This window comes from Bifidobacterium sp. N4G05, from assembly GCF_002742445.1.
Classification (GTDB): Bacteria; Actinomycetota; Actinomycetes; order Actinomycetales; family Bifidobacteriaceae; genus Bifidobacterium; species Bifidobacterium hominis.
On sequence record NZ_NJNQ01000002.1, the window covers coordinates 57,672 to 173,014 of the forward strand.

Annotated in this window: 71 protein-coding genes and 3 rRNA genes (1 of these 74 only partly in view); 18 read left to right on the forward strand and 56 right to left on the reverse strand. The window is 56.9% G+C overall.

What is annotated here, in order from left to right; translation table 11 throughout:
• Window positions 1–311 precede the first annotated feature (311 nt).
• Window positions 312–3,377, forward strand: a complete 3,066-nt coding sequence (locus CE153_RS02095; protein ID WP_099594977.1) for a glycoside hydrolase family 2 TIM barrel-domain containing protein — start codon at window positions 312–314, stop codon at window positions 3,375–3,377.
• A 493-nt stretch (window positions 3,378–3,870) separates the two neighbouring features.
• Here the strand turns inward: CE153_RS02095 and CE153_RS02105 are convergent, their stop codons facing one another.
• The 10 genes from CE153_RS02105 to CE153_RS02150 form a co-directional block, all read right to left on the reverse strand.
• On the reverse strand, window positions 3,871–6,222 hold the full coding sequence (locus CE153_RS02105) for a glycosyl hydrolase family 95 catalytic domain-containing protein (protein WP_099594978.1): 2,352 nt from the start codon (window positions 6,220–6,222) through the stop codon (window positions 3,871–3,873).
• A 14-nt stretch (window positions 6,223–6,236) separates the two neighbouring features.
• Entirely contained in the window at window positions 6,237–7,673 is a 1,437-nt protein-coding gene (locus tag CE153_RS02110; RefSeq protein ID WP_099594979.1) for an alpha-L-fucosidase, read from the reverse strand.
• A 19-nt stretch (window positions 7,674–7,692) separates the two neighbouring features.
• Window positions 7,693–8,130: an L-fucose mutarotase gene (fucU, locus tag CE153_RS02115; protein WP_099594980.1), complete on the reverse strand. Its 438-nt coding sequence runs from the start codon at window positions 8,128–8,130 to the stop codon at window positions 7,693–7,695.
• Window positions 8,131–8,165: 35 nt separating this feature from the next.
• Complete coding sequence (locus tag CE153_RS02120; protein ID WP_099594981.1) at window positions 8,166–9,062, reverse strand: dihydrodipicolinate synthase family protein; 897 nt, start codon at window positions 9,060–9,062, stop codon at window positions 8,166–8,168.
• Window positions 9,059–9,880 carry an amidohydrolase family protein gene (locus CE153_RS02125; protein WP_099594982.1) on the reverse strand — a complete coding sequence of 274 codons (822 nt, stop codon included), beginning with the start codon at window positions 9,878–9,880 and terminating at the stop codon, window positions 9,059–9,061. Before CE153_RS02125 ends, CE153_RS02120 begins: the two co-directional genes overlap by 4 nt.
• A gap of 10 nt (window positions 9,881–9,890) precedes the next feature.
• Window positions 9,891–10,682, reverse strand: coding sequence for an SDR family oxidoreductase (locus CE153_RS02130; RefSeq protein WP_033501880.1), 792 nt, complete (start codon window positions 10,680–10,682; stop codon window positions 9,891–9,893).
• Window positions 10,683–10,697: 15 nt separating this feature from the next.
• Complete coding sequence (locus tag CE153_RS02135) at window positions 10,698–11,975, reverse strand: enolase C-terminal domain-like protein (RefSeq protein ID WP_033501881.1); 1,278 nt, start codon at window positions 11,973–11,975, stop codon at window positions 10,698–10,700.
• A gap of 91 nt (window positions 11,976–12,066) precedes the next feature.
• On the reverse strand, window positions 12,067–13,458 hold the full coding sequence (locus CE153_RS02140) for an ABC transporter substrate-binding protein (protein ID WP_236824429.1): 1,392 nt from the start codon (window positions 13,456–13,458) through the stop codon (window positions 12,067–12,069).
• A gap of 118 nt (window positions 13,459–13,576) precedes the next feature.
• Window positions 13,577–14,554 carry a carbohydrate ABC transporter permease gene (locus CE153_RS02145; RefSeq protein WP_033501883.1) on the reverse strand — a complete coding sequence of 326 codons (978 nt, stop codon included), beginning with the start codon at window positions 14,552–14,554 and terminating at the stop codon, window positions 13,577–13,579.
• Window positions 14,554–15,465 carry a carbohydrate ABC transporter permease gene (locus tag CE153_RS02150; protein ID WP_099594984.1) on the reverse strand — a complete coding sequence of 304 codons (912 nt, stop codon included), beginning with the start codon at window positions 15,463–15,465 and terminating at the stop codon, window positions 14,554–14,556. Before CE153_RS02150 ends, CE153_RS02145 begins: the two co-directional genes overlap by 1 nt.
• A gap of 356 nt (window positions 15,466–15,821) precedes the next feature.
• Between CE153_RS02150 and CE153_RS02155 the strand changes: the two genes are divergently transcribed.
• The gene (locus CE153_RS02155) at window positions 15,822–16,865 is read left to right on the forward strand and encodes a LacI family DNA-binding transcriptional regulator (protein WP_039199574.1); all 1,044 of its coding nucleotides are present in this window, start codon (window positions 15,822–15,824) and stop codon (window positions 16,863–16,865) included.
• Between the two features lie 229 nt (window positions 16,866–17,094).
• Complete coding sequence (locus tag CE153_RS09080) at window positions 17,095–17,217, forward strand: hypothetical protein (RefSeq protein ID WP_260847210.1); 123 nt, start codon at window positions 17,095–17,097, stop codon at window positions 17,215–17,217.
• A gap of 113 nt (window positions 17,218–17,330) precedes the next feature.
• On the opposite strand, the gene CE153_RS02160 is transcribed toward CE153_RS09080, so the two are convergent.
• The 16 genes from CE153_RS02160 to CE153_RS02250 all read right to left on the reverse strand — a co-directional run bounded on the left by CE153_RS02160 (window position 17,331) and on the right by CE153_RS02250 (window position 50,790).
• A complete protein-coding gene (locus tag CE153_RS02160; RefSeq protein WP_442861959.1) occupies window positions 17,331–19,097 on the reverse strand; it encodes an FAD-dependent oxidoreductase in 1,767 nt (588 codons plus the stop codon).
• A gap of 102 nt (window positions 19,098–19,199) precedes the next feature.
• Window positions 19,200–19,763, reverse strand: a complete 564-nt coding sequence (gene ahpC, locus CE153_RS02165; RefSeq protein ID WP_034881233.1) for an alkyl hydroperoxide reductase subunit C — start codon at window positions 19,761–19,763, stop codon at window positions 19,200–19,202.
• A gap of 278 nt (window positions 19,764–20,041) precedes the next feature.
• Window positions 20,042–20,159, reverse strand: a 5S ribosomal RNA gene (gene rrf / locus CE153_RS02170).
• A 199-nt stretch (window positions 20,160–20,358) separates the two neighbouring features.
• Window positions 20,359–23,429, reverse strand: a 23S ribosomal RNA gene (locus CE153_RS02175).
• A 450-nt stretch (window positions 23,430–23,879) separates the two neighbouring features.
• Window positions 23,880–25,407 (reverse strand): 16S ribosomal RNA (locus CE153_RS02185).
• The 16S, 23S and 5S rRNA genes sit together here, the layout of an rRNA operon.
• A gap of 641 nt (window positions 25,408–26,048) precedes the next feature.
• Window positions 26,049–27,611, reverse strand: a complete 1,563-nt coding sequence (locus CE153_RS02195; RefSeq protein WP_099594986.1) for a DNA polymerase III subunit epsilon — start codon at window positions 27,609–27,611, stop codon at window positions 26,049–26,051.
• Window positions 27,612–28,182: 571 nt separating this feature from the next.
• A complete protein-coding gene (locus CE153_RS02205; RefSeq protein WP_003835375.1) occupies window positions 28,183–28,839 on the reverse strand; it encodes a peptide deformylase in 657 nt (218 codons plus the stop codon).
• A 63-nt stretch (window positions 28,840–28,902) separates the two neighbouring features.
• Window positions 28,903–30,285 carry a phosphoglucosamine mutase gene (glmM, locus tag CE153_RS02210; protein ID WP_039199130.1) on the reverse strand — a complete coding sequence of 461 codons (1,383 nt, stop codon included), beginning with the start codon at window positions 30,283–30,285 and terminating at the stop codon, window positions 28,903–28,905.
• Window positions 30,286–30,559: 274 nt separating this feature from the next.
• Entirely contained in the window at window positions 30,560–33,169 is a 2,610-nt protein-coding gene (gene pepN / locus CE153_RS02215; RefSeq protein ID WP_099571686.1) for an aminopeptidase N, read from the reverse strand.
• 194 nt (window positions 33,170–33,363) lie between these two features.
• Complete coding sequence (locus CE153_RS02220) at window positions 33,364–35,193, reverse strand: ribonuclease J (protein WP_307976250.1); 1,830 nt, start codon at window positions 35,191–35,193, stop codon at window positions 33,364–33,366.
• A 491-nt stretch (window positions 35,194–35,684) separates the two neighbouring features.
• Window positions 35,685–36,590, reverse strand: coding sequence for a 4-hydroxy-tetrahydrodipicolinate synthase (dapA, locus tag CE153_RS02225; RefSeq protein ID WP_039199986.1), 906 nt, complete (start codon window positions 36,588–36,590; stop codon window positions 35,685–35,687).
• A gap of 287 nt (window positions 36,591–36,877) precedes the next feature.
• On the reverse strand, window positions 36,878–39,760 hold the full coding sequence (locus CE153_RS02230; protein ID WP_099594988.1) for a heavy metal translocating P-type ATPase: 2,883 nt from the start codon (window positions 39,758–39,760) through the stop codon (window positions 36,878–36,880).
• Window positions 39,761–39,960: 200 nt separating this feature from the next.
• Window positions 39,961–40,713, reverse strand: a complete 753-nt coding sequence (gene dapB / locus CE153_RS02235; protein ID WP_039199135.1) for a 4-hydroxy-tetrahydrodipicolinate reductase — start codon at window positions 40,711–40,713, stop codon at window positions 39,961–39,963.
• Between the two features lie 163 nt (window positions 40,714–40,876).
• On the reverse strand, window positions 40,877–42,241 hold the full coding sequence (locus CE153_RS02240) for an MFS transporter (RefSeq protein ID WP_099594989.1): 1,365 nt from the start codon (window positions 42,239–42,241) through the stop codon (window positions 40,877–40,879).
• A gap of 189 nt (window positions 42,242–42,430) precedes the next feature.
• Window positions 42,431–46,621 carry an ATP-dependent DNA helicase gene (locus tag CE153_RS02245; RefSeq protein ID WP_099594990.1) on the reverse strand — a complete coding sequence of 1,397 codons (4,191 nt, stop codon included), beginning with the start codon at window positions 46,619–46,621 and terminating at the stop codon, window positions 42,431–42,433.
• Entirely contained in the window at window positions 46,618–50,790 is a 4,173-nt protein-coding gene (locus CE153_RS02250; RefSeq protein WP_099594991.1) for a PD-(D/E)XK nuclease family protein, read from the reverse strand. The genes CE153_RS02245 and CE153_RS02250 overlap by 4 nt, the downstream gene beginning before the upstream one ends.
• A 238-nt stretch (window positions 50,791–51,028) precedes the next feature.
• Here CE153_RS02250 and CE153_RS02255 point away from each other — a divergent pair, with 238 nt between their 5' ends.
• From CE153_RS02255 to CE153_RS02285, 6 genes are all read left to right on the forward strand, one after another.
• Window positions 51,029–52,456 carry a serine/threonine-protein kinase gene (locus CE153_RS02255; RefSeq protein ID WP_099594992.1) on the forward strand — a complete coding sequence of 476 codons (1,428 nt, stop codon included), beginning with the start codon at window positions 51,029–51,031 and terminating at the stop codon, window positions 52,454–52,456.
• Between the two features lie 105 nt (window positions 52,457–52,561).
• The gene (locus CE153_RS02260) at window positions 52,562–58,591 is read left to right on the forward strand and encodes an Ig-like domain-containing protein (RefSeq protein WP_099594993.1); all 6,030 of its coding nucleotides are present in this window, start codon (window positions 52,562–52,564) and stop codon (window positions 58,589–58,591) included.
• Window positions 58,592–58,672: 81 nt separating this feature from the next.
• Complete coding sequence (locus CE153_RS02265; RefSeq protein WP_099594994.1) at window positions 58,673–60,013, forward strand: AAA family ATPase; 1,341 nt, start codon at window positions 58,673–58,675, stop codon at window positions 60,011–60,013.
• A gap of 146 nt (window positions 60,014–60,159) precedes the next feature.
• Entirely contained in the window at window positions 60,160–61,344 is a 1,185-nt protein-coding gene (locus tag CE153_RS02270; protein WP_442861960.1) for a DUF58 domain-containing protein, read from the forward strand.
• Window positions 61,341–63,875 (forward strand): DUF3488 and transglutaminase-like domain-containing protein, encoded by a 2,535-nt coding sequence (locus CE153_RS02275; protein ID WP_052189196.1) that lies wholly within the window; start codon window positions 61,341–61,343, stop codon window positions 63,873–63,875. Before CE153_RS02270 ends, CE153_RS02275 begins: the two co-directional genes overlap by 4 nt.
• Window positions 63,876–64,057: 182 nt before the next feature.
• Window positions 64,058–64,804: a variant leucine-rich repeat-containing protein gene (locus CE153_RS02285; protein ID WP_099594995.1), complete on the forward strand. Its 747-nt coding sequence runs from the start codon at window positions 64,058–64,060 to the stop codon at window positions 64,802–64,804.
• A gap of 190 nt (window positions 64,805–64,994) precedes the next feature.
• On the opposite strand, the gene CE153_RS02290 is transcribed toward CE153_RS02285, so the two are convergent.
• From CE153_RS02290 to CE153_RS02310, 5 genes are all read right to left on the reverse strand, one after another.
• Window positions 64,995–65,564 (reverse strand): FHA domain-containing protein, encoded by a 570-nt coding sequence (locus CE153_RS02290; protein WP_099594996.1) that lies wholly within the window; start codon window positions 65,562–65,564, stop codon window positions 64,995–64,997.
• A 210-nt stretch (window positions 65,565–65,774) separates the two neighbouring features.
• Window positions 65,775–69,788: a DNA-directed RNA polymerase subunit beta' gene (locus tag CE153_RS02295; RefSeq protein WP_099594997.1), complete on the reverse strand. Its 4,014-nt coding sequence runs from the start codon at window positions 69,786–69,788 to the stop codon at window positions 65,775–65,777.
• A gap of 91 nt (window positions 69,789–69,879) precedes the next feature.
• Entirely contained in the window at window positions 69,880–73,440 is a 3,561-nt protein-coding gene (gene rpoB, locus CE153_RS02300; RefSeq protein WP_039199145.1) for a DNA-directed RNA polymerase subunit beta, read from the reverse strand.
• Between the two features lie 163 nt (window positions 73,441–73,603).
• Window positions 73,604–74,248 (reverse strand): hypothetical protein, encoded by a 645-nt coding sequence (locus tag CE153_RS02305; protein WP_099594998.1) that lies wholly within the window; start codon window positions 74,246–74,248, stop codon window positions 73,604–73,606.
• Between the two features lie 51 nt (window positions 74,249–74,299).
• Window positions 74,300–75,244 carry an A/G-specific adenine glycosylase gene (locus CE153_RS02310; RefSeq protein WP_180753370.1) on the reverse strand — a complete coding sequence of 315 codons (945 nt, stop codon included), beginning with the start codon at window positions 75,242–75,244 and terminating at the stop codon, window positions 74,300–74,302.
• A 19-nt stretch (window positions 75,245–75,263) separates the two neighbouring features.
• Between CE153_RS02310 and CE153_RS02315 the strand changes: the two genes are divergently transcribed.
• Window positions 75,264–75,929 carry a tRNA (cytidine(34)-2'-O)-methyltransferase gene (locus CE153_RS02315; protein ID WP_081995912.1) on the forward strand — a complete coding sequence of 222 codons (666 nt, stop codon included), beginning with the start codon at window positions 75,264–75,266 and terminating at the stop codon, window positions 75,927–75,929.
• Window positions 75,930–76,338: 409 nt separating this feature from the next.
• Here CE153_RS02315 and CE153_RS02320 read toward each other — a convergent pair whose 3' ends face one another.
• From CE153_RS02320 to CE153_RS02375, 11 genes are all read right to left on the reverse strand, one after another.
• Window positions 76,339–77,703: a PFL family protein gene (locus CE153_RS02320; RefSeq protein ID WP_004221323.1), complete on the reverse strand. Its 1,365-nt coding sequence runs from the start codon at window positions 77,701–77,703 to the stop codon at window positions 76,339–76,341.
• A gap of 39 nt (window positions 77,704–77,742) precedes the next feature.
• The gene (locus tag CE153_RS02325) at window positions 77,743–78,015 is read right to left on the reverse strand and encodes an ACT domain-containing protein (protein ID WP_004221322.1); all 273 of its coding nucleotides are present in this window, start codon (window positions 78,013–78,015) and stop codon (window positions 77,743–77,745) included.
• A 167-nt stretch (window positions 78,016–78,182) separates the two neighbouring features.
• Entirely contained in the window at window positions 78,183–80,090 is a 1,908-nt protein-coding gene (locus tag CE153_RS02330) for a glycoside hydrolase family 32 protein (RefSeq protein WP_099595000.1), read from the reverse strand.
• 98 nt (window positions 80,091–80,188) lie between these two features.
• The gene (locus CE153_RS02335) at window positions 80,189–81,280 is read right to left on the reverse strand and encodes a LacI family DNA-binding transcriptional regulator (RefSeq protein ID WP_099595001.1); all 1,092 of its coding nucleotides are present in this window, start codon (window positions 81,278–81,280) and stop codon (window positions 80,189–80,191) included.
• A gap of 26 nt (window positions 81,281–81,306) precedes the next feature.
• Entirely contained in the window at window positions 81,307–81,984 is a 678-nt protein-coding gene (locus tag CE153_RS02340) for a YesL family protein (RefSeq protein WP_099595002.1), read from the reverse strand.
• Window positions 81,985–82,045: 61 nt separating this feature from the next.
• A complete protein-coding gene (locus tag CE153_RS02345; RefSeq protein ID WP_039199151.1) occupies window positions 82,046–82,981 on the reverse strand; it encodes a carbohydrate ABC transporter permease in 936 nt (311 codons plus the stop codon).
• 12 nt (window positions 82,982–82,993) lie between these two features.
• Window positions 82,994–83,965 (reverse strand): ABC transporter permease, encoded by a 972-nt coding sequence (locus CE153_RS02350; protein WP_012578329.1) that lies wholly within the window; start codon window positions 83,963–83,965, stop codon window positions 82,994–82,996.
• Between the two features lie 106 nt (window positions 83,966–84,071).
• Entirely contained in the window at window positions 84,072–85,679 is a 1,608-nt protein-coding gene (locus CE153_RS02355; protein ID WP_039199152.1) for an extracellular solute-binding protein, read from the reverse strand.
• Between the two features lie 616 nt (window positions 85,680–86,295).
• Window positions 86,296–87,546, reverse strand: a complete 1,251-nt coding sequence (gene galK / locus CE153_RS02365) for a galactokinase (protein ID WP_099595003.1) — start codon at window positions 87,544–87,546, stop codon at window positions 86,296–86,298.
• A gap of 31 nt (window positions 87,547–87,577) precedes the next feature.
• Entirely contained in the window at window positions 87,578–88,828 is a 1,251-nt protein-coding gene (gene galT / locus CE153_RS02370; protein ID WP_033501640.1) for a galactose-1-phosphate uridylyltransferase, read from the reverse strand.
• Window positions 88,829–88,833: 5 nt separating this feature from the next.
• Window positions 88,834–89,637: a DeoR/GlpR family DNA-binding transcription regulator gene (locus CE153_RS02375; RefSeq protein WP_039199155.1), complete on the reverse strand. Its 804-nt coding sequence runs from the start codon at window positions 89,635–89,637 to the stop codon at window positions 88,834–88,836.
• 190 nt (window positions 89,638–89,827) lie between these two features.
• Here CE153_RS02375 and CE153_RS02380 point away from each other — a divergent pair, with 190 nt between their 5' ends.
• Entirely contained in the window at window positions 89,828–90,976 is a 1,149-nt protein-coding gene (locus tag CE153_RS02380; protein ID WP_099571708.1) for a quinone-dependent dihydroorotate dehydrogenase, read from the forward strand.
• Window positions 90,977–91,126: 150 nt separating this feature from the next.
• Here CE153_RS02380 and CE153_RS02385 read toward each other — a convergent pair whose 3' ends face one another.
• The 12 genes from CE153_RS02385 to CE153_RS02440 form a co-directional block, all read right to left on the reverse strand.
• Window positions 91,127–92,302 carry an NADH:flavin oxidoreductase/NADH oxidase gene (locus tag CE153_RS02385; RefSeq protein ID WP_442861961.1) on the reverse strand — a complete coding sequence of 392 codons (1,176 nt, stop codon included), beginning with the start codon at window positions 92,300–92,302 and terminating at the stop codon, window positions 91,127–91,129.
• A 155-nt stretch (window positions 92,303–92,457) separates the two neighbouring features.
• Window positions 92,458–94,782, reverse strand: a complete 2,325-nt coding sequence (locus CE153_RS02390; protein WP_099595005.1) for a transglycosylase domain-containing protein — start codon at window positions 94,780–94,782, stop codon at window positions 92,458–92,460.
• 100 nt (window positions 94,783–94,882) lie between these two features.
• Window positions 94,883–95,608 (reverse strand): Crp/Fnr family transcriptional regulator, encoded by a 726-nt coding sequence (locus tag CE153_RS02395; RefSeq protein WP_099595006.1) that lies wholly within the window; start codon window positions 95,606–95,608, stop codon window positions 94,883–94,885.
• Window positions 95,609–95,779: 171 nt separating this feature from the next.
• Entirely contained in the window at window positions 95,780–96,922 is a 1,143-nt protein-coding gene (locus tag CE153_RS02400) for a lipoate--protein ligase family protein (RefSeq protein ID WP_099595007.1), read from the reverse strand.
• Window positions 96,922–97,656, reverse strand: coding sequence for a TM2 domain-containing protein (locus tag CE153_RS02405; protein WP_099595008.1), 735 nt, complete (start codon window positions 97,654–97,656; stop codon window positions 96,922–96,924). Before CE153_RS02405 ends, CE153_RS02400 begins: the two co-directional genes overlap by 1 nt.
• A 173-nt stretch (window positions 97,657–97,829) precedes the next feature.
• Window positions 97,830–98,870 carry a 3-isopropylmalate dehydrogenase gene (locus tag CE153_RS02410; RefSeq protein WP_099595009.1) on the reverse strand — a complete coding sequence of 347 codons (1,041 nt, stop codon included), beginning with the start codon at window positions 98,868–98,870 and terminating at the stop codon, window positions 97,830–97,832.
• Between the two features lie 206 nt (window positions 98,871–99,076).
• Complete coding sequence (locus tag CE153_RS02415) at window positions 99,077–101,527, reverse strand: S9 family peptidase (protein WP_180753382.1); 2,451 nt, start codon at window positions 101,525–101,527, stop codon at window positions 99,077–99,079.
• Window positions 101,528–101,688: 161 nt separating this feature from the next.
• Window positions 101,689–102,924 carry an App1 family protein gene (locus tag CE153_RS02420; RefSeq protein WP_099595010.1) on the reverse strand — a complete coding sequence of 412 codons (1,236 nt, stop codon included), beginning with the start codon at window positions 102,922–102,924 and terminating at the stop codon, window positions 101,689–101,691.
• 135 nt (window positions 102,925–103,059) lie between these two features.
• Entirely contained in the window at window positions 103,060–103,464 is a 405-nt protein-coding gene (gene gcvH, locus CE153_RS02425) for a glycine cleavage system protein GcvH (RefSeq protein ID WP_039199161.1), read from the reverse strand.
• Window positions 103,465–103,520: 56 nt separating this feature from the next.
• A complete protein-coding gene (nudC, locus tag CE153_RS02430) occupies window positions 103,521–104,609 on the reverse strand; it encodes an NAD(+) diphosphatase (protein WP_099595011.1) in 1,089 nt (362 codons plus the stop codon).
• A 115-nt stretch (window positions 104,610–104,724) separates the two neighbouring features.
• On the reverse strand, window positions 104,725–105,573 hold the full coding sequence (locus CE153_RS02435) for an alpha/beta fold hydrolase (RefSeq protein WP_099595012.1): 849 nt from the start codon (window positions 105,571–105,573) through the stop codon (window positions 104,725–104,727).
• Window positions 105,574–105,618: 45 nt separating this feature from the next.
• Window positions 105,619–106,239: an NUDIX hydrolase family protein gene (locus CE153_RS02440; protein ID WP_039199164.1), complete on the reverse strand. Its 621-nt coding sequence runs from the start codon at window positions 106,237–106,239 to the stop codon at window positions 105,619–105,621.
• 190 nt (window positions 106,240–106,429) lie between these two features.
• Between CE153_RS02440 and trxA the strand changes: the two genes are divergently transcribed.
• Both trxA and CE153_RS02450 read left to right on the forward strand, forming a co-directional pair.
• Complete coding sequence (gene trxA, locus CE153_RS02445; protein WP_099595013.1) at window positions 106,430–106,795, forward strand: thioredoxin; 366 nt, start codon at window positions 106,430–106,432, stop codon at window positions 106,793–106,795.
• A 246-nt stretch (window positions 106,796–107,041) separates the two neighbouring features.
• Window positions 107,042–108,040, forward strand: a complete 999-nt coding sequence (locus CE153_RS02450; RefSeq protein ID WP_099595014.1) for a G5 domain-containing protein — start codon at window positions 107,042–107,044, stop codon at window positions 108,038–108,040.
• 184 nt (window positions 108,041–108,224) lie between these two features.
• On the opposite strand, the gene CE153_RS02455 is transcribed toward CE153_RS02450, so the two are convergent.
• The gene (locus CE153_RS02455; RefSeq protein WP_003835436.1) at window positions 108,225–108,725 is read right to left on the reverse strand and encodes a hypothetical protein; all 501 of its coding nucleotides are present in this window, start codon (window positions 108,723–108,725) and stop codon (window positions 108,225–108,227) included.
• Window positions 108,726–109,058: 333 nt separating this feature from the next.
• On the opposite strand from CE153_RS02455, the gene CE153_RS02460 reads away from it, so the two are divergent.
• From CE153_RS02460 to CE153_RS02480, 5 genes are all read left to right on the forward strand, one after another.
• Window positions 109,059–109,475 (forward strand): hypothetical protein, encoded by a 417-nt coding sequence (locus CE153_RS02460; RefSeq protein WP_236824430.1) that lies wholly within the window; start codon window positions 109,059–109,061, stop codon window positions 109,473–109,475.
• Window positions 109,465–109,665: a helix-turn-helix transcriptional regulator gene (locus tag CE153_RS02465; protein WP_099595015.1), complete on the forward strand. Its 201-nt coding sequence runs from the start codon at window positions 109,465–109,467 to the stop codon at window positions 109,663–109,665. Before CE153_RS02460 ends, CE153_RS02465 begins: the two co-directional genes overlap by 11 nt.
• Window positions 109,666–109,914: 249 nt before the next feature.
• Complete coding sequence (locus CE153_RS02470; RefSeq protein WP_099595016.1) at window positions 109,915–110,421, forward strand: hypothetical protein; 507 nt, start codon at window positions 109,915–109,917, stop codon at window positions 110,419–110,421.
• 128 nt (window positions 110,422–110,549) lie between these two features.
• On the forward strand, window positions 110,550–111,083 hold the full coding sequence (locus tag CE153_RS02475) for an arsenate reductase/protein-tyrosine-phosphatase family protein (RefSeq protein ID WP_099595095.1): 534 nt from the start codon (window positions 110,550–110,552) through the stop codon (window positions 111,081–111,083).
• Window positions 111,084–111,199: 116 nt separating this feature from the next.
• Window positions 111,200–112,699, forward strand: a complete 1,500-nt coding sequence (locus CE153_RS02480; protein WP_099595017.1) for a polysaccharide biosynthesis tyrosine autokinase — start codon at window positions 111,200–111,202, stop codon at window positions 112,697–112,699.
• 241 nt (window positions 112,700–112,940) lie between these two features.
• Here the strand turns inward: CE153_RS02480 and CE153_RS02485 are convergent, their stop codons facing one another.
• On the reverse strand, window positions 112,941–115,343 hold the 3' portion of the coding sequence (locus tag CE153_RS02485) for a glycoside hydrolase family 31 protein (protein ID WP_099595018.1). Its footprint extends 297 nt past the window's final position; the window shows 2,403 of its 2,700 coding nt (coding positions 298–2,700); its start codon lies off the right edge, out of view; its stop codon occupies window positions 112,941–112,943.

Sequence of the window (115,343 nt, forward strand, 5' to 3'; positions counted from 1 at the left end):
TTTCTTCTCCTCTAAGATAGTTGGAGCCGAGATCACCCATTGATCTTGTATTGCAACTATACGCCGTTTTATAAGCAGAAGTAAAAAACATTAGTAATCAAGGCTTTTGCCGGCGTGTTGCAACAGTTCCCATAATGCAAAACCTATCCGTCACCGACTTAAACACGTTTAACGGGAGTGCTTGAAAAACAGAGGAAACCGTGGCGGTAAATACGATTTGCTTTTTCGGTAAAAAACATTTATCCTTACTAGTAAAGGAAGTTTAGCTTCCGCATCATTCACAACGAAGTAATGAAAGAAAGCAGGGAAACATGACAAATCGTGTTGAGCATGCATCCGAGACGTGGCTGACCGACGCGACTGTGTTCGAGGTCAACCGCACGCCGGCCCATTCCAACCACAAGTGTTTCACGCATGATCCGCAGAGTGGTGAGTACTCCGATCTCACGCAAAGCCTTGACGGAGAATGGCGCGTCGAGATCGTACAGGCTTCCGACATCGACTTCAACGAAGAGCCATTCGTTGCCGAGAACTTCGATGATTCCGCTTTCTACCGCACCCAGGTTCCGGGCCATCTGCAGATGGCAGGCCTGCTGAAGAACAAGTACGTGAATATCCAGTATCCGTGGGACGGCCACGAGAATCCGCTGGAGCCGAATGTTCCGGAAAACAATCACGTGGCGCTCTACCGCAAGAAGTTCGTTGTGTCCAAGCGTCTTGCGGACACCAAGGAGTCCGGAGGAAGCGTCTCCATCGTCTTCCATGGAATGGCAACCGCAATCTACGTGTGGGTCAACGGCCTGTTCGCAGGTTACGGCGAGGACGGATTCACTCCCAACGAGTTTGACATCACCGATCTGCTGCATGACGGAGAGAACGTCGTGGCAGTCGCCTGCTACGAGTATTCCAGCGCATCCTGGCTTGAAGACCAGGACTTCTGGCGTCTGCACGGTCTGTTCCGCTCCGTCGAACTGACGGCGCAGCCCCACGTCCACGTCGAGAACATGCAGCTCGAAGCCGATTGGGACGCCGAGTCCGGCACCGCCTCTCTTGATGCCGCATTGTCCGTGCGCAACGCCTCCGATGCCGCTACCATCTCGGCCACGTTGAAGGATTCCGAAGGCAACGTGGTATGGGAGGCCTCGACCAACGCCGACACCAATACCACGTTCGCAAGCGGTTCCCTGCAGGGCCTCAAGCCGTGGAGCGCCGAGAGCCCATCTCTGTACGAACTTGAAGTCAATGTCATCGACCAGACCGGCGATATTGTCGAAGCCGTCGTTCAGAAGGTCGGCTTCCGTCGCTTCCGCATCGAAAACGGCATCATGACCCTTAACGGCAAGCGCGTCGTGTTCAAGGGCGCGGACCGTCACGAGTTCGATGCCAAGCGCGGCCGTTCCATCACCGAGCAGGACATGATCGATGATGTGATTTTCTGCAAGCGCCACAACATCAACGCCATCCGCACCTCGCACTATCCGAACCAGGAGCGTTGGTACGATCTGTGCGATGAGTACGGCATCTACCTGATCGATGAGACCAATCTCGAAACCCATGGCAGCTGGTGCCTGCCCGGCGACGTGGTCACCGCCGAGACTGCGGTTCCAGGAAGCAAGGCGCATTGGGAAGGCGCCTGCGTCGACCGCGTCAACAGCATGATGCGCCGCGACTACAACCACCCGAGCGTGGTCATTTGGTCCCTTGGCAACGAGTCCTACGCCGGCGATGTGTTCCGTGCCATGTACAAGCACGTGCACGACATCGATCCGAACCGCCCCGTGCACTACGAGGGTGTGACGAAGAACCGCGACTATGATGACGTGACCGACATCGAAACCCGCATGTACGAGCATGCCGATGTGGTTGAGGAATATCTCAAGAACGATCCGCAGAAGCCGTACATCTCCTGCGAGTACATGCACGCAATGGGCAACTCGGTCGGCAATCTGGACGAATACACGGCACTGGAGCGCTACCCGCACTATCAGGGCGGCTTCATCTGGGACTTCATCGATCAGGCAATCTATGCCACCCAGCCGGACGGCTCCACCCGTCTGTGCTATGGCGGAGACTTCGGCGACCGTCCGAGCGATTACGAGTTCTCCGGCAACGGACTGGTCTTCGCCGACCGTACTCCCGCGCCGAAGGCCCAGGAAGTCAAGCAGCTGTATTCCAACGTCCATATCGACGTGACCGATCGTTCGGTGTCCATCAAGAACGACAATCTGTTCATCTCGACCGGCGGATACCAGTTCGTGCTGCGCATCCTCGCTGACGGAGAGCCGGTATGGCAGTCCGAGCGTCGCTTCGACGTACCCGCCGATTCGGCATGCACGTTCGATGTCGAATGGCCGGTGGATCTCTATCGCGCCAATGCCAATGAGCTGGTGCTTGAAGTGTCCCAGCGCCTCGCCGAGGCGACCGATTGGGCTCCTGCCGGGTACGAACTCGCCTTCGGCCAGACTATTGTGGCCGGAACGAAGGCAACCGAAGACGCGGCTCTGCCTGCGGATGGCATCGTCACTGTTGGCCGTTGGAACGCGGGTGTTCAGGGTTCCGGACGAGAGATTCTTCTTTCTCGCACCCAGGGCGGTTTGGTCTCCTACACGTTCGACGGTCACGAATTCGTGCTGCGTCGCCCGGCGATCACCACATTCCGCGCGCTGACGGACAACGATCGTGGCGCCGGCCATGGATTCGAGCGAGCCCAGTGGATGGTGGCCGGCCGTTACGCCCGTTGCGTGGACAATGTCATCGAACAGGTCGATGAAGACACGCTCAAGGCCGTATACACGTATGAGCTTGCCACGCCGCAGCGCACCAAGGTCACCGTCGGATACACCGCCGATACCACTGGCCGTCTGAACCTGCATGTGGAATATCCGGGCGAGTCCGGCGAGCTACCCACCATTCCTGCGTTTGGCATCGAATGGACTCTGCCGGTCCAGTATTCGAACCTGAGGTTCTTCGGCGCTGGTCCCGAGGAAACGTACCAGGATCGCAAGCACGCCAAGCTGGGCGTGTGGAGCACCGATGCGTTCAAGGATCATGCTCCGTATCTCATGCCGCAGGAGACGGGCAACCACGAGGAGGTCCGTTGGGCGGAGATCACCGATGAAAATGGACACGGTCTGCGAGTCAGCCGCGCGAACGGTGCCGCACCGTTCGCTGTGAGCCTGCAGCCGTATTCCAGCTTCATGATCGAAGAAGCCCAGCACCAAGACGAGTTGCCGGCTCCAAAGCACATGTTCCTCCGTGTGCTCGCCGCACAGATGGGTGTCGGAGGCGACGATTCCTGGATGTCACCGGTCCACTCCCAGTATCACATCCCCGCCGATCAGCCGATCAGCCTCGATGTCGATCTCGAACTGATCTGACGATCGGATAGCGTGTCCCTCCTCTACTCCTTCCTGTGGAGGAGGGACGGCATCGTCTTACAAGGTTCCTTACCTTGGATTAACCGGTGACGATGCTTCATAGCGCGGAGGATGCGGATGGATTCATATTTTTCCGCATGCCGCATCCTCTGCTCATATCAGGAAAGAGGCCTGATGCCCAAGCCCCAAGGGTTGGACATCAGGCCTCTTTCATATGGTTTTCATAAAGATGGCACGAAACTGTCCCTAACCACCAGTTTTGCGGAAAGCCTCATGTGCAATCGTAGGAGCACATTCTTCTCAAACGGTGCCGGACCGATTGAAATAAAACCAGCATGCTTGCTCTTATTCTTGATGAGATCGTTCACATTACGATACTCAGTTACATGCATGCGCTCATCTTCCGCATGCTGGTAGCAAAAAGATTGCGGACCGCCCTCCCCTATTAGGAAAGACGGTCCGCAACATTTCGTAACGGATATAACGCAATACGTTAACGCCGGATGGATCCCTTGAATGGCTTATCCGGAGACAATGCGACACATCCCATATCAGTCCCTAGAACGTTCAGCGTAATTTCCGTGGGCTTCAAACAGCGCAACGTGTATTCCACTGTCTGATCCGTCCATGTCGCATCCACTTGGATTCCACCTCTTGCACGGAGCGCATGGAAGCTTCCCTCATGCCAATCCTCCGGCAGGGCCGGAAGAATGCGAATCCAGCCATCGTGGCTTTGGACAAGCATCTCCGACAAGGCCGCCGGGAATCCAAGGTTCCCGTCGATCTGGAACGGCGGGTGAGCGCATAATCCGCTGTCGTACACGCCTCCGCCCAGCAGATTGGTTTCAGCGTTCGCATCCACCGGCCGCAGGAACATGCCTATGATTCGTTTGGCATGCTCCGCATCACGCAGACGTGCCCACATGATCATGCGCCATACGATGCTCCAGCCGGAACCATCATCGCCACGCACTTCGAGGGATTTCCTAGCGGCTTCCTCCAGATGCGGAGTCTGAGACGTGATGCCTGCACCAGGATGCAGTTCGTAAAGGTGGGACAGATGACGGTGCTGTGGATCGGATTCGATGAATTCGTCGTTCCATTCGAGGATTCTTCCATCAGCTCCCAATCGCGTTTCAGCTAGTTGGGAACGGACGGATTCCGCTTCACGGACCAGATTTCTGTCCTCTTCGTCAAGGTTTTCCAGATCGTGAGAAGCCTGAATTAAATCATCAAGCAGATTACGCACGATGGCCGTTGCATTCTCACTGCTTTGCGCAACAGATACCGGTTCTCCGTTCACCAAGAAACAGTTCTCCGGTGATGTTGCAGGGGACGGGGCCAGTCCATGCTTTGTCTCCGATAGGAAATCCATGCAGAATCGCGCGTTGTCCCGCATGATCGGCCAGATGCGGGCCAGGTACGATGCATCCTGGTTGAACAAGTATTCATCGAACAGGTTCCGGCACATCCATGCCTGACCGAACGGCCAGAACGACCACATCGGGTCGCCGTTCGCAGGAAGGGCCCTGCGCCAGAGATCGACATTATGGAAGACCGCCGATCCTCGGCAGCCAAGAATCCTGTCAGCGGCGTCGTGCCCCGGCGCTAGCAGCTCCTCATTCATGGAGACGAGCGGCTCGATGAGTTCTTGGAGGGCACATGGGCCTGTCATCCAATAGTTCATCTCGACGTTGATGTTCGTCGTGTAGGCGCTGTACCAGTTTGGGAAGTCCTTATGGTTCCAAATCCCCTGCAGATTCGCCGGCTGGGTGTGTGGCCTGGACGAGGAGATAAGCATATACCGGCCGAAATCGAACATTGCCTCCGCCAGCATCTCCAGACGATGCGGTTCTTTGTTCTCATCCGAGCGAAGGATCGCCGAGAACGGTAGTTCCGTATCATCATCATGGGCTGAACCGAGATGGATGGCCACCCTGTCGAAATATCTGCGGTAGTCCGCGATGTGGCGGTCGAGCATGGTCTGCAGGTCGGTCGACCACTCGTCGATGGTTTTCTCCAGATGGTCGGCGATAACCGTCATGCTTCGTTCCGGCTGCTGGTCGCTTCCCTTGAATCCGCTCATACTGCGGAAGCGGAGCGATAATCCGTTGATGTTCGAACATTGCAGACTGTTGTCGTCCACGTTGATGTCGCCACCTGTGACGGTAAGGGAGAACGCACCGGCGTACGCCATTCCGGTTCCGTCCTGCTCATCTTCCCAAGGATTTTCGGAAGGATGAGGGAGGAGCCCGATGTTGAGTCCAGGCATCCGGCCCATGACGACGAGTGTGGCCCGATGACCGTCGGATACCGTTTCCAACGAGGCGCGCGACTGTTTGAGGAAAGTGCCGGCGACACTGATGTTCACATCAATCGGCGCATCCGATGACATCCTGTAGACCAACAGGTCATCGGGCTCGCTGCACCATGCGTCGACATGAACGTTGGCATCACCCATCTGGAATGTTTCACCGGCGAGCGCCCTTGCAAGATCCAGTTGGCGTTTCATGTTCTCACGTCCGCTTGCAGGGGTCGAGTACTGAATACGGGCCGTTCCGAATGGCTCGTAAATCTGTTCGTCCTTTTCCTGCAGTGTGGCTTCCTTGATGATTCGCGTGGCGGCGGTGTAATCGTCGCCGAATGCCGCCTGACGTGCCTTGGCCACAATCTCTGGCGTCACCGGCGAAGTTTCCGCGTGTGGATATCCAGACCAAAGAGTGTCATCGTTGAGATACAGCACGTCGGTTTCCGGTTCGGAGCACAGGACCGCTCCCATGCGTCCATTGCCGAGTGGGATACCTTCTTCCCAGCACGGAGAGATTCCATCGAATGTGAGTTTCATGGTGACGTACCGCCTTATATCCGCACCGCAGCCGCACGGCTGATCATTGGCGTAAACCTTGAATCATCCACATGAAGGGTAACCGAAGATACTTCGACATCGTCGAAGCGGAGTATCCTACGGTATCCCACTGTGCCGAACTGGCCGAGTACACACTCAGTACCGTCAGATAGCACACCAGTAACGCGCATATGTTCAATGCGCTGCCCATACTCTATGGCCTCTTCAACCACAACGGCATTGATCGTCGTCAGTTGCGGGAAAGTGAGCGTGACGGCAGGGGTCACGTCATTGGCGTCAGGAGACCAATACGTGTCCTGGTTCCCATCGATAAGTCGCATTGCAGTTTCGTCCGCACTGCTGGTCTTGACCTCGTAACAAGACGAAGCCAATGCTTTGCGGAATTCATTGATACGGCTTCCCAGCCCCTTGAGCGACTCCACATCCGGTTCTGCGAACAGTCCTTCTGGAGACGGAGGAATATTGAGCAGAAGCGATGAATTACCGCCGACTGCGGAAAGCCAGAGGTCAAAAAGCTGATCTGCGCTCATGACCTTGTCGTCTTCATACTTGTGATAGAACCATCCAGGACGAATGGAGGTATCGACCTCAGCTGGATACCAACAGATGTCATCCCCGTATCCGGAAACCGCCTCACGACTTCCCAGGTCGTCATCTTGAGAGCGAACCGTAGAAGCAAAGGATGCATCGTCCTCCTGCTGTGAATTTTCCATAGTCAGTTCCGCCGAACGCAGTCGTCGGGGCACGACGCTCCATTCGTTGTCACGTACATGTCCGGCTTCATTTCCAGCCCAACGAACATCGGGACCGCATACGGATATCACCGCATTGGGTTGAAGTGAGCGAATGACGTTGTAGTAACGATCCCAGTCGTAATACTGAGTCTTTCCGTTCTTGCCCTCACCATTGGCACCATCCAGCCATACGGAGAAAATCGGTCCGTATTGGGTGAGCAACTCAGTCAATTGTCCAACGTAGAAATCGTCATATGACTTGCCTTTGCCATAGGAGTCTTCGGTCCGATCCCACGGAGACAGGTATACGCCGAACTTTAGTCCATGACGTCTGGCTGACTCACTGACCTCACGAACGAGATCCCCTTTCCCACCCCTCCATGGCGAGGCGGCAATGGTATGCTGCGTGTAACGCGATGGCCACAGGCAGAATCCATCATGGTGCTTGCACGTCAAGATGACACCAGTCATTCCACCAGCTACCAGCGCATCCATCCACTGTTCCACATCTACATTCTGTGGATTGAACAGCGCCGGATCCTCATGTCCAAGACCCCATTCTCTGTCTGTCATGGTGTTCATGCCGAAGTGTATGAAGGCATACATCTCCATACGCTGCCAGACAAGCTGTCGCGACGAGGGACGTACGTTTGCGAGGTAATTCAAGTTGATACCATCATTTGTTGGATTGCTCATTTTTGCTCCTACACCGGAATTAACGGATAACGCCTTTTCTGATAATGATGTTCGCATACTGTGACTGCTCGCCTGTTGCAACGATGCAGTAGGCTTTTTCGGCCTCATCGTAAAAGGCGAACCGTTCCAGCATGCCAATAGCCGTTTGCCTGTCAGGCTCATGCTTGGCGATTACCTGACGATACCGATCCCATATCGGGGTGTCGACGGCGTCTCCAGGAACCTTATCCATCAAAAACACCGGATGCTCCGTATATTGATCCAACGGTATAAGCTGCATCACTGCATCAAGAAGTGGTTCGATGGGCTGACCGTCGTATCTGATCACATGGGAATGAGCCCCCAATGACTCAGCGGGAAAGTGGGCGTCCGCGAGAACTATAGTATCGCCATGGCCCATTTCACTGAGAATCTTCAATAAATCGGGCTGTATGATCGACGGTATCCCTTTCAGCATAGCTGCTCCTGCTTGTCTTCAGACTTATTTGATTGTTACTTGCCTAGAATGCTCTGGATATTGCGGTACTGTTCGTCGGTCAGCTGCACGGCGGGTTCATGGATGGACGTGTCGATTGGCAGTCCCTTCGCCTTGACCGCGCCCTTAATGGCGCTGATGAACAGGTCAGCAGTGTCGTACAGGCGCATCAGATAGGAAATGCGTTCAGCCGATTTGATGGCCGTGTCGTAATCGCCGGACTGCCATGCATGATGCAGGCTGACGAAAGTCTCCGGCTCCACATTGGTCAATCCGCACAGCACGCCATTGCCGCCGCTGATTCGGTTGACGGTGTAGTACTCGTCGAATCCGGACAGCACGCTGAACGATGGATTCACCTTACGAACGGTAGCGATGACCTTCCTGGTGTGGCTTATGGTGTCGACGGTGTCTTTGATGCCGATGATGTTCTGGTTCTCCGCTGCGAGATCCGCTACCAGCTCGGGTGTGAGGTCGTTGCCTGTCCTGGCTGGGAAGTTGTACAGAATGACCGGCAGCGTCGTTGCCTTGGCCACCGCAGAGAAGTAGCGCTTCGCGCAATCCGGGGATGGTCCGAAATAGTACGGGGATACTGCAACCAATGCATCGGCTCCGGCTGCTTCGCTTTCCGCCGCCAATGTTCTCACATTGTCTAGGTTGGTGTCTCCTACTCCGACGAGCACCTTCATGCGTCCGGCGACCTTCGAAACTGCGAAACGCACCGCTTCCGCCTTCGTCTTGACGTCGATGGCATAGAATTCTCCGATGCTGCCGAACAGCAGCACACCGTCGATGCCCGCGTCGATGAGATGATCAAGGTGCTTGCCCCAATTGTCGTAGTCAATGGTTCCATCCGCGTTCGTGATGGTGATGGAGGGGCAGAACACGCCTTCGAATTGGGCGTTGCAAGTCATGATATTTTCCTTTCGACGATATGGTAGGCGTTCCGCGCGTTATTGAGGAAGAAGTCGTCGTCTCCCGCGAAACGGTTGAGCAGAATTGACAGATGACTGTCGAAATCGGCATATAGACCAACGACAGGCCAATTCGACGCGTACAGCAACCGCTTGCTCGAGAACGCGGCTTGTGCGAGATCGAGCAAGATTGAGACGAATCGTAGGTCATCGGTTGGATACCCCGATACCTTGACATACACGTTTGGCAGCTCTCCGAGCCTATGCAGGGCATCGGATGAGGATTCGAGATTATGAAGATTGGATATGTTGCCCATATGGTCAACGATGACGGTTGCTTCGGGCACCTGCTCACAAGCCTGAGCAAGATCGCCAAGTTCATCCACCCGTACGCATGCGTCGAATGGCATGTTCTTATCGGACATAAGCTGCAAACCGCGGATGAAGTCATCTTGCAGGCACCGTCCCCGCGGCGATGTCGGCGTATGCAACGGCTCACGAACACCATGCGCGTACAGCGGCACGCGCATGGCCGGTCCGACGGTGGACCGCATAGATGTTGCCAACAGCAGAGGATCATGGTTTTCGGACAGCAGCCGATCTTCCAATGACGTATCGTCCGTGTCAACTTCCACATACACACCGCCGATGAAATTGACCGCAGCGTCTGGGTGGTGCTCATTGTATGAGGCATAGGCGCGTTTGAGACAGTCCATGTCGTAACGGCGGGTGATGGACCCATCCGTACCGTCGAGCCATGAAAGCGGTTGGACGGATGGGTCCCAGATATGGAAATGCGAGTCGATGATCCTCTGCATGTCGCGCGTCCTAGTCGAGTGCCCTATCGAGGTGGACGTATCCACCGTCGGGGAAGACCCATTGTCCGGTGGTGTGAGAGGACCTGTCGGACAGAAGGAAAACCACGGTGTCCGCGATTTCCGAAGTCTCGGTCATGCGGTGCCCAAGAGGAATCCTGTCGGTGATCTTCGCCAACTGCTCACGCTGCGCCTGCTCGTCGCCGAACGTCTTGATCCATTGCGCGTACAGCGGTGTCCACGCTTCGGCCACGACAACGGCATTGACCCGGACCTCGTCCGGGGCGAGAGCGGCGGCCCACTCGCGGGTCAGACCCAGAATTGCACCTTTTGCCGCAGCGTAGGCGCTAGTCTTGCCCTGACCGGTCAATGCGGTCTTGGAACCGATATTGACCACCGAGCCCTTGCTGGCCTTGAGCGCTGGCACGCACTGATGAACCAGCTCGTAATAGTGGGTCAGATTGCCATGAAGAGACTCCTCGAACTGACGCCATGACGTGGTCTCGAGCGCGAGGTTGTCGTTTCTGCCGGCATTGTTGACCACACCATCGATATGGCCGTATTTCTTCATGACCGATTCAACAATGGGGGCGATCTCATCAGTGTTGTTCAGATCAATCAGATAGGTGTCATACGAATCGGTGATCTGTTCGATATCCTGTCGGAATTCGTCGTCGGCACCATCCGAACGATTCAGCACCACTGGAATGGCGCCTTCTTCGGCCAGTCGCAGCGTTATGCCCTTGCCGATGCCTTTGAATCCTCCGGTGACAATAATCACCTTGTTCTTAAGATGCAGGTCCATCTCAGGTCCTTCCGACTAGTCCTTGTGCAGGTACTTCATGCATTCGTCGAGCTTCATCTCCGTGCCGTTGCCCGGAGCGAGCGGCGCGACGTATCGTCCGTTCTTGATGACGGTCGGATGTACGAAGTACTCATGCTGGTTGTCCACGTATTCGACGACGCGGTCCTCCATCTCGCCAGAGACGGACACATAATCGAACATCGCAAGCTGGCTGATGGCTTCGCACAGGCCGACACCACCCGCGTGAGGGCAGACCTTGACGCCGAACTTCTTGGCGAGCAGGTATTCGAGGACGATTTCCTGGGGGCCGGCGACTCGGGTCGCGTCAATCTGCATGACCTTGAAGCTGCCAGCCTGCAGGTACTGCTTGTACATGACTCGGTTCTGCATCTGTTCGCCGGTAGCCACCGGAATCGGATCGATGGCCTTCTGGATTGCGGCATGTCCAAGCACGTCATCCGGGCAGGTCGGTTCTTCAACCCACGCGAGATCGTAGTCATTGAATTTGCCGATCCATTCAATGGCCTGTGGCACATCCCAGACCTGGTTGGCGTCTACGGCGATGGCGATGTCCGGGCCGACCGCTTCACGGGCGAGCTTGAGCCTGCGCAGATCGTCTTCGAGGTTTTGACCGACCTTAAGCTTGATCTGCTTGAAGCCCATGACCTCGGTCTCTTGCTTGGCCAAACGGACCATCTTCTCGTCGGAATAGCCGAGCCATCCAGCTGCGGTTGAATATCCCGGATAGCCGACTTCCTTGAGGTGGGCGATGCGTTCCGCCTTGCCTTCCTGGGCGGCACGCAGAATCTCGATGGCTTCCTGCGGAGTGAGGGCATCGGTCAGATAGCGGAAGTCGAGAGTCGCAACTAGCTCTTCAGGCTCCATCTCGGAAAGGAGCAGCCAGAGCGGCTTGCCGGCGCGCTTGGCTTTGAGGTCCCACAGAGCCGAAAGCACGGCACCAATGGCCATATGCTCGACACCCTTCTCAGGGCCAAGCCAGCGTAGCTGCGAATCGCGCACGAACAGATCCCACGCGAGACGCATGTTGTCGAGCAGTTCCTCGACGTTACGGCCGATAAGGGTTTCAGACATGGAGTCGATGGCTCGGACGACGACATCATTGCCGCGGCCGATGGTGAAGACGAATCCGTTGCCGGAATCACCGGCATCCGTGGCGATGACAACATAGGCAGAGGAATAATCCGGATCGGGGTTCATGGCGTCGGAGCCGGAGAAGGTGGCCGATGTCGGGAATCGGAAATCATAGGTGGTGACTTTGGTAATAACGCTCACGATGCGCTTCCTTCTTTGGAAAAATGTTTAATCTCAAAAAGGGAGGGCGGCCATTCGGCCGCCCTCCCTAGCGGTGGCGGGCAACCGGATGTCAGTCGGCGTCAGTGGTGACCTTAAAGCCGTTGTCCTTGGCGTAGGTCTTGAGCTTCTCCTGAGCCTTGGCCATAGCGCCTACCATGTCACCGCCAACCTTCATTTCAGGAGTGATGACATCCTTGTATACGACTCCAACCTGAGACATGAACGGAAGATACTCCCAATCGGTATTGACCTTGTCCATGGACTCGAAGTAGACAGAGTTCACGTCAGTATTGACAAAGTATCCATCTGTCTCCTTCATATTGCGGATGTCTTCGCTGTCTTGGTAAGCGGAAGCTGCCATGAAGTAGTTGCCATGATTGTTATCCTGCCAAGACTGAATCGCTTCCTTGTCAGAATCGAGCCAATTGATGAAGGCAAGTGCTGCAGCCTGCTTATCCTTAGGACATGCCGCGGAAACACTCATCATGGAACCGACGGAGGAAGACTTGAAATCATCGGCAGAATCACCGAATGCAGGCGGCAGCGTTACCTGAATCAGACCCTTAAGAGATGGATTCTGTCCCTTGTAGGAGTTGCCTTGCCAGTTCTGAGAAATATAAGTGGCATAGGTACCCTCATTCGTGGCACGGTTGAACGCATCGGTCCAGCCTGGAGCAGCCTCCATGACCCCATCTTGAAGGCACTTTTGCAGGAATTCAATGAACTCCTTGGTAGTGCCAGAAGTCATGCTCAGGCTGATGTCATCGACAGAATTGACTTTCCAAGGGCGTGCACCAGCCGAACGCAGCAAATCCGTAAAGCAGGAGATATCGTTATTGATGAGGACACCCATGTACTTGCTGGGATCTTCCTTGTGGAGTTTGACGCCTTCTTCATAGAATTCCTGCCAAGTGGTTGGCACCTTGAGATTATGCTCGTCGAGAATGTCCTTACGCACATACATAGCCAAAGGAGTGGCGTCAGTCGGCACGCCCCACAGGCCACCAGCATAATGCACCTGGCTCCAAGCGGTCTTTGCATAAAGCTTGCTCCACGCCTTTTCGATATCATCGTTGGCGAAATTCAGCAGAGCTCCAGAAATAGCGTACTGTTCGAATCGGTCAGCACTCATCTGCACGACATCCGGAACATCTTTATTAGCAGCAACGACATTCTGGAACTTGGTGAAATGGTCACTTGCCGCGCCGGTGTTGGTGAATTTAATTTTGATGTGCGGGTACTTCTTCTGGAAAGCTTCAATCGGCCCTGCCATCTGCTTTCCGGAGAAACCCCATACGTTCAGCTCAACTTTTTTGGAAGTATCAGTGAGGGCGCTGTTAATATCTTCTACGGTGACTGCAGTTTTAGTGTCCTTGGCACCGGTACTTGAGCCACAAGCCGCAACGCTGGCTACCATAGTAAGCGCCGCCAGCGCACTGACGATTCTGGTCATCTTCTTCATGATTACTCCTTTGTGTGTCATGAATTACTGTCTTATTGTTGTTCTTTAAATGGATGTGGATGCCGCACGGTCATTAGAGCAACGAATGGGTGATCGTCAATAACCGTGCGGCGAGGGTTCACTGCTTGACTGCACCAGCCGAAAGGCCAGACTGCCAGTACTTCTGCAGGAACATGAATGCGATGATCAACGGAGCAACTGCAATGAGGCAGCCGGTGACAATATAGTTGTTCGGAATCTGACCGTCCGCAGTACCTTCGGCACCCATCTTCAACCACATGTTCAAACCGACCGTCATCGGGTAATCGTTGGTATCGGAGAGCATGATCAGCGGCAGGAAGTAGTTGTTCCAGACACCGACCAGCGTGAACAGCAGTACAGTGACGAATCCTGGAGACAATAGCGGGAAGGCAACCTTCCAGAAGATGGTCCAAGAATTTGCGCCATCGAGCTTAGCCGCTTCAAGGAGAGAAGTAGGCACCGATGTCTGCGCATAAATAATCATCAGGTACAGGCCGAACGGCGTGGCCAGCTGCGGAATAATCACTGCCCATGGGGTACCAACCAGACCAATCTTCGAGTACATGAGGAACAGCGGGACAGAGATGACCGTGGCCGGAATGGACATGAATGCCAAAGTTATCGCCAGCAGACTATTACGGCCGGGGAACCGCATTGTAGCAATGGCGTAACCTGCGAGAGTGGCGATGATAGTGGCACCAAATCCGGCGACAACTGCATACATCACCGTGTTAAGCAACCACCGCGCATATGTACCATGCTGATATGCAAGAGTTTCCTGAACATTCTGCCAGAACACATTCTTGTCATCGAACCATAGACCAAAGGAGCTAAACATGCCCTCGTTGGTCTTTGTTGCAGAGAAGAACACCCAAAGCAACGGCACGAGGCAGTAGATGACCATCATAGCCATAATGATGTGCAGCAGCCAGTTGAGCACACGCTGCTTGCCGGTCAGCTTTGGAGCTGCCTCACGCTGCTGCATACGCTTATAGCGTTGGCTTGCCTTGAGCGCCAGCTTGGCGTCTCTGCGCTGCAGCGACTTGGAACGTGGTTTTGCACTTGCTTCACTCATCACTTGTTCTCCCACTTATTGCCAATGACCTTCACAACTGCGACAAGACCCATAACGATGACACCAATCACCAAGGAGACAGCTGCAGCGTAGTTGAGGTTCTGGCCGTTGAACGCAAGGTTATATGCGTAGAGATTCGGCGTGTAGTTACTGGTGATCACATTCGGCGCGGAATTCATCAAGATGCTCGGTTCGTTGAACAACTGAAGCGTGCCAATCACCGAGAAGAGCACGGTCATCATAATGGATCCCTTAATCTGCGGAATCTTTACCGACCATGCGATACGCAGCTCGGATGCGCCATCGATACGAGCGGATTCGTATAGCTCGTTCGGAATGCCGATCAGTGCAGAATAATAAATCAGCATGTTGTAGCCAAGAGAACACCAAGTGCAGATGTTTGCGATGGCGAACAGCATAAGCTTTTCAGAAAGCATGTTCGGCGCAGTGGCCCCAATCATAGATGCAATCTGACCGACAAGGCCATACTTGTCGCCGTAAATGTATCCCCACATCAGTGCTGCGATGACGCCTGGGACGGCATAAGGCAGGAACAGCAGGATTCGCGGCACTGCGATATGGCGGATTCTCTGGGAATCCAGAATGAGCGCCGCCACAAGGGAGAGGATCAAATTGAGAGGAATCTGAATCGCCGCATAAATCAGCACTCTTCTGAAACCGCTCCACAGCGCTTCATCCTTAAATGCAGCTATGAAGTTATCGAAGCCCGCGAATGTGGTGCCGCCGAGAAGGGACTGCTTGAAGAAGCTGAGATAAAGCGCGTAGAACATCGGGATGATCATGCCGAATAGGAAGACCAACACGTATGGAAGACAATACAATATGCCTATGTACTCGCGCTTCGGCTTGCGCATCCCGGAAGTATCCGGTTTCGCCGTTGCATTTGTCATAGTTTTTCTCTTTCTTCTTAACCCGTCTGAATGAGCCTGCCAACAACATCGTTGCCATTGCCGTTTCATCCATCGGTACGTTCAATATACAAGGTTCTGCAAAAAAGAGCAAATAAAACTTCGCTGCGCGTGGCGAAATTTTCTTTATCTTGTTTTTCCACCTTAAAAAGGGCTTTATTGCAACGATATATGCATATCATGCCCATCAAGAAAACAGCGGGCAATCGATGTTCGCGACACCCATTTCCGCTATATAGGTAGCAACACGCCGATAAAAAATCTATTCTAAAGTAACGAAAATTTCGCTATTCTATAGGTAACGTTTTTGCAGCGTCGCGTACGAAAAGAGAAGGGTCATGACCACGATCAAAACAACAAACAGACCGAAGGTCTCCGATATCGCCCAAGCGGCGGGAGTATCCCCCGCCACCGTGTCCAAGGTCATCAACGGCCGTGATGGAGTCTCCGACGAGACCCGCGATAGGGTGGAACTGCTCCTCGAGGAAGCCGGGTTCCGTAAAAAACTTCCCACAACCAAAACCATGCGGTCAATCGAACTGGTCGTCAGCGAAATGACCAACAACGGATCCATGGAGATGGTCAAGGAGACAACTTCATACGCCAGAGAGTTTGGCATCGGCATCACCGTAAGCTGCGCCAGACCGGATTCCGAGGAATACTCAACAAGAAACGAGGCCAGCAGCTGTCTCCGTAACGCCATCGAACGCAACCCACTAGGCGTCATACTTCTCTTATCAAATATCTCATCGGCCGAGGAATCGCTACTGCAGACGAGGAACATCCCATATGTAATTGTCGATCCGGTCGGCCAGGTCTCCGCTGACGCATTGGGGGTGGGCATTGATAACTGGACCGGAGGAATGCTCGCCACGCAATATCTCATATCATTAGGGCACCGACGAATCGCCGTCATCACCGGCCCCACCAATTCACAATCCTCGCAAGCGCGACTTAGCGGATACATGGCGGCGCTGCAGAAAAACGGCATCAGCGCGGATCCGCATCTCATCAAGGTTGGCGACTACGTATCCGACAAGGCATACAAGGCGGCATGCGATCTCCTGGAAATGAGGGAGCAGGACCGACCGACCGCTATCTTCGCGTTCAACGATCTCGGCGCGATCAACGTCTATCGCGCCGCCCGACAGCACAGCATCAGTCTGCCCGAACAGTTATCGATCATCGGTTTCGACGATGTCTATCCTGCGGCAAGCATGTGTCCATCCCTGACGACCATCAGGCAGCCATTCGATCTCATCGCCAGACAATGCATCGATCTGATTCTCGAAGCGCGGGAAGGAAAGGTAGACCAGAATTACTTCATTCTTCCCACACAGCTCGTCGAACGTGAAAGCTGCACATCGCCATCACTGCTGTAACATGCAACGGCACTCAGAATCAGCTTCCGCGAAGCACCCATGCATATGCAATCCACCTCTGTCACAAGCATTTACTTCTGTTTACCAGATGAAAATACAAAAGAAGCGACGAAACCGGCGAAACCCCGCACCAGAGGGATGCTTACAATGAAGCCACAACGGAACAAACGGCTCCACACGAAGCATGAACCAACAAACGAAACGACGAGCCGCGTGAAAGGAAGAAAAAATGCAGAACAACACCTTCGACCAGATCGCCAACGCCAACACCGTTTCCATGGATGCCGGCCTCAGCCAGTTCGCCTTCGCCAAGGCCTCCTCCACCTTGTTTAAGAAGGCTTTCAGCAAGTAAGATTCCATAAAAGTCTTTATCAAACGCCTCGGCTGCTGTGATGAACCGGTCCAGCAGCCGAGGCGTTCCCATATACCTTGGACCGTCCGGCGACAAATCGAAACAAATCGTATTTACGCGCCAACCAATTCGAGCATCTGCGGAATGCTCTTCTTGCCGAACTCGACCCGCTGCGTGCCGTCGGCCCGTGTGATGACGATGCAGGGCACGCTCATCGCACCATAATGGTCCCTAAGCTCGGGGAAGTGCGCAACATCGTAGGCCTCGGCGCGCACGGCCGGGTTCAGCGAGGCGATGCGCTGGGAAGCAAGCACGGTCTCCGGACACATCATGCAGGTGAGCGAGACGAGAATCATGATATTCAGCGGGCTTGCAATGGACTTTGCCCGTTCGATCAGATCATCGCCCAACGGCTGACCGGGACCGGCCGCGTTGTACAGGCCCAGCACGAACGAATTGAATTCATGGCCGGAGGGCACGCCATGGAAGGCGAGGCCGGTCGGCTTGCCATCCACCACCATGCGCACGCATGGACGTGCTGCCGGCAACACGTGTTCCACGTCGAATACCGCACGCCCCGTATCATCCTTCTCGTACTCACCATCGACCACTACCGATTTCAGCTTGCCATCGGATAACGCGACCATCGCATCAATGAATCCCCGCAGTTCCGTGGACAGCGGCGTATCATCCAGTTTCAAAGCAAGCGTGACCGGGCGAGACATACGGTTAAAGACCACGTTGAGCTGCTGTTTGGTGGTGTCGGAGAACAATTCGCCGGGCTTCCTGACGGCGTTTGCTGCGTCAGCGGCATCGGTGCTGCGTTTGACGGGTGCCGGTGCGGGCGTGGTGTCAGCCAACGAGGCGACATCTGTCTTCGCCGTGGACTGCTCGTAGACGCAAGAGGTCGGGCGCTGTGGTATCAAACCGGTTTTCTCGCTCATCCGCTTGGCATACCGTTCCAACTCCACCGCGGCAATAGCACCATCGGCGGTGGCAGTAACAACTTGCCGCAGGTTTTTGGCCCGCAGATCACCGGCCGCATACACGCCCGGCACCGATGTTTCGAGATAGCCGTGCGTGACCACGTAACCATAATCGTCCAGTTCCACCACGCCGCGCACCAGATTCGTGGCGGGCACATATCCCGCGAACACGAACACGCCGAACGTGCCACCGTCAGCAGGTTTCCACGTTTCGGTCTGGCCGGTGGCCCGGTTCAGGATCGTAGCTTCACGCAAACCGCCTTGACCGGCAGTGACGCCTTGCAGCTCGACTTGGTAACGCACGTCGATTTTTGGATTGTTTTTGGCTGCGGCGGCCACCGTGGCGTCGCAAGTAAAATCCTGTTCCCGCACGAGAACGGTGACTTTGGAGGCGTATGTGGTCAGGAACACGGATTCCTCGGCTGCTGCGAACCCTCCTCCGACCACCAGTACTTCCTTGCCGGTGAAGAATTCGCCATCGCAGGTAGCACAGTAGGCCACACCGCGGCCAGCGTATTCGGATTCCCCTTCGAACCCTAGTTTGCGTGGGCTGGCGCCGGTGGCGATGAGAATACCGAAAGTCTTTAAGTCGCCGCGTGAAGTATGCACGGTTTTAACGTCGCCATGCACGTCGAGGCCGATGGCTTCGGCGGAAAGGAATTCAGCGCCGAAGTCCTGCGCCTGTTGACGCATGGTCTGGGTAAGCTCACGGCCAGTGGTGCGGCCGACACCCGGATAGTTGACCACCTCATTGGTGATGGTGATCTGTCCGCCGAAATCGTCTTTCTCGAGAATCAGCACGCGATATCGGGCGCGGGCCAGATACAATCCCGCCGTCAGACCAGCGGGACCGCCGCCGACAACTATGACATCATACAAATCATTTCGAGACATAATGAATCCCTTCGCGCCTTAATCTGTCTGTTCAAGGGGTTGCCCGGAGGTTCTCCGGACAACCCGTCGGATTAGATTGACAATCCGTCCGTCAAATAACGATCACAGTTGGCCAACAAGATCGAGGCTAGGTTCGATGGTGTCCTCGCCCGGAGTCCAGTTGGCTGGGCAGACCTGATCGCCATGCTCGTGGACGAACTGAGAGGCTTGCACACGACGTAGTAGTTCTTCGGCATTGCGTCCTACGTTGGAGGAGATGACTTCATAGGCCACGACCTTGCCTTCGGGGCTCACGATGAAGTCACCGCGTTCGGCCATACCATCAACTTCGTTGTAGGTGTCGAGATCTTTAGCCAAGAGAGCGGTCGGGTCAGCAAGCATCGGATATTGAATCTTGGCGATCTTTTCATTGGCGTCATGCCATGCCTTGTGTACGAAGTGGGTATCGCAGGAGACGGAGTAGACCTCGCATCCAATTTCCTTGAACTTGGCGTAGTTGCGGGCCAGATCCTCAAGCTCAGTTGGGCACACGAAGGTGAAATCAGCCGGGTAGAAGAAAAACAGGGACCAGTGGCCGAGCACATCAGCCTTAGTCACCTCATGGAACTCGTCGTTCTGGAACGCGTTCACCTTAAAATCGGTCAGTTCATGCTGTAGAAGAGTCATCATCGGTCCTTTCGCTGATTGTCAATCATCAGGCTTCTGCCGTTCTCCATCGTAACGTGATTGTCTGGAACCCGCGCGGGCGTAACGCGTGAGCCTCATCACATCATTACTAACAGTCACGCTGACGGACCATGCGATACAAAGGTGCCGCGAAATAAAAAACTCCTGCATGCCACGGGGAGCAAGGACCGGGAGACGGATGAAAAGGGGACGCGAGCGGATAAAAAAAAACGGGGGTTCCCGGAGCGTGACGCTCGACGGGAACCCCCTCAAGTAGAATGCGGCGGCGCGCTACTCTCCCACACCCTCTCGAGTGCAGTACCATCGCCGCAGCCAGGCCTTAGCTTCCGGGTTCGGAAAGGGACCGGGCGTCTCACCTGGGCCATGACCACCGCAAAACCAATGTAACGGCCAACCACAAGGATCGGCCGGCAACGGAACCGACCACGATTCCGATCGTGGCGGTCCGGGAACCGGACAACGGACGCAAGCAAACGCCTTACCAGTATCGTCGTCGTGACCACAAGAAACAGCATTCCTTGCCATCCAACGAGAAACCACCACAGGACGAGACCCAACCCAACAGGGTCGGAAAGATGTGCCGCGATCGCCCGTTAGTACCGGTCGGCTCCACCCCTCGCAAGGCTTCCACCTCCGGCCTATCGAACACGTGTTCCACATGCGGGCTACAGGCACCGAAGTGCCAAGGAATCCTAATCTTGGAGCAGGCTTCCCGCTTAGATGCTTTCAGCGGTTATCCCTCCCGAACGTAGCCAACCGGCCATGCCGCTGGCGCGACAACCGGCATACCAGAGGTCCGTCCACCCAGGTCCTCTCGTACTATGGGCAGGCCTCCTCAGGATTCCAACGAGCGCAGAGGATAGAGACCAAACTGTCTCACGACGTTCTGAACCCAGCTCGCGTGCCGCTTTAATCGGCGAACAGCCGAACCCTTGGGACCTGCTCCAGCCCCAGGATGCGACGAGCCGACATCGAGGTGCCAAACCATCCCGTCGATATGGACTCTTGGGAATGATCAGCCTGTTATCCCCGGGGTACCTTTTATCCGTTGAGCGATGCCGCGCCCGTGCGCCGGCACCGGATCACTATCTCCGACTTTCGTCCCTGCTCGAACCGTCGCTCTCGCAGTCAAGCCCGCTTGTGCGATTACACTCGAAACCCGATTGCCAACCGGGCTGAGCGGACCTTTGAGCGCCTCCGTTACTCTTTGGGAGGCAACCGCCCCAGTTAAACTACCCGCCAGGCACTGTCCCTGACAAGGATGACTTGCCGAGGTTAGACGTCAAACGAGAACAGAGCGGTATTTCACCTTGCGGCTCCACACGGGCTGGCGCCCGCGCTTCGAAGCCTCCCGCCTATGCTACACAATCCGCGCCTAACGCCAATACCAAGGTATAGTAAAGGTCCCGGGGTCTTTTCGTCCTTCTGCGCTTAACGAGCATCTTTACTCGTACTGCAATTTCGCCGAGCTCCTGGTCGAGACAGTGGGGAAGTCGTTACGCCATTCGTGCAGGTCGGAACTTACCCGACAAGGAATTTCGCTACCTTAGGATGGTTATAGTTACCACCGCCGTTTACCGGGGCTTGAATTCACCGCTTCACCCGAGGGCTGACGGATCCTCTTAACCTTCCGGCACCGGGCAGGCGTCAGTGCATATACAGCGGCTTGCGCCTTCGCATGCACCTGTGTTTTTGGTAAACAGTCGCTACCCCCTGGTCTGTGCCACCCCCCGACGCTCCGAGGGCAAGCCTCTTCACGTCCGGGGGTCTCCCTTATACCGAAGGCACGGGAGTGATTTGCCGAGTTCCTTGACCAGGATTCGCTCGATCGCCTTGGTATTCTCTACCTGACCACCAGTGTCGGTTTGGGGTACGGGCGGCAACGCCCCTCGCGCCGAGGCTTTTCTCGACGGCCTGGACCACCGGATATCGCGCCGAAAAGGCGCCCATCATCGCACCTCACCCACACGCCCCACGGATTTGCCTATGGGACGGGCTGCGTGCTTGACCACGGAAAACCACCTCCGCGGCCGGCTCCCATTCCGTGTCACCCCTGTGCGCTAACCTACCAGGACTACGCTCCCAACAGCCGCGGACACCGAACCCCGAAGGGAACGACGCCACGCGACCGGAGGTTAGTACTCATCCGTTCGGCTCTTGCGGTTCGCTGCCGGTACGGGAATATCCACCCGTTCATCCATTCGACTACGCCTGTCGGCCTCGCCTTAGGACCCGACTCACCCGGGGACGACGAACGTGGCCCCGGAACCCTTGGTCATCCAGCGGACGGGATCCTCACCCGTCTCTCGCTACTCATGTCTGCATTCTCGCTCCCGCGCGGTCCACGGCACGTTTCCACGGCCGCTTCGCCCCACGCGGGACGCTCTCCTACCCAACAGCAAAAACTGTTGCCGCGTCTTCGGTGGTGTGCTTGAGCCCCGCTACATTGTCGGCGCGGAACCACTAGACCAGTGAGCTGTTACGCACTCTTTCAAGGATGGCTGCTTCTGAGCCAACCTCCTGGCTGTCTATGCGACTCCACATCCTTTCCCACTTAGCACACGCTTCGGGACCTTAGACGACGATCTGGGCTGTCTCCCTCTCGACGACGGAGCTTATCCCCCGCCGACTCACTGCCGGAATACACATCCACGGTATTCGGAGTTTGGCTGCTATTGGTACCCCATACGGGCCCGCAAGCATCCAGTAGCTCTACCCCCGCGATGCAATCAACCGACGCTGCACCTAAATGCATTTCGGAGAGAACCAGCTATCACGGAATTTGATTGGCCTTTCACCCCTAGCCCCAGGTCATCCCCCCGGTTTTCAACCCAGGTGGGTTCGGTCCTCCACGCGGTCTTACCCGCGCTTCAACCTGCCCAGGGCTAGATCATCCCGCTTCGGGTCCAGGGCACGCGACTCAAAACGCCTTTTGAGACTCGCCTTCGCTACGGCTCCCCCACGACGGGTTAGCCTCGCCACGCACCACTGACTCGCAGACTCATTTTTCGATAGGCACGCCGTCACCCCACCAAGGAGGCTCCGACGGATTGTAGGCGCACGGTTTCAGGAACTCTTTCACTCCCCTCCCGGGGTGCTTTTCACCTTTCCCTCACGGTACTGGTACGCTATCGGTCAGACAGGTATGCTTAGACTTACCCCACGGTCGGGGCGGATTCACACGGGATTCCACGAGGCCCGCGCTACTTGGGACGCATGATCGGAAGACGGCAAGCTTCCAGGTACGGGGCTGGCACCCTCTGCGGCCAGGCCTTCAAGCCTGTTCCCCTGGCAAGCCGTTTTATGACTCCCGCCCGGTCCGTCGGAACCGGGACACACGCTCCCTCAACACCACGGACGCAACCCCCGACGGGTATCGCGCGCCCATGGTTTGGTCTGATCCGCTTTCGCTCGCCACTACTCACGGAGTATCCCTTCCTGCAGGTACTGAGATGTTTCACTTCCCTGCGTACCCCCGGAACAACAAGGTTCCGTGCCGGCCCATGACGGCCGGCGGGTTGCCCCATTCGGAAATCCTCGGATCGAAGCCATGTTGGAGGCTCCCCGAGGCTTATCGCATCCTCAAACGTCCTTCATCGGTACTGTCTGCCAAGGCATCCACCATACGCCCTTCAGGGCGGCACACGCCCCGAAAAACCCTAATGATAGCTTCAAACGCCAGACGACAAATCATCACACTGTAAAAAATGATCACAAAACGATCGATCTCGAAACCAGACTCCAAAAAAGAGCCTGGCGAAATCGCGATAAAGCAAACGATGAAACAGAATTCATCGCATTGCTCGCGTCCACTATCCAGTTCTCAAACCACCACGCGCCCCGACAGGACCCGACCCACAGGCCCACAGGCCCACGGCGTCCCACCAGGGGCATCCGGAAACCGCACGCGACCACAAGTCGCGGGTGGCGGTCCGGGAGCCCAAAAGCATACCCATACCACTCCCCGGACCCCCAAAAAGGAATCCGAAAGCCCATGATCTCTTCCACACCAGCACGCCCACGCGAAACCGGGAACCATTCCCGACGCATGGGCCACACGACGGACACCAGACCGGCGTCCTGAAAACTCCGTAGAAAGGAGGTGATCCAGCCGCACCTTCCGGTACGGCTACCTTGTTACGACTTAGTCCCAATCACGAGTCTCACCTTAGACGGCTCCATCCCGCAAGGGGTTAGGCCACCGGCTTCGGGTGCTACCCACTTTCATGACTTGACGGGCGGTGTGTACAAGGCCCGGGAACGCATTCACCGCGGCGTTGCTGATCCGCGATTACTAGCGACTCCGCCTTCATGGAGTCGGGTTGCAGACTCCAATCCGAACTGAGACCGGTTTTCAGGGATCCGCTCCATGTCGCCATGTCGCATCCCGTTGTACCGGCCATTGTAGCATGCGTGAAGCCCTGGACGTAAGGGGCATGATGATCTGACGTCATCCCCACCTTCCTCCGAGTTGACCCCGGCGGTCCCCCGTGAGTTCCCGCCATGACGCGCTGGCAACACAGGGCGAGGGTTGCGCTCGTTGCGGGACTTAACCCAACATCTCACGACACGAGCTGACGACGACCATGCACCACCTGTGAACCCGCCCCGAAGGGAAGCCCCATCTCTGGAGCGGTCGGGAACATGTCAAGCCCAGGTAAGGTTCTTCGCGTTGCATCGAATTAATCCGCATGCTCCGCCGCTTGTGCGGGCCCCCGTCAATTTCTTTGAGTTTTAGCCTTGCGGCCGTACTCCCCAGGCGGGATGCTTAACGCGTTAGCTCCGACACGGAACCCGTGGAACGGGCCCCACATCCAGCATCCACCGTTTACGGCGTGGACTACCAGGGTATCTAATCCTGTTCGCTCCCCACGCTTTCGCTCCTCAGCGTCAGTAACGGCCCAGAGACCTGCCTTCGCCATTGGTGTTCTTCCCGATATCTACACATTCCACCGTTACACCGGGAATTCCAGTCTCCCCTACCGCACTCCAGCCCGCCCGTACCCGGCGCAGATCCACCGTTAAGCGATGGACTTTCACACCGGACGCGACGAACCGCCTACGAGCCCTTTACGCCCAATAATTCCGGATAACGCTTGCACCCTACGTATTACCGCGGCTGCTGGCACGTAGTTAGCCGGTGCTTATTCGAAAGGTACACTCACCCGAAGGCTTGCTCCCGATCAAAAGCGGTTTACAACCCGAAGGCCGTCATCCCGCACGCGGCGTCGCTGCATCAGGCTTGCGCCCATTGTGCAATATTCCCCACTGCTGCCTCCCGTAGGAGTCTGGGCCGTATCTCAGTCCCAATGTGGCCGGTCGCCCTCTCAGGCCGGCTACCCGTCGTAGGCTCGGTGGGCCGTTACCCCGCCGACTACCTGATAGGACGCGACCCCATCCCATACCGATATAATCTTTCCCGACACCCCATGCGAGGAGTCGGAGCATCCGGCATTACCACCCGTTTCCAGGAGCTATTCCGGTGTATGGGGCAGGTCGGTCACGCATTACTCACCCGTTCGCCACTCTCACCAGGCAGCAAGCTGCCTGGATCCCGTTCGACTTGCATGTGTTAAGCACGCCGCCAGCGTTCATCCTGAGCCAGAATCGAACCCTCCACAAAAAACCTTTCATGAAGAGAACCAACATGTGACTCTCAAAAATAAAGAAACCGACATCCGTTTATAAGGAAAACGGACTGTCCGCAAAAACCCCGTCCCGTTTGACCGGCCTCCCGGCACCCACGCCAAACACGCGGGCCGTAAGACGGACTGGCAATCATTGACTATAAAGAAGTAGTACAAATACGCTTTTGAGTTCTCAAACCACCACCACTCACCCACCTCAGGGAACCCCAGCCGGGGAACCACTCGCTGAGCGGCAGCAAGAGATAAACCTACAGCACAACGGCCGGCAACGCAAATCGGACATCCACGAACACCACGAAAACCATTGCAAACACTGGACTCCACCGGCGTGTCGAAAACACGGGAAAAGCGGGCAAGGAACACCATCGCGCGGCAAAAGACCGTCGGAAAAACCTCAAAACACCCCACCGCAAGCCAACATCCGGGCGTGTCGCAACCGCAGTGAGTGAATGAGCGTGGCCGAAGGACAAATACACGACATCCAGCGGGGAAACAACACGACTACGCGTGGCACACATTCAGCAGCGTCAATTCGCCCATCCAACTTGCGTTGCGCCATCCAGCTTGTGTCTTGCCGCCCAACTTGCGAGACACTCCGCCCACCAGCACCTACCGTCTACCAACGCTTGCCGCACCGTTTGCCGCCATTGCCTGGCCTACCGGCCGCGCTCCATGGCCCACGCCCCTCGGCATGCAGCGCACCAAGATGATGCTTCATGGCGACCAGCATGATATGCGCATCTTCCAAGCCAAGATGCCGCTCGCTTTGGGAAGCGTCCAACGCGCCCTGGCGTTTGGCATACGCATCCAACGTGTTATCGCCATACGGATGCTCATCATCGGGAATCGACCCCTCATCCCAACGACGGCTCATCGGCAACGTGTCGATGATCGTAATATTGCCGGCACGATAGCTTTCCGCATATCCGGCGACGTTCAACATAAAAAAGCTGTGCTCGAACCGGGCGTTGTGCGCAACGTACGGCTGCTGTTCAAGCCGTTGCAGCAATCCGACCTGCGCTTCGGGCCATTCGTCAAACAAGCGAAAGTCAGTGCCGGCGCGATCGCGCACATCAATACCAGTAAGGTCGAGGATCAAAGGATTGCCGAGCAGTGCGTTCTGTGCAGGCACTCCGAAGGAAAGACGCGCCTGACCGTACGCGTCGCCGGCCTCGTAATAGCCCTGTTCGTAGCAGTAGCCCGAAGGCTCACCGGCCGGACGCGGCGAGATCATGTTCATGAATTCGAACCCGGCGTCGATGATATACACGCGGGCCGGATCCGTGCCTGTGGTTTCAATATCAATGCCCATCACCGTGTCGAGATCACGGCCAGGGAGGTAGGCGTCACGCCAATCCGACTTTTTGTAATCCGCCAAACGTCGAGCTTGCGCGGCCTCCGCCGAGTCAGCGGAACTTCCAAAAGAACCAAAAGAACCAACTGCACCCGTGCCAGTAGAGTCACGGTCCCCATAATCGAATACACGCGAACCTCCCGGACTCGTCACCCCGCTCAAGTTCGCGCGCGACATGGCGTAATCGCTGGCACGCTTCTGCTCACGCTCTGCGGCACGCCGTTCGGCACGACCATTGACGATCTGTGCGGTGCGATCCTGAATATCGTCGAAATTCACACGGTTGCCCGCTCCGACCACAGGCTGTAGCACGGGCACCGTCACCCGTTCCCGGCGTTCTTCGGCAATAGTCCACAAGCCCATCGCAACGCCAATCCGACGCAACATGGCAATTTCGTCACACAACCGACGGTTCGCATATGCGAGCGCGCGAGGCAAACGGTAAGAAGCGATCAAACGGTCGAAATCCGTCATGAAAGCGGTGTTGCATTGCGCGATGATGGATTCGAGACGGTCTCGCACCGTCAGATCCTTTTTCAGCAGATTATGCAGCTGTTGGGCGGATAATGACGAATCCTGCATGGAATCCGTTATTTCCGGAGTCGGCAAAAGTGCGGTATCGGCGGCGTCCAAAACGGCAATCAGGTCGATGTCTTGGCTTTGCGCGGCTCCAATGCCGTGTTCCAAGTCGAGGGATGCGACCCACTGCCAGTCGATAAGCTGGTTGTCGGCATTTTTCGGCATCGATGCCGACCATTGGTTGATGTCTTGCTTGGCTTCAGTAAGCCAGGAACGGCCCGTCTTTGCTTCGTTCATACTTTGCATGGTAGCCGAGAGGGGGTGCAGTACACGTCGACGCCCACGAAAAACATGCTACTTCTCGGATAGCGCAATCTCCTTTTTTCAAGATTCGAAAGCGTATCTTAAATTCGTTTATTCCGCAGAATTCAATACAGGAAAGAAACTAATGTTGCGAAAAACTATTATGTTCACCAAAAATACCTTGTTTGACTGTGTCCATGCACGTTGCGCGCGTAGTACGACGTCGCGTACGAAATCGTTTCGCCATGATGATGACGCAGATGGTGCTGGAAATATCACGCGATATAACGCTGCGAAAGATAATCTTGCGAAATGCAAACATGGTTACGTGCATACGTGCGTGTGCCGTGGGGAATACGATGCGTGCGCGCATTACACAGGACATACAAACGATGGCATGACGAAAAAATGATGGCATAACGAAAAAAGGGAGAGGCTCGTAGGCCTCTCCCCCTTGTTAGGTATTCACGGATTTCCGCAACGATCGGATTCGTAACAACCGGATTCCGTGTTGATTGGATTCCACAACGCCTTTGCCGCACATTATGCGCTTACAACGGCGCTTACCCCTAAGTTACAGTTCGAATCCGAGTTCGGCTGCGGCTTCGTTAGGAACCGGATCGTCGCACCAGAAATCCTCAAGATTCTCGTTGGTGGCGAGGCTGCGGATTTCCGCCTTGTCGATATACAGTTCGCCGCTTAAATGGTCGGTTTCGTGCTGGAAGATGCGGGCTGGCCAACCATGCAGATGCTCCTCATGCTGTTTGCCGTCTTCATCTTGCCAGCGGGCGGTGATGTCAAGCCAGCGCTTGCGTACCGCCTGATAGCCGTCGAAGCTCAGGCAGCCTTCGTAGAAGCTGCGGGTTTCGGTGCCGATCGGCTCATAGCTGGGGTTGATGATGACATGGAACGGGAATTCGGCCGCTTCACGCGGATCATCGTCATCGTCGTCACGCACATGGTCTTCCACCACGGCGAGGGCCAGTCCAAGACCGATCTGGGTTGCGGCGAGGCCCACGCCCGGCGCTTCGATCATGGTGACGCGCATGGTTTCGATGAGTTTGTCGAGCGTTTTGCGGCTCAGCTGGCCTTCGTAGGCCGCGGTCTGCTGGCGCAGTACCGGTTCGCCTGCTTGCACGATGGGGAGCAGTTGTTCCTTGCCGCCGGTTTTTATGAGTTTTTCAACCTCGCGGTTGAGTTCGAGGTTGACTTTCGAATTGCGTCCAAACATGGGTTTCCTTCGCGTATTGGTTCAGGATTTTGGATTGCCGAATGATGTGTATCGGCAGTGTGGTTACAGGGCGAGTTCTTCGGCTACGACTTTGGCGAGACGGTCGCAGACCTCGTCGGCCTGCTGTTGGGTTTCCGCTTCGGCCATGACGCGCACGAGCGGTTCGGTGCCGGATGGGCGCAATAGCACGCGGCCGGTGTCACCGAGCATTTTCTCTTCGCGTTCGACGGCCGCCTGCACTTTGGCATTGGTTTTAGCCGCGAGCTTGTCGACGTTCGGCACGTTGATGAGGGTTTGCGGCAGTTGCGGGAAGTCGGATGCGAGTTCTTTGAGGCTTTTGCCGGAGTTGACCACTTCGTTGCATAGGGTCAATGCTGTGAGGGTGCCGTCGCCGGTGGTGGCGAATTCGCGGTTGATCACGTGTCCGGACTGTTCGCCGCCGAGCGAATAGTCGCCGCGCAGCATTTCCTCAAGCACGTAACGGTCGCCCACGCCGGTTTGCACGGTTTTGATGCCCATGGAACGCAGGGCGAGTTTCAGGCCGAGGTTGCTCATCACGGTTACCACGAGGGTGTCATGGTTGAGCTTGCCCGCGTTCTTCTTGGCGCGTGCGAGAATGCCCATGATTTGATCGCCGTTGACCATGGTGCCGTCTTCGTCCACGGCGAGGCAACGGTCGGCGTCACCGTCGAAGGCCACACCTAGATCGGCGCCGGAAGCCTTGACCATGGCCTGCAGCTGTTCGGGGTGTGTGGATCCGGCGTTCTTGTTGATGTTGTAGCCATCTGGCGAAGCGTTGATTACGATCACGTCTGCTCCGGCGCGGCGCAACGCTTCCGGCGCGACCACGGAGGTGGCGCCGTTGGCGCAGTCAGCCACGACTTTCAATCCTTTCAGCGGTGTCGGCTGGGACTTGTCGGGTCCGATGGGAGCGATGGTGGACACCAGATGGTCGATATACAGGTTGGTTGCGGTTGCCGTGTCGTGGCTGATGCGGCCCACGCCGGCACCGGTCGGGCGTTCCCAATCCTGGCCGAGCACGCTTTCGATTTCGTCTTCTTTGGTGTCAGGCAATTTGAATCCGCCACGTGCGAAGAATTTGATGCCGTTGTCGGGCATGGGATTGTGGGATGCGGAAATCACGGCACCCATTTCCACGTTCAGCACGGAAGTCAGGTATGCGACACCCGGAGTCGGAATAATGCCCGCGTCGATCACGTCGAATCCGCCTGCGGACATGCCTGCGGACAGTGCTGCCGCAAGAAAATCGCCGGAAACGCGAGTATCACGGCCGACCAGTGCACGGCGACGACCGTCGAATTCGCTTTTGCCTTCGTCATCGCCAAGCACACGCACTGCAGCATCGCCCAAATCCAACGCAAGCTGTGCGGTCAAAGCCCTATTCGCCAATCCTCGAACACCGTCTGTTCCGAACATACGTGGCATGAGTCTCAAGTCCTCGCTATCTCAAATTATATTGCCGTGCACCATCGTACTCAACGGGTTCACCATTCAACGAAATAGTCGACAACATGTTGCGATACCTGCATACTGCAACATGGGACCGGCCTTTGTTTGGGATGGCTTGTCTGGAAGCAAACAAGCCCGGACTGGCAGCGAGATAAGTCACGCCGCCAGTCCGGGCTTATGATGCGATATCACAGAGTGATATCAAAAGTAGCTACTAAAAACAGCTACTGCAGTGGTATCAGGAACGGCATCAGAGGGACGCGTTGAAATCGCGCACCTTGAGCGTGCGATGCGACGATTCAACATTGCCGCGCACAATGCGCTGCAACGCGTTGTCGGCGTCCGCATGTGAAGCCAGCCAAGCATCACCGAGCTCCACCAGCGTGGCCGGATCGGCATAGCTCGGGTACAGGCCTTCCAGCAGAGCCTCAGCCATGTGGAAGGTCTTGTTCTTCCAAATCCAGTCGGCAACCTCGAAATACTTGGCCGCATAAGGTTCAGCCAAATCGACACGTGGAGTGGATGCAAAGCCGCGGGCCACGGATTCCAACTGCATGTTGGTCAGCTCGTCGTTGTGCAAAGCCTCGTTCCAAGCCCATTCCTTGGCTTCCGCAATGCCTGCGACCGCACGTGCACCCAATGCGAACTCACGGTTCTCAGTGGTTTCACGCTTGGCAAGTTCCGCGTCGATGTCGCTCTGGCCGATGGCGTTGATCGTGCTCAACGCGTTGATGATGGTCCAACGGAAATTATTGTCGATTTCCAAGCCGTCAAGCTTCACGGAACCATCGAGCAGACCCTTCGCATTTGCTTCGAACGCAGCATCGCCCGGCTCACCATAACCCAGATAGGCGGTGATCAGCTGGAACTGCTCGTCGGAACCGGCTTCGGCATCCTGAGCCAGTTTGAACAGTTCGGCAGCCACATGCTCCACCACTTCGGCACGGTCGGCCGGAGCGGTGTAATGCCATGCGGTGGTGCTGATCTGCGCCAAAGCGTAACGGAACGTGGTGGACTCATGTTCCGTGGCGAGCGCAGCCAAAGAGGTTTCGATGAACTGCTTTGCCGGCAATTCGCCGTCACGAGTCATATCCCAGAAGGCAAGCCAAATCACGGAACGAGCCAACGCATCGTCGAAACGATACAGGTTCTCCGCAGCGAACTTGAGGCTCTTCTCATCGAAGCGCAGCTTCGTGTATGTCAAATCGTCGTCATTCACCAAAATCAGCGACGGGCGTGCCTTGCCGGCAGCCGCTTCGACAATCGTCAGTTCGCCGTCAACATCAAGTTCGAACTGGTCGGTACGCACGATCTTGCCGGTTTCCGGATCCTCATTGTAGAAGCCGACAGCCAAACGATGCGCGCGCAGCACCGGATGCTCAGCCGAAGCGGACTGGCGCAACGCAAGCTGGCGAATCGTACCATCCTCGTTTTCCTCAACTTCGGTGGCGATGGTGTTGATGCCGGACTGTTCAAGCCACTGGGCGCTCCACGCCTTGAGATCGCGTCCGGACGTCAGCTCGAGTTCGGCCAGCAGATCGGCGAGCGTAGCGTTGGAGTACGCATGCTTGTTCAAATAGTTGTTGATGCCCTTGAAGAACTTCTCACGCCCCACATAGAACACGAGCTGCTTCAACACGGAAGCGCCCTTGGCGTAGGTAATGCCGTCGAAGTTGACATACGTGTCGTTCAGATCGTTGATCGGCGCGACGATCGGATGGGTGGTGCTCAGCTGATCCTGGCGAAGTGCCCAGCTCTTTTCACCGGAGCTGAACGTGGCCCAAGCGTCCTTCCATTCCGTGGCTTCGGCAGTGGCAAGGGTGGACGTGAACTCAGCGAAAGACTCGTTAAGCCACAAGTCGTTCCACCACTTCATGGTCACGTAATCACCGAACCACATGTGTGCAAGCTCGTGCAGCACGGTGACGACGCGGCGCTCGGCATACGCGTCGGTGACCTTCGATTCGAACACGTACTGGTCGCGGATGGTGACCATGCCAATGTTCTCCATAGCGCCGGCATTGTATTCCGGCACGTAGATCTGGTCGTACTTGGCGTACGGGTATGGCACGCCCCAAGTCTTCGCATAGAAGGCAAAACCCTTCTTGGTGATGTCGAACAGGTAGTCGACATCCTTGGCGAACGCTTCGGCGAGCGCCTGACGGCAGTACATGGCCATCGGCACGGTACGGCCGTCTTCGTTGGCGTATTCGGTATGCCATTCGGCGTATGGGCCTGCGCAGATGGCGGTGAGGTAGGAGCTCATGGTCGGCGTGGATTCGAACACCCACAGCTTGGTGGTTTCGGCTTCGTGCGTGCCGAGCGTGCCTTCTTCGGTAACGGTTTCGTTGTCGGTTACGGAGGCGGCGGGCATGTTGGAGGTGACGATCCATGACTTGGCTGCGAGCACGGAAAAGTCGAACACGGCCTTGATATCGGGCTGGTCGAACACGGCGTACACGCGGCGAGCATCCGGCACTTCGAACTGGGAATACAGGTAGATGTTGCCGTCGGACGGGTCGACGCTGCGGTGCAGGCCTTCACCAGTGTTGGAATACTGGCACAGCGCCTTGACGGTCACTTCGTTGTGCGCTTCGAGGTTCTTCAGTTCGATACGGCTGTCGGCGAACGCTTCGGCCGGATCGAGAGTTGCGCCGTTGAGCACGATTTCGCTCACTTCGGTGGCGATCAGGTCAAGGAAGCTGGTAGCTCCCGGCTCAGCGTCGAACGTGATGGTGGTTTCGGAACCGAAATTCTTAGCTCCACGGGTCAGATCAAGTTTGACCGTGTAATGAACCGGTGCTGCGATAACGCTTTTGCGTTCTTCCGCTTCGATTCGGGTGAGATTTGCTCCTGGCATGTCACTCCTTTTTTATTGTGAAATTCCTATTTATGGAATAGGAGACGGCGCAACCGGTTGTGCCGGTTACGCCGTCCTTCTTTTGATTATGTAATCAACAATTATTGACGATCTGTCGATATTTCAATATTATTCCAATATTAATTTCACCGAAATCAGCGATATTGCGAAAATATTGACTATCTATCGATTCATCATTGCGCTGCATTCAATCCCATCGCTTCGTCAACATCCTGCGCGATATCGGCAACGACCGGAACGATCATAGGCTTGCGATGCAGCTGACGTGCGACCCAGCTACCCAACGTACGACGCATGATTTGCTGAAGCTTGTACGTATCGTGCGTGCCAGTCATCATCGCATCCTGCAATTGCTCGACGATCTGATGACGGACCTTGTCGAATTCGCTCTCGTCTTCGGCAACCGCGTTGAGATAGATCTTCGGGCCGGCGACAACGTCAGCCGTTTCCGTATCGACAACAACGAAGCTCGACACGAAACCTTCCGTGCCAAGAATACGACGCTTCTCAAGCTCTTCCTCGGTAAGTTCACCAACGGAATCGCCGTCAACGTACACGTAACCGCATGGCACAGAACCGACAACGGCAGCCTGGCCGTGGTACAAATCGACCACATCGCCGTCTTCAGCAAGCACCACGTTCTGCGGATCGACACCCGTCTTAACCGCGATCATGCCGTTCGCTACCAGATGGCGGTTCTCACCATGAATCGGCATGGCGCACTTCGGCTTGACGATGTTGTACATGTACAGCAGTTCGCCCTCATTGCAGTGGCCGGACACATGCACGGCGGCATTGTCTCGATTGACCACGCGGGCACCAAGCTGCACCAGCTTGTTGATGATCTTGTACACGCCATGCTCGTTGCCTGGAATCAGGGAGCTCGCAAGAATGACCGTGTCGAATTCGTTGATGGTGATGTCGCGATGGTTGCCGTCGGCGATGCGGCCAAGCGCGGCCATCGGTTCGCCCTGGGAGCCAGTGCACATGTAGACGAGCTTGTCGTCTTGCACGTCATGAGCCTTCTTCAGGTCGATGACCGTGTCTTCAGGAAGCCTCAAGTAGCCCAAATCCGCAGCAATGGACATGTTGCGGACCATGGAACGACCCACGAACACCACCTTGCGGCCATACTTATGAGCGGCATCAACAACCTGCTGCACGCGGTGCACATGGCTGGAGAAGCTGGCCACGATGATCTTGCGCGTAGCTTGGGCGAACGCCTGATCAAGCGCTGGACCAATGGTGGTTTCCGGCTTGACAAAGCCCGGAACCTCAGCGTTGGTGGAATCCATCATCAGCAGATCCACGCCCTTTTCACCAAGCTTGCCGAACTCCACCAAATCGGTGATGCGATGGTCGAGCGGCAGCTGATCGAGCTTGATATCGCCGGTATCGATGAGGCTTCCGGCCGGAGTCTGCACAAACACAGCCAGAGCGTCCGGAATGGAATGCGTGACGTTCACAAACTCAAGATTGAACGGACCAACCTTCAGCTTGTCGCGCCCCTTGACCTCAACCAGTCGCGGATTGATGCGATGCTCATTGCACTTGGCTTCAACGAAAGCCAACGTGAGTTTGGAACCGATCAGCGGAATATCAGGGCGAAGCTTCAGCAGGTACGGCACGCCGCCAATATGATCCTCGTGGCCGTGAGTGAGCACCAGAGCCTCGACCTTGTCGAGTCGATCCTTGATGTAATGGAAGTCAGGCAGGATCAAATCAACACCCGGCTGCTCCTCTTCAGGGAAAAGCACACCGCAGTCGATGAGCAGCAGGTGGCCGTTGTATTCGACCACGTTCATGTTGCGGCCGATCTCACCAAGGCCACCAAGGGGCACGATACGCATGGAACCCTTGCGGTACTTCGGCGGAGCGATCAACACATCATCCTGCTGGGGTGCGGTGGTCTGCGGGGCAAGACGGGAATTGCGGCGGCTGCCGGCAGAAGAGCTTGCCGCATTGGAATTCTTGGAGTTCCTAGAAGTCCTGGCGCTTTTCACATTCTTGACGTTCTTCACGCTCTTCGTGCCCTTGGAGGAACCGCTGCCATTGCCGCGGGAACCGCCACGGGCGGAACCGGACGCATCGCCAGCGCGAGTGCCACGACCACCGCTACGGCTAGAAGACTTCGTCTTCTTGGAAGTCGTTTCGGCCTTGTTGGGCTTCTCGGAGCTCACAGACTTCGCGGATTTCACATCCGAGGTCTGGGGGGTTTCAGTGCGCTTGGCAGCTTTGCTGCCGCGCTTGTGCGTAGTCACTGTTTTGGTTTCTTCTATAGCCATTTCCTAGTTGGATTTCTATTACTAATTGTCTCCGCCTGTGCGGAAACGAGGAATTCAGTAGGTTTGCCGCATTACGACAAACGTATTACGGCAAACCGGTAGTCGCAATGCTTGCCGTAATCGTCGAGATTGATCACCATGATTGCTGTAATCGCCATTGCACATCAGTGCTGTAAACATCGCTGCTGCAGGTATGGCAATAATCGCAATCACAGCAAGCCGGAAGCGCGCATGCCATCCTCCGCGCGCTTAATCTCAGCTTCGCCCGGACCGACGTTCGGCAAACGCATCGTCGTGGAATCGAGAATGCCACGCACCTTCAGCGACGCCTTCGCCATAACAGCTTGGAAGCCGCTTCCATTCATCGCTTCGACCAGCGGGGCAAGCTGCACGGCAATGCGCTGCGCCTCATGAATGTCGCCGCGATCGAACGCAGCAGCCAAATCACGCATCGGACCGGATGCGGCATGCGCGATCACGGAAATAATGCCGACCGCGCCAACCGAAAGGAACGGCAGGAACAGGCCGTCATCGCCCGAATACCAAGTCAAACCGGTTTCCATACGCTTACGCACGGCACCTGCGATATCTCCGGTGGCATCCTTGACTGCCTTAACATGATCAAGTTCAGACAAACGACGGTATGTTTCCAACTGAATATGCAAACCGGTACGGCCAGGCACATCGTAAACGATAATCGGCTTGTCGGCGGAATCATTGACCGCCTTGTAGTGGCGGAACACGCCCTCCTGCGACGGGCGCGAATAATACGGAGCAACCACAAGCACCGCATCGGCGCCCGCCTCCTGGGTCTGCTCCACCATGCGCACGGTGTGGGCGGTATCGTTGGAACCCGCGCCGGAAATAACGGGAACGCTCACCACATCTTTGACGGCCTGAACCAGCTTGACCTTCTCCTCCATGTGGGTGGTGGGAGACTCGCCCGTGGTGCCATTGACCACAAGGCCATCGGCGCCATCGGCAACAAGCTGCTTCGCAAGCTTCTGCGCGGCCTCGAAATCAACGGAACCGTCGGCCTTCATAGGGGTGACCATGGCCGGAAGAATACGTCCGAAAGGAGCAGGATCAAGAAGATGCATAGTACCGTCAGTCATAGTGTTAACGGTACTTCCCGCCACGGACGCCGAAGCATTCACGTTCGTGACCATACCGCAATATGAACTGCCTCACCGAGACCAAAATCCTCCAGTCACTGGAAGAATCCTCCCGCTGCCAAGCCTCCCACAGTCCAAAAACTCCCAGTCACTGGAAGAATCGGTACGCTTAGCCGCATACTCAGGCGGATTCAATCCAAATGACCTCACGACTTCGCTTTCCTGACCGCACAACACTCCAAACAGTGCGGCCAGAAAGAGGGAAACGTGCGGCCGCCAGAACAAACTCAGGCAAGGTATTGGGTGGGGTTCTGCTCGAACTTGGCAGCGCAGCCCGGATTGCAGAAGTAGTAGTCGGTGCCGTTGTATTCGCGGGTGGCCGCAGCGGTGGCCGGATCGACGCTCATGCCGCAGACCGGATCCTTGGCGAGCGCGCTCTGGTCGACACCGGCGGTGTGGCCGCCACAGCAGGAGTGCGCTCCACCCATGCCTTCCATGCCCTCGTGCATACCTTCCTTCTTGGCCTTGTGATCACTGAACAGTCCCATGATGAATCCTTTCTGGCTATGGTTGTTGTGATTATTATCGTTCGGGTTCGGCTGGCGAACCTGATACGTCTTATTTGCGGCACGCACCGCCTTGCCTGGATCGAACAGGCGCAGTCGACTCGCATTCGTCACCACGCACAGCGACGAGAACGCCATGGCCGCGCCCGCAATCATCGGATTGAGCATCATGCCGGTGAACGGGTAGAGCACGCCCGCCGCAATGGAAATACCAATGCTGTTGTAGCCAAGGGCGAATCCAAGATTTTGCGCGATATTGCGCATGGTGGCATGGGTCAAATCAAGCGCATGCACCAAACCCATCAGCGAGCCATTCATTAATGTCACGTCCGCGGACTGGATCGCCACATCCGTGCCCGTTCCAATGGCGAATCCCACATTCGCACGGGCAAGCGCAGGAGCATCGTTGATACCGTCGCCCACCATCGCCACCGTATAGCCTTGCGCCTGCAGTTTTGCGATTTCGTCCGCCTTGTTTTCCGGTCGCACTCCAGCGATCACGTTGCTGACGCTAACTTGATTTGCCACAGCATGTGCCGTCGTTTCGTTGTCTCCGGTGAGCATCACCACGTTGACGCCATGCGATTTCAAGGCTGCGATGGCCTGTTGAGAATCGGGTTTTACCATGTCGGCAACGGCCACGATTCCCGCAAGCTCGCCATCGATCGCTGCAAGCATCGGCGTTTTCCCCTCCGCCGACAGCCGTTCCATAGTCTCGATAATGTCATCGAGATCCTCGTTGCCGACGCTCGGCATGGCCACGTCAAGATCGTCGATCAGATCGGCATTGCCAACAGCGACACTATGTGACGCGACGTGCGCAGTGACTCCCTGCCCGGAAATCGCACGGAATTGCGTTACCTCGCCTAACGTAAGATGCTTCTCTTGCGCGCCTGCAACGATCGCGGCGGCAAGAGGATGTTCGGAATCCCGTTCGGCACTGGCTGTGATCGCCAGCAAATCATCTGGTATTTCATGCCATTTTCCAAGCGGAAGCACGTCGGTCAACGACGGTTTACCAGCGGTGATCGTACCTGTTTTGTCAAGCACGACAGCATTGATTTTGCCGCACGTCTCCAATGCTTCGGCGGAACGAATCAGCACACCCATTTGCGCGGCGCGACCGGTCGAAACCGTTACGGAAAGCGGTGTGGCAAGACCCAAAGCGCATGGGCATGCGATCAGAAGCACCGAAACCGCCGCCACCAGCGCATGCACCACGCGCGGTTCCGGCCCGAACGTGAACCACAATGCGCACGACCACACGGCGATCAGTACCACAATCGGCACGAAAATACCGGAAATCTTATCCGCTAGGCGCTGTACCGGAGCTTTGGAACTTTGCGCGGATTGCACCAATCCAATGATCTGCGCGAGCACCGTATCTTTGCCGACTTTTGTGGCACGATACCGCAACGATCCGGTACCGTTGATCGTGGCACCGGTCACACTGCTGCCAGCCTGCTTCAGCACCGGCATGGATTCGCCGGTGATCATGGATTCGTCGACAGACGATGAACCGGAAATAACCGTGCCGTCAACGGGAAGTTGTTCGCCTGGACGAATCGCAATAATATCTCCGGCCAACACCTGATCGACCGGAATTTCCTCTTCGATTTCATTACGCACCACGCGAGCGGTTTTCGGCTGCAGTTTCGCCAATGCACGCATGGCTTCTCCCGTACCGACGCGAGCGCGCGCTTCAAGCAATTGCCCGACCAGCATCAGCGTGATGACCACACCAACCGCTTCAAAATACGGTTCTCGAGCATTCTCAGGCAGAATCTGAGGCACAAACGTGACCACACACGAGTAAGCAAACGCGAATACCGTACCCAAACTGACCAATGCGTTCATTTCCGGAGAGCGGTGAATGATCGCAGCGAAACCGCTACGGAAAATCGGTAATGCGGCATAGCACATCACCGGCAGCATCAGTATGAACTGCGCCCAATTCGGCATTGGATACAGCATCAACATCGTAGAAGCGAATACCGGAATCGTAACGATGGCAGACACAATAAGCCGCGTAATCAATGCTCGCATTTCACGAGATGCGTAAGAATCATCTGAAGAATTAGCAGAAATAGAAGAAAAATCAGAAGAAGTATCAACAGATTCATGCGATGTTTCATCAACAGCAGTCTGTTGCGATTGCGCAGGAACATGAGATTCTGCATTATTCGGATTTTCTTCCGACGCTGAATGCTCGTCCTGCATTGCAGCATGATGTTTTCCCGGCAGCACACGTAACGTGCCATGCAGCATGTTCATACCGCATGCAAAACCGTACTCCCCCGGCTCATCAGGATGAATCGTCAACGTCGTCGTACGGAAAGGAGGCAGCGCAAGGTCGACGCCAAAATCGGAAAACACCACATGCGACGAGCATTCGCCATCTTCCTTGCGATCGAAAATCAATCGCAAAGGCAAGCCAGCCTCGGCTTCGATGACCGCCGGACTGTACCCGCCTTTGACTTCGACGACCGCCTCTTGCACACCGTTGCCGACGCGGGCTCGGAACGCTTTGCGCGGCGCGAAAAAGAACCACAAAACGGCTGCCGTCACAGCCAATGCGACGATGATGGCGATCAGAGCCTGCATGTTTCACCGGTTTCCATATTGCATTCGTTTTCGATTCGGACAGTCACACTGTATACCAGCATTTGAGCTGATTGCCAAGAGTCAGCGCACAGCTTTATTACGTAGGTATACGACGATATGAATAATCCCCAAATCGCCGATGCCTGAAATAAGCCAACATCAGCCGGTTTGGGGACTATTTACCGTTCAACCGTAAGGATTTACAGGTCGAGGAAGTTGTCGAGGCCGACGGTCACGCCCGGATATGAACCGGTGGCGACCTTGCGTACGGCCAACAGCACGCCCGGCATGAAGGAAATGCGGTCGAAGCTGTCGGCACGAATGGTCAGCTGCTCGCCGTCGTTACCGAACAGGGCTTCCTCATGGGCATTGAGGCCACGCAGACGCACGGCGTGCACATGAATGCCGTCAACCACCTGGCCGCGGGAGCCGCCATCGGTTTCGGTGGCATCCGGAACAGGGCCAAGACCTGCGGCCTTACGAGCTGCGGCAATACCCTGCGCGGTGTGGAATGCGGTGCCGGACGGAGCATCCACCTTGTTCGGGTGGTGCAGTTCGATCACTTCGGCGGATTCGAAGTACGGAGCCGCAACCTTGGCGAAATAGTCGGCGAGCACGGCGGAAATGGCGAAGTTCGGCGCAATGAACACGCTCTGGCCTTCGCGAGGCGCGGCAGCGAGCGCGGCACGCACCTGATCGAGCTTCTCTTCGGTCCAACCGGTGGTGCCCACCACCACATCAACGCCTTGCGCCACGAGTGCGAGCACATTGTCAAGAGACACGCTCGGCACGGTGAACTCCACCACCACGTCAGTATTTTCGGGGGTTATTTGGCTCAGGTCGTCGCCAGCGTCAAGCGCGAGCGCCAGTTCGGTGTCGTCCGCGTTGTTCACAGCGTCGACCACGTGGGAACCCATGCGCCCTTTGGCACCAACTACAGAAACCTTGATCATTGCAACTCCTTCAAGCGTTCTGGCTGCATCTATCTGCAACAGCTTTCTACGATTCCAACGAATCCAACAATAGAATACAATTGCCCGAACATAATCCTTACGATCATTTTCGGGCAATTTTTGGAATGCTTAATTCGCATAGTATCTATGAATCACAGATCATCTATGAATGTTGCGAAACACTTCGACGCGTGATCACCCAGCCGAGCAGGGCAAACGGAATCGAGGCGAGCACGAAAATCCATGGCAGCATCAGGCTCACGTCGGGTGTGGCGTGATCCAATATGATACCGGTGATCATCGAACCGAATGATGCGCCGACGGTTCCCGCAGTGCTCACCCAGGAAAGACCTTCGGTCAACGACTCTTCAGGAACGGTTTCCTTCATCACAAGGTTGCCCGATGCGAACACCGGCGAAACAGCCAGACCGGTGATAATTTCCATAATGCCCATTACGATCAGATTGCCTTGGCACAGGTGAATTACAAAGAAGCCGACGGTGATCATCGCGAGGAACATGATCATGTAACGCCAACGGGACCCTTTGAGCTCGAGCGTTCCGAAAACCAGCGCGCCCATGCATGAACCGACCGCTAGCATCGCCAGCTGCACGCCGAGCACGGAATCAAGATGCAACGATTTCATGACGGCCGTCATGGACGTGTCGAATGCGGTGAAACTCATATTGAATATGATGAAAACCAGCAACAACGGAATCACGCCAGCATAAGTGAATACGCTACGTTTCTTGGCTGCGTCGTTTGTTTTCAGCTGTGCGATGGTCAGCCTGTCGCGCGGTGCGGAACCCGAATCGCCAGTATTGCTGGCATCGCCATCGATAGTCAATCGCACATCAGCATCGTCGGAAGAGGCCGAAACGACCTTGACTTCATGCACGACCGGCGGCTGCGTATCCTTCAATGTGAAGAAAATGGTACCGCCAAGGGCGCAGGCAATCGTTGGCACGAACAACTGCGAAACAGGGTGCACGGAAGCCGCAAGGAACGCTGCGAGAATCGGTCCGAAAATGAATACGATCTCATCGATGGCGGATTCCAGCGCGTATGCGGTGTTCAGCAGTTCGCCGTTGCCGGTGCGGTCGAGCACATACGCCCAGCGCGTACGCACGAGCGCGCCGAACGAGAACTGCGTAAGCCCCATCACCACAGCCAGCGCAAACAGCAGCGGGATCGGCACGCGCACCAATGCGGAGAACGCGAAACCAAGCATGGTGATGATTTGCACGATAAGCACCATCGAACCGACCTTGCGCTGGCCGAATCGGTCGAACAGTCGCGCGTACAGTGGCGTGACCGCTGCGGTGGCGAGCACATACGCCGCGCTCATCACGCCCGCGATCGTCCAATTGTCGTACAGGTGGTTGAGTGCGAGAATAATGCCGAGGCCCATCATCGACATCGGCAGTCGCGCCAAAGCTCCGGAAGCGCAGAACGCTTTGGTTCCCGAAATGGAGAACAATACGGAATATGGCGACTTCGGGGTTTCGGTTGCGCTGGTGGCAGCCATGATTATCGCTCCTTAACTTTCGTTGCGTCCGGCACGTGTGCCCGCCCACACATGCTGCACGAGGGTAGCGGCGCTCCTCCACAACGCTGCACGTAGTGCGTTACCCTACGAGCAGGCTGGAAAGCGCCGCTTTTCAACGATGATCAAGAACAAGCAGGATGCATACACGCGTCCTTTGGCGCACCAGCACTAGTCGTTGTCGGATTGTTTCGGAATTCCGTAGCTCAACTCGGCAAGGATCTCTTCTTCTGTTTTGTCGGCGGCGTTCAGCTGCCGATTGCCCCCAACGGGCTCACTCAGATAGTAGAGGCAGGCGTCGATAGCATCAAGCGGTACGCCTTCCATTGCCGACAGCAGCAGCCGATACATATCCAACTGCACTAATTTTTCTTGTATTTCTTCTTTTTTCCTAGGTTTTTTTCCAGTTTTCCAATCAACTATCGTATATCGTTTCGATTGGTCCTTTTCGTTGAGACCTCCGAAGAACACCGCGTCAAGCTTGCCGTTGACGATGGTGCCCAATTGCGGCACATTGACGACGATTTGCCGTTCCGCCCACGCGGGCTTACGTTGCGCCCATGCCGACGTAGCAAGACGCTGCTGCCAATCGAACAATGCATTGTTTTCCATCGCATTTTCGACCGTATTTTCGACCGCCGCATTATTTTCTTGAGATTGCATCCTATTGTTGCGTTCGATTTCGGCAAGCATCGACGATCTCGATTCAGCTACGCGCATATTTCCGTTGCCTTCGGTACCGTCGACGATGCAATCAATATCCACGTCGGCCATAATGAACCGTTCCGCCCACGCATGGAACTGCGTGCCCAGCTGCGCGGCCGGCGAGGCAACGTTCGGAATCGGACGCACAAGCCCACGCCAGTAGGTGCGGGCGCCACGATCGTTCATCATGCCCGCGCGCGCCTGCAGGGAAGTGACGTTCTGACGGCCGGACGCAAGAATCTTCTCGCCTTGCGCACGCACCGAACGGTCGAACGCGTCCTGCGATGCGTCGGTCAGCATGTCGGGCATGAGATTGTCATCATCGACCAGCAGCTGCGCGCAATGCAGCAGCGAACCGGCCGAACCGAGCGCAACGTCATCAGCAACAGCATCCGCCCCCACGCCGGCATCCAAGTCCGCAGCGGTGGTGTCCATCGCATCACGCACCTGATCGGCGGACGAACGCAACATTTCGCAAGTCGCTTCAGTCAAATCGCACGGCCATGGCAGGAATCGCTCGCCTTCCAGAGGCTCAAGCGGCGCGTTCCAAGCATCGCCGACCACTGCATCCTCGAAATCGCAGGCATGCTCGCCCACGAAATATCCGTCTGGCAATGGCGCGCCAATCGAATGCAAGCTGGAAATGCCATTTTCGGAAAAATCATCTCCAGAAAAATCTACCCCCGTGGCGTCCTCAACTTCCGCAATATCGTCCAAATTGCTCGGTTCATTCGCCTTGGAAACGATATTGAGCATGGAGTCATACACTTCCTGCCAGAAATTCGACGATTTGGCCACTTGTCTGCGCTCACCCACGGCACGCGGATCACGGCTTTCCACATTCGTTTCGCTATAGGTGAGCAACGCCTCATGACGGGCGCGGGTCAACGCCACGTATGCGAGACGACGCTCGTCGGCATGCAACCGGCGGCCATATTCCTCGCTCTGCGTCAAATACAGTCCATCAGGATCGACGCCTTCCATGTCGTCGACATTCATGGTGCGCAGGGTGCCGAACACTTCATCGTCGATGATTTCCGCATCTTCCAAGGCTTCCAAGGCCTCCAACGGATTCCAGCCGACGAGCGCGTCATGGGGGAATCGCGGCAGAATATCCGCATCCACGCGCACAGGAACAGGCACCGCGGCGGGATTCGTCAGCCACGTTTTGGCGTTTTCATGGTATTCGGGAGGCGTCCATACGCCATCCCGGAAACCATTGAGATGCGTTTCATCAACGGCCACGCTCAGATTGTCGCCCTTGTTACTGGGAAATCCGCCATCGGTCATGCCGACCACGGCCACGGCATCCCATTCAAGCCCCTTCGACTGGTGCACGGTCATCAACACCACGTCGACGGGCACATCGGGGGCCACCGCGTTCTCTTCGGAAGCGTCGCGCAGCGAATCCACCCATGAGATGAACGCGCGCAGACTCGGCACGCCTTGCGATGCGATCTCCTGCATATACGTGTCGACGAGTTTCATCACAGCGTCTATCGGCGACTTGGCGAGCGCCACGTGGGAGGCGTCAAGCGTGGCCTCGGCATGATCGGCACGCATATGCCGAGCCAGTAGCATGTCGATGTCAAGATTCAACGCCGTAATAGCTTCGCGAACCACCTCCGGCAGCGGGTGGCCGAGCACACGCTGTACTTGGCGGAGCATATCCGCGGCACGCAGCACCGCCTGCACTCCCCTGCGGCTCAGCCTGCCATCGATGAGTTGTTCAAGATCGTCGCGCAGCATGAGATCCACCAGAAAAACAGCATTTGGCACTTGGTCGCGGTATTCGCGCACAGTGGAGCGGATTTCAGCATTCGACAGACCAGAGTCGGAAATTGTTTCGCCATTTCCGAAATCACTGGTTTTCCCGGAAGTACCGGAATCACCGGAATTTATAGAATCACCGGAATTCCCAGCTTTCGTAGCATGCGCAGGAACAATTCCCGCCGATACGAGCGCACGATACCGGTACACCGTATTCACTCGCTCCGCCGTGTCCGCAAGCGCCTGCAGATCGTCGGCTTCAACGGCGAATCGTGGCGTCGCCAGCAGTCGCATAAGCGCCGCACTGTCGGTATGGTCGCTGACTACGTGCAGCAGGGCGAACACATCCTGCACTTCCGGACGTTCCAGCAGGACCGCCTGCCCCACGACCAGCGTGGTCAGTCCGGCCTGCTCTAGCGCTTCCGCGTATTTCGGCATGGTTCCTTTGGATCGGAACAGCACCGCCACATGCGGGCGATTGTCTTTCGCACCATGGTCGAGGTCACGCGCAGAGGGCGTATGCAGGGCGATCGCATGTTTGGCGAAACGCACGACCGCATCGACTTCCTGACCGAATGTGGCAAATCCGAGCACGCCAACCGTGCCTTCGGGTGCTTCTTCGATATTGGAGAGCGCAGGCACGTCGACTTCGCGCATCAGCGAGCTGCTGAGGCGTCTGGCTGGCAGACGCAACGGTTTAGTGAGATTGTTCGCCGCCTCGAGCACCATGCGCGAATTGCGCCGCGTCACCGTCAATGCGAACGGTTTGCTGGTGGCGTCCATGCCGAAATCGTGTTGCAGCATACGGAATGCGCCCGGACTTGCGCCTCGCCATGCGTAGATCGATTGGAAGGGGTCGCCGACCGCGTTGACCGCGCTGCGATGCGTATCGTCAACGTGGAACAGCGCGCTCAGCAGTGCGGCCTGCGTGGTGGAGGTGTCTTGGTATTCGTCAAGAAGCACATGCGAGTAGCGTTTGCGGTACGTTGCGCCGATGGACGGGAATCGGGAGACCAGTTGGAATGCCGCGATGGTGAAATCGCTGAATTCCGCCATATTGCAGGCGCGTTTTTCGGCATGATAATCAAGCACGAGGTCGAGCAGCAGATTGCGCTGCTTGGCGACGGATGCGAGTTGCGCACTGTTGTATACGCACATGCTGTGCCCAAGTTCGCGGTATTTCTCCAGTTTCTTTTCGTAATCCGCGTCGGAATCCTTTTTCAGCCGTTTTGGTGGTTTTTTGGATTTTGGCTGCTCAGTTGGCACGGTTTCACCGTCAAGCGCCTTGTCGACCTGTTTGATGAACGCTTCGTCCCAGTCGCGCACGCGTTGCACCGCCTCGTCGAAGCTGGTGCAGTCGCCGCCGATCATAGCTCCGGAAATGGCGTTGGACAGGGCGAATACGTTGCCCGCTATGGTGTTGAACGATTTCAGATCGCCGTCGAACGCCATGAGATCGCCCATATGCTTGTCGAGCACGGTGTGGATGAGCTGCATGGCTCCGGCTTCGCTCAATGGCTGCGTGTTTTGGTCAAAGCCGACAAGCAGTCCATATTGGCGCACGATGGATTGGAAGAAAGCGTCGTACGTGGAGACTTCCGGTTTGAGGAACGTCATGTTCGCTGATTTCAGGCCGCGTTCGCGCTGGTCGCGAGTCACGGCCGCAGACACTCGAGACAATAGTTCCGAGGCCGCTTTGCGCGTGAAGGTCAGTCCGAGGATCTTTTCAGGGCTCACCCCCTGTTCGATCAGCGTGATGATGCGTCTGGTCATCGTGTAGGTTTTGCCGGATCCAGCGCCGGCCACCACCACCACATCCGCATACGAAGGCGCTTGGACGACGGCAGCCTGCTCAGGACTGTCGGTGAACTTCATGGTTCCGCTCATGCCGTTCTCCTTTCGAATACGGTGTTCTGTTCGCCCGCACAGGCCGGGCAGATCGTAGTGTTTCTGCAGTATTTCACATGTTCCGCCGTCGGTCTTGCGGTGATTTCGTTCGCCCTGCTGGCCGCGGCCGCATAGAAGACCCTCGCGATCATAGTGAGGGACCATACCGCCATCGTGCCGCGTAAGCCAAGGAACTCATTCCAATGCTCATCGCTCACTTCCAACGGAGGAAGCATGTCATCGAGTCCGTCGTGGAAATCCTTGTCGAGTTTTTTGACGTAATAGCGCGGTATGAATTCGCCGGTATTGAGACTTCCATTGGCGAACAGCGCCTGCTGCATATGCGATTCGGCGGCGGTGTCGCCATACGGCGCAGGGTATGCGTGCTTGGCTACATGGAATAGCGCGCTTTGCGTGATGTTCGGCGCGTTCGCCACCGCCTGCGCCCCGCGCATGCCGCTTTCCTCGGGGAATACGAGTCCCAGCTGATAGCAGACGAGCTGCAGATCGTTGAACAGGCCTTCGCCGTTCGGACTTGCACCGGTTTTGTAGTCGATCAGACGCACTTGCTGCGTACCGTCCGCCATGTCACGGCGTTCCAAACGGTCAATTCTGCCGGTCAAGCGCACGGTGAGATGCTCGCTCATGCCTGTTTGAGGCCATCCTCCGACTAACGTTCCCATAATGGCGATCAATTCGTTTCGTGAAATCGCATGAATACCGTCCATCGCATTGTAGGCGGCGAGAATATCGTCGAAATCGAATTTTGCGGTGAATTTCAGTTCAGGTTCGACTTTCGTAAGTTTTCCAACGCTGAACGCATCATTGTTTTTGATTGGATAATCACCATGATTCGATTGCACGAAATACGTGGCAATGTTACGCAACGCATCTCGCGCCTTTTTATCTTTTTTCAATGCCTGATATCGTTGCGCGGGATCGGTGATACCGTTCAGATCGCCGCGTAGACGCTCATATTCGGCATACATTTGCTCGGTGATCGCGTCGATGTTGTCCATATCGCTGATGGCGGTGTGCTGTTCCGGCATGTCAAGTCCGGCTTCGGTGGCCTTCTGTGCCACCGTGTGGATCAGCGAGCCGAAATTTGTGGCGGCGCTGCCCATGCGCGGGCCGGAGAAACGGTTTTCAAGCATCCAGCACACCGGGCACGCCCACAGATTGTCTACCGCAGAAGGAGACAAAGTCACCACGTCGGATCGCCGCGATTTGCCGTTTCGTCCCGACGTCGAGCTTTCCGACGTGTCGCTCATGCCCGTCCGTATGACGGCCGCGATCTTCCGCATGGTGGCCTCGACCGTCTCCCCCATAAACGGCCAACGGTCAGGGTCGGCCGCCGTAACACCATGCGAAGCCAGCAATGCCAACGCTTCCGCGGCATCACGCGCCTTCGGGCTGTCCTCAGGTTCCGACGCAAGCACGCTTCGGGCGGCCGCGACCAGACCACGGGGATCGGTTTCCAGCCCCGCGTAATCGCCTTGGCCGCCGACCGACGCATATTCTCGCCGTTCCATATCGGCGTCGCGATCGCGGTCGAAGCATTCCGGCATATATCCGTATAGAAAATCCGAAGGCACATTGTCGTCATTCAGCACGGCGCTCACCACCACACGCTCGCCGGCACGGGTCAACGCCACCAACAGGCTCTTCTGCTCGGAGGCGAGCACCGACGCCAGTTGCGCGTCCTGCCTGCCCGCCGGAGTGACGATCGTGTCGGACAATACGCCGTGCAGCATCACATCGGCCAGTTCCTCACCGCCGAACAACGTGTTGCGTGGTGTGAGATTCGGCCACTGCCCCTGCTGCAAAGCCGGCAGAAAAACCAGATTCCAGCGCTTTCCCGCCGCTCCTGCGGGAGTCGTCAGGGTCACCGCCTGATCAATGGGCGCGGTATGCGCCAGCGAATCCGCCTCAATGGTCAGCAAACGCACCTGTTCGATGAACGCCTCGATGGTGTGTACCGCGAATTCCCCGCTTGACTCGCCGCCTGAAGCATAGTTGAACAAACGCATCGCCGCGTCAAGCCGATCATTCGCGGCACGGCCGGCAGCCGAATGCTCCAGCGCCACACGCTGCCAGACTTCCGCCTTGCCGCAGGCCCTCCATGCGCAATCCAACACATATTGCGGTTCACGCGAAACCAGTTTGGCTTCCGACTCGCATGTTTTGTCAAGAACCTTCCACAATGATGCGAACGCCTTGATCTGCGGATCCGCGCCCAGCACGGAGGCGATCGCATCGACCACGCGATCGGTATTGCCCTCCATAAGAAGCACGTACAGCGCTTCCATACTCAGCGCGAAATCGCCTTCATGCTCGTCTTCATGCTCACTATCATGCTCGCCATCGGCGCGAATCGCATGATAGTCCGTCATATAATCGCGCCAATCCTTCATCAAACGAGGGAGCAACGCCTGTTGTTCGACGGCAGCGTCCGCCGCATCCTCATCATCTTCGAAATCATCTTCAAAGTAATCTTCGAAATCATCTTCGCCGTATTCTTCGGCAGCATCCTCATCATGGTTCGCAGCCTTGCTTTCCACAATCGAAGCGAGCGAAACCAACGCGTTCATCGCGGATTCGATGGATGCGAGACGGGCCGGACGCCCCTCATGCCGTTGATCACCACCGACCGTGATCAGCGGAGATCCCATAATCAGCGCCACGCGCGAACGAATATAGGATCCGGCGGTCTGCAGGTCCATGGTCGAAGCCGCGATCGTCTGGTTTTTCAATTCCGCCAATTCGATCAGCGCGAACAGGCCTTGCACGAACGGTTCGTCCTTCAACGGTCGTGTCACGCTCGAATAGCGCACGGGAACGCCGTCGGCACGCAAACGCTCGCCAAACGTGCGTACGGTGGCATTGTCGTGTGCAATCACAGCCATGTCGTTCCATTCGCGGGAACGCTGCAAATGCTCGGTTTTGATCTTCCACACCACGTCGTCGAGCTCTTCGGAAGAGGAACGGTACAAGGCCGTTTCCACACTGCCGTCGGCCGGCGTGACACGAGCGCCCGTATCGTCGGCCGGCAACGTTTCGATGGGCATCGCGCCTGGCATATCGCTCATTTTGCCGGGACGATCGGGCAGAGGCACGTCCGTCGACTCCGTGCTTGCGATCGACAGGCTCACTCGCGTCGCGACAAGCGTGCGATAGTCGCCATGCACGCCTTGCTGGTTCGACACGGTTTGCGTGGTATCGCCTTCGTGCGCCGTTTGCAGACCTTCGATGCGTTCAAGCCTCGCTCCCATGCGCGCCTGTGCCTCGTTGAACAGATATTCCGGATACGATCCACGGAACGTCTGCACGGCTTCGTCGGGATTGCCCACCAACAGCAGACGCGTCCCGCGATTATGCAAAGCCTCAAGCAGGGCGAAACCAGCCAACGTCGCATCCTGGAAATCGTCGACGATCAGCATGTCTGGAATATCGGCATCCCATATGTCAGGCACGGCCTCGGTAGCGTCGATCATCAGTTGTGACGCATCAAGACGGTATTCGCCGGAATAGGCTGCGCGAATCGCCGCATTGTATTCCTCACGCAGCGCGAAAGCGAGACGCCACTGGGTACGCAGGCGTTCACGACGCGCGTCAAGCTCGCCATTCCTGCTGGCCGCACGGGCGATGAGCATGTCTTCAAGCTCCGGTTTCGCACCAATTTCATTCATGCGCGCAAGCATGTCTCGCAATTGGCTGGCGAATGCGTCGGTGGAATCGTCGGCCACCAGTCCGGACCATTCGAAAACAGCGAAATATACGCGCAGCAGATCGCAGATAGCGCACTCGTCGCCATGCTGCCTATGTTCCACATGTGATGCAAGCACCTTGCGGATGATCACATCCTGTTCGGCGCCGTTCAACAGTTTCGGCAACGGTTTGCCCTGTGCGGATCTTGCGGCCGTCAGCAGGCGGAATGCGATGGCCGACAATGTGGTGACCGGTCGAGCCTGCGAGACCACAGACAATTCACGGATCGCGCGATCGCCCAACATGTCGGCGATCTGTCTGCCGGACACCGTCATCACAGCATTCGCATCACCATACAGCTTCATCGCGGCGATCAGCATGTCCAACGCAAACTCGGTTTTTCCACTGCGTGGCGCTCCCGCAACCAACGTGACGTGAGCCAGATCTTCCAAATCCATCATGCCTCCCAACACTACTAGTCTCATCCTCCCTTACCTGACAGAATCCGGCAATGGGAAAACTTATGCCGGAAGGCTCGATGGCTGCGAAAGGGGCGGAAGACATGGGAACAGCCTCGAACGCCCGTCTTTGCATGCGAATATTCAACCCCTTACTGGTAGGTTTTTGGGTTGGTCTTCGGCTAACATGGCCTTTGGAGAGAGCGGCTGAAAACATACGCACTACGAGGAAAGAGAGCATATGGAAGCCATGGACGGCACTCCCCCTCAAATCCCTGGGTACGCATTCGCCCAGAAGTTGGGTTCAGGTTCCGAAGCGAATGTGTACTTGTACCAGCAGCTTTCCCCCAGCCGTCAGGTGGCCATCAAAGTCAGCAGGGGAACGCTCGACCTGCGCGCGGCGGCAAGATTCCGTTCCGAGGCGAACTTCATGGGCAAGATCTCATCACACCCTTACATTCTTTCGGTGTACGAAAGCGGAGTCACCACCACAGGCAACGGCTATACCGTGTTCGAATACGCTCCGGGAGGCAATTACAAGACCTTCCTGGAATCCAACCGTCTCAGCGCAGACCAGATGCTCACCGTCGGCATCAATCTGGCAAGCGCCCTTTTCACGGCGCACCGCGAAGGCATCATCCACCGCGACATCAAGCCCAGCAATATTCTTATCAACGCGCATGGCATGCCCATGCTTTCCGATTTCGGCATCGCGGGAACGATTTATGGGCGCCCCGGCATCGGCTACACCATCGCGTGGGCTCCGCCGGAAGTGCTTGCGAAGAACGGCGGAGGCAACGAATCCTCTGACATCTATTCTTTGGGGGCGACGCTGTCCGCCATGCTGATGGGCCAGTCGCCGTACGAATACGGCTATTCCGCAGCTCTTGGCGCAACCCGAGGCAAAAATCGCGGCGCTCTGCTGCGGAACATCATTCTCACCAATCCGCTGCCCAAGCTCAACAGGCCGGATATTCCCCAGCAAGTGGAGCGGATCCTGCGCAAGGCGTTGAATAAAACTCCGGAGGACCGATATTATTCCGCATACGATTTCGCACGTGATATGCAGCGTGCGCAGCAGGAATTGTATGGCCATGCCACGCCGACCACAGTTGAGGGGGAACCGCCGTTCCCGCAGAACCTGTACACGCAGGCGCAGACGAACGTTCAGGTTTCGCCGACTGCCCCAAAGCAGCGCAGCACTTGGGCCAAGCCTCTTGCGATCGTTGTTTCGGTGGTCGTCGCGATTGCAGCCGTCGCGCTGGTGTTCACGTATGCGATCATGCCGAATATGGATTCCGCTTCCGACAACAGCAGCGTGCAGATCAAGAATCCAGGAACACGCGATCAGGAGAACGATTCACCGGATTCGGCCATCACCACCGGCAGTGTGCCCAGTGTCGAGAATATGACCGGGTCATATTCCGCCGATGGCAGCAGCGTGCAGTTCACTTGGGTGAACCCCGACCCTCAGGATGGGGATTCGTACGTGTGGTCACTGGTCGGCGATGCCGGCATCGATTCGAACGCCCAGGGAACCACCACCACCGACACTCATATCAGCATCGAACCCGCCGACGGCTCGCAGACCTGCATTCAGGTGAGCCTCATCCGGACCGACCGTCAGATGTCGCAGAATCCTACGATCGCGTGCGCAGCTAAACCATAAGCATCGCAGCATTTCGCAACAGGGTCGGCCGACGGCATTATTCAATCGCAGGCGACGTCCGGAACGAACACAACGACAATCGGAACATTCAGGGAAGAACCGGAAATGGGCAAACGCAAGAACGCAGCCAATCAGTCGGCACAATCGTATGAACGTCAATTGCGCTTCGGATCGATGATGCGCAAACTACTGTTGCCGTCGGGAAGCAGACGGTGGATCACACCGATCATCATGCTGCTTCTGCTGCTGGGCATCATCGCAGGCGCGTTCATCGTCCATTCGGTGACGCAACGGCATGTGCAACTTGACGACGGCACCGTGTGGATCACTTCGCTGAAGGACCGCAAGGCCGCACGATTCAATGCGAAAAACAAGGATGTGAACGCTGGAGTCTCATCCGCGGCCTCCCGTTTCGACGTGGCCCAACATAATGGCAGCACCGTGATTTCCGAAGGTACGAAAGCCAGCAACATCGCGGCTTCCACCATCAGCGAAACCGGCAACACCGCCATCAAAACGGATATCGAAACCATTGTCGGAGGCGACACCGCAGCGTTCATCAATGTCAAAACCGGCAATGTGTGGGTGGGATCCGCTTCCGATGTGAAATCCGTCAATCCAACCACCGACAAGCCGAACATGAAGCTGGGATCCGGTGGAAAAATCGCGTTGACACACGACGGAACCGTATACGGATACCGTGCTTCCGATGGTGCGGTGCTGAGCCTCGACGGGCCGCAGGGCACGAACGAGCAAACAGACACAATCAAAGGCGCACCGCATGCCGAATCGTTCACCGTTATCGGCGCAACCCCGGTCGTGGCGGCGAAAAGCACCGTGTACTGGCCGCAGGGAAGCGCAGCCATCAATCTGCAGGGCGACATGACCTTGCAAACCCCTTCCACGGACGGCAAACAGAACGGATGGGTGGCCGTGGCGACACCACGTGGACTCGCAACGGTGAACCTCAGCACCAAGAAAACCTCTGAAACCCCGAATTCCGGCAAAGGCGAGGCCGCCCAGCCGGTATCCACAGGAGGATGCGTATTCGCCGCATGGGCACAGAAAGCCAACAATTACGCCAAAGCATGCTCCGCCGACGGTTCGGACACGACATTCGACACCCTGACCAACATCAACGCCACTTCGGAACTGATATTCCGCACCAACCATCGTCTGGTCATACTCAACGACGTGGTCAACGGCAACGTCTGGAATCCGCAGGAATCCACCAAAGTCATCAAAATCCAATGGAACAAGGTGGAAACCAAACAGTCGAAGCAGCAGGAACAGAACAACGATGGTGCCAACAACCAGCATAATTTCAGCAAAACCTGTTCGTCGCAATCCGGGCAGATCAAAGCGGAAGACGATTTGCTCGGCGCGAGAACGGGATCGCAGCAGATTCTCGACGTGCTTCGCAACGACGAGCAGACCGACTGTTCCGTGCTGCGCATCACCTCGGTAAGCGCCCCGGACGGAGCCAACATCAGCGTCTCACCCGTATATGACGGACGATACCTGCAGCTCGACGCATCCGCGGCAGCCGAGGGATCGGTATCGTTCAGCTATGAGATTTCCGACGGACGCGGGCAGACATCCAACGCCAACGTGAACCTCACCTTGGTCGGAAACGACGACAACGCGCCCCAGCAAACCGATACGCCACCGGAAATCGACGTGGAGCAAGGAGCCACCTACACCACCAACGCTTTGGGCAGCTTCTCCGACCCCGACGGCGATCCGCTCACGCTCGTATCCGCAACCCCGCAGAACACCGACCAGGTGACCGTCTCCACGCGAGCCGACGGGCAGCTCGTATTCAACGCGGGATCCATGTCTTCCGGCAGAGCCAGCATCGAAGTAACCGTTTCCGACGGACAGCAGACCGGCACCGGCATGGTGTATTTCTCAGTGAAACCGGCCAACACGTTGGCCGCGGTGATTGATCCGGTAGTCAAGCAGACCACGCCAGACGCACGCACCACCGTCTCGCTCAAACAATACGTGCACGGCACCTCGGCCGAACCCACGCAGCTGACCGCCGTGGAAACCCCATCCGGCGCATCCACAGCCATGAACGCCACCGACATGTCGTTCACCTTCAGCGCGGCCAACCCCGGCACCTACTACGTGCCCTACACCATCACGCAAGGAACCATTCCCATGACCGGCCTGGCCCGCATTGAAGTACAGGCCGCGACCGGAGACTCCGCCAAACCCATCGCCGCCAACGACGTGGCACTGCTCGGCGCCGACAACACCGCGATCGTGGAGCCCCTGGCCAACGACGTCGACCCGATGGGCGGCGTATTGTCCGTGACCAACGTGACCGCCGACGCGGCAAGCGGCATCAAAACCGGCGTCGTGAGCAACAAGCGCGTCTACATCACCGCACGACAGGTGCCGACCGAACCCGTGCAAATCAAATACAGTGTAGCCAACGCAGCAGGCACGTCGACCGGCGTGATCGTACTGCAGCCGCCGGCGTTGACCACCTCCAACTCCATACCGAAAGCCGACAACATCACCACGCAGGTACGCACCGACGGCATCGTCTCCATCGACGTGCTCGACCACGTTACCTACTCCGACGGCACCACGGTAAACCTGCAAAACGACCTGCAATACGACAAGAGCACGTTCAAAGGACTCGTATTCGTATCAGGCAACACCGTACGATACCAAGCATCCGACCAAACCGGATCCTTCCCCGTAACGTACACGATCAAAGACAATCTCGGCAACGCGGCATCTGCCACAATCACCATCAACGTGCATCAAAAAGACGCCGAAAACAAGGCGGCGCCAACACCATCCGACGTTGAAGCACAGGTTGCGGCAGGGCAGAAAGTCCAAATCCCAATCACCTTGACCGGCATCGACGCCGATGGTGACGACGTGCAGCTGCTCGGCCTTGGCAACAAGGCTCCGACGCTCGGACGCATCTGCGAAGTCGGAGCCACCTACCTGGTATACGAGGCATATGCCGATTCCGCAGGAACCGACACCTTCTCATACGCCGTCGAAGATTGGACCGGACAACGATCCCAAGCGCAAATCCGCGTGGGCGTGTTCACATCCGGCACCGACTCGGGCGTGTACGCGCGCGATGACGAAATCACATTGCGCCCCAACACCGCGGCAACCGTACCCGTGGCGCAAAACGACATTTCCGGAGACAGCACCGACCTGACCGTCAGCGAAGACGTCGAATCGCAAGACATCAGCAATGTGACCGTAGTGGATAATGCGCTCGCCTTCACCACACCGCAGCAGGCGGGCACCTATTACGTGGTGTATACGGTCAAAGACAAAGCCGGATTGTCAGGCACCGCAACATTGACGGTGAACATCGATGGCAACGCCACCATCGAACCGCCGACCGCATACGACTACCGTGTGCCTTCTTCGGCGACGATCGACAAGAAATCGGTCGACGTGGACGTTTCGCAATGGATTGCGAACCCTTCCGGCAGCGCCGACGAACTGCACGTGGCCGTTGATGATTCGGCCACCGACCATGCGCATGTCAAAGGCGGAGACAAGTCCACGACCATTACCGTGGAATTGACGGACGAGGCGCGAGCCGTGCCATACACCGTGACCAACACGACGTATGACATCACGTCCACGGCGTTCATCCAAGTGCCCGCATACGGCGTGTTTCCGCCGGCCCTTCGGCCGAAAGCGCCGGCTTTGAAGGTGAACGCGCGCGAGACGATCACCATCAATATCGCCGATTACGTGCGCGTGGGCGCAGGCAAGACCGCATATGTGGACGGCGCCGATTCGGTAAGCGCCACGAAAGCCGCGGACGGCGACCTGTATGTGAACGACCAGACGTTGAAGTTCACCGCGCCGAAGGACTACTCCGGCCCTGCATCCATCACCTTCACCGCGGTGGATGGCAAGCGCGACAAGAACAACAAGGTGAAAATAATCAATTCGGCGGTGTTGACGTTGCCGATCACCGTGATCGGGCGTGACGCGCCCGCGCCGACGTTCTCTTCGCCCACCATCGACGTGGTCGCCGGCGAAAGCGCCACCACCATCGACCTGACCGCGTTGACCCATTCGGCGTCCGACCTATACGACGATGAAAAACAGTACACGTATTCTGGTGGCGCTGATTCCGACCAGGTGAGCGCCAAAGTGAGTTCTAACGGCAAACTGACCGTGTCCGCCGACAAAACCACGTCACCGGGAACCACGGTGAGCGTGCCCATTTCAATCCAATATTCGAAGGGCACGGTGAACGCGGGCGTCACGGTTCGTGTGACGACCTCCAACAGGCCTTTGGCACGCATCAACGCGAAAACCGTGAAGGTCAAGGCGGGAAGCAGCGAGGAAGTGAACCTGCTTGCCGACGCGTACAATCCGTTCCCCGATTCCGCATTGACCGTGACCGGATGTACGTCCGACGGCGCGTCGAAGCTGACCGTGGACTGCCCGTCCAACGGCGTGGTGTCGATCAGCGCAGCTTCCGACATCGGCTCGAGCATCAACAAGGTGATCGTCAACGTGCGTGATGCCACCAATACGAAGGAACGTGAGGTTACAGGCACCATCAGCGTTTCGGTAATGGACAAGCCGGATGCGCCTCTGCTCTCCCCCATCGCGGGAGACCCGCAGGATGGCGCGGTGAATCTGAGTTGGACGGCCGGTTCTTCGAACGGCAGCCCGATCAGCGAATACAAGGTGACGTGGAACGGCGACGGTTCCGGCGAGAAATCGTGCGGTTCCGTGACCTCCTGCCAGATTACCGGTTTGAAGAACGGCAAGACGTACTCGTTCAAGGTGCAGGCCAAGAATGAGGTCGGCTGGTCGAAGGAGTCGAACAGCGTGGAAGGCACGCCTGACAAGCTTCCGGACGCGCCGACCGATGTGAAGGCCGAAGCCGGCAGGAACACCGTCGTTGTCACATGGAAAGCTCCGGAAGGCAATTTCTCCGCCGTCGACGGCTATGAGGTGACGTTAAATGGATCCAATATAGCGAATCCGACGCAAAAGGTTGAAGGTACAAGCTTCACGTTCAAATTCGACGACAATGCGATTACCAATGGCGCATCCTATACCGCCACGGTCAAGGCGCATAACAAAATGAACTGGAGTCAGCCATCCGCCGTGTCCAATGCCGTTTCGCCTTGGGGTAAGCCTGACAAACCAACCATCTCCGCAGTGCAGAATGGCGACAAGATTGTGGTGAGCGGGCGGATCAATGACGCCCGTAACTCGAAATACCAGTCGATTACGGTAAGTATCAGAGACGAAGACAGATCCGTAGAGACCAATGCCACGGACTATTCCGTCGAATTCGACATCAAGAACGAGTGGTATTACAAAGAGACTAAGCCAACGATTACCGTGGTCACGGAACGCAGTGGTTCGTCGAGCAGCGAAACATCCGTTTCGCCCTTCACAGCAGTCGACCCTCCAACCAATGTGAAGCTGGAACTCAGCAACAATACATGTGTGGCGACCTGGTCCAAAAAAGGGCGCGTCACAGGCTTTGTTGTAAGGGCCAAGGATTATTACAATGCTGATCTTCACGAGAACAGAGCAGAATGGCCGCTTTCCGGTAACTGGAGCACCTGCGATACGGTAAATGTCCAGCAATACTTCATTGATACGTCACATATCAGCACCCCTGAAACTGCCAACAGCAATACCGTCGGCAACAAAATCAAAGCGGAAATCACTACCATGCCGACCCTTTCCTGGGATGCCAATGACACGAATCTCATCAAGGTCGCCGGCGGATCGGTGAAAACATGGAATCAAATTGGCAGCTACTCTTTCGTATTCACCGGAGGTGGCAAAACATACGAAATCCCTTGGGCCCAAGGTACCAGTCAGTTGAACGCCGAAAAGCTACCAACGGGGGTTGACTACACATGGAAGTTTAAAGTCACCGGTCCAGACCCGGCACTCAACAACGAGGCAGACGGATCAACGATCAAAGACTCCGACCGCTATAACGGACCAACCCCCGATCCTAAGCCTGATTCTAATCCGGACCAGTCGGGATCAGGGCAAAGTGACGCCCCTACGGCTTCATCCGTAGCTCTTTCCACCATCGATGGAAAAAGCAAGCCGTGGGTGAGAGGCTTGGCCTATTACGCCAATCGCTAGCCGGTATGGCAATCTCGACGAACAATCCAATATCGACAACCAATCATCAATACGACCAATAGAAGCAAGCAAGGAGCACCCATGAGCAACGAAAACGATGACGACGCCACCCAGCTGGGTTCCATCGGGCACCATATGAACAAGCCGCAACAGCCTGGCAATCCGCAGATGCGCCCCGCATTCCAAGCTCCAAGCCTGCCGACGCATCCGCAGAAGCAAAGCGGCGACGATGAAGACACCGTGCTCAGCGCATACAACGCAACGCCCTCCAGGCCTGCAATGCCTACGGTTCCAACAACGCACCCCATGAAGGCGCAACCGGCACAGCCGGTGCAGATGCAACAACCGTTGCCGCAATCGCAGCCAATTCCGGCAGCGGCACCACGCCAATTCCCGCAGGCCACAACATCGCAAGCCAAGCCCGCGCAGCCAGCCGCAACCTCGTCCATGATGTCCGCGCCACAGGCCGACATCACCGAATTCCACAACCAGTTCGCCAAACTGGTCGACAGCGTCTCCCAGGTCGTGGTCGGCAAGGAACAACCGATCCGCCAATGCGCCACCGCCATGATTGTCGGCGGCCACATTCTGTTTGAAGACAACCCCGGAACAGGCAAGACGCAGCTGGCCCGAGGCCTCGCCAACTCCATCGACATGTCGTTCAAGCGCATCCAGTTCACTCCGGATCTGCTGCCTTCCGACGTGGTCGGCGTAACCTACTACGACCAAAAGAACGGCGAATTCGAATACCGCGAAGGCCCGATTTTCGCATCCATCGTGCTTGCCGACGAAATCAACCGAGCCTCGCCGAAAACACAGTCCGCGCTGCTCGAGGTCATGGAAGAGCAGAAAGTCACCGTCGACGGCGAAACCCACGCGGTACCGCAGCCTTTCATGGTCATCGCCACCCAGAACCCCATAGAACAGCTCGGCACCTACAAACTACCGGAAGCGCAGATGGATCGTTTCCTCATCAAAACAACCATCGGCTATCCGAGCCATGACGTGAGCGTGAGCATTCTCAAGCAGGTCAACGTCACCGACCGTGCATCCACCGTACATGCGGTGCTCACCGGCAACGACGTGCTGCGCATGCGTGCCATCAGCGAAACCGTGCATCTTGACGACGCGATCCTCGAATACATCGTGCGCTTGGTGGAAGCGACGCGCCACAACGAACGCATTCAAGTCGGATCGTCCATGCGCGGCGCACTCGCGCTGACCCGATGCGCCCGTGTGTGGGCGGCGTCCAACAATCGCGGATATGTGGTGCCCGACGATGTGAAGCAGCTGGCTGTCGCCGTGCTCGCGCACCGCATCACGCTCACCGCGGAGGCCACGTTCGCCGGATCCACCCCCGAACTGATGATCGAACAGATCCTCGAAAACGTACCTGCACCGACCGTAGGCGCCACCGTCTGAAACGTATACCCGACACAGCTGCACACTGCACGCGCAGCACGACAGAAGCGCACAACCGCACGAAACGTTCGCAAACCCCCGAAAGGTCAAGTATGCGACAATCCAAAACCATGCAACGCAGGAGAACCATGCAACGCAGGAGAACCATGCAACGATCCCTGCGACGCATCAAGCATCGCATCAAACGACTGGTCACCTCATATGTGTCACCACTCGGATGGGCAGTAGCCGGACTCACCATCGCCTCGCTCATAGCGTTCACGATCCTCGGATGGCATGAACTGCTGGCCATGGCGATCATATTCGTCTGCATGATGGTCGCCGCCATCATGCTGTCGCTCGGCAACACGTCGTTCACTGCCACCATAGACGTGTCCAGAAGGCGAGTCACCGTGTCAGACACCGTGAAAGTCGACGTGTGCGTCGACAATCCGGGACACACGCCAACCACATCCGCACGAGGCGACCTGTCCATCGGCGACAATCACGAACGATTCTCCATCCCCATGCTCACCGCTGGCCAATCACACCAAACAACCGTGGAATTCGCCGCCGTCTCCCGCGCGGTGTTGCCGGTCGGACCGCTTTCCATACGCAAAGGCGACCCATTCGGACTCGTACGGCACGAAAAGAAACTCGCCGACCAAATCAACGTGTTCATCCACCCGCAAACCGTCATGCTGAACACACTCAACGCCGGAATTCCGCGAGACTTCGAAGGTCAGCCCAGCGGCGAAATCGTCGACGACGACCTCGACTTCTACGGACTGCGCGAATACGAGCCGGGCGACGACGTGCGCAACGTGCACTGGCTCAGCTCCGCAAAAACGGGAGCACTGATGATCCGCCAATACGAAGCAACCCGACGTACCAACACCGCATTGACCATCAGCGTGAACCCAGACGACTACCTCAGCTCCGACGAATTCGAACTGGCGGTATCCGTCCACGCATCCATCGGCGTGCAATGCCTGCTCCAAAACCGCCCGGTAACCTCCCATGCGGGAAACGAACACGCCACGCCATGCAACTCCACGGAATTCCTCGACGGATGCAGCGCCATTACCCCCGACATCAACGACAATCCGAACCTCGCACAAACCACCCTCGCCCACGCCTCCGACTCATCGTTCTACTACATCACCGTCGGCAGGCTCAAAAGCATCGACGAGATCAAACACATAGCGCTCGCGCTCCCCCGATCAGCAACCTGCGTGGTACTGCAAACCGCCATCGGGCAACCACGCGCCATCAAACAATACGCCGACTTCACCCTGGCGACCGTAGGAAACCTAGACGATCTTCCAATGATCATGGGGGTACTGGCATGAGCACCGCAGGATTCAGCAAACACAGCATCAACGCCAATACCGGCGAAACCCGCGCCGATCACACCACCGGATTCGGCAACACCTTCACCGAATCATCCACCGGCACCTTCACGGAAACAGGCACCGGAACAGGCTCATGGGCCGACTCCACACACTCCGCCATCTGGATGTCACGAGACGGCAAATCGCAAGTCCTTCCCTACTTACACCGACCACGCGCCTCGCAATACGCAAGCTTGCTCGTAGCAGCCCTGCTCACCCTCGCCGCAGCCAGCAACCTCATCGACGTCTACGGATCAGCCGCATCCTGGGCCCTCGCCGCCATTCCAGCCACCATCATCGGATCACTCGTGGCGCTCGCAGGCACGGTTCCCGCGCTCCGCCTCTGGTGGCAGATACTGTTCACGGCCGTCGCGCAACTGGTTGTCGGCCCGGTTCTGTTCCTCAACGACACCACCATCACACACTTCATCCCAACCCTGCGTACGCTTACGCAAGGTTGGATGCAGATGCTTGGCTCCTTCAAATTCATTCTGTCGGTCGAGCCTCCAACCGGTACCGCGGACGGCTGTCTGCTTGCCGTATGGACCATCTGCCTGTGGTTCGCGCTGCTCACCGGTATTTTCGCAGTGACGGAAGATGGACGATTCACCATGATCGCCATCATTCCCGTCATCGCCAATCTTGCGATCTGTGCATTGCTCGGCTCATCTTCCGGCTATTACCGCATATTCGTCGGCATCGCGATGGCGCTTGTGCTCGTGATTTGGATCAGTGCACGTTGGAAATTACTGGAATTGGGACGTTGGATCAGTTCCGTGGTAATCGTGGTTGTTTCCATCGCATTGGCGATCGGAGGATGCCTTGCCGTCGGCCAGGACCGCACCATTCTGCGCGACCATTACGATCCGCCGCTCAGCCCGTACGATTACACAAGCCCGTTGAGCGGCATGCGTTCGTACATCAAAAACAGCAAGGACGATGTGCTCCTCACCGTTCAAAACCTGCCCGCAGGATCGGGCGTGCGGCTAGCGGTCATGGACCGTTTCGACGGCAACGTATGGAACCTGTCCGATTCCGCCATGTCATCGGACTCCTCCAACTACCATCGTGTCGGCACCTCTATCACCAACAACGCCGAAGGCAAGAAATTCACCGCAACATTCACCGTGAACAAAGGCCTGAGCGACTACTGGCTGCCCATGGCCGGAGCCGCATCGAGCGTGACCTTCGACAACAGCGAAAACGCCGACTCGTTCTATTACAACAGCGACACCATGTCGGCCATCTACCCTTCACGCACTTCCGAAGGCCTCACCTACACGGAAACCGGCATCATGCCAACAGTTCCCACCGACAAGCAAATCGTCAAAGCCAATGCAGCCTCCATCAGCCAGCCAAAAGCCGAAGACGTGCCCGATTGTGTGGACAAACTCGCCACAGCCATCGCCGGCGGCCAATCCAAAGGCGGCGAAGCAGCCCAGGCCATCGCCGAAAAACTCAAGGAATCAGGCTGGTTCTCGCACGGCTTGAGCGGCGATTACCCGTCTACCGCCGGCCACGGCAACTACCGTATCGACCAGCTGCTCGCCGGAACGGCCATGGTCGGAGACAGCGAACAATACGCCTCCGCAATGGCACTCATGGCGCGCAGCCTGGGACTTCCAAGCCGAGTGGTGCTTGGATTCCTACCAAAAGATGATGAAGGCGACATCAGCGAAAACCGCACTGAAAAACAAGGGAAAAACACCGTCATCGAATTCACCGGCAACGACGTGACCGCATGGGTGGAAATCAAACTGGACGGCTACGGCTGGGTGGCGTTCTACCCGACGCCGAAGGAAACCAAAGTCCCCGACGAAAACCAGAACCTCACCCCACCGAACCCGCAGAATCTGGTGCGTCAGCCCCCAGTACCCCTCACCGACCCGCTGCGCGACGATAACCAAGCCAAAGGCAGGTCCTCAATCGGCGGAAGCATGGCTGACGAAACGTCAACCAACCTCTTCTGGCAGCATTTCGGCAGAATCGCAAGAAAAGTAGCCATCTACGGAAGCCCCCTGTGGACGCTGCTCATCGTATGCGGCCTCCTGCTCGCTATCAAAGCGATCGCATTGGCACGGTCAAGAAAACACGGCAGCGCGCAACAGCGAGTGGCAGCAGGATGGCAATCCGTGGCGGCGCTCGCCCGGCAAAGCGGACTTGACATTCAAGGCACGCGCAGCGAACAGGCGGTCTCCATCGCAAGCCAGATGGATATTTCCAGTGAAACGTTGCTTGCCTTGAGCACACAAGCCGATTACGCGACCTTCTCCGGTAATACCGTCAACGAGGAGCATGTGCAGCAGTATTGGCGCGATATTGAGCAGGAACGCCAGTACATGCTCAAGTCATTGCCGACATTGCGCAGATGGCGTGCCAAGCTTTCGCTTGCCGACGTTTTCCATTTTCAAGGCAAACGCGGCGCGAGCGACGATTCAGCGAATAACGCAGCGGATACGGCAACCAATATTTCGGATGACAACGATTGAAACGTCAGCAAAATCGGAGATCATGAGGATATCGTCGATTTGCAGGAAGGCACATTGCAGACGTTGCGAACCGTTCAATAACGCGCATGTTCCCGCAATGGCAAGCGTCGATGATTAGATTGCCGCTTTGTTCTCAGCGCATTCAATACAATATTTACAGATCACGAGATAAGGAGACCATGATGGTCGATTTCGATACCGCGGCCGCAGCTGTGCAGGATCCGAACGCAGATCCCGTGCTCTTGGCGAAAATCGCTTACGAAAATCCAGAATTCGGCGCGAATGTGGTTGCCAATCCGCGTGCGTACCCTGGTCTGAAACGTTGGGTCGCTCAATTCGGCGATGAACGCGCACGCCAGCAGCTGGTCGCATTGGGGTGGCCGGTTCCGCAGGAAGGCGTTATGCAGAGGAATACCGAAACCGTTCCGGAACAGGCACAGCAATCCCAAACGCAAGCGCAGTATCAGCAGCCGCGGCAATCGTCGGACGTGCAGCATCAGATGCAATACCAGCCGCCGGCAACCGACCAATACCAGCCTGAATCGTTCATGGAAGCGCCGGCATCGAATATGGCGAACGACGTTTCAACGGAATATGTCGACCCGTACACTAATCCAGCGGATTTGTCGGAAGTAGCCGATTATTCTTCGGCCCAGCCGCAATATGACGGGCAGCAGTACGCGGAGCCGTACACGGACAACGCCCAGCACGCCATGCAGCCGCAGGAACCGGCCGCATCGAATAGCGGTTTTACCGCGGAATTGGCCATGACCACGCAAGACAAGATGCTGATGGCCCAAATCGCGAGCGAGGCTCCGGAGCTGCACCCCTTCCTCGCACGCAATCCGAATATCTACCCGGATCTGCTTGACTGGCTTGCCAATCTCAATGATTCCGCCGTCAACGCGGCCATCCGCCTGCGCCAGTAGCAAATAGCCGGTCAGCAAGCGCCAGTTGGCAGGTAGCGAATCGCAATAGTCAAGAAGGGCTGTATGCGCATCCTCACGTGTACAGCCCTTCTTCTACTCTCGACATCGTTCATTGTCGCGCCGTCATTTCAGTCATCCCAAACCTTGCGGTTTGACGGCATACTTGGTGATGCGCAAAACAACGTTTCAATCAGCGCTGCTCGAACGTGAAGAACTGGTCTCCGATACGAACCGTGCAAGGTGCCTCAAACTTCATCGGCTTGTGCTCGACCTTGGTCTCCTCATTGTCTCGAATAAGGTACGTGCCATTAAGCGATCCATAATCCTCAATCCATAACGTGCCATCCTGATCGAAGCTGATCGCCGCATGATTACGTGAAATCGTACGCGTCGAATCCTCCAATTTCACGGATTTAGCACCTTCCGGCACTTCAACGGACGGTTTGCGTCCCAGCAGCACGCCCATGTCGATAATCACTTCCTGACCGGTCTGCTCATTGTAAAGCGTGTATTCCAGCTTCGGCTGCTTCATGGTGAATGCCGAAGACAGCACCGTGCCATCCCAATCGATATCATCATCGTTGGCCGGTTCGTCATTGACCGACTCGTCATTGGTTGGTTCCAGCGAAACGGAAACCTGTTCCATCAGCTGAGATTGCGCCATTCCAGGCATTGCAGAATCGGCGAAGGAAGACATTACGGTGGCGTCATCGTCGTACCAGCCTGGTTCGGGCGGCGGCGGATATGGAAGGAAGCTCATGCCCTTATTGTAATTTGACGTTTGATTTTGCGATGGTGATATTCGCCCTGCAATACAGGCAGTTTCGTAATATGCCGACTGTTGGCATAATAATCGCAACAATCGTCTTTTTTCATTTAAAAATGGGGATCAGCTGTTTGAAGCCAATCCCCATTTTTATGTCTATCGGATGATTTCAGACGTTATGTCGTTCCATCATCGTCTTTCGGATCACAGGGTGTCGCCCAAATCCATCTGACCACCATTGTCGTCCAGGAAGTCATCCGGATTGAAGTCGTCGCCAAGCTTCAGATCGCCGAAATCGATGTTGGAGAAGTCGACTTCGGACAGATCCGCATCGCCGAAGGCAGCATCGGACTCGTCGCCACCCAAACCGAAGTTCGGGTAGATGGTGTCGCGAATGGCCTTGTCGGGCTCGACCACGGCGTTACGGTAACGGGCAAGACCGGTACCGGCCGGAATGAGCTTACCGATGATGACGTTCTCCTTGAGGCCCTTCAGGTCGTCGACCTTCTGGCTCAGGGCGGCTTCGGTGAGCACGCGGGTGGTCTCCTGGAAGGAAGCCGCGGACAGCCAGGAATCGGTTGCCAGCGAAGCCTTGGTGATGCCCATCAGCTCCGGACGACCGGCGGCAGGCTTGCCACCTTCCTTCACGGCCTTCATATTGGCGGCCTTGAAGCGGGCCTGATCCACCAGTTCACCCGGAAGCAGGTCGGTATCGCCGGAATCGATCACCGTGATACGACGCAGCATCTGGTGCACGATGACCTCGATGTGCTTGTCGTGGATATCCACGCCCTGGGAGCGGTACACGGTGTGCACTTCCTCCACAATGTTCACTTGGGCGGCACGAGGGCCGAGGATGCGCAGGATCTTCTTAGGATCGACGGAGCCTTCGATCAGCTGGGTGCCAGCTTCGACATGCTCGCCGTCCTTGACCATCATCGGGGCGCGACGGGTTACCGGGTAGACGATCGGTTCGACGGATTCGTCGTCCGGCTTCAGCATGACCTGACGGCCGCGCTCGGTGTCTTCCACCTTGATCACGCCTGCGAACTCCGCGATCGGAGCCTCGCCCTTCGGGGTACGAGCTTCGAAAAGCTCGGTAACACGAGGAAGACCCTGGGTGATATCGGATGCGGAAGCGACGCCGCCGGAGTGGAAGGAACGCAGCGTCAGCTGGGTACCAGGCTCGCCGATGGACTGTGCTGCCACGATGCCAACGGCCTCGCCGACGTCCACAAGCTTGTTGGTGGCCAGAGACCAGCCATAGCACTTGGCGCACACACCGCGCTTGGAATCGCAAGTGAGCACGGAACGGGCCTTGACTTCTTCCACATCGTGGGCGACGAGATCGTTGAGCACGTCCATGGACAGCGCGTCGCCGGCCTTGTACAGCACGGTTTCGCCGTCGGCTGGATCGATCACGTCAGCTGCGAGCAGACGGGAGTACGGACCACCGTCGGCAGCCTTGACGAGATGCAGGTTGCCTTCAGCGTCACGCTCGCCGACCTTCATCGTCAGGCCGCGCTTGGTGCCGCAATCCTCTTCGCGCACAATCACGTCCTGGGAGACGTCCACCAGACGACGGGTCAGGTAACCAGACTCTGCGGTACGCAGTGCGGTATCGGCCAGACCCTTACGCGCGCCGTGCTGGGAGATGAAGTATTCCAGCACGGACAGGCCGTCGCGGTAGTTGGACTTCACAGGTCGAGGAATGATCTCGCCCTTCGGGTTGGCCACGAGGCCTCGCATACCTGCGATCTGGTTGATCTGCATCATGTTTCCTCGTGCACCGGACTGCACGATGATAGCCAGATTGTTCTTGGAGTCGAAGTGTTTCTCGACAGCCTCGGAAACCTCACTGGTGCACTTGGTCCACAGGTCGATGAGTTCCTGGCGGCGCTCCTCTTCGGTAAGCATACCGATTTCGTAGTTCTCGTTGACCTTGTCGGCTTCGGCTTCGTACTTCTCGATGAACTCGTCGCGCTCGGACGGCTGGATAACGTCGGAGAACGCGAAGGACACACCGGACCACGGTGCGCGGGTGAAGCCCATATCCTTCAGAGCGTCCAGCGTTGCAGCCACCTGTGCAGTGGAGTAACGGGTTGCGATGTCGTCGACGATCTTGCTCAGACGCTTCTTCGGAGCCTGATCATTCACGAACGGGTAGTCGACCGGCAGCGTGCTGTTGAACAGGATGCGGCCGTAGGAGGTCGCGAAAAGCACGGAACCATCGTGGAAGCGCTCTTCCTTCACTACCGCCGGGCTGCCCGGTTCAGGATCGATGACTTCGATTTCGCTCGGTTCCCAACCCTTCGGAAGCACGAAGTCTTTCGGAAGGCGGATAAGCACCTTGGCCTGCATGTCGATCTCGTGCTTGTCGAGCGCCATTTCGGCCTCTTCGAGCGAGGAGAACACACGGCCCTGGCCCTTGGCTCCGTCGATGACGGTGGTCAGGTAGTACAGACCGAGGATCATGTCCTGGCTCGGCATGGTCACGGTGTGGCCGTCTGCCGGCTTCAGAATGTTGTCGGAAGCCATCATCAGGGAGCGGGCCTCGGCCTGGGCTTCAGCGGACAGCGGCAGGTGGACTGCCATCTGGTCGCCATCGAAGTCGGCATTGAATGCGGCACAGGCAAGCGGTGGCAGGTGGATGGCCTTGCCTTCCACCAGGATCGGCTCGAATGCCTGAATGCCCAGACGGTGCAGCGTAGGTGCACGGTTCAGAAGCACCGGATGTTCGGCGATGACCTCTTCGAGCACACCCCACACTTCGGAATCGCCACGGTCCACAAGACGCTTGGCGCTCTTCATGTTCTGCGCGTAGTTGAGGTCCACAAGACGCTTGATGACGAACGGCTTGAACAGCTCGAGGGCCATCGGCTTCGGCAGACCGCACTGGTGCATGCGCAGGGACGGACCGACCACGATCACGGAACGGCCGGAGTAGTCCACACGCTTACCAAGCAGGTTCTGACGGAAACGACCCTGCTTGCCCTTGAGCATGTCACTCAGGGACTTCAGCGGGCGGTTCGAAGCGCCGGTGACCGGGCGTCCACGACGACCGTTGTCGAACAGGGAGTCGACGGCTTCCTGAAGCATGCGCTTTTCGTTGTTGAGCATGATTTCAGGAGCGCCGAGCTCGATCAGTCGCTTCAGACGGTTGTTACGGTTGATCACACGACGATAGAGGTCGTTGAGATCGGAAGTGGCGAAACGGCCACCGTCGAGCTGCACCATCGGACGCAGATCCGGCGGAATGACCGGGATCACGTCGAGCACCATGGCTTCCGGCTTGTTGCCGGTGGTCAGGAAGGCGTTGACGACCTTCAGACGCTTCAGGGCGCGGGCCTTGCGCTGGCCGGTGCCGGTGTCGATTTCCTCACGCAGCTGCTTGGAAGCGGCCTCAAGATCGAAGTCCTGCAAGCGCTTCTTGATGGCTTCGGCGCCCATGCAGCCTTCGAAGTAGTCGCCGTAGCGGTCTTCCATTTCGCGCCACAGGTCGACGTCGCCTTCCATGTCGCCCGGCTTCAGGTTCTTGAAGCGGTCGAACACGGCGCTCAGACGCTGAATCTGCTCGTCGAAACGGATACGGATCGCGGCCATTTCACGCTCGGCGCTGTTGCGCAGCTTGGCGCGTGCGGAGCCCTTGGCTTCACCTTCGGCCTCAAGTTCGGCCAGATCGGATTCAACTTTCTTGGCACGCTCTTCGATTTCCGCGTTGCGACGCTTCTCCAGATTGGCGATGTCGTTGTCGAACTCGTCCTGCAGACCCGGAAGATCCTCGTGACGCTGTTCCTCATCGACGCTGGTAACCATGTAGGCGGCGAAGTAGATGACCTTTTCCAGATCCTTCGGAGCGATGTTCAGCAGGTAGCCCAAACGGGACGGAACACCCTTGAAGAACCAGATGTGGGTCACCGGAGCGGCAAGCTCGATATGGCCCATGCGCTCACGGCGCACACGGCTCTTGGTGACTTCCACACCGCAGCGTTCGCAGACGATGCCCTTGAAGCGCACGCGCTTGTACTTACCGCAGGCGCACTCCCAGTCACGGGTAGGTCCGAAGATCTGTTCGCCGAACAGACCGTCTTTCTCCGGCTTCAGGGTACGGTAGTTAATGGTTTCAGGCTTCTTGACCTCGCCGTGGCTCCAATTACGGATGTCTTCGGCAGTGGCCAGGCCGATCCTCAGTTTGTCAAATGCGTTGACGTCCAGCACTCTATTGTCCTGTCTATCGATTCTTAATGCTTAATCACGTTTCGTCAGGCTGGTCGCGCCACGTTTTCATACGACGCGACCAGCCATGGGATCACTGGAATTCAGGCTCTTCCGCAACCTGGTCAGCCTTGGCGACCGCGTCGGGGCGCGCGCCGATGTTGAAGCCAAGATCGTCGGAGGAAGCAGACGGATCGTCGTCCTCGTCCTTCATGTCGATGGCCACACCTTCCGCGTTGAGCACTTCGACGTTCAGGGACAGGGACTGCATTTCCTTGAGCAGCACCTTGAAGGATTCCGGAATGCCTGCCGGCGGCAGGTTGTCGCCCTTCACAATGGCGCCGTAGACACGCACGCGGCCGTCGACGTCATCGGACTTGGTGGTCATCATCTCGTGCAGCGTGTAGGCGGCACCGTAGGCCTCGAGGGCCCACACTTCCATTTCGCCAAAGCGCTGGCCACCGAACTGGGCCTTGCCACCCAACGGCTGCTGGGTGATCATGGAGTACGGGCCGGTGGAACGTGCGTGGATCTTGTCGTCGACCAGGTGGTGCAGCTTCAGCATGTACATGTAGCCAACGGAAATCGGCTTCGGGTACGGTTCGCCGGTACGACCGTCGAACAGCACGGCCTTGCCGTCGTCTCCGACCAGCTTGTTGCCGTCGCGATCCGGCAAGGTGCAGGAAAGCAGTCCCTTAATGGTTTCCGGACGAACGCCGTCGAACACCGGGGTTGCCACCGGGGTGCCCGGCTCGCCCTTTTCGGCGCCCTGCGGAATGTTCTTCTTCCAAGCGGCTTCGATATCCGGGTCGAGGGAAATGTCCCAGCCGGCATGTGCGATCCAGCCCAAGTGCAGTTCCAGCACCTGGCCGAGGTTCATTCGAGAAGGCACGCCCAGCGGGTTCAGCATGATGTCGACCGGAGTACCATCCGCGAGGAACGGCATATCCTCTTCCGGCAGAATGCGGGAGATAACACCCTTGTTGCCATGTCGGCCGGAGAGCTTGTCGCCCTGGGTGATCTTACGATGCTGCGCAATGTAGACGCGAATCATCTGATTCACGCCGTTCGGCAGCTCGTCGCCGTCTTCTTCGGCGTCTTCGCGGGTGATCTCCTTGACGTCGATCACCGTACCGGTCTCGCCGTGAGGCACACGCAGCGAGGTGTCACGAACTTCGCGGCTCTTCTCACCGAAGATGGCGCGCAGCAGACGCTCTTCCGGAGTCAGCTCGGTTTCGCCCTTCGGGGTGACCTTACCCACCAGAATGTCGCCGGCTTCGACTTCGGCGCCGATGCGGATAATGCCACGCTCGTCGAGGTTGGCCACCGCGTCTTCGCCGACGTTCGGCAGATCACGGGTGATCTCCTCGGCACCCAGCTTGGTTTCGCGGGCGTCGATCTCGTATTCCTCGATGTGGATGGAGCTCAGGGTGTCGTCCTGCACGAGACGCTGGGAGATGATCACAGCATCCTCGTAGTTATAGCCGTTCCACGGCATGAAGGCGATGAGCAGGTTCTTGCCCAGAGCCATTTCACCCTTCTGGGTTGCCGGGCCGTCGGCCAGCACGGTGCCGGCTTCCACACGTTCGCCGTCGTGGATCAGCGGCACCTGGTTGTAACAGGTGGTCTGGTTGGAACGGCGGAACTTGGCCAGCTTGTAGGAGCTGGTGGTGCCATCGTCGTTCATTACACGGATGATATCGGCGGAAACATAGGTCACCACGCCCGGCTTCTCAGCCAGAATCACATCACCGGAATCAACGGCTGCACGCCATTCGGCACCGGTGCCCACCAGCGGGCGCTCGGATTCGATCAGCGGCACGGCCTGGCGCTGCATGTTGGTACCCATCAGTGCTCGGTGGCCCTCATCGTGTTCCAGGAACGGAATCAGGGATGCGCCGACGGAAACCATCTGGCGCGGGGAAACGTCCATGTAGTCAACGGAGCTGACCGGCACATCGACCGCTTCTTCCTCACCGACTCGGGCAAGGGCCTGCTTCTTGACGAAGTTGCCGTTCTCGTCGAGCTCCTGGTTGGCCTGTGCGATGACGTGCTCGGCATCGCGGTCTGCGGTCATGTATTCGACCTCGTCGGTCACATGGCCGTTGACGACCTTACGGTACGGGGTCTCGATGAAGCCGAACGGGTTGATGCGGCCGAAGGTTGCCAGAGAGCCGATAAGACCGATGTTCGGGCCTTCAGGAGACTCGATCGGGCACATACGGCCGAAGTGGGACGGGTGCACGTCTCGCACTTCCATGGATGCACGGTCGCGGGACAGACCGCCAGGACCCAGAGCGGACAGACGACGCTTGTTGGTCACACCTGCCAGCGGGTTGTTCTGATCCATGAACTGCGACAGCTGGGAGGTTCCGAAGAACTCCTTGATGGTGGCGTTCACAGGGCGGATGTTGATCAGGGACTGCGGGGTGATGGCCTCCGGATCCTGAGTGGTCATACGCTCGCGGACCACGCGCTCCATACGGCTCAGACCAGTGCGCAGCTGGTTCTGGATCAGCTCGCCGACCTGACGGATACGACGGTTGCCGAAGTGGTCGATATCGTCGACGTCCACGCGCAGATCCACATCCTGACCATCACGCTTGCCCGGGAACTTGGTGTCGCCGGCATGCAGAGTGACCAGATACTTGATGGTGGAGATGATGTCTTCGCGAGACAGGCTGCGATCGTTGATATCCTTCTCCAAGCCAAGCTTGCGGTTGATCTTGTAACGGCCGACGCGGGCCAGATCGTAACGCTTGGTGTTGAAGTAGAAGGAATCCAGCAGATTGCGGCCAGCTTCCGGCGTCGGGGTGTCGGCCGGGCGGATCTTGCGGTACAGATCGGTCAGAGCCTCGTCCTGGGTCTGCACGGTCTCCTTGGCGAGCGCGTCCATGACCAGCGGGTAATCTTTGAAGGCGTCGGCGATCTCGTCCTTGGTCATACCGATGGCCATGAGGAACACGATGGCGGACTGCTTGCGCTTACGATCCACACGCACGCCGAGCACATCACGCTTGTCGATCTCGAACTCGAGCCATGCGCCACGGCTCGGAATGATCTTCGCGCCGAAGACTTCCTTGTCGGAAGTACGATCCTGGCTACGGTCGAAGTACACGCCCGGAGAACGCACCAGCTGAGACACGATCACTCGCTCGGTACCGCCGATGATGAAGGTGCCGTGCGGGGTCTGCAGCGGGAAATCGCCCATGAACACGGTCTGGGATTTGATTTCGCCGGTGTCGCCGTTCTCGAACTCAGCGTTCACGTACAGCGGAGCGGAGTAGGTATAATCCTTCTCCTTGCACTCCTGCACGGTGTGGCGCGGTTCCTCGAAATACGGATCGGAGAAGGTCAGGCTCATGGTCTGAGCGAAGTTCTCGATCGGGGAGATCTCCTGAAAGACCTCGTCAAGACCAGAGGTGTGGGACACGGTATTGGTGCCGTTCTCCAAATCCTCCTCGACACGCTTCTGCCAGCGCTCGTTGCCGATGAGCCAGTCAAAGCTGTCAGTCTGTACACCCAACAGGTAGGGTACATCAATGGGCTCGCGGATGGAGCCGAAATTCACACGGTCCGACGCCTTGTGCAGATCAATATCGTGCTGGTCGGCGCGTGCGATGATGGTGGTGGTGTTCGTCGTAGCCTCAGCCAATGGACGTTCCTTATCGCTCGCTAAATCGTTTCGATATGTTTCCCCGGAAGCGCTCCCATTGGCCACCATATGCCTAGTACGCGGGCGCTTCTTCTTTGTCAGCGTGCCCGCTATATGACACGCATGTACGCAAAGTCATGAGAATAACATATCCTGTAGATTTTTATTCGACAGTTATGCCGACCGGATCGGACTTGGCTTTGGGATGCCCTTCAAGTGAAAGCTGCGCCGAATACACGCCCCGATCCGCCTTCGGTAGGGTGGATTCCTCCACACACTCACTGCCGATACGCGTTCCCGGCCAAGTAATCGTCTGCTTGACCTCGTCGCCCTTCGCCAAGAGACGATAATCAGCATCCACAGGACACACATTCGACTTCCAAATCACATCATCGCCCGATTTGATCGTCAACACAACGTTGGAAGCCGATATATCAACCAAACAGCCGACCTTGCTGGAACCGTCATATTTGATATCCGTCGTAAAATCCATCGAACCGCCCACGCCGAAACTCGACGCCGCAGGAGTCAACGAAAGCGCAACATTCGTCGCGCCGCAATCCGGCACCCCGCTTTTCTTCTTCTTCGTCGGGGACGGCACTTCCTTACGGGAAATCGCATACACATCCGCATGATGAATCTCCCGATTCACCGCAACAATCCCCCTAGACAGGGAATACAGGCAAAACACCAGAAAAGAGACCAGCACCACCACCGCAATACCGAAGACAATGCGACGACGACGAAATATCGTCTGCTGTTTTTTCGAACGCTTCTTGCCGGATTTCGAGAACGTCTTCTGTGCCATGATTCCACAGTCTAGCGTGCGCGCATCCAAAGAACATCGGCACCCGCCTTTTCATACCGGAAGACGCACAGCCGCATTCGGCAGGATCTCAATAAGACCATCCTCATCCAACGACGCGATACAACGGTCAAGTTGGATATGATCATTCCACAATCGTTCAAGCGACTTACGATCGACGGCAATCTCACCTTCCGGCAGATTACGCAACGCATTCAGCACCAGTCCACGCACCTGACGATCCGTACCCTGAAAACGCTGACGCGGCCTTGTACGACGCTCCCCCAATCCCGGTCGTCCATCACGCAAAAACACACACAGCGAAGAAACTGGACACGCCTCACACAACGGCGATTTCGCCGCACACACAATCGCACCCAATTCCATAACCGACTGATTCCACACCACCGAAGAACGGTCGAACCGCCTGCATTTCGACACACCATCCTGTGGCAACACTTGCCTCGCCAATGCACGCTCAGCAGGGCTCGCAGCACCACCAAGCGACTCCACACCAAGAAAAACCCTCGAAAGCACCCTGCGAATATTCGTATCTACCACCGCGATGCGCTCGCCGAATGCGAAACTCATCACTGCGCTGGCCGTGTAATCGCCGATCCCCGGCAGAGCCAACAGCTTATCGTATGTTCGCGGCAGCTCATTGCCATAGTCGGAAGCGACCACACGAGCGCATTCCTGCAAGCGCAACGCGCGCCGAGGGTACCCAAGCCTGCCCCAGGCAGTGATCACATCAGATTTCGCCGCACCTGCAAGCGCAGCCGCATCAGGCCAACGCTCCATCCAATCGTTCCAATACGGCAACACACGGCTCATCTGCGTCTGCTGGCTCATCACCTCGGAAACAAGCACACCCCATGGCGTGGCACGGCCGAATCGCCACGGCAGATCACGCGCCGAGGCATGCCACCATTCGGCGAGCGCGACCGCCACAGCTTCGGCGTTTTCGATTTCAGCATTATTCCCATTCGTGTCGTTCATCGTACCTATTCTTGCATTCATGACGAACGAAGAGCATACCAATGACGCGCAAGGCGCAAACGCAGCGGAAGCCAAAGTCGAGAAAATGTTCGAATACGGCTACCGCAAATCGAATTACGGCCCGGACGAACTCGTGACCGATGCGCACGGCAATCCGATTTCCGTAGTCGACGCGATGCTGTCGGCCGAAGACGCGGCAAAAGCCGAAACCTCCACGCCCCACCTGTGCTACTACTCCCCCCGAATTCCAGGCAACACCGGTTCGGCAATCCGCCTGTGCGCGGTGACCGGCACGATCCTGCATTTGGTGGAGCCGCTTGGATTCAATCTGCGCGATACGAAGCTGCGCCGCGCCGGATTGGATTATCACGACATGGCGCACGTGGTATTACACCCGAATTTTGAAAACCTAGTGGAATCCATGCCGAATTCTCGCATCATCGCGTTCACCGCACATGCCACCAAACTGTATACCGACATCGAATACAAACCGACCGACATTCTGCTGTTCGGCCCGGAGCCGGGCAATATTCCCGATCCGATGGATATTATGGCCGGGCCGCACGTGACCGAACAGGTGCGATTGCCAATGCGCCCAAGCCTGCGCTCCCTGAACCTCACCAACTGCGCGTCCATTGCCATCTATGAAGCTTGGCGCCAGCTAGGCTTCGCCGGCGGCCAGTGATTCCTCCCCTGCCTGCCAACTTCTAGGTTTTTCAATAATTTTGCTTTTGTATAGCAAGTTCCGCTGGAGAGGCGGCGGGGTCTATTCCCGACACGCTCCAGGCCGCTCAGGCCAAGTCTTTACGGTCTGAAACAGACCCCGCCGCCTCTCCAGCTGCGCTGAGTTCAACTTAAGTAAGTTTTCTTTTCTTTTATGCAAGACGCAACGAGATGTACGAAAGCGAGCAGAAGAGCGGGATATTCTGTTCGAGACCGTAAGCTTGGCCAAACGGCCTTGAGTGTGTCGCGAATAGAATATCCCGCTCTTCTGCGACCTCCCCATTACAGCAGCTTATGCACCCAACGCAAGCACAGATCGCAAGAATGAATCGCACGCGACAAGCATGCATCGGGAAGAGGGAAGGGAGGGGCTAGTTTTTGAAGCTGTGGATTGGGGCAGGGATGCGACCGCCTCGAGTCACGAAAGCTTCGCAGCTGGTCTGGTTGACTGGAATGATCGGCGCATATCCCATCAGGCCGCCGAAGTTGGCCATCTCCCCTACGCCTTTGCCTTCAACCGGAATCACGCGCACAGCCGTGGTCTTCTGGTTGACCATGCCGATCGCGGCCTCATCGGCGATGATGCCGGAAATGGTGGATGCGGTGGTGTCTCCCGGAATGGCGATCATGTCAAGTCCGACGGAGCACACGCAGGTCATGGCTTCAAGCTTTTCGATCTTCAGGCAGCCATTGGTTGCCGCATCGATCATGTTCTTGTCTTCGGAGACAGGGATGAACGCGCCGGACAGTCCGCCGACGTAGGAGGACGCCATGATGCCGCCCTTCTTCACCTGATCGTTGAGCATGGCGAGCGCCGCGGTGGTGCCCGGTGCACCAACCTGTTCGAGGCCGATCTTCTCAAGCACTTCGCCGACGGAGTCGCCTACGGCCGGGGTCGGTGCGAGGGAAAGGTCGATGATGCCGAATGGAATGCCGAGGCGACGGGATGCCTCCTGTGCCACCAGCTGGCCGACGCGCGTAATCTTGAACGCAGTGCGCTTGATGGTTTCGCACAGGAATTCGAAGTCCTTGCCCTTGGCTTCGTCGAGCGCGCGGGAAACCACGCCGGGGCCGGAAACGCCGACGTTGATGACCGCGTCGCCTTCGGTTACGCCATGGAAGCCACCTGCCATGAACGGGTTGTCGTCGGGGGCATTGCAGAATGCCACGAATTTCACGCATCCGTAGGAATCGTTATCTGCGGTGGCATGTGCGATGTCTTTGATGATGTGGCCGAGCAGTTCGACGGAGTTCATGTCGATGCCGGTCTTAGTGGATCCCACGTTGACGGACGAGCAGACAATGTCGGTTTCGCTCAGCGCCTTCGGCAGGGAGCGGATGAGCAGCTCTTCAGCAGGGGTCATGGACTTGGATACGAGAGCGGAGTAGCCGCCGATCAGGTCGACGCCGACCTTCTTCGCCGCCTTGTCAAGCGCATGCGCGATTTTCACGAAATCATCCGACGTTTTGCACGAGCTTGCGCCGACCAAGGAAATTGGGGTGACAGTGATGCGCTTGTTGACGATCGGAATGCCGTAGTCGCGTTCGATGGCTTTGCCGGTGGATACGAGATCCTTGGCGTACGTGGTGATTTTGTTGTAGATGTTGTCGCAGACTTCGTCGACGCTGTCGGCCGCGCAGTCCAGCAGGCTGATGCCCATGGTGATGGTGCGTACGTCGAGCTTCTCCTGCTCGATCATCTTGTTGGTCTCGTGGACCTCCATGATATTCAGCATGATGTGTTCCTTCGCTCCTTACCGATGAACCCTGATGGATCAGACGCGGTGCATCTTGGTGAAGATCTCTTCACGCTGGCAGCGAATGCGCACGCCGATCTCTTCGCCGAGCTTGTCGAGATCGTCCACGACCTCGCCGAATTCCTTGTCGGTGTTGGAATAGTCCACAATCATCATCATGTTGAAGAAACCGTCGATGATGGTCTGGGAAATGTCAAGCACGTTGACCTGATGCTCGGAAAGGTATGTGCAGACGCGTGCGATGATGCCGACAGTATCCTGGCCGACGACGGTGATGATTGCCTTGTTCATGGAACTCCCTAAATGTTAGGTGCGAATATCCAGTTGCCGTCTCGGCGAATTGCCGGACGTGTACTCAAGTATAGGAAAGGCACGTGCCAAAACACGTGCCTTTCGTCTATTTGCCTTACATACTGAGATGACTGTCGGACATCACCTGCCTCTGCAGCAGCTGTATGTCACCGCCAGATGCCGTCAAGCACACGCACATCCACGCAATCGACCTTGCCGTCAGCAACAAAACGGAACTCGCCATCGCCGTCCGCACCTTGGAACAGCATGCTGCCGGCCGCTTCGCCGTTGTTAAGGAAGACTTCCACCACATTACGGTCGAAGAAGATTTCGACGCGACGAACATCGGCGATGCCGCTATCGAAATCGATGTCGTCCACGACTGTTCCCTTCGTGACCAGTCGGGTCACGCCGTCGCGACGCTGCAGCTGCAATTCAGTCGAATCACCATTGGCGGGATTGATACCGGTCGCGATGAGCATTGTGAAATCGTCATCGTCGGCCAGATGCATGTCCGTGTAATACGCGTTGTTCGGCACAATAAAGAAGGTCCCGTTTTCGTCTGCATGCGCTTCCAAACGATCGCCTAGCAGCTGCTCGTACGCTTCTTTGACAGGACGGCTGGTCAAGCGGCCGTCACGCACGTGCAGTTCACGTGGCAGCGACATCATGCCGTTGGCGATGCACGGCTTTTCCACACGCATCGCGGGAAAGTCGGTATACCAGCCGAACACGATACGACGCCCGTCGTCGGCAAAGCTTTGCGTGGCATAGTAGCCGGTACCGAAATCACACCAATCACTGTTCTCTACCTGCAAACGTGGACCTTCGGCGGTGTCCTTGAGATCACCAACATACCAACGCACCTGCTGGAAACGACCTTGCTTGTCACGGTAGTGCATCAACGCGCCGATGGCGACTGTCTTGCCGTCGAGCTGGAACAGGTCAGGACATTCGTAGGTACGCGATAGCTGGTGGCCGAAATCGGCGAGCACCGGTCCTTCATACTGCCACGTCACGTTGCGCTTGAGTGGTTTCTTCGCGGAGAAGAGCGCCATGGCAGGCACCGTGTCCATATTGGGCTTGTCGGTGCCGGGCCTGCCTTGCGGACCGCATGTGAACCAGCCGTCTGTACCCTGTACGCTGATGCCAGGCGCCGCGGAGGACACAGCATCAGTATCGAATTCGGAGACCGGCAGATTCGTGGCGGTCACCATGTAAGCGCGTTCCGGATTGATAGCCTCGCCAGACATGCCGGTTTCCACCTTCGGATCACGGAAATCGAAGCCAAAACCATCGTTAACGCGCAACGCGACCGGAGATTCGACACTCACATGCACGCCATCCTCACACAAGCAGGTGGTCTGGTATTCAGTAACAGACGATTCGTCTCCGCGAGTCTCCAGGTGCCGGGTTAGATACAGGCGAATAGCGGCCGCATCATCACCCTTGCAGGGATTGTCACACGCATCCACCGTCACCGCGGATCCGGAGAACGCGCCACCAACGATGCGTTCGTCGATATGCAGCTCCAGCTGCGGTTCGAGGAAGATTGGCAGATGCGTCCAATGCACCAGATCGCGGCTCACCGCATGCCCCCAGTGCATATTGTCCCAGCCAAAACCATACGGATTGAATTGGTAGAACAGATGGTAGCGTCCTTGGAAACGACACAGGCCGTTAGGATCATTCATCCAGCGAGCGAATGGCTCGAAATGCGCCGCAGGGCGAGCGAAGCGATCATAGATCTGCTCCAGCGTCGGCTGCGTATCCCATTCATTGTCGTACGGATTCATGCTGATGAAACGCACGCCTTCATCAAGGAGATTCTCACACTCGGACAAGTAGGCGAACCGTACGGTCAGTCGGTGCGCACTCACCGTAATACGCACGTTCGTCGGCACCGGAATCAAGAAATGGTGACGACGCTCGGCCACCGGCATGGCATGGCTGGCGATTTGATGGCCGTCCCCGTCTGTAATGGTGACGGCAGCGTCATCGCCGCATCTTTCGGCGAACAATTCCAGCAAACGGTAGCCGCCGGTTTCGATGGCAACGGAATAGTTGTCAGGCATAATAATCTCCTCCACAGCGCCACATGATCAGATATCATGTGGCTACGCATTGAAAAACAGATAATTAGAAAAACAAATACGGAAAAAGGAAACGTCCGTCACGACACGATGGAATCGCGTTCGATGATGCGGCAGCGCAATGCTGTTTTGCTGCCATCACGTTGCCTCTGCACCGCCATGCCACGATCGGACTCAAGATCGGCCACGGCCTTGTCGCCGTCAAGTATGGCGACAAGTTGCCGAACCGCTTCAAAACCCATCTCATAATGGGGCAGTTCCAGCGTAGTCAGTGATGGTTTGATCACATTAGTGATGAACGGCTGGTTATCGATGCTGATCACCGACACGTCAGCGCCGATGCGCACTCCGCGTTCGCGTGCGGCTTCGTAGATGAAAGTGGCGCGCACATCGTTGAAACAGAAGATGCCGTCCGGCTTGATTTCGTCGAACACCCGCGCCGCTTCATCGTCCGCGTTAGTAAATTCCGATACTTCGACGACCAAAGCGTCATCGAATGGAATGCCCGCTTCCGCAAGCGCACGTCGGTAACCAGTCAGACGTTGCTCTTGCGCGACGATGGAGGTTGCGGAACCGTAGTAGACGATGCGTCTGCATCCAGCTTGGATCAGACGGTTGGTGGCGTCATACCCCGCCAGTTCATCATCGGGGTAGACCGAGGGAACTCGCCCCGCTGCATCCTCACTGTCCACCACCACGGTCGGGCTGCCTTCCAAGACTTCGGGAATGTTCACTTTGCGGTGGAACATCATGGCGTATAGGAAGCCATCCACGTTGTATCGGAGCAGTGCGGATATTTCTTGGTTCTCGAGTTCGGCGTCATTATTGGTGTTCGTGGTAAGCAGTATGTATCCGAGCTTGCTCGCGGCATCCTGCGCACCTTCGAGTACCTTGCTCGCGTACGGGGTCGTGGCGATCTCATCGGTGACGAATCCCAGAGTATTGGATTTGCTGGTACGTAGGGTGCGCGCCACAGAATTGGGCTTGTACCCCATGCTCTTGGCAGTCGCACGGATTTTCTGCGCAACCGCCTTGCTGACGCGATTGTGATCCTTGTTGTTCATAACCAAAGACACAGTGCATACGGAAACACCCGCTTCCTTAGCTATGTCTTTGATGGATACCAATCGTTTGGACCTGTTCACTCGTTGCCTTACTGACGACTGCACCATTTTATCACCCCCTTTTTGCGAACATGTCACGATGTCTGGTTTCGGGCGTGGCCCGCGCTCTGTTCCATGCGGTCATGAATGTCCATTCCAGGCAGACGGCCGAATGAATAAATAATCCAGGCTGTGCAGAACATCGGCAGCGACAAGCCGAACACCATGAGAATTCCAGGCCATTGCACCCATACAAGCACGGTAAGAATCAGCAGTCCAACCTGCAGAAGGCTGCACAACGGGCGTGCCACAATCATCGCCAGTGTTGTACGAACAATCCAGACGGGACTCTCTTCATAGTTCGCGCGCACCACCCAAACCAAGGACGAGAACACTGCCAAAACTACGATGATGAGCAGCAGCACGCCGGAAACCATGATGTCGAAATCGCCGCGAGCATGCCAGTTCATTACGCAGTAGTCGACGATGACCACGGCCCAGAGAATAATCAAAGGCCAACCGAAAAGATTCGCGCGCTTGACTTCGCTTTTCCAGAAGCCGTGGAACGTCTTCCAAACTTCCTTGGCCCGCATTGAACGGTCCTCAGAAAGCACCCACGCACGGAACGTAGCCTGCGCAGCCGCGAACGAGGGGAGAAATCCCAGCACGACGGCTCCCATCAGAGTGTGCGCGAGTATAGCCACGTTGACCACGAAAATCGCGACTAGCAGACGGCAGAACCGCTCGTAGGCCACAGAGAAGCGGGCAAGCATAGCGAATCCTTTCTATCGGCTGGCTTTTAGATTGGTTGTTTCTTGTCGGATTGCGTTTGACTCACCCCTTGACCGCGCCGAGCATCACACCCTTGTTGAAGTACTTCTGCAAGAACGGATAGAGCACAAGCAGAGGCAGAGTAGAGACGATGATGATGCCGAACTTGATCTGATCGGCGGCCTGCTGCTGCGCAGCCGCGTTAACATTGGTTCCAGTACCCTGCGCCACCAACAGCAACTGCTGCAACACCACCTGCAATGGCTGCTTCTTGTCGTCGGTGATGTAGATAAGGCCCGTCATGAAGTCGTTCCAATGGCCGACAAAGTAGTACAGACCAATTACAGCCAGAATCGCGGAGCTTAACGGCAGCACAATCTTGAAGAAGTAGCCAAAATAGCTCAGCCCGTCGATTTGGGCCGCGTCGAAGAGCTCTTCGGGGATAGAGGTTTCGAAGAAGGAGCGGGCCACGATCACGTTGTACACGGAAACCGCGCCAGGCAGGATGAACACCCACATGCTGTTGTTGATGCCGAGGCTCTTGTACAGCAGGTAGTTCGGAATCAGGCCGCCGGCGATGAACATGGTCACGGTGAACAGGAACATGATCACGCGTCGCGGCTTGAACTCGCGACGGGATAGCGCGAAAGCGCAGGGAATGGTCACTGCCATGTTGACCGCGGTGCCGACCACCGAATAGATGATGGTGTTGAGATAGCCCTGCCAGATGCGCTGGTTGGCGAACACCTTAGCATAGCCAGCGAAGGTCACACCCTTGGGTAGCAGCAGCACTTCACCGCCGGCTACGGCGTTCGGATTTGAAAATGATGCAATGACCACGAACCACAGCGGATAGAGCACCGCCACAATGGTCAGGAGCAGCAGCACATTGATGACGCCCGACACCGCCAGGTCACCCGGCTTCTGCTTCTGGCGCACGTGCTTGTTCCAGGGAATGTCGTTCTTGTTCTGGGTAACAGCCTCAATTGTTGCAGACATGATAAAACCCTTCTAGAAAATGCTCGTATCGGAAACGCGCTTGGCGATTGCATTCGCGGTGATCAGGAAGATGAAGTTGACCAAGGTGTTGAACAGGCCAATTGCCGTCGAATACGAGTATTGGCCATTGATAATACCGATTTTGTAGGTGTATGTGGCGATGACTTCGGTGGCCGGCATGTTCAGCGAATTCTGCATCAGATAGATCTTGTCGAAGCCCACGTTGAGCACGGAGCCCATGTTCATGATGAGCAGGATCGCACATGTCGGCATGATCGCAGGAATATCGACGTAGCGAATCAACTGCAGACGGCCTGCACCGTCGATCTTCGCCGCCTCGTACAGCGATGTGTTCACACCGGCGAGCGCAGCCAGGTAGATGATGGAGTTCCAACCAACATGCTGCCAGACTTCGGAGATCCAATAGACCGCGGTGATGGCGCTGGTGGAGCCCATCAGTGATTCATCACCGAAGAAGCGACCGAGAATGCCGGTACCAGGAGTCAGGAAGATGTTGAGCATGGAGACGATGACCACCACGGAGATGAAGTGGGGCATGTAGGTGATCGTTTGTACGAAACCCTTGATTTTTTTAGAACCGATCTGATTGATCAGCAGGGCCAGAATAATCGGAAAAATGAAGCCCATGACCAGTGTCCAAAGGGAAATGCGGATGGTGTTGGTCATGATCTCGCCAAACAGCGGGTTGTGGAAGAATTCCAGGAAGTATTTGAAACCGACGAATTTGCCGCCGGTCAGGCCTTTGGTCGGATCGAACTCGCGGAAGGCGAGCTGGATGCCCCACATCGGCACGTAGGAGAACAGTCCCACGAAGAACAATGCCGGAGCGGAAAGAATCCACAACTGCCAGTAGCGACGTAAATGGTCGGCGATGCGATCGAGCAGACCTGGTTTCTTGCGGTCGGGAGCCGCTTCCATCGCCACGGTCCGTGCAGCAACGCCTTGCGATGTTTGTGCACTCATGTTGGTCTCCAATTTAGGATGATTGCTAGGGAACAAAAATGCGGGGTCCGGCGGCAGTCACGGGAGAGAAACGAACCCGTGCGATGGACCCCGCGGTATTACTTGGCTACTTGGTGTACTTGTCGTACCACTTCTGCCAAATCTTGATGTTGGCGTCGAGGCCGAGGGTCGGTTCGGACACCTTTTTCACGTAGGCATCCCATTCCTTGTCGATGCCGCCCTTCTGGACCCACTTCGCGATCTGGTTGTTCGCGTAGTTGGAGATGGCGGTGTTGTTGTTTTGCAGGGTGTTGGAGTCCTCGGTATCCGGGCGCACGTAAATCGGTACGACATCCTTGACGCCGTCGACGCGGTTGCGCGCCTCACGAATGGCCAAATCGGACGCAGTGACCTGGTCGGCGTTGGTGTCGTTGACCATCTTCACGTCGTCGCGAATCCAGCCACCGAAGCGGTCCTGCAGGGCGACGGCGCGGGTATCAGGATATTCGGCGTAGGCTTTAGCCTTGTCGATGGTGTACTGGTGGTCGCCGTCATCGGAGACGATATCTGGAATAGAGCCGAAGAATCCAGCCACGGAAAGCTTCTCGCCATACATGGCGTCGATCACCTTGTAGATGGCGTCCTGGTTGGCTGCGTTCGGGTTGACGGTCAGGCCGGAACCGGAGTAGGCCCAGCGGCAGGCGTCCTGGGAATAATCCCACTTGACCTGGGAGTCGGGCGTGGAGGCGTCCTTCTTCAGCGGCGGCAGGGTGACGTACTGGTCGCCAAGCGCGTTGCCGTATTCGGCGTAGTTGGACCAACCGAAGGAGACGCCGGTCAGCGCGGTCTTGCCGTCACTGACGGTCTGCGAAGTGTATTGCGAGGCGTCGCGGGTGAGCACATCCTTCGGGATAAGGCCCTTGGCCATGAGTCCGTGCAGGTAGGAGACGACGTCCTTGAGCGCGTCGGAGGTGTAATAGCTCTTAACCTTGCCGTTGTCCACATAATAGCCCTGTTCGGAAGCGCCACCGCCCATGAAGGAGGTGACCACGCCTTCGGAGTTCATCAGCGCCAGAGGGCTCCACAGGCCGAAGCCGAGGCTGCGGATATTCATCGGCACCTCATCAGCCTTGCCGTTGCCGTTCGGATCCTGGGTCTTGAATGCATCGAGCACGTTCTCGAGCTCGTCCCAAGTGGTCGGCATCTGGAGTCCCAGCTTGTCCAGCCAGGTCTTGTTGATGAACATGTGAGTGCCGGAAACCTCGTAACCCTTGCCGCGGTCGGAGGGCAGCATGGCGATCTTGGTGCCATCGGTAACGTACTTCGCGGCGCCCGGCTGGGCCTTGAGGAACTTCTTGACGTTCGGCATCTTGTCCAGATGCGGCTTGAGATCCTCGAAATAGGTGCTGTACTTGGCCGCATCCACCATGCTGAACAAGCTCAAGCCAATGTCCGGGAATTCACCGGCGGCCATCTTGGCGCTCTTCTGCTGACCCCAAGCGTTGTCGGAGACTTCCTGCCACTTGATGGTGCAATCGCAGGCGGCTTCCAGATCCTTGGTGTACTGGGTGTCCTGCATCGGATGGTCGGTCACGTTGCGACGAACCAGAATATTGACGATTGGCTTGCCGTTCTCGTCTGTGGTGGCCTGCTTGTTGCCGCAGGCGGCAAACGTCGTGACCATAGTCGCGACTGCAGCTATTGATGCCAACAGGCGAACACTTCTTCGTGCCATGATTAGGCTCCTTCTTCCTTGATGTTTCCTCCCCGTACCGATGTAAGACGCACCGGTACGACCCCGTCAGCCACTTGCTTTGTGGTTGTTTCCTTGCGGTGGTTAACACTATAAATCGTTAATCGTTTAATGTCAAACGTTAATCGTTTATCTCAATAGTTAACACTCTCATCGACCAGTCCCCCCAGCGTCGCAAACGTAAACTTCGGCTCTATACTGCCGTTCTTGCAGAACACCGGAATCACCCACATCGCGACACGCCGTTAATCGTATAACGTATCGTTTTCATCAAATACACGTACCGCCCATCCACTGCACGCACAAAAACGTAGCCGAACAGGACGGCCACCAAGTCGACACGTCGCTACTTACGAAAGATGCTCCCCTCCTTCAGGAAGAAGGAGGGGAGCACGAATACGATCACAGACGGCACCAGGCCAAACACGTAGCCGCACCGGGAGCCAGGATGAAGCATTCGGCATCGTACCTGCTGGTCATCACCGTGGGATACGCTGTGCGCCATCTGGTCCACAAGTAGATCGTGCAAAAACGCGCGTTGGCGCACGTCCTTTTCATGGGCGTGCGCCAACGCGCGTTTTTGCATCGGCTTCTGCGATCAAGCCTCGCGGCTCGCGGAAGCCGCAGCGAACGCCGGCAAAGCGCGAGGTGCGTTGAAACCTTCCTTTTCGAAGCGGTCAGCAATCTTCTGTGCGATTTCGTGGCCCTGGCCCTTGTCCACCAGCGCGATGATGGAGCCACCAAAGCCGCCGCCGGTCATACGTGCGCCGTACGCGCCGTTGACACGAGCCACATCCACGGCAATATCCAACTCGGGCACAGTCACTTCATAATCCGCTGCGAGCGAATCATGAGACGCGTTGAACAGTCGTCCGGCTTCGTCGATCTTGCCGTTGGCGAAGGCACGTACGAAGGAGTTGACGCGCGCAATCTCAGTGATCACATGACGCACGCGCTTCTTCATCGTGTCGTCTTCCAGCTTGTCGAGCGTTTCCTTGAGCGCCTGGAACGGATCGTCGGACTTGGCGATGCTGTCGGCAACCACACGCAGGTTGGCCACGCCGAGGATTTCGGCGGCCTTCTCGCAGGTGGCGCGGCGCTGGGCATACTGGCCGTCGTTGAGCTGGTGCGGAGCCTGAGTGTCGAGCACCATCAGCTCCAGACCGTACTTGTCGAGATCGAACTCCTGCTGGGAGACATTCTCCAGCGGGCTCAGCTCCGGGCGGCAGTCCAGGCGCAGCGCATGGCCGAACGTGCAGCGCATGGAGGCGTTCTGGTCGAGGCCGCCGGTGGAGGCGCCGGCCATGTCGTTCTCGGACTTGATGGCGGCGTTGATCAGCGTCACACGGCCGGCGTCGGAAGCGCCGTAGCCCAAGCCGTACACGTCATCCAGGGCCAGCGCGGTCGAGCAGGTCATGGCGGCGGACGAGCTCAGGCCCGATCCGAGCGGCACGCAGGAAGAGAATGCCGCATCGAAGCCTTGCACGGCGTTGAAGCCGGCTTCGCGCAATGCCCAGGCCACACCCACCGGGTAGGCGGCCCAACCTTCCACACCACCGGCCTGCAGACCGTCGAGGTCGGCTTCGGTAACGTTTTCGGGGTCGACGTCGGAAACCACGCGCACCTTGGTGTCTTCACGCGGCTTGAGCGCGATGAACGTGCGGTGCGGCAATGCGATCGGCAGGCACAGGCCCGCGTTGTAATCGGTGTGCTCGCCAATCAGGTTCACACGGCCCGGTGCGGCCCATACGCCAGCCGGTTCCTCACCGTAGGTGGCCTTGAACAGGTCGACGGCGATCTTCACGCCTTCGTCATGCGAAAGCGGCTCAATGAATTCAACAGCAGTCATTGGTGTTTTGTCCTTTGGGTTTTATTGGTTTTCAGCCTTCGATGTCGATTGGTCCGAGCTCGTGGAAGCGCTTGGCGATGAGTTCCGGCGTGGTGTCGGAAACCCATGCGGCCATGCCGGATTCGGATCCGGCCAGATACTTGATCTTGTTGGCTGCGCGGCGGAACGAGAAGAACTGCAGGTTCAGGCGGTAGTTTTCACGGCGTGCGTCGTGGATCGGAGCCTGGTGCCATGCTGCGATGTATGGCAGGTCCATGCCCTTGCCGTCGCCCTTGTCGAAGAACGCGTTGCCGCGCTTGAGCAGGGTGGAGTACATGACGGCCAGATCCCAACGTTCCTGGTCGTTGAGCTCGTCGAGGGTGAGCACGTCGCGCACCGGGGCCACATGTACCTCGAGGGGCCAGCGGGCTGCGGCTGGCACGTAGGCCACCCAGCTGTGGTTGCGCATGACGATGCGCTCTCCAGCTTCGATTTCGGAGTTCATGAGATCCTTGAGCAGGTTGCCGCCGGTCTTCTCATGGTAGGCTTCGGTCTGCTTGAGTTCAGCTTCCATCTTCGGCGCGATGAACGGGTAGCAGTAGACCTGTCCGTGAGGGTGCGCCAGGGAGACGCCGATTTCCTGTCCGTGGTTTTCGAACGGGAAGATCTGTTCGATGCCTTCCATCTTGGAGATTTCGGCGGTACGGAACGCCCATGCTTCCACAACGGTGCGCAGACGGGAGACCGGCAGATCCGCCGGCAGACCGTTTTCGTCCGGGTCGAAGCAGATCACTTCGCAGCGGCCTGCGGCGAGCTTCTTCTCCCACAGCGGGTTGCCGTTGACGTATTCCACGGCTTCGGAACGGCCCGGCACTCGAACCATCGACGGGAAGCGGTTTTCGAACACGACCACGTTGTAGTCGGTATCCGGCACTTCGCCGTCCTGATACGGGTCGCCCGGCTTGCGTGCGGCCAGCGGGTTGCCTTTGGCGGTGGCACCCGGTCCTGCGGTGATCGGGCGGTTCATGCGTGCGGTCGCCATCGGAATCCAATCGCCGGTCAGTGGATCGCGACGCATTTCCGGAGCGGCGTACGGCACTTCCTCACCGGCTGCGTTGAGCTGGTTGGAGAAGCGGTATGCCAGCTGACGAGGATCGTTCAGTTCGCGCGTCTTCGCGCCGGAAACATATTCCGGATCATCGTCGAGGTAGAAGAACGCACGGCCATCGGCGAGCGTGGTCGGCGTGATGCGAATGTGTTCCTTCGCGTACTCTCCCGGAGTGTAGTTTGCGAATTCACTCATTATGGTTATTCACCTTCCTGAATAGGCTCGTTCTGGTGCGCCAGCACGAGCTCTTTAACCAAATCCCTTGTTTTCCCAACCGAATCGGGGTCTAGTCCATCATCGGTAATGACCGTGTCCACCTGGTCGAAGCGTGCGAAAAGCGACAATGATGTGCAGCTCCACTTGGTGTGATCGGTCAAAATTATGGTTCGATCGGCAATGTCCATCATTGCCATATCGGTTGCGGCCTCAAGCGAGTTCGGCATGAGGAAGCCGCGCGGAATGGACACGGAATGCGTGCCCAGGAAGACTGTGTTGACGCGCAGGGAGGACACCACCTTGTCGGCAATCGGCCCTACGAGCGAGTTGGATCGGGTGGTCACGCCGCCGGTCACGATGACTTCCACGTCTTTCGATTCCAGCGCCTGCACCAGTTCTGCCACCGGAATGGAGTTGGTGAGGATGGTTATGCCCGATGACTGCTGCGATTCAAGCAGATGTTGCGCGAACACGTATGCCGTGGTGCCGCCGCCGACGGCGATCACGTCGCCGGGCGCCACATATTTGATGGCTTCCTGTGCGATGGCGTCTTTGAGGCCGATGTCCATCTGCGACTTTACAGAGAACAGCGGCTCGCTCAGCAGCGTGCTGGTGGTGACGGCGCCGCCGTGCACGCGTTTCAGCAAACCCTTGTCGGCCAGATCGGCGATATCGCGACGGATAGTCATGGCGGAAACACCCAATTCTTTGGACAATGCGGTGATACGCACCGCACCGCGGGTACGCAACCTGCTCAAAATCAAATGTTGACGTTGTGACGATATCATTCGAACATTATCGCACATGTTCACTCAAAATAAAAACTGAGATGAGCGTTTCGCGCGTTTTACTTGCAGAAAAGTGTACCTGAATATCACACAATCCTCCGAATCGCACAAAAACGAACGTCGACATACCGTCAACGAAACCGATCACTATGTTGCCTTCTTTCAGCAAACGATGCGAGAATGGTGAACCATGACGTATGTTTCTGAGAATTTCTGGCACGACGCGGTGAACAAAGCCACCACCGATCTCTTCACCTTCGGCTACAAGCACATCATCAAACCGTTTTTCGTTTTCAATCAAACGCCCGACGTGGCGCATGACCAGATGATCCAGTTCTGCAAGATCACCAAGAACATTCCTCCGCTGATGTGGGCGTGCCGTGAAATGCTCAACTACTCCGACCCGGTGCTGGAAACCAATGTTATGGGCATCGACTTCGTCAATCCGTTCGGTCTTTCCGCCGGTCTTGACAAGAACTGCGAGATGCCGGTCTTGCTCGACAATGCCGGTTTCGGCTTCGAAACGGTCGGTTCCACCACGTCCCGCCCATGCCCCGGCAATCCGAGGCCGTGGTTCCATCGCCTGCCTGAATATGATTCGATGATGGTGCACGTCGGTCTTGCCAATGAGGGATCGGAAATCGTGATTCCGCGTGCTGAGCAGGCTTGGACGAAAGCTCGCGACATGCAGATTTCCGTATCAATCGCGCGCACGAACGACACCAAAACCGGCGATTTGGAGGAGGGCATCGAGGATTACTGCACTTCGATGCGTCGCGCCGTCGGCCGCACCGCCATGGTCGAAGTGAACATCTCCTGCCCGAACACCATGGCCGGCGAACCGTTCAACGAAAGTCCGGAAGCGCTCGACAGGCTATTCACCGAACTCGACAAAATCGAACGCCCGCAGCCCACACTGGTAAAACTGCCGTTGAACAAGAGCTGGGAAGAGTTCAAGGAACTGCTTGACGTGCTTGCCGAGCACAACGTGCAGGGACTATCGATCGCGAACCTGCAGAAGGATCGTACCGGCATGAACATCCCGCGTGATTGGGAGGGCGGATTGTCGGGCTCGCCTTGCTATGCGGCCAGCAACGAACGCATCAAGCAGGTGTACCGCGAATACGGCGACCGTTTCACAATCGCAGGCATCGGCGGCGTGTTCACACCGCAGCAGGCCTATGAGAAGATCCGTTCTGGCTCGTCGTTGGTGATGTTCATCAGCTCGCTGATGTACCGCGGTCCGCAGCAGATCACCGTTTTGAAGCGCGGTCTCGCCGAACTGCTCAAGCGCGACGGTTTCGACCACGTCAGCCAGGCCGTCGGCATCGACGCCTGATTTCAGCCGGCTTCCCGATAGATGAAAGCAGCAAAAATAATGCGTCCCGCAACCAATACCATGGTGCGGGACGCTATTTTATTGCGATTACCAATACTGCCTGTTTTTATCTGATATTTATCTGACGATAATCCAATCTATCGGTTCCATTTAATACGCGCCACGCACGTATTGCGGCTGATAGGGCGCATTTTCGGTCGGAATATCGAGCTTGGCTGCGGCACGCAATGGCCAGTTCGGATCACGCAATGCCACACGTCCGATTTCGATGGCGTCGGCAGCACCGGATTTGAGAATCTTCTTGGCCTGCTTCGGTTTGGTGATCAGACCGACCGCCGTGGTTGGGATTCCGGCACGCGAACGCACCTGCTCCGCGAACGGAACCTGATAGCCGGGCTTGACCGGAATGGTCACGCCCGGAATCATGCCTCCGGTGGAAACATCCACCAGATCGACGCCATGCTCCTTCAATACTTTGGCAAGGTCGACGGTCTGGTCGAGATCCCAACCGCCGGCAGCCCAGTCGGTTGCGGAAACGCGCACCAGCACCGGCATGGTGTCGGGCACGACGGAACGCACGGCGTCCACGACCTCGACCAGCATGCGGATGCGGTTTTCGAACGATCCGCCATACTCATCCTCACGCTCGTTAATCAGCGGGTCGAGGAACTGCGACAGCAGATAGCCGTGGGCCGCATGAATTTCCACCGCGTCAAAACCGATATCATAAGCACGCCAAGCGGCATCGCGGAACTGGTCGACAATGGCATGGATCTCGTCAACGGTCAACGCGCGAGGCTTGGGCAGCGAGCCGAACGCGTTGGCGCTTGGCCCCACGGTCTTCCAACCGCCCTGCTCCTCCGGCACGCTCTCATGCTCGAAACCGATGGAGAAGCAACCGGTGGAGGCTTTGCGTCCGGCATGGTTGAGCTGCACCGCCATGGTGGCGCCGGCAGCCTTCGTATCGGCAACGATCCAACGCCATGCATCCATCTGCTCGTCGGCCCACAATCCCAAGTCGCATGGCGAAATACGACCCTCCGGCGCCACTGCGGTAGCTTCCACGATAATCATGCCGAAACCGCCCATGGCACGCGACACATAATGCTGGTAGTGGAATGGCGTGGGCAGACCATCCTGGGCCAACGCGGAATACGTGTCCATCGGCGGCAGCCAGATACGGTTACGCACGGTCACTCCACGCAAAGTCATAGGATCGAACAGGCCAACCGTGCCATTGGTTTTGACCTTCTTCGACTGCTTCGTCTTCTTTTCATCTTCGCTCATCGTAGTAGCTCCCCCTCCGGTCGCGTCTACCGGCTTCATGCCGATCAGCTGAACCTTCTTTTCGTATTCCCCTTGAGCTTCTCTGGAGATTTCGTGCCGTAGAACCGGCACTATCTGCATTCTACGCAGAACGCCCGCCGAGCATGGCGGGCGTTCATTGATTGTTCACTTCCATTCACTGAATTGCGGAAGCGTCACTCATCTTCGGTCTGCTGCTGATCCTGATCAGCCTGCTGGTCGTTCTGCTGGCTTTGCTGCTGAAGCGACTGGCTTTGCTGCTGAAGTGACTGGTTCTGCTGCTGGATGATTGTGCTTTGCTGCTGTGTGGCATTCTGCTTTCCACCGCCAATCCTAGTGACCGCGCCGGATGTTGCGGAATACTTGGCCGCAGGCTGCCCATAATCGTTATCAATCGGCAGCTGTTTGCGTTCCGCATAAGCATTCATAAAGTCACGCCATGCCGGGGCCGCGATGGTGGAACCATCCCAATAGCCGTGGTATTGGCCGTTGATAGCGATATTCGCAATCGGGTGTCCAACCGGATTCTGCACGTCACCGACGAGCACGAATGTAGCGATCTGGTTCGGAATGAAACCACCTGTCGTAACTAGCTGATCCTCGTGGGTACCGGTCTTGGCGAAGGTCTTACGTCCATTGGCCAACTGTGCCACACCGCCTGCGCCGTCAGGACGAACAACGCCTTGATTCATGGCCCAAGCAAGCGTTTGAATGATTTCCGGATCAACCGCCTGATGGCAGTTCGCGGAAGGCACCTTAATATCATTGCCATCCACATCAGTCACCTGCTTCAGCGCGATCGGATTGCATTGCACGCCATTGGACGCATATACAGCGAAGATGCTTGCCATCGTCAGCGGGGACACGTTGACGTTACCGACCATCATGGCAGGCACGAATGATGAGGTCTTGTCGAGCGTCTCACCGGTATTCGCATCATGATAGCCAAGTTCAGTTGCGGTATCGGCAATCTTGCACAAACCGATGATGGATCCCATGGAAGCCTGCGTGGTGTTATGAGACCTTGCCAAAGCCAATGCCGGCGTTTCCGGGTTCACCGTTCCATTGGTTATTGCGTTGGTGACGTTCCACGAATCGGTGCCGCCGGTATAACGATCGCATGCGAACAACGAGGTCGAATACCTCGTGGACGTCTGCAGGTTCTCGTTGACGGAATGCCCTGCTTCCATCCATGCCACCAGATTGATAGGCTTCCACGACGAGCCGATGGAGAAGCCCATGCCGCCGCCGTCTTCTCGGTCCACGGCATAGTTCATGGAATCCCTGGTCTGGTCGTTCTGTGCCGCTTCGGTGGCATCATACGTTCGATTCAGACCGAAGCCCAACACTTCTCCGGTACCCGGTTTGACGGACGCCATCACGATTTCCATGCCGGAGGAATCTTCCGGCGGAATGGTGTTGCGCGCGGTTTCGTTCAACAAGGTGTTGGCGTCGATATCCAACGTGGTGACAATCTTCAGACCGCCCTCTTTCAGCAGTCTTTCCCTGTCCTCGCTGGTCTTGCCGAATTCCTTGGAATTCAAAATCTTATGCACCACGTAATCGCAGAAATAGCCTGCATCATAATCCGCGGCCATGCAACCGGTGGAAATAGGCTGGACATTAAGCGTATCCACGAGCGGAGTATTGACCGCTTCCTGATATTCCGCATCCGAAATATAGCCCTGCTCGTGCATCAGCTGCAGCACGATGTTGCGTTGCTTCTCGGATTCCGGCTGGTTCGATTCGACGGAAGGATCGTACGCGTTCGGATTCTTGGTGATTGCCGCAATGGTGGCGGACTGCACGATGTTCAGCTGATCGGCGGTGGTATTGAAATACCGTTTCGCAGCCGCCTGCACACCATAGAGGCTATTGCCGCCGAACTGTGCGATATTGAGATATCCCTGCAAAATTTCAGGCTTGGAATACTGCTTTTCCATTTGCACGGAAATCAGCATTTCTCTCAATTTTCGTGCGATGGTATCTTCCGACGCATGGTATTGCGCAATCGGATCGTCATCCTGCTGCGCCTGCAGAATCAGCACGTTTTTGACATACTGCTGGGTAAGGGAGGAACCGCCCTGATGGTCGCCCTTCACGTATGTTTGGACGAATGCACGGAACACACCCTGCACATCAACGCCGCCGTGAGTGAAGAATCGCCTGTCTTCACGCGAGACCACGGCCTGCTGCATGTATTTGGAAATCTTCTTCAACGGCACGACTTCACGATTCTGATCCCAGAATTCGGTGATTTTCGTGGTGCCATCGGAAGCGTACATGGTCGACTTCTGCGGCAAGCTGGTCACATCAAAATCAATACCTTCGACCGACAGCGACGGAATAACCGCCTTGGCGACGCTGTTCGCGCCGAAAACCGCCGGTAGGAGGAACAAACTGGCGGCCACGCCGCCACCCACACTCAGCGTGATGTAGGCAATCACGAGCGCGAGCACACGTTGAACGGTCAAAGTCTTCTTTTCGGGCATGGTGCCCATTCTAAAGTGGTGGGTCTACTAATCAACCGCTCGCCCACAGGCGTCACGGATTTCTCACAAACAACCGTAAAACTTGAAAAACACTGGAAAATAGCCGAAATTATCGTCTCGCCCGCCGAATAAGCATACCCGGCTGATAGATGACGATGGAACGGCCCTCACGCGCAATCCATCCACGGTTGGCGAAATCCATCAGCGCCTTGTTCACCGTCTCACGCGACGAACCGACCAGCTGCGCCATTTCCTCCTGCGTCAGATCGTGTGGCACCTTCAACCCCGCCTCGACCGGCTCACCGAAACGTGACGCCAGATTCAGCAGCGTTTTTGCCAAACGTCCCGGCACGTCCATGAACACAAGTTCCGAAATGCGCTCGTTGTTGTCACGCATGCGATGCGCGAGCACCTGAAGCATGTCGACGGCCACGCGCGGATGCTCGTCAAGCCATGCGAACAGGGCGTCATGTTCAAGCCACACGACTTTCGTGTCATTGGTCATGGCCACGGCGGACGCGGTGCGCGGCCCACCGTGCGGATCGAACACCGGAATCTCACCCAGCACTTCGCCGTACGCATGAATGCTCAACAACTGCACACGTCTGTCGAACGATTGCCGGATTAGTTTGACGCGCCCGCGTTCCAGCAGATACATGCGATGATCGGTGTCGCCTTCACGGAAAATATAGTCGCCCTTGTTGTATTCGGCATGTTGCAGATGCGGCAGCAGTTCCTCCGCCTCTTCGGAAGAAACCTGCTTGAACAACGCGGTGTGCAGCAACATTGCACTTTCGCCACTGGGTCCACTATTTGTCTCGTTTGGCGTAGCCATTTGTCACACCTCCGTTCATAGGCGCATCCTCTGGGCACGGCCACCAGACGTGTTGTCGGGCGTGCTGCTGCGGCTTCGAAAGCTTGCTGCGATTCCGCATGCCCTCTTGGAACACCAAGCCTTCGTAGAGTTCTCATCGCCCTTGACATTCGGGTGGCTTCTATCGTCGGGCTACATTGTAACTCGCTTGGCGGCGTCGAGCAGCCGTTCAACCACGTCTTCGCGGCTCATGCCCGTCTGAGAGCGCATCGGATCGACTCGTTTTACCGCTGATTTCACCGCTTTGTCCGACATTTTTTCGCGTGAGGTGTTCAGCACTCGTCCCATTTTTTCCGCGTCGATATCGTAGGCGAGGGTCACATGGTGCAATACGGCGCCAGGCCCTCCTCCTACTGGCGTGAAGCGGCGTTGCGCGGCTCCGCCGAGTTTGCCATATTGCGTGGCGATGTCGTTGAGACCGGCGAATCGTACGTCGAGACCGAGTTCCTCAAGCGCGCGCACCAGCCAGAAATCGCAGAGCCGGTATGATTCCTCGACGCTTATGCTTTGGGTGAAATCGAGCGGCGCATATAGCGAGTAGGTGATGGTGTTGCCCGGTTCGATGAACATTGCCCCGCCGCCGGTGCAACGTCGGACCACGGTGAATCCTTCCCTCTGCGCGACCGCCGTGTTGACTTCGTCTTCGAGTGACTGGAATTTGCCGATGACCACCGCCGGCGCGGCCCATTCCCAGACACGCAGCGTGGGTTCGCGTTTTCCTGCCGCCACTTCGCGCGCCCATGCGATGTCGGTTTCCATTTGTTCGTTTGGATTTCGCGGTTTGTCATGGATGACGGTCGGTTTCAGGGCCCGCCAACGTTCCAGATATTCCTCTTGCGTCAGCGCATTATGCGTTTCCAGTTGTTCCCCGTAATATTGTTTCGCGGACCGCACGATATTCCCGTTGTTCGTTGCATCTTCCGCATTGCGCGATTCGCTTCCTGTGATTGCGCGGAGGAAAGCGATGGCGATGCCCTCTTCCGTCATACCCACCAATCGCACGTTCGGATAGTTCGCGGTAATCGCTTGCAATCGTCGCGTAATATCGCGTGCGGACGCGCTTTGCTGGCTTTGCAGCAAGTTTTCCAAATCCCGCAATAGTCGGCGGGAATCCTTTTCATTGCCGTCAAGAAAGAAATCGCCGTCGATCCGGCATTGTTCTACGGATTGGGTGGAGCTTGCGCATTCGCGAGAATATGCTGGAACGGCATCAGAAAGCCGGACGGAAACCCCTACGAGTTTTCCACCCGGCTGCTTGTACAGGCCTCTGCGCATCAATCTTGGAGCTCTTGGCCACGCCCGTCGCGGTGCCAGCTGGATCCGTAGCTGGAGCACAGGATGAGGATAGCTTCGATCAGAGCCCAGATTCCGGAAATGATCGGTCCGATAAGGATGATCCATCCGATCAGGGTCAGCAACAGCTGGGCCACGGCCTTGCCGGTGTAGCCCAGATAGAAGTTGTGTATGCCTAGGGTGCCGAGGAACAGGCCGAGAAGGCCGGCGACGATCTTCGACTTCTGCGCGTAGCCGTAGCCTGGCTGCTGTTGGGCCGCCTGATAGTAGGCCTGCTGCGCGTAGATTGGCGGCTGATTGTATGCGGGCTGCGTGTATTGGGGCTGCGCCGGCTGCTGATCGTAGGGGGTCTGCGCCGATTGTGCGTAATCCGCCGGTCCATACATCGGCTGGCCGTAGCTGGGCTGAGCTGGCTGCGTAGGCTGCGCGTAAGCGGGAGCGGCCAAGCCATCTGCGGGCACGGACGAACCGTAGGCAGCCGGCTGACCATATGGCTGGGCATTGCCATACGTACCGTCGGGAATGTTGTTGCCCTGCGCGTCCGGGGCATGTCCCTGCACAGGCTGCTGCGATGCATACTGGTTGGGATTGTACGGTTGCGCTGCAGGCTGATTGCAGCCATCCTGGAATTGTCCGAAATCAGCTTGGGTCGAATCATTCGACGCGTAATAGTTGTCTTGTCCGGAATTGTTGTAGCCGGCATTGTTGTCACTCATGTTTCCAACAATATCCCATAATTTGTCTTATCTCTTTCATCTACCCTGAAAGCAATCCCTGAAATCCCCCTGAATATACGTGAAGCCCGTCGAACCAAGCATGAAGCTCGATTCGACGGGCGTTGCAACAGGCGAATAGATCCGGCAAAATCATATAATCCGGATCATGCCCGTCACATGCGGGCCAGAATGTCGCGTCCGACCTCGTCGGTGGAGCGGGTGGTGGATCCCAGTTCCTCAATGTCGGCTTCGACGGCCACATCGATCTTGGCTGCGGCTTCGTCGAATCCAAGGTGGCGCAACAGCATGGCTGCGGAAAGAATCGCGGCGGTCGGATTGGCCTTGTTCTGACCTGCGATATCTGGAGCGGAACCGTGGATCGGCTCGAACATGGACGGGTATTCGTCGGAAGCGTTGATGCATCCGGAAGCGGAATAGCCAACGCCACCGACCACGGCGCCGGCCTCGTCGGTGATGATGTCGCCGAACAGGTTGTCGGTGAGGATCACGTCGAAACGGGACGGATTGGACACCATGAAGATGGTGGTCGCGTCAATGTGCAGATAGTCATGGGAGACTTCCGGATATTCCTCGGCGACCTTGTCAACGACGCGCTGCCACATGTCGCCCGCGTTGACGAGCACGTTCTTCTTATGCACGAGGGTCACACGCTTCCTGCGTTTCATGGCCAGCTGGAAGGCGTAACGTACCACGCGCTCCACACCGTAGGCGGTGTTGATGGAGACTTCGGTGGCCACCTCGTTCGGGGTGCCGCGACGCACCGCTCCGCCGGCGCCGCAGTACAGGCCTTCGGTGCCTTCACGCACTACAACGAAGTCGATGTCGCCCGGGTTGGCGAGCGGGGAGGTCACGCCCTTGTACAGCTTGGAAGGACGCAGGTTGACGTACTGGTCGAGATCGAAGCGGAGCTTGAGCAGCAGACCACGTTCCAGAATGCCGGCCTTGATGCGCGGATCGCCTACGGCGCCCAGCAGAATCGCATCGGTCTTCTTGATGCGCTCCTCTTCCTCTTCCGGAAGAATCGCACCGTCGCGCAGGTAACGCTCGGCACCAAGATCGAAATTCTCGTAATCGAATTCGGCGACGCCCTCGGCCGCCTTCTCCAGAGCCTTCTGGGCCCACGGAGTCACTTCCTTGCCAATGCCATCGCCCGGAATGACGGCGATGGTGTACTTCTTTGCAGAATCACTCATAGCACGCGACTCTAGTCAACGGATCAGCACGTGGACACGTAACGCTCAACTAGTGGACACTCCATATGGCGTCGTCGGCGGCCACGAACGTGTCACCTTCATTGATTTTGACGTCGTATGGCACTTTCCAATGCAGTTCGGTGCAGGACCCTCAAATCGGGGGCCCTACAAGAAACGCCGAACATACACGGTCGGACACAAACGAATTAATGCGTAATACCCATCATCGCAAGGCACCAAGCATTCTCATAGGAAATCTCCTCCCACTGCTTATACCTTCCGGACGTACCCCCATGACCGGCCTCAACCTCAATCTTCGCCACGGCATCCACACCAGCGCGCTGCAGGCGAGCCAACCATTTCATCGGCTCCACATACAGCACACGCGTGTCATTCATCGACGTGGTGATGAAAATCTTCGGGAAAACCACAACCCGATCATCATCGGCATCAGCCGGCGCATTCTCATACGGCGTATATTCCTTCATATACCGATACACGTCCGCATTATGCAACGGATCGCCCCACTCGTCCCACTCCGTAACCGTCAACGGCAACGACGGGTCAAGAATCGACGTCAACGCATCCACAAAAGGCACATCCGCCTCAATACCGGCAAAACATTCAGGAGCCAGATTCGCCACGGCACCCATCAACAGGCCACCGGCGGAACCACCATCGGCCACCGTGCGAACAGGAGACGCCAAACCGGCACGTTGCAACGCACGCACGGCATCAACGAAATCCTCAAACGAATGCTTCTTATTGAGCAGATGCCCCTGCTCATACCAGGCACGACCCATCTCACCGCCGCCGCGAATGTGCGGCACCGCATAAAGCACGCCACGATCAAGCATACTGATGCGAGACACCGAGAATCCCGGATCCGAACTGATCTCATACGCGCCATAACCAGTAACGAACATCGCCGAATCACAAGCAGGCACGTCCCGACGCCACACCAAGGAAACGGGAATACGCTCGCCATCGCGGGCGGTGACCCACACTCGGCGTTCCATATATTCGCGCGGCTCAAATCCACCAAGCACGGTGGCACGCTTCAACAGGCGATCCTCACCGGTTGCCGGATCGACATCATGCAGCTCGCCGGGGCGCGTATAGCTGGCGAACGAGTAGCGTATACGGGGCGCATCATATGAAGGATTATCTCCCGTACTAATCGAATACAGGCGCCGGGTCTCCCCCGGCATCGCATCGGCAGTCGCGCCATCCGACGAAGTCATCGCCTTACGGGAAATCCCATGCACGGCCGATCCTTCGCCTTGCGCAGCGGCCAACTGGTCGAGCGCACCCCACACTTCGGCACGCTCCACGTTGATCTCGTCCACCGACTCATCAACATCCCAATCGCCTTCCAACGCGTGCGGAACCAGCTCGGTGAACCGCCATGGGCGACCTGCAAGAAAATCCTCCGCGGCCGCATCCTTCGTCATCACCGCAATATGCGGCAGACTTTCCGCACGGTACTGCAACGCCACGTAATGCCGATGAATCGAAATTCCCTCGATGCCAAGACCATGCGCACCCTGCAAAATGGCGGGATTGCAAGGATTCGAATACGGCGTGCCGATCGGCATCGAAGAAGCGCCCGGTTCAACATCGTCGCCATGCTCGCATCCGTGCGGCGAGCCGACGGCCACACGCACACCCTCACCCAAACGATACGGGGGCTCATGCGAACGCATGTCAATCACATCGATTTCGAAATTCGGGTTCAACGCATTGTGGTAAACCACGGCGAGCGGAATGTCCTCGCCATGCTCGCCGGCACCTTCGAAACGGCTGAAGCTCACGTCATATTCCACATCCGGCTCGCGCGGAATGAACGCACGGAATTCACCTTCCGGATCGTCAGTGGAAAGCAGCAGCACTTCGGTGGTGGTTTTCGATCCGGTGCCGATCACCAGATTGCGTTCGTCGAACGACAGGCCGATGCCCACCCAGAATCGTTCGTCCTGTTCGCGATACACTTCCACATCGTCGGTGACGGGGGTACCAACGCGGTGTCGCATCACCGCATATGGACGCCATGCGTCGTCGAGCAGCACGTAGAACACCCATTGCGCGTCCGGCGTGAAGCAGGCGCCGCCGATGCCTTCGAACACTTCCGGCAGTTCATCGCCGGTTTCGATATTGCGAATACGGAAATTGTAACGTTCGTCGCCGCTGGTATCAGTGCCGTACAGCATCCAACGTCCGTCTTTGGAAACATCCATGCCACCAATGCGGAAGAAATCGTAGCCTTGCGCTTCGGCATTCGTGTCGAACACCACTTGTTCGCCGTCGAGGGGAACGCCGATCTCAATGGTCGGCGGATCCCAATCGTCTGCGCTTCGAATCGGCACACGGCATTGCACCGCATACTGCTGGCCTTCCTTGGTGCGTGTGAAATACCAGTAGCCGTCCATGCGCGTTGGCACGGACATGTCGGTTTCCTGCACATGCGATTTGAACTCGTCGAACAATGTGGTGCGTAGGTTTTTCAACGCTTCCATGCGCTGTTCGCAATACTGGTTCTGTGCGGCGACGTAATCCTGCACGTCCTGCGATTCCTTGTCGCGCAGCCATTCGTACTCATCGATGAAGGTGTCGCCGTGGAACACGCGCTCCGTCGGCACGCGTTTCGCGATCGGCATTCCGCATTCGCCCAGACGGCTCTGACGGCTCTTGTCGTTTTCCTGCGCGCCCGTTGCGTCCTGTTCACCCCGAAAATCAGTCATGCAGGCGATTATACCGGTATCGCGCTCCCAATCCAGCGCAACGCGCATCCCCCTTGCTGTAAGTGGAAAGAAAAACGTCAGACACCCAGCTGTTGTTTCAGGAACGGCAGCATGGTTTTCATCAGATTCGAGCCAGTCGTTCCCGTAAATACAGGAACGTCGGTGACTGGAATCGGCTGTGTGGCCGCACGCCCCGCAACGGTGCCGAGATTACCGGCGGCCTCGCGTGGAGACAGTTGCCGTATGCCGATCGCAAGCACACGCCCCGGATACCGACGTGCGATCGTGGCGTACGTGGTCGGATCCTTCTGCCCATCATCGCCGATCAGAATGAACTTCATATCGGGAAAATCAGCCATTAATTGTTCGGCATACTCGAGTTTGTGCTGCACTCCGGAAGGAATGAACGTTTTCGGACGGGGATCGAGGTCACGCAGCAGCAGCGGCCCTTCCGGGAACCCATGGTCGGCAATGAAATGCCTAATCGAGCTTTCCACGTTCCACGGCGACGTCGACAGATAGAAGAACGGGGCATCCGGAAACATGTCCGCAATGCGGTTGAACAGCAGATTCATGCCCGCCACCGGCATTTTCTTCTTCGGATTGAGCAGCAGCAGATTGTAGGCCGCTTTCATCAGGCTTGGCGCCTGCGTGACCATGACGGTGTCATCCACGTCGGAGATTACACCGACTTTCGTGCCGCTGGGAATGGTGAACAGGTTGGCTTTGACCGGCTTGCGGCTACGCACCTTGTACGACACATCATGCACGCCCGGTTCGAGCAAATGCTCGGCCACAAGATCGAGATAGCCTGCGGAATCGGATGCGGCAAATTCGCTGGAAACATTGCGCTGCGCATCCACTTCGTCATACACTTCCGACACCCCCACCTGCACGGTTTCGAGGGGCACGCCGTCGATGGCGATGCGCACCTTCGTATGCGGCGAGGGGATGGTGAGCATAGCGCGTATGCCTCGGGTCAGGCGGCCCGCCTGGCGTTTGAATGGGCCGTACACGGTTCGGCAGATCAGGCGCGAGTAATGTTCGGTGCCATAGCCGACATACGGTTCCACGCGCGGATACCAATTGAGATTGCGTACCATATTTGTCGAGACCGTCACCCACCCGTTGAACGCTCTGGTGAGGGCACGGCGGAACAGCTGTGTCAGCGGAGGCTTGACTTCGATACGCTCATGTTTTGAAGCGGCATCGAAGGTGGTGACCACCTTGCGTGCGGGAATGGGCACGGTCGGCATGTCATCTTCGGATATGACATCCGGTTCACGCTGGGGCAACGGCTGTGGTTCGGTCATATCCCCACTATAAAGGCGATTGCCGAACTACTTAGTGCCCCAGCCATGAAAATCAGGGATTATTCAGGGAACGGTAACGATTTCATACCTGATTTCGCATGCGGTTCCCTGTTCCGAGACGTTTTGCCGAATCTTTTATTCCGCCACGATGTTGGCGTATTCCTCGGAGGAAAGCAGTCCCGGTTCGTCATCCTCAAGCTCGATTTTGAAAATCCAGCCTTCGCCATACGGATCGCCGGTAACGATGCCCGGATCGTCGGCCGCTTCGCTGTTCACATAGCGGATCACGCCAGCCACTGGAGTGACCAGCGGCGTGACGGCTTTGGAGGATTCCAATTCCGCCACTTCGTCGCCGGCCTGTACTTCGGTGCCGACTTCCGGCAGATCGATGTACACGAGTTCGCCAAGCTGGTCGGCCGCATATTCGGTGATGCCCACCATGGCCGGTTCGGTGGAGGCGTCCACCCACACATGCTCGTCGGAGTATTCGAGATGCTCGGGAACGTCCAGATTCGGCCTGTTTTCGTTTTCTTCACTCATGAAAACTCATTCTATGTCAATTGCGCGCATTTCCCATAGCGCGGTACCGAAACTTGTTACGGCAGATCGTGGCCGAGCCATTCTTCGATCATGTAGCGGGCGATGGTGGCCTTTCCGGGGGCTTCCATACGCCCTGTTACCAGCTCGTTCATATATTCGTCACGGGTCATCCAACGCGCTTGCAGGGTCTCGTCACCGTCCACATGCACGTCGGTGGTATTGGCCACGCCCTTGAACGCTATCATGAGCGAGGCTGGGAATGGCCATGGCTGCGATCCCAAATATTTGAGTTCGCCGAGGTCGATGCCGACCTCCTCTTTGGCTTCGCGCCGGCATGCGTGCTCCAGATTCTCGCCCGCCTCCACGAAGCCGGCGGACACGGAATACAGGCCGGTGTTGCGCCATGCGCTGTTGTGCTGCAGCAGCAGACGGTCCTCATGGTCCACGATCGCCGTGATAACGGCCGGCTCCACTCTGGGGAACAGCAGCCGTCTGCCATCCGCTTCGCTGGTGCACCGCTGCGCCCATCCGCCCAACGCCGGTTCGGTCGGAGCGCCGCACGTGGGGCAATGGCGTTGGCGCGCATGCCACACACCTAGCGAAATCGCCGTTGTGGCCTGGCCAGCCTCACGCGCGCTGGCATGTGGGGCGAATCCGCGCAGGTCAACCCAGTCGAATCGTTCCGCTGCGTTTTCCAACAGCGATTTCGACGTCTTCGCTTCCGGCTCGCGCTGTTCGTCGAACGCGTCGTCCGCGCCCATATGCTCGCTGCTTGCGGCCACCGGCTCTGCAGCCTTCACACGAGACACGTCAACGGCCGCCACATGCTCGTCACGCTTGCCGCCATATGAGCCGAGGAATATGGCGAGCGCCGTCGGATGCGTGTGCAATTCCGCCGCTACATAGGATCCGGGCAGCTGTGTCAAACGCATGTGCACGTTGGCGTAGTCCGCGATGGCGCCTTGTCCGCGTGGCACCGCCACCATGCCGTCTTTGACGAGAATGACTTTCGTAGCAGGTTCCAGCAGCACTGTGTCGAACAGGTCGGGTTCGTCGCGTCTTGAAACCTCATAGTCGATGTCGCCTTGCGCAAGTGGCAGGAACGGCAGTGCCTGAGTCAGCGCCAGTGGCGAGAACACGCTCATCGATTGCTTCTTTCTTTGAATACGATATATAGAAGATTTTTTCTATATAAATCGTATTTTCTTTATATTTTTGTATATCTGATTACGCTATTGACGGTAGTTGCGGGAATATCGGCTACTGCACTCTGCGCACCAATGCAAGCAGTGCGTCGGCAACCGCCTGCGGATGCTCATAGGCGCTGAAATGACCGCAATCAAATACCACCGTCATATCCGTGCTCGTAGCCGTCATCGCATCGGCGATCGGCGCCATCACGCTCGGCGGACTCGACGGATCCTTGTCGCCGCAGATCACCGCGACCGGCGCTGTAATCGACGACAGCACATCGTTCAGGTCCGGACGGCCAGCAGCCATGCGTTCACGCCAGGCGATGCCTTCGGCCGGCTGCTCGTTGATCCATGCAGTGAACTGTTCACGGTAAGCGTCCGACTGTTTGATGGTTGAATCCTCAGGCGTGGCGGCGGCGAATCCCATAACCGGCTCATGCGTGCCCGTCGATTCGCATTCCTCGGCGATCGCGATGCGTTTCGCACGCATCTGATCGGAATCAGCGGCGGCCTTCGTGTCGCATAAGGCCAGTGCGGCGACGGCTTCGGGGTGCAAACGCTGAATGTCGAGAATCAGGTAGCCGCCCATCGAAAGACCCACCCAAATCGCCTTGTCGTATCCGGCAGCGTGCAACAGGTCGACGTAAGCGTCGGCCATGCGGTCCAAACCGTTGGGGAAAGCGCCGTCCGTGTCTTTGCCACCGCTGTTCTCGTCGGAAGGAATCGGCCCTTCTCCCGCACCGGGCATGTCGGGAGCCCAAATCGGGAATTGTTTCACGCCATGTTCCGCAACGGTCGTTTTCAACGCATCCGCGCATTCGTTCCACATACGGTAGTCCACGGGGAACCCGTGCACCAGCACCACGGGAAGCCCCGCCCCTTCGCAATACACATTGTTATGCAATTCGATCGTCATATGCGCTCCTCCATTACTCTCCCCTGTTGTTCATGCATTCGCAGCCTATTTGCCGGTCCAAGCAATCGCCTGACGCACAATCGTGCCATATCCGTTGCTCATCTGGTTGACGAAAGTGTCGAGAATCTCGCTGTTCGGATTGACCCATTCCACGTCGAGCGTCTCGTCCTGCGGCTTGCAATCGCCCGCGATCGGCACTACATAGCACAATGCGATCGCATGCTGGCGGGAATCGAAATAATCGGACAGTCCTGGCGTCGGGAAAAATTCAGCCACGGTGAATGGCTGCAGGCTCACTGGCAACTGCGGCAACGCGATATCTCCCAAATCCTTGGCGATATTGCGCGCCACGGCCTCACGCAACGATTCGTGGTAGAGCACGCGGCCGGCGATCAGCGTTCGTTCGATGCTACCGTCGTCAGACACACGAAGCAGTGATCCGACCTGTGAGACACGTCCCAGATCATCGGTGCGCACCGGCACCACAAGCACGTACGGGATCGGCATTTCACCTCGCATACGGTTGATTTCGCCGGAAGCAAGCCATCCTGGAGGGTTTCCTATTCCGCGGATGAAATCCTCCGGCGTGATGTCGTCGAATTCTCCGCGACGGCGGCCTGCATCGAAATCGCCCTCGTCGGGCACTTCATCATTCATCACTGGCATAGTCCCATTATCACGCATCTTGTGTGAATTGGCTGGAAAAGCGTGCGATGGAAGACGATTCCTCTGATAGCGGATCTTGCGCATGCCGGGAATGCGTCGGGTTGGGGCACGGTTATATACTCCAAAGCAATCGCATACGAGGGGTGCAGCCCGTCACGCGCGTCGATGGAACGAACAGCAAGGAGTAATCATGGCAACGCATGCAGTCACTTCCGAGGATTTCAATCAGATTGTGGAATCCAACGATCTGGTATTCGTGGATTTTTGGGCGACCTGGTGCGGTCCGTGCCGCGCATTCGGTCCGACGTTCGAAAAGGCGAGCGAAGCGAATCCCGACGTTTATTTCGCCAAGGTCGATATCGACCAGAATCCGGATCTCGCTTCCGCGGCCAAGGTGCAAGCCGTGCCGACGTTGATGGTGGTCAAGAACCAGCAGATCGTGTTCCAGCAGGCCGGTGCGTTACGTGCGTCGGATCTGGACGATCTGATCGCGCAGGCCAAAGCGTTGGATGTCAACGCGTCCGCTGCCGAAGAGGCTGAGGCGCAGGCGGAGTAGGCTGAAAATTACAACGATTTCAAAGGTGTCGTTCGATGGTAAACATCAACGGCACTTTTTGTTTTGCCCGCCTATTGCGTACGCTTGCTTTGCCCACCTGTTACATATGCGCCCGCTCGGTTTCCATGGCGTGAGGTAAACTGGCTTGTTAGATGTGCGCTTTCCGGCGAAGCCTCGTGTGGCAGCGCACCGCATGCCGAGCATGCGTGAATTCGCCGAGGATCTGAACGCGCGTTTAGGAGCAGAATGGCTAACCACAGCAAGCACGCCCAATCGTCTACCTTCACCGTGCCGAGCAAGTCCTCGCTGGTGAAGATCGCCGCAACGGTTGCGGCGGTGGGCCTGTTGGCTACCGGCGGCATTGTGTCGCGCAATCTTTACACATCCGCGGAGCGGAATACGGCCAATCAGGTCACGGCTTTCTCCGTCACCGATTCCGCGGAGGCGTCCCGTGGCAATGCCCGCGAGCTGCTTAATGGAGACACCTCGTACGTCACCGTGAAAATCAACGGCAAGTCACGCGTGGTGCCCGGCACCAATTTCACCGACGTGAAGTCCGTGCTTGACGCGGGTGATATCACGCTCGAACCGGAAGACACGGTCTCCCCTTCGCTCACCACCAAGGTCGATGAGAAAACCGTGATCACCATTCAGCGTGCCGGCGCGAGCGTCGAGGTTTCCGACACCGCCATCGGCTTCAATGTCATCAAGAAGGAAACCTCAAGCCTGCCGGAAGGCCAGGAGAAGGTCGAGACGGAAGGCGAGGAAGGCGTGATGGAAACCACGAACCTCGTGACCAAGTCCGGTGACACCGTGGTTTCCTCCAACATGATCAGCTCGTACGTGAAGAAGGCTCCGGTCGACAAGGTCATTCTCGTTGGCACCGGCTCCACTTCGTCGTCCTCCTCCAGCGCTTCCGCGTCGATCGGCACCACCGTGCCGGCGGGCGAAATGCAACAGTGGGCGCACGATTATCTGCTGTCGAACGGCTACACCGAAGCCGATTTCACCGCCACCGTATACATCATTACCCATGAGTCCGGCTGGAGCGTCACTGCAACGAATCCAAGTTCGGGAGCCTATGGCCTGCCCCAAGCATTGCCTGGCAGCAAGATGGTGAGCGAGGGCGCCGATTGGGCTACCAATTACCAGACCCAGCTCAAGTGGTTCTGGGGCTATTGCGCACAGCGTTACGGTTCCATTCAGGGAGCCTATTCGTACTGGCTTGCCAACCACTGCTACTGATATGCGTTGCCATCTGATTTCAACCCGATCAGATGGCAAGCTCGTATTGAAAGTTTATGCTGACTGGTGATTGATATTTAATTTTCGTAATTCAACGCATATAGTTTGAGCCTCGTAATATTTGAAGATATTACGAGGCTCAAACTATATTGTGATTCGATATACCACTAAGATACTATCGGTTTCACAGGGCGTTGTTGGCGCCGATCACCGTAGCTTCCTTGACGTCGTCGATCTTCCTGCGCTTACGGCCGCCATGGCCGGCCTTCGGACCGCGCTTGCCGACGGTGCCGCTACGAACCCCGTTCTTGGCGTCGAAGAGGATCACGCGCTCATCGCTGTGATATTCACCTTCCAAAGCAAAGTAGGCGATCTTGTCTGCAGGCACTTCCGGGAAAGTGAAGAACTTCTGCGTTGCAACAAGCAGGTCAAGATTGCGAGTGGTCACGGAAGCCGGACGATCAGCGTTCGGATTGTTGAACTGAACCGCGAAATCGTCGTTCTCGTCGCACACCTGGATTGCGAACTTGCCGCGCTCGTAATTCACCAGCAGCTTGACGAATTCCGGACGACCGAGCACTTCGGAAACACCCTTGGAAAAACGAACGGATTCAAGCATGACCGTCATGGTCAACTTGCCACCAGTTCTTTCGCCAACTTCTTTGAAACCATCAAGAACGGACATGTAAATCCTTCCTTTACTGTAAATAACTACGTGAAATACTGTACCTCATTGTCAGTAATAAAACGAATCGAATCTTAGGGAATATATCCATATTTTCAAGAAAAAATGATTGCTTTTTCCGCAAACGCTTTCAGCAAGGCTGCCCCATCCCTCAGCCCCCCCCTGATTATGAGGCACGCCCCGAAACAGCCGCATGCGAACGTTTCTGAAAATCGTTTCACCGCATGCACCCGCCAGCAGTCTCTCCCCGCAATCACACCCCTCTTCAGGGCAACGGGTACAATACGGAATCGTCGGAAAACACGAAGAAACACGGCAGGAAAGGACAGACCCGTGACCTTCAACCGCTACATCCTCTTCCGTATGGTCGTTGAATTTGTGGGAGCCATCGCCTGCGCCATCCAAATGTTCCAGCATCACACGTGGCCGGGCATCATCACCATGGGCGTGTTCGCGCTGGTGTGGGCCGTGGGTGAGATCTGGTTGAGCACGGTGTACAACCGCGCGCACCCCCGACGCGACGAGCTGTCCGACGAGCATCAGGCAATGGCCATCCGCTTCACGTTCTTCGTGCTTGTGGTGGCGCTGGTGGCGTTGGGATTCGCTGGAATGATCGCCACGCTGTTCAGGCACGTACCGTTCACCGTTCCCGCCATGGCGTTGCCGACGTTGGGCATGCTGGCGCTGGCCATCGCCGACGCCCGCTACCTGTGGCTTGAGCATGAGGGCGGAGACACCGATGAAGACTAGTTTGAAGTTCAAACGTATGGAACACGGCCTGAAACAGGCCGATCTTGCCGACTTGGTGAATGTGCGCCGTGAGACGATCGGACGCCTCGAACAGGGACAGTATTGTCCGTCGCTGCGCCTTGCCATGGATCTTGCGAAAGCACTTGATACCACGGTCGAAGATCTGTTCAGCTTTGACGACGAGGAGTGACGCTTCGGCGTGTCGTTTTTGTAAATTCTTCTCAGAATGGTGGTTTTCCAACGAAAATCGCCATTTTTCACTTTCGGGGGCATGTGCGAATCTCATCACATGATGTGACAACGCCGTCACAAATGTGCGATTCGCCTCACATCCCCCGAAAGCGCGGTTCTCAACGGGGGCGTATAGTCAAGGCCGTAGCGGGAAGCCACTACGGCGAACCGCTGAAATGTCCGTTTTATTTAGAGGGGAATCACGATTATGAAGAAGAAGATCGTTGCAATTCTCGCTGCCATCGCCACCATGTTCGGCTTTGGCTTCGCTGCAAACACCGCTATGGCTTATGGCGCAACCGGCACGGTTTCCGGTAACGTCGCCACCTTCACGTTTACGGGACTGACTCGGGGTGAGACCTATGTGGTTGCTTACGACGACACCAACATCGAAAACGTCACCTTGACCGCAACCAAGTACTCCAACGCTGCACAGGCACACGAGGACGGCACCCTGACCGCCACCTACACCTTCAAGTCTGGCTTTGCTGGCACCATCGCATCTTCCATCTACGCAGTCGATGGAGCAGGCAATCCGACCGGCGCCGCTCTCGCTACCGCTTCCGTGACCGTCGCCGCTACCGGCGAAGGCACCGCCAAGAAGAACGAGACCGCTTCCACCGGTGCTGCTATCGCTCCGTACGTTGTGGCCGTCGTGCTGCTGGCTGCCGCCGGCATCTCCCTGGTTGCCGTTCGCAAGAGCTCCGCTCGCTGAACAATAACCAAGTAGATACACACCATATCTATGTTTTAAGAAGGGGCTTGGGTTTTCCCAAGTCCCTTCGTTTATTCGAAAACATGCATCGCAAAACCGATCGTTTTCTTTTTTTTCAGGAGGAGATCATGAAAGTCCTATTCATCTGCACCGGTAATATCTGCCGCTCTCCTATGGGAGAACTGCTCCTCCCCCAATTCATGCCCGATCTTGAATCCGACAGTGCGGGCACACGTGGACTTGAATCGCACGAAATCGCACCGAACAGCAAAAAGCTGCTCGACCAGCATGGCATCGATTCCAGCAGCTTCCGCGCGAAACGAGTCACCCCGCAAATTGCGCAAGGCAGTGATCTCATCCTCTGCTTCGAACATGAGCAGCGCAAGGAAATCGCGGTGATTGCACCAACCGCGGCCCGCAAAACCTTCCTTATCAACGATTTCGCCAATATGTGCGTCTACTGCAAGGAACAGGGGTACATGGAGGGTGATACCCGGCAGGAAAAACTCGAATCGGTAATCGACAATGCAAGCATGATCCGACCGATGATCCCCGATACCAACAATGTGGAGGATCCGATCGGCAAGGACTTCGCCGTATATCAGGCAGCATACGATGAAATCTGCAAGGCTTTGCAGACCATAGCAAACACTACCGCCTAAAAAACGTTGAAATATCAACGAAACAAGCTAGAAAGGGTGAAAGTCTCCCTCCATGGGGGTGCTCTTTGCTAGTATAAAACCTGATCAATATGATGTGACAAATGTCGAGGGGAAACATGGCTGCAGCAGAAAGCAACGTGCCAGCAACCAATCAGGTGGTTGTCGAATCCAATGATACGGAAGACGACGGCATTACCTTGATGGACCTGTTCCGTATAGTCCATAAGCATCTTCTGGTGGGCATCATCACGTTCGTGGTGGTTTTCGCAGCGGTGTGTGCATACACCTTCATGGTGCCCCCGAAGTATTCCGCGACCGCGCAGGTGTTCGCCACCTACAGTGATTCGTCGGTGCAAGACAACAATATCTCCAACATCAACAGCGCCAGCACGTACATCACCAACCAGATTCAGTCGTATCCGACGCTGGCCACTACGGAATCCGTGCTGAAGCCGGTTATCGACGATCTTGGCCTCGACACCACCGTCGCGAACCTGGCCGGGCAGCTGACCGTCACGAACCCGACGGACACCGCGTTCGTAAACATCACCGCCGAAACGGGAGACGCGAAACAGGCGTCCGACATTGCCAACAGCGTGGCGGAATCCTTGAGCAATGTGGTGGAAAAGTCGCTGTACGCTTCCGGCAAGGAGTCGCCGGTGAAGCTTTCCGTGGTACAGCGCGCCGCGGAGCCTGTTGCCCCCAGCTCCCCGAAGGTGGCATTGTACCTGGCCGTTGGTCTGGTGGCCGGGCTGATCCTTGGCGTGTTCGCCACGCTGATCCGCGATCTTATGGCAACCCGCGTGGAGGAAGCCAGCGATCTGCAAGACATCATCAACGCACCAATCATGGGCCGTATCCCTACCGACGAAAGTCTGCAGAGCAACAAGCCGCTCATCGTGTCGAACCCGGCGGGCCGTATCGCCGAGGAATTCCGCCGTATTCGCACCAACCTTTCCTTCATGTCGAAGGTTGAAGGCAGCGATGCGCGCATGATCGTCATTTCTTCCGTCGGACCTTCCGAAGGCAAGACCACTGTTTCCGTGAACGTGGCTGCAGCTCTCGCTGAAAACGGTGCAAAAGTACTGCTGATCGACGCTGATTTGCGTCATCCGTCCGTCGCCGAACGACTTAGCCTGGAAGGCGGCGCCGGCTTGGCGCACGTGCTTTCCGGTCAGGCCACCGTGAAGGATGTGGTGCAGCGCTATTGGAGGCCGAACCTGCATATCATGCCGGCCGGCCCGAAGCCGCCGAACGCTTCCATGCTGCTTAATTCGAAGACCATGAGCGAATTGCTCGACGTGGCTTTGCAGACCTACGATTACGTGATCGTTGATACTTCCCCGATGGTGGTGGCCAATGATGCCGCTGTCTTCGGCGCGAAGAGCGATGGTATCGTGCTTGTTTCCGGTCGCGACGTGACCATGAAGCGCGATCTGAAAGACATCGCCGTGCAGCTCGACAACCTCAACGTGCCGGTGGTGGGCTTCGTGTTCAACTTCGAGAAGGAACGCAAGGCCTCCTCGAATGATTACTACTACTATTACTACGATGAGAACGGCAAGAAGAGCAAGCACTCTCACAAGAACAGCCGCAAGAAGAAGTCCAAGCACTGAGCTTGTGACTTCTCAACCAAAAGGGGTTGTGAGTGAATCTTGATGATTCGCTCACAACCCCTTTTCCATGCCACCCGCATATTGGCTTATATATCTGGCCTACATATGGCAGATTTCACGTCTCGACATGAGGCATCCTTATATATGGCAGTCTCCTGCCGGGAAACGCCCAGCAGGAGTCATGTTTTCGCACCCTTTCGCCATTTCGTCTGCCATACATAAGCGAAATATCTGCGTACAATCAGCTGCGAAGGAGGATTTCTTCCAAGGCGCTGATTACCGAATCGGGCATGCCGGAGGTGCCGAACAGCTCGTTGCTGAAACGGGGCGCGGTATCGAAGGTGCGCAGAGCCCCGAGCGCACGCACTCCTTGCTCACGAATCGTCTGCATCGCATGCTCTTTGGAAATGTACGGCATTTGCGCATGCAAGAGCACGTCAAGCACGTCCTGTTCGACTGAATTCTCGGCAATCTGCAGTCCGTCTGAAATCGTAACGTTCAAGCATGCAGTAGACGGCACGTCGCGCACAACGACCGACAGACTCAACGTCTGCTGATCGTATGTAATTTCTGCAGTATCGCAAGCTTTACCGTCAATTTCGATACGAACGTTCTGCATGTCTGGCTGCGCAACCCCACGGAACACAACCTCCCAGTTACGCTGTGCCGGAATGGCAACAGCACAGCCTTCCACCGGACTGACGGTGAACTGCGTGGCATTGTCCGTATTCTTCCAGTCGAGGCTCATGCGCGTATCGGCAACATGAGTTTGGCCATCGCAAGACTCGGCAGATGCAGAGCCGGAAGCAGCAGAAGCCACAGAGCCGTCGTCTTCCTTGAGTGTGAACGAACCGTTCGCACCGGGGAACACCAGCACCTGCAGGGACTCCGGATTGCCAAGATCATTCACCTTATTACCCTCGCCAAGCTGCTGCAACGGCACGATACCGCCAGCCTTGGCAAACACCGGCATACGGTCGATCGCACGCCACACTTCCAAACGACGCCCGGACTTCCCTGCCGAAACGTAACGGCGGCCATCGAAGAAGTCATACCATTCACCTTGCGGCAGCCATGCTTCCGTGCTACCCAGCTGCGCGGAATCGTCATTGTCAGAAACAATTGGTGCAACCAGCAGCTCAGTACCGAAACGGAATTCATCCGGCACCTCGTACGCCTGCGGATTGTTCGGATCCGCCCAATACATCGGCTCCACCAATGGCATGCCCTCGAACGCGGCGCGATAGTTCATGGTGTACAGGTACGGCAGCATCATATGGCGCAGTCGCAGCGAACCCACCATGGAATCGCGCACTTCCGCGGAAAAATTCCACGGTTCCTTACCCATGAACTGCGAATTGCTGGAATGTAGGCGATTGATCGGGCTGAACGTGCCAAGCTGGTACCAACGGGCTTCCAGATGTTCGTTACGATAGCCACACATATGACCGCCAATATCGTGACTCCACCATCCGTAGCCGATATTCGACGCGGTAGCAGTGAAATACGGCTGGAACTGCAAGGATTCCCACGTAACAATGGTGTCTCCCGAGAAGCCAACCGGGTAGCGGTGCGAACCCGGGCCAGCATACCGCGAGAAGGTGAGCGGCCAACGGTTGTTGCGTTCCGTGCAACTCACGTTACGTTTGGATTGCTCGACATGCATTTCATGCTCATCGCGAGCGCCCGACTCGGCGCACTTTTCGCATTCGCAGTTCTCATTTACATTGCGTTCGGAAGAAGTCGCGTAGCGCCCGGAATCCAGGTAGTGCAAATGGTTGAGCACCCACAGCGGGTCGAGTCCCGGCTGACGGGTCACACCGCCCTGCTGCCAGTCAAGCCACCAGAAGTCAACGCCTTCGGCTTCCATACGATGATGCATGTCGAAGTAGGCGCTTACGAAATCCGGATTCGTCAGGTCGAATTCCACCGCCTCTTCGGTTGCGGGATCGATGCCGACACGTTTGGCCACCGCCTCATAGTCGTCTTCGAACGCGCGCACGCCGTCTCGCGGATGCACGTTCAACGTGGCTTTCAAGCCACGCTCGTGCAAGTCGCGCAAGAACGCCTCATGATCGGGAAACAGCTGCTTATCCCACGAATAGCCGGTCCAACCGGAACCGTATTTCGGATCGACATCGTCCACGCGGTGCCAGTCCATGTCAATCACGGATGTGGTGAACGGAATGCCTTCGCGCTTGAACCGGTCCATGAGCTGCAAGTATTCGTCTTGCGTGTAGCGGTAGTAGCGGCTCCACCAATTACCGAGTGCGAAGCGCGGCAGCAGAGGCGTTGGTCCGGCCAGCTTGTAGAAGTCTTGCACCGCTTCGGTGTAGCGGCGGCCGTAGCCAAAGAAGTAGAAGTCGGTTTCCGCGTGATCGCGTGGCATAACCCATGCACCAAGCGGATTCGGTTTGCCGTTCACTTCATGCGCTTCCACGATCACGTTTGCGGCGGAATCGTCGAGTACCGCCCAACCGTCTCGCGAAATCACACCATCGTCCAGAGGAATTTCGCCGTTCGCCTCGTCGAGCGTGCGCGCGGTGCCTTTGAGATTATGCTTCGGCTCGTCGCCGTAATACCACGTATTGAACTGGGTGTCGGCCACGCCCTTGACGACCACGCTCAAGCCTTCTTTGCTGAA

What these genes read in the sequence shown, in the direction of transcription:
- CE153_RS02350 (WP_012578329.1), bottom strand. Translation starts at nt 83,965, where the DNA reads ATGAGTGCACAAACATCGCAAGGCGTTGCTGCACGGACCGTGGCGATG.
- CE153_RS02450 (WP_099595014.1), top strand. Translation starts at nt 107,042, where the DNA reads ATGGCTAACCACAGCAAGCACGCCCAATCGTCTACCTTCACCGTGCCG.
- nudC (WP_099595011.1), bottom strand. Translation starts at nt 104,609, where the DNA reads ATGAGCGTGTTCTCGCCACTGGCGCTGACTCAGGCACTGCCGTTCCTG.
- CE153_RS02325 (WP_004221322.1), bottom strand. Translation starts at nt 78,015, where the DNA reads ATGAACAAGGCAATCATCACCGTCGTCGGCCAGGATACTGTCGGCATC.
- CE153_RS02440 (WP_039199164.1), bottom strand. Translation starts at nt 106,239, where the DNA reads ATGCCAGTGATGAATGATGAAGTGCCCGACGAGGGCGATTTCGATGCA.
- CE153_RS02315 (WP_081995912.1), top strand. Translation starts at nt 75,264, where the DNA reads ATGACGAACGAAGAGCATACCAATGACGCGCAAGGCGCAAACGCAGCG.
- CE153_RS02435 (WP_099595012.1), bottom strand. Translation starts at nt 105,573, where the DNA reads ATGACGATCGAATTGCATAACAATGTGTATTGCGAAGGGGCGGGGCTT.
- CE153_RS02385 (WP_442861961.1), bottom strand. Translation starts at nt 92,302, where the DNA reads ATGAAGCCGGTAGACGCGACCGGAGGGGGAGCTACTACGATGAGCGAA.
- CE153_RS02415 (WP_180753382.1), bottom strand. Translation starts at nt 101,527, where the DNA reads ATGCCGATCGCGAAACGCGTGCCGACGGAGCGCGTGTTCCACGGCGAC.
- CE153_RS02245 (WP_099594990.1), bottom strand. Translation starts at nt 46,621, where the DNA reads ATGAGCGGAACCATGAAGTTCACCGACAGTCCTGAGCAGGCTGCCGTC.
- CE153_RS09080 (WP_260847210.1), top strand. Translation starts at nt 17,095, where the DNA reads ATGCAGAACAACACCTTCGACCAGATCGCCAACGCCAACACCGTTTCC.
- CE153_RS02265 (WP_099594994.1), top strand. Translation starts at nt 58,673, where the DNA reads ATGAGCAACGAAAACGATGACGACGCCACCCAGCTGGGTTCCATCGGG.
- CE153_RS02270 (WP_442861960.1), top strand. Translation starts at nt 60,160, where the DNA reads ATGCAACGATCCCTGCGACGCATCAAGCATCGCATCAAACGACTGGTC.
- CE153_RS02380 (WP_099571708.1), top strand. Translation starts at nt 89,828, where the DNA reads ATGACGTATGTTTCTGAGAATTTCTGGCACGACGCGGTGAACAAAGCC.
- CE153_RS02465 (WP_099595015.1), top strand. Translation starts at nt 109,465, where the DNA reads ATGAAGACTAGTTTGAAGTTCAAACGTATGGAACACGGCCTGAAACAG.
- glmM (WP_039199130.1), bottom strand. Translation starts at nt 30,285, where the DNA reads ATGCCACGTATGTTCGGAACAGACGGTGTTCGAGGATTGGCGAATAGG.
- CE153_RS02305 (WP_099594998.1), bottom strand. Translation starts at nt 74,248, where the DNA reads ATGGCACAGAAGACGTTCTCGAAATCCGGCAAGAAGCGTTCGAAAAAA.
- CE153_RS02375 (WP_039199155.1), bottom strand. Translation starts at nt 89,637, where the DNA reads ATGATATCGTCACAACGTCAACATTTGATTTTGAGCAGGTTGCGTACC.
- CE153_RS02155 (WP_039199574.1), top strand. Translation starts at nt 15,822, where the DNA reads ATGACCACGATCAAAACAACAAACAGACCGAAGGTCTCCGATATCGCC.
- CE153_RS02455 (WP_003835436.1), bottom strand. Translation starts at nt 108,725, where the DNA reads ATGTCCGTTCTTGATGGTTTCAAAGAAGTTGGCGAAAGAACTGGTGGC.
- gcvH (WP_039199161.1), bottom strand. Translation starts at nt 103,464, where the DNA reads ATGAGTGAAGAAAACGAAAACAGGCCGAATCTGGACGTTCCCGAGCAT.
- CE153_RS02400 (WP_099595007.1), bottom strand. Translation starts at nt 96,922, where the DNA reads ATGCGCAGAGGCCTGTACAAGCAGCCGGGTGGAAAACTCGTAGGGGTT.
- CE153_RS02390 (WP_099595005.1), bottom strand. Translation starts at nt 94,782, where the DNA reads ATGGGCACCATGCCCGAAAAGAAGACTTTGACCGTTCAACGTGTGCTC.
- CE153_RS02230 (WP_099594988.1), bottom strand. Translation starts at nt 39,760, where the DNA reads ATGCAGGCTCTGATCGCCATCATCGTCGCATTGGCTGTGACGGCAGCC.
- CE153_RS02205 (WP_003835375.1), bottom strand. Translation starts at nt 28,839, where the DNA reads ATGTTTGGACGCAATTCGAAAGTCAACCTCGAACTCAACCGCGAGGTT.
- CE153_RS02145 (WP_033501883.1), bottom strand. Translation starts at nt 14,554, where the DNA reads ATGAGTGAAGCAAGTGCAAAACCACGTTCCAAGTCGCTGCAGCGCAGA.
- CE153_RS02475 (WP_099595095.1), top strand. Translation starts at nt 110,550, where the DNA reads ATGAAAGTCCTATTCATCTGCACCGGTAATATCTGCCGCTCTCCTATG.
- CE153_RS02310 (WP_180753370.1), bottom strand. Translation starts at nt 75,244, where the DNA reads ATGAACGACACGAATGGGAATAATGCTGAAATCGAAAACGCCGAAGCT.
- dapB (WP_039199135.1), bottom strand. Translation starts at nt 40,713, where the DNA reads ATGATCAAGGTTTCTGTAGTTGGTGCCAAAGGGCGCATGGGTTCCCAC.
- pepN (WP_099571686.1), bottom strand. Translation starts at nt 33,169, where the DNA reads ATGCCAGGAGCAAATCTCACCCGAATCGAAGCGGAAGAACGCAAAAGC.
- galK (WP_099595003.1), bottom strand. Translation starts at nt 87,546, where the DNA reads ATGACTGCTGTTGAATTCATTGAGCCGCTTTCGCATGACGAAGGCGTG.
- CE153_RS02275 (WP_052189196.1), top strand. Translation starts at nt 61,341, where the DNA reads ATGAGCACCGCAGGATTCAGCAAACACAGCATCAACGCCAATACCGGC.
- galT (WP_033501640.1), bottom strand. Translation starts at nt 88,828, where the DNA reads ATGAGTGAATTCGCAAACTACACTCCGGGAGAGTACGCGAAGGAACAC.
- CE153_RS02340 (WP_099595002.1), bottom strand. Translation starts at nt 81,984, where the DNA reads ATGCTTGCCCGCTTCTCTGTGGCCTACGAGCGGTTCTGCCGTCTGCTA.
- CE153_RS02110 (WP_099594979.1), bottom strand. Translation starts at nt 7,673, where the DNA reads ATGAGCAATCCAACAAATGATGGTATCAACTTGAATTACCTCGCAAAC.
- CE153_RS02410 (WP_099595009.1), bottom strand. Translation starts at nt 98,870, where the DNA reads ATGAGTGATTCTGCAAAGAAGTACACCATCGCCGTCATTCCGGGCGAT.
- fucU (WP_099594980.1), bottom strand. Translation starts at nt 8,130, where the DNA reads ATGCTGAAAGGGATACCGTCGATCATACAGCCCGATTTATTGAAGATT.
- CE153_RS02150 (WP_099594984.1), bottom strand. Translation starts at nt 15,465, where the DNA reads ATGACAAATGCAACGGCGAAACCGGATACTTCCGGGATGCGCAAGCCG.
- CE153_RS02095 (WP_099594977.1), top strand. Translation starts at nt 312, where the DNA reads ATGACAAATCGTGTTGAGCATGCATCCGAGACGTGGCTGACCGACGCG.
- CE153_RS02130 (WP_033501880.1), bottom strand. Translation starts at nt 10,682, where the DNA reads ATGGACCTGCATCTTAAGAACAAGGTGATTATTGTCACCGGAGGATTC.
- dapA (WP_039199986.1), bottom strand. Translation starts at nt 36,590, where the DNA reads ATGACTGACGGTACTATGCATCTTCTTGATCCTGCTCCTTTCGGACGT.
- CE153_RS02480 (WP_099595017.1), top strand. Translation starts at nt 111,200, where the DNA reads ATGGCTGCAGCAGAAAGCAACGTGCCAGCAACCAATCAGGTGGTTGTC.
- CE153_RS02160 (WP_442861959.1), bottom strand. Translation starts at nt 19,097, where the DNA reads ATGTCTCGAAATGATTTGTATGATGTCATAGTTGTCGGCGGCGGTCCC.
- CE153_RS02405 (WP_099595008.1), bottom strand. Translation starts at nt 97,656, where the DNA reads ATGAGTGACAACAATGCCGGCTACAACAATTCCGGACAAGACAACTAT.
- CE153_RS02285 (WP_099594995.1), top strand. Translation starts at nt 64,058, where the DNA reads ATGGTCGATTTCGATACCGCGGCCGCAGCTGTGCAGGATCCGAACGCA.
- CE153_RS02105 (WP_099594978.1), bottom strand. Translation starts at nt 6,222, where the DNA reads ATGAAACTCACATTCGATGGAATCTCTCCGTGCTGGGAAGAAGGTATC.
- trxA (WP_099595013.1), top strand. Translation starts at nt 106,430, where the DNA reads ATGGCAACGCATGCAGTCACTTCCGAGGATTTCAATCAGATTGTGGAA.
- CE153_RS02125 (WP_099594982.1), bottom strand. Translation starts at nt 9,880, where the DNA reads ATGCAGAGGATCATCGACTCGCATTTCCATATCTGGGACCCATCCGTC.
- CE153_RS02420 (WP_099595010.1), bottom strand. Translation starts at nt 102,924, where the DNA reads ATGACCGAACCACAGCCGTTGCCCCAGCGTGAACCGGATGTCATATCC.
- CE153_RS02290 (WP_099594996.1), bottom strand. Translation starts at nt 65,564, where the DNA reads ATGAGCTTCCTTCCATATCCGCCGCCGCCCGAACCAGGCTGGTACGAC.
- ahpC (WP_034881233.1), bottom strand. Translation starts at nt 19,763, where the DNA reads ATGACTCTTCTACAGCATGAACTGACCGATTTTAAGGTGAACGCGTTC.
- CE153_RS02120 (WP_099594981.1), bottom strand. Translation starts at nt 9,062, where the DNA reads ATGACTTGCAACGCCCAATTCGAAGGCGTGTTCTGCCCCTCCATCACC.
- CE153_RS02345 (WP_039199151.1), bottom strand. Translation starts at nt 82,981, where the DNA reads ATGTCTGCAACAATTGAGGCTGTTACCCAGAACAAGAACGACATTCCC.
- CE153_RS02335 (WP_099595001.1), bottom strand. Translation starts at nt 81,280, where the DNA reads ATGGTGCAGTCGTCAGTAAGGCAACGAGTGAACAGGTCCAAACGATTG.
- CE153_RS02195 (WP_099594986.1), bottom strand. Translation starts at nt 27,611, where the DNA reads ATGCAAAGTATGAACGAAGCAAAGACGGGCCGTTCCTGGCTTACTGAA.
- CE153_RS02240 (WP_099594989.1), bottom strand. Translation starts at nt 42,241, where the DNA reads ATGGCTGCCACCAGCGCAACCGAAACCCCGAAGTCGCCATATTCCGTA.
- CE153_RS02355 (WP_039199152.1), bottom strand. Translation starts at nt 85,679, where the DNA reads ATGGCACGAAGAAGTGTTCGCCTGTTGGCATCAATAGCTGCAGTCGCG.
- CE153_RS02330 (WP_099595000.1), bottom strand. Translation starts at nt 80,090, where the DNA reads ATGCCTGACAACTATTCCGTTGCCATCGAAACCGGCGGCTACCGTTTG.
- CE153_RS02255 (WP_099594992.1), top strand. Translation starts at nt 51,029, where the DNA reads ATGGAAGCCATGGACGGCACTCCCCCTCAAATCCCTGGGTACGCATTC.
- CE153_RS02320 (WP_004221323.1), bottom strand. Translation starts at nt 77,703, where the DNA reads ATGCTGAATATCATGGAGGTCCACGAGACCAACAAGATGATCGAGCAG.
- CE153_RS02260 (WP_099594993.1), top strand. Translation starts at nt 52,562, where the DNA reads ATGGGCAAACGCAAGAACGCAGCCAATCAGTCGGCACAATCGTATGAA.
- CE153_RS02250 (WP_099594991.1), bottom strand. Translation starts at nt 50,790, where the DNA reads ATGATGGATTTGGAAGATCTGGCTCACGTCACGTTGGTTGCGGGAGCG.
- CE153_RS02395 (WP_099595006.1), bottom strand. Translation starts at nt 95,608, where the DNA reads ATGGCTACGCCAAACGAGACAAATAGTGGACCCAGTGGCGAAAGTGCA.
- CE153_RS02470 (WP_099595016.1), top strand. Translation starts at nt 109,915, where the DNA reads ATGAAGAAGAAGATCGTTGCAATTCTCGCTGCCATCGCCACCATGTTC.
- CE153_RS02140 (WP_236824429.1), bottom strand. Translation starts at nt 13,458, where the DNA reads ATGAAGAAGATGACCAGAATCGTCAGTGCGCTGGCGGCGCTTACTATG.